Annotated in this window: 107 protein-coding genes, 1 tRNA gene, 1 pseudogene and 1 riboswitch (1 of these 110 running past the window's edge); of the genes and pseudogenes, 40 read left to right on the plus strand and 69 right to left on the minus strand. The window is 51.3% G+C overall.

From position 1 onward, the window contains the following. Positions 1–17: 17 nt before the first annotated feature. From JNC80_RS00005 to JNC80_RS00130, 26 genes are all read right to left on the minus strand, one after another. Positions 18–683 carry a hypothetical protein gene (locus JNC80_RS00005; RefSeq protein WP_376709080.1) on the minus strand — a complete coding sequence of 222 codons (666 nt, stop codon included), beginning with the start codon at positions 681–683 and terminating at the stop codon, positions 18–20. A gap of 2 nt (positions 684–685) precedes the next feature. Continuing rightward, complete coding sequence (locus JNC80_RS00010) at positions 686–1,291, minus strand: hypothetical protein (protein WP_376709081.1); 606 nt, start codon at positions 1,289–1,291, stop codon at positions 686–688. A gap of 4 nt (positions 1,292–1,295) precedes the next feature. Then, positions 1,296–4,376: a tape measure protein gene (locus JNC80_RS00015; protein WP_376709082.1), complete on the minus strand. Its 3,081-nt coding sequence runs from the start codon at positions 4,374–4,376 to the stop codon at positions 1,296–1,298. 483 nt (positions 4,377–4,859) lie between these two features. Beyond that, positions 4,860–5,279: a gene transfer agent family protein gene (locus JNC80_RS00020; RefSeq protein ID WP_376709084.1), complete on the minus strand. Its 420-nt coding sequence runs from the start codon at positions 5,277–5,279 to the stop codon at positions 4,860–4,862. Next, a complete protein-coding gene (locus JNC80_RS00025; RefSeq protein ID WP_376709085.1) occupies positions 5,276–5,719 on the minus strand; it encodes a phage tail tube protein in 444 nt (147 codons plus the stop codon). The genes JNC80_RS00020 and JNC80_RS00025 overlap by 4 nt, the downstream gene beginning before the upstream one ends. Positions 5,720–5,736: 17 nt before the next feature. Then, positions 5,737–6,138, minus strand: a complete 402-nt coding sequence (locus JNC80_RS00030) for a DUF3168 domain-containing protein (RefSeq protein ID WP_376709086.1) — start codon at positions 6,136–6,138, stop codon at positions 5,737–5,739. Further along, positions 6,135–6,500, minus strand: coding sequence for an HK97-gp10 family putative phage morphogenesis protein (locus JNC80_RS00035; RefSeq protein WP_376709614.1), 366 nt, complete (start codon positions 6,498–6,500; stop codon positions 6,135–6,137). Before JNC80_RS00035 ends, JNC80_RS00030 begins: the two co-directional genes overlap by 4 nt. Further along, entirely contained in the window at positions 6,469–6,708 is a 240-nt protein-coding gene (locus JNC80_RS00040) for a hypothetical protein (RefSeq protein WP_376709087.1), read from the minus strand. The genes JNC80_RS00035 and JNC80_RS00040 overlap by 32 nt, the downstream gene beginning before the upstream one ends. A 4-nt stretch (positions 6,709–6,712) precedes the next feature. After that, positions 6,713–7,063 (minus strand): head-tail adaptor protein, encoded by a 351-nt coding sequence (locus JNC80_RS00045; RefSeq protein WP_376709088.1) that lies wholly within the window; start codon positions 7,061–7,063, stop codon positions 6,713–6,715. 2 nt (positions 7,064–7,065) lie between these two features. Further along, complete coding sequence (locus JNC80_RS00050) at positions 7,066–7,629, minus strand: head-tail connector protein (RefSeq protein ID WP_376709089.1); 564 nt, start codon at positions 7,627–7,629, stop codon at positions 7,066–7,068. 1 nt (position 7,630) lies between these two features. Then, complete coding sequence (locus tag JNC80_RS00055) at positions 7,631–8,011, minus strand: hypothetical protein (RefSeq protein WP_376709090.1); 381 nt, start codon at positions 8,009–8,011, stop codon at positions 7,631–7,633. A gap of 62 nt (positions 8,012–8,073) precedes the next feature. Continuing rightward, positions 8,074–9,297, minus strand: coding sequence for a phage major capsid protein (locus tag JNC80_RS00060; RefSeq protein ID WP_376709615.1), 1,224 nt, complete (start codon positions 9,295–9,297; stop codon positions 8,074–8,076). A gap of 152 nt (positions 9,298–9,449) precedes the next feature. Beyond that, a complete protein-coding gene (locus tag JNC80_RS00065) occupies positions 9,450–10,115 on the minus strand; it encodes an HK97 family phage prohead protease (RefSeq protein ID WP_376709091.1) in 666 nt (221 codons plus the stop codon). Positions 10,116–10,120: 5 nt separating this feature from the next. After that, on the minus strand, positions 10,121–11,362 hold the full coding sequence (locus JNC80_RS00070) for a phage portal protein (RefSeq protein ID WP_376709092.1): 1,242 nt from the start codon (positions 11,360–11,362) through the stop codon (positions 10,121–10,123). Then, positions 11,359–13,077 (minus strand): terminase large subunit, encoded by a 1,719-nt coding sequence (locus JNC80_RS00075; protein ID WP_376709093.1) that lies wholly within the window; start codon positions 13,075–13,077, stop codon positions 11,359–11,361. The genes JNC80_RS00070 and JNC80_RS00075 overlap by 4 nt, the downstream gene beginning before the upstream one ends. After that, the gene (locus JNC80_RS00080) at positions 13,077–13,559 is read right to left on the minus strand and encodes a helix-turn-helix domain-containing protein (RefSeq protein WP_376709094.1); all 483 of its coding nucleotides are present in this window, start codon (positions 13,557–13,559) and stop codon (positions 13,077–13,079) included. Before JNC80_RS00080 ends, JNC80_RS00075 begins: the two co-directional genes overlap by 1 nt. A 236-nt stretch (positions 13,560–13,795) precedes the next feature. Next, positions 13,796–14,326, minus strand: coding sequence for a hypothetical protein (locus tag JNC80_RS00085; protein ID WP_376709095.1), 531 nt, complete (start codon positions 14,324–14,326; stop codon positions 13,796–13,798). 38 nt (positions 14,327–14,364) lie between these two features. Then, entirely contained in the window at positions 14,365–14,583 is a 219-nt protein-coding gene (locus JNC80_RS00090; RefSeq protein WP_376709096.1) for an HNH endonuclease, read from the minus strand. A 310-nt stretch (positions 14,584–14,893) separates the two neighbouring features. Then, positions 14,894–15,541 carry a transcription termination/antitermination protein NusG gene (gene nusG, locus JNC80_RS00095; RefSeq protein ID WP_376709097.1) on the minus strand — a complete coding sequence of 216 codons (648 nt, stop codon included), beginning with the start codon at positions 15,539–15,541 and terminating at the stop codon, positions 14,894–14,896. Next, the gene (locus JNC80_RS00100) at positions 15,538–16,740 is read right to left on the minus strand and encodes a helix-turn-helix domain-containing protein (RefSeq protein WP_376709098.1); all 1,203 of its coding nucleotides are present in this window, start codon (positions 16,738–16,740) and stop codon (positions 15,538–15,540) included. Before JNC80_RS00100 ends, nusG begins: the two co-directional genes overlap by 4 nt. Before the next feature lie 25 nt (positions 16,741–16,765). Beyond that, entirely contained in the window at positions 16,766–17,290 is a 525-nt protein-coding gene (locus JNC80_RS00105) for a hypothetical protein (RefSeq protein ID WP_376709100.1), read from the minus strand. Positions 17,291–17,393: 103 nt separating this feature from the next. Next, a complete protein-coding gene (locus JNC80_RS00110; RefSeq protein ID WP_376709101.1) occupies positions 17,394–17,888 on the minus strand; it encodes a helix-turn-helix domain-containing protein in 495 nt (164 codons plus the stop codon). Further along, a complete protein-coding gene (locus JNC80_RS00115) occupies positions 17,882–19,192 on the minus strand; it encodes an MT-A70 family methyltransferase (protein ID WP_376709102.1) in 1,311 nt (436 codons plus the stop codon). The genes JNC80_RS00110 and JNC80_RS00115 overlap by 7 nt, the downstream gene beginning before the upstream one ends. 10 nt (positions 19,193–19,202) lie before the next feature. Then, positions 19,203–19,466, minus strand: coding sequence for a DUF2312 domain-containing protein (locus JNC80_RS00120; protein WP_376709103.1), 264 nt, complete (start codon positions 19,464–19,466; stop codon positions 19,203–19,205). A 189-nt stretch (positions 19,467–19,655) separates the two neighbouring features. Further along, a complete protein-coding gene (locus tag JNC80_RS00125; RefSeq protein WP_376709104.1) occupies positions 19,656–20,138 on the minus strand; it encodes a phage regulatory CII family protein in 483 nt (160 codons plus the stop codon). A 163-nt stretch (positions 20,139–20,301) separates the two neighbouring features. Continuing rightward, positions 20,302–20,514 carry a helix-turn-helix transcriptional regulator gene (locus tag JNC80_RS00130; RefSeq protein WP_376709105.1) on the minus strand — a complete coding sequence of 71 codons (213 nt, stop codon included), beginning with the start codon at positions 20,512–20,514 and terminating at the stop codon, positions 20,302–20,304. Here JNC80_RS00130 and JNC80_RS00135 point away from each other — a divergent pair. After that, the gene (locus JNC80_RS00135) at positions 20,493–20,930 is read left to right on the plus strand and encodes a helix-turn-helix domain-containing protein (RefSeq protein ID WP_376709106.1); all 438 of its coding nucleotides are present in this window, start codon (positions 20,493–20,495) and stop codon (positions 20,928–20,930) included. The genes JNC80_RS00130 and JNC80_RS00135 overlap by 22 nt on opposite strands. 16 nt (positions 20,931–20,946) lie before the next feature. Here JNC80_RS00135 and JNC80_RS00140 read toward each other — a convergent pair whose 3' ends face one another. After that, positions 20,947–21,165 (minus strand): hypothetical protein, encoded by a 219-nt coding sequence (locus tag JNC80_RS00140; RefSeq protein WP_376709107.1) that lies wholly within the window; start codon positions 21,163–21,165, stop codon positions 20,947–20,949. A gap of 391 nt (positions 21,166–21,556) precedes the next feature. Here JNC80_RS00140 and JNC80_RS00145 point away from each other — a divergent pair, with 391 nt between their 5' ends. The 7 genes from JNC80_RS00145 (at position 21,557) to JNC80_RS00175 (ending at position 27,424) form a co-directional block, all read left to right on the plus strand. Next, complete coding sequence (locus JNC80_RS00145) at positions 21,557–21,739, plus strand: hypothetical protein (protein WP_376709108.1); 183 nt, start codon at positions 21,557–21,559, stop codon at positions 21,737–21,739. 122 nt (positions 21,740–21,861) lie between these two features. Further along, complete coding sequence (gene dnaN / locus JNC80_RS00150) at positions 21,862–22,998, plus strand: DNA polymerase III subunit beta (RefSeq protein ID WP_376709109.1); 1,137 nt, start codon at positions 21,862–21,864, stop codon at positions 22,996–22,998. A 13-nt stretch (positions 22,999–23,011) separates the two neighbouring features. Beyond that, positions 23,012–23,203: a hypothetical protein gene (locus tag JNC80_RS00155; protein WP_376709110.1), complete on the plus strand. Its 192-nt coding sequence runs from the start codon at positions 23,012–23,014 to the stop codon at positions 23,201–23,203. A 97-nt stretch (positions 23,204–23,300) separates the two neighbouring features. Continuing rightward, a complete protein-coding gene (locus JNC80_RS00160; RefSeq protein ID WP_376709111.1) occupies positions 23,301–23,567 on the plus strand; it encodes a hypothetical protein in 267 nt (88 codons plus the stop codon). After that, the gene (locus JNC80_RS00165; protein ID WP_376709113.1) at positions 23,564–23,806 is read left to right on the plus strand and encodes a hypothetical protein; all 243 of its coding nucleotides are present in this window, start codon (positions 23,564–23,566) and stop codon (positions 23,804–23,806) included. Before JNC80_RS00160 ends, JNC80_RS00165 begins: the two co-directional genes overlap by 4 nt. Positions 23,807–24,089: 283 nt before the next feature. Continuing rightward, the gene (locus JNC80_RS00170) at positions 24,090–25,052 is read left to right on the plus strand and encodes an AAA family ATPase (RefSeq protein ID WP_376709114.1); all 963 of its coding nucleotides are present in this window, start codon (positions 24,090–24,092) and stop codon (positions 25,050–25,052) included. 26 nt (positions 25,053–25,078) lie between these two features. Next, the gene (locus tag JNC80_RS00175; RefSeq protein ID WP_376709115.1) at positions 25,079–27,424 is read left to right on the plus strand and encodes a S8 family peptidase; all 2,346 of its coding nucleotides are present in this window, start codon (positions 25,079–25,081) and stop codon (positions 27,422–27,424) included. Between the two features lie 93 nt (positions 27,425–27,517). Here the strand turns inward: JNC80_RS00175 and JNC80_RS00180 are convergent, their stop codons facing one another. Next, positions 27,518–28,876, minus strand: coding sequence for a tyrosine-type recombinase/integrase (locus JNC80_RS00180; protein ID WP_376709116.1), 1,359 nt, complete (start codon positions 28,874–28,876; stop codon positions 27,518–27,520). A gap of 159 nt (positions 28,877–29,035) precedes the next feature. After that, positions 29,036–29,112, minus strand: a tRNA-His gene (locus tag JNC80_RS00185). 461 nt (positions 29,113–29,573) lie between these two features. Between JNC80_RS00185 and JNC80_RS00190 the strand changes: the two genes are divergently transcribed. Together JNC80_RS00190 and JNC80_RS00195 are read left to right on the plus strand one after the other, a co-directional pair. Beyond that, positions 29,574–32,828: a histidine kinase dimerization/phospho-acceptor domain-containing protein gene (locus JNC80_RS00190; RefSeq protein ID WP_376709117.1), complete on the plus strand. Its 3,255-nt coding sequence runs from the start codon at positions 29,574–29,576 to the stop codon at positions 32,826–32,828. Between the two features lie 148 nt (positions 32,829–32,976). Beyond that, positions 32,977–34,959 (plus strand): AsmA family protein, encoded by a 1,983-nt coding sequence (locus JNC80_RS00195; protein ID WP_376709118.1) that lies wholly within the window; start codon positions 32,977–32,979, stop codon positions 34,957–34,959. A 59-nt stretch (positions 34,960–35,018) separates the two neighbouring features. Here the strand turns inward: JNC80_RS00195 and JNC80_RS00200 are convergent, their stop codons facing one another. The 5 genes from JNC80_RS00200 to JNC80_RS00220 form a co-directional block, all read right to left on the minus strand. Further along, positions 35,019–35,843, minus strand: a complete 825-nt coding sequence (locus JNC80_RS00200) for an ABC transporter permease (RefSeq protein WP_151158416.1) — start codon at positions 35,841–35,843, stop codon at positions 35,019–35,021. After that, the gene (locus JNC80_RS00205; RefSeq protein WP_376709119.1) at positions 35,843–36,754 is read right to left on the minus strand and encodes an ABC transporter permease subunit; all 912 of its coding nucleotides are present in this window, start codon (positions 36,752–36,754) and stop codon (positions 35,843–35,845) included. The genes JNC80_RS00200 and JNC80_RS00205 overlap by 1 nt, the downstream gene beginning before the upstream one ends. A 179-nt stretch (positions 36,755–36,933) precedes the next feature. After that, complete coding sequence (locus JNC80_RS00210; protein WP_116086931.1) at positions 36,934–38,079, minus strand: ABC transporter ATP-binding protein; 1,146 nt, start codon at positions 38,077–38,079, stop codon at positions 36,934–36,936. Positions 38,080–38,227: 148 nt separating this feature from the next. Further along, positions 38,228–39,340 carry a polyamine ABC transporter substrate-binding protein gene (locus JNC80_RS00215; protein ID WP_022710503.1) on the minus strand — a complete coding sequence of 371 codons (1,113 nt, stop codon included), beginning with the start codon at positions 39,338–39,340 and terminating at the stop codon, positions 38,228–38,230. A 332-nt stretch (positions 39,341–39,672) separates the two neighbouring features. Then, positions 39,673–41,100 carry a helix-turn-helix domain-containing protein gene (locus JNC80_RS00220; RefSeq protein WP_376709120.1) on the minus strand — a complete coding sequence of 476 codons (1,428 nt, stop codon included), beginning with the start codon at positions 41,098–41,100 and terminating at the stop codon, positions 39,673–39,675. Positions 41,101–41,355: 255 nt separating this feature from the next. Between JNC80_RS00220 and aceA the strand changes: the two genes are divergently transcribed. The 4 genes from aceA to JNC80_RS00240 all read left to right on the plus strand — a co-directional run bounded on the left by aceA (position 41,356) and on the right by JNC80_RS00240 (position 46,626). After that, positions 41,356–42,645 carry an isocitrate lyase gene (gene aceA, locus JNC80_RS00225; protein ID WP_075654394.1) on the plus strand — a complete coding sequence of 430 codons (1,290 nt, stop codon included), beginning with the start codon at positions 41,356–41,358 and terminating at the stop codon, positions 42,643–42,645. 165 nt (positions 42,646–42,810) lie between these two features. Then, entirely contained in the window at positions 42,811–43,044 is a 234-nt protein-coding gene (locus tag JNC80_RS00230) for an SMc00767 family acetate metabolism repressor (protein WP_022710500.1), read from the plus strand. A 740-nt stretch (positions 43,045–43,784) separates the two neighbouring features. Continuing rightward, positions 43,785–45,218 carry a glutamine synthetase family protein gene (locus tag JNC80_RS00235; RefSeq protein WP_376709121.1) on the plus strand — a complete coding sequence of 478 codons (1,434 nt, stop codon included), beginning with the start codon at positions 43,785–43,787 and terminating at the stop codon, positions 45,216–45,218. A gap of 109 nt (positions 45,219–45,327) precedes the next feature. After that, positions 45,328–46,626 carry an NAD(P)/FAD-dependent oxidoreductase gene (locus tag JNC80_RS00240; protein ID WP_376709122.1) on the plus strand — a complete coding sequence of 433 codons (1,299 nt, stop codon included), beginning with the start codon at positions 45,328–45,330 and terminating at the stop codon, positions 46,624–46,626. Positions 46,627–46,684: 58 nt separating this feature from the next. On the opposite strand, the gene JNC80_RS00245 is transcribed toward JNC80_RS00240, so the two are convergent. Further along, a complete protein-coding gene (locus JNC80_RS00245) occupies positions 46,685–47,434 on the minus strand; it encodes a glucose 1-dehydrogenase (RefSeq protein WP_376709123.1) in 750 nt (249 codons plus the stop codon). A 323-nt stretch (positions 47,435–47,757) separates the two neighbouring features. Here JNC80_RS00245 and zwf point away from each other — a divergent pair, with 323 nt between their 5' ends. From zwf to edd, 3 genes are all read left to right on the plus strand, one after another. Beyond that, positions 47,758–49,233 carry a glucose-6-phosphate dehydrogenase gene (gene zwf / locus JNC80_RS00250; RefSeq protein WP_376709124.1) on the plus strand — a complete coding sequence of 492 codons (1,476 nt, stop codon included), beginning with the start codon at positions 47,758–47,760 and terminating at the stop codon, positions 49,231–49,233. Between the two features lie 260 nt (positions 49,234–49,493). After that, on the plus strand, positions 49,494–50,219 hold the full coding sequence (gene pgl / locus JNC80_RS00255) for a 6-phosphogluconolactonase (protein WP_376709125.1): 726 nt from the start codon (positions 49,494–49,496) through the stop codon (positions 50,217–50,219). 225 nt (positions 50,220–50,444) lie between these two features. Continuing rightward, complete coding sequence (gene edd / locus JNC80_RS00260) at positions 50,445–52,259, plus strand: phosphogluconate dehydratase (protein ID WP_376709126.1); 1,815 nt, start codon at positions 50,445–50,447, stop codon at positions 52,257–52,259. An 85-nt stretch (positions 52,260–52,344) separates the two neighbouring features. Here edd and folD read toward each other — a convergent pair whose 3' ends face one another. Next, positions 52,345–53,262, minus strand: a complete 918-nt coding sequence (gene folD / locus JNC80_RS00265) for a bifunctional methylenetetrahydrofolate dehydrogenase/methenyltetrahydrofolate cyclohydrolase FolD (RefSeq protein WP_225686925.1) — start codon at positions 53,260–53,262, stop codon at positions 52,345–52,347. A 141-nt stretch (positions 53,263–53,403) separates the two neighbouring features. Then, positions 53,404–54,021 carry a hypothetical protein gene (locus JNC80_RS00270; RefSeq protein ID WP_376709127.1) on the minus strand — a complete coding sequence of 206 codons (618 nt, stop codon included), beginning with the start codon at positions 54,019–54,021 and terminating at the stop codon, positions 53,404–53,406. Between the two features lie 596 nt (positions 54,022–54,617). Between JNC80_RS00270 and proC the strand changes: the two genes are divergently transcribed. From proC to JNC80_RS00295, 5 genes and pseudogenes are all read left to right on the plus strand, one after another. Continuing rightward, complete coding sequence (proC, locus tag JNC80_RS00275) at positions 54,618–55,430, plus strand: pyrroline-5-carboxylate reductase (protein WP_376709129.1); 813 nt, start codon at positions 54,618–54,620, stop codon at positions 55,428–55,430. 411 nt (positions 55,431–55,841) lie between these two features. Then, positions 55,842–56,189: a BRA0787 family protein gene (locus tag JNC80_RS00280; RefSeq protein ID WP_022711162.1), complete on the plus strand. Its 348-nt coding sequence runs from the start codon at positions 55,842–55,844 to the stop codon at positions 56,187–56,189. A 183-nt stretch (positions 56,190–56,372) separates the two neighbouring features. Then, positions 56,373–57,113, plus strand: coding sequence for a glycosyltransferase family 25 protein (locus JNC80_RS00285; RefSeq protein ID WP_376709130.1), 741 nt, complete (start codon positions 56,373–56,375; stop codon positions 57,111–57,113). After that, positions 57,113–57,824, plus strand: a pseudogene (locus JNC80_RS00290) (polysaccharide deacetylase family protein). Before JNC80_RS00285 ends, JNC80_RS00290 begins: the two are co-directional and overlap by 1 nt. A 157-nt stretch (positions 57,825–57,981) precedes the next feature. After that, positions 57,982–59,517 carry an FAD/NAD(P)-binding protein gene (locus JNC80_RS00295; protein ID WP_376709131.1) on the plus strand — a complete coding sequence of 512 codons (1,536 nt, stop codon included), beginning with the start codon at positions 57,982–57,984 and terminating at the stop codon, positions 59,515–59,517. Here the strand turns inward: JNC80_RS00295 and JNC80_RS00300 are convergent. Continuing rightward, on the minus strand, positions 59,480–60,196 hold the full coding sequence (locus JNC80_RS00300; protein WP_151158436.1) for a TetR/AcrR family transcriptional regulator C-terminal domain-containing protein: 717 nt from the start codon (positions 60,194–60,196) through the stop codon (positions 59,480–59,482). The two genes, JNC80_RS00295 and JNC80_RS00300, sit on opposite strands and share 38 nt — an antisense overlap. Positions 60,197–60,473: 277 nt before the next feature. Here JNC80_RS00300 and hemA point away from each other — a divergent pair, with 277 nt between their 5' ends. Next, the gene (gene hemA / locus JNC80_RS00305) at positions 60,474–61,718 is read left to right on the plus strand and encodes a 5-aminolevulinate synthase (RefSeq protein ID WP_022711157.1); all 1,245 of its coding nucleotides are present in this window, start codon (positions 60,474–60,476) and stop codon (positions 61,716–61,718) included. Positions 61,719–61,753: 35 nt separating this feature from the next. Here the strand turns inward: hemA and JNC80_RS00310 are convergent, their stop codons facing one another. Both JNC80_RS00310 and mscL read right to left on the minus strand, forming a co-directional pair. Further along, a complete protein-coding gene (locus JNC80_RS00310) occupies positions 61,754–62,830 on the minus strand; it encodes an AbrB family protein (RefSeq protein ID WP_376709132.1) in 1,077 nt (358 codons plus the stop codon). Between the two features lie 151 nt (positions 62,831–62,981). Then, entirely contained in the window at positions 62,982–63,398 is a 417-nt protein-coding gene (gene mscL / locus JNC80_RS00315; RefSeq protein WP_022711155.1) for a large conductance mechanosensitive channel protein MscL, read from the minus strand. Between the two features lie 232 nt (positions 63,399–63,630). Here mscL and JNC80_RS00320 point away from each other — a divergent pair, with 232 nt between their 5' ends. Then, positions 63,631–67,128 (plus strand): PAS domain-containing hybrid sensor histidine kinase/response regulator, encoded by a 3,498-nt coding sequence (locus JNC80_RS00320; RefSeq protein WP_376709133.1) that lies wholly within the window; start codon positions 63,631–63,633, stop codon positions 67,126–67,128. Positions 67,129–67,149: 21 nt separating this feature from the next. Here JNC80_RS00320 and JNC80_RS00325 read toward each other — a convergent pair whose 3' ends face one another. After that, positions 67,150–67,800: a response regulator transcription factor gene (locus JNC80_RS00325; protein WP_022711153.1), complete on the minus strand. Its 651-nt coding sequence runs from the start codon at positions 67,798–67,800 to the stop codon at positions 67,150–67,152. A gap of 534 nt (positions 67,801–68,334) precedes the next feature. Between JNC80_RS00325 and pip the strand changes: the two genes are divergently transcribed. Then, a complete protein-coding gene (gene pip / locus JNC80_RS00330; protein WP_075654379.1) occupies positions 68,335–69,291 on the plus strand; it encodes a prolyl aminopeptidase in 957 nt (318 codons plus the stop codon). Positions 69,292–69,347: 56 nt separating this feature from the next. On the opposite strand, the gene JNC80_RS00335 is transcribed toward pip, so the two are convergent. Then, positions 69,348–69,824, minus strand: a complete 477-nt coding sequence (locus tag JNC80_RS00335) for a hypothetical protein (RefSeq protein ID WP_139316322.1) — start codon at positions 69,822–69,824, stop codon at positions 69,348–69,350. A 248-nt stretch (positions 69,825–70,072) separates the two neighbouring features. Here JNC80_RS00335 and JNC80_RS00340 point away from each other — a divergent pair, with 248 nt between their 5' ends. Further along, complete coding sequence (locus JNC80_RS00340; protein WP_376709134.1) at positions 70,073–70,438, plus strand: DUF952 domain-containing protein; 366 nt, start codon at positions 70,073–70,075, stop codon at positions 70,436–70,438. Then, positions 70,435–71,535 (plus strand): quinone-dependent dihydroorotate dehydrogenase, encoded by a 1,101-nt coding sequence (locus JNC80_RS00345; protein WP_376709135.1) that lies wholly within the window; start codon positions 70,435–70,437, stop codon positions 71,533–71,535. The genes JNC80_RS00340 and JNC80_RS00345 overlap by 4 nt, the downstream gene beginning before the upstream one ends. Before the next feature lie 153 nt (positions 71,536–71,688). Here the strand turns inward: JNC80_RS00345 and glyS are convergent, their stop codons facing one another. The 4 genes from glyS to JNC80_RS00365 form a co-directional block, all read right to left on the minus strand. Then, positions 71,689–74,013, minus strand: coding sequence for a glycine--tRNA ligase subunit beta (gene glyS, locus JNC80_RS00350; RefSeq protein WP_376709136.1), 2,325 nt, complete (start codon positions 74,011–74,013; stop codon positions 71,689–71,691). 112 nt (positions 74,014–74,125) lie between these two features. After that, complete coding sequence (locus JNC80_RS00355; RefSeq protein WP_210207257.1) at positions 74,126–75,061, minus strand: glycine--tRNA ligase subunit alpha; 936 nt, start codon at positions 75,059–75,061, stop codon at positions 74,126–74,128. 217 nt (positions 75,062–75,278) lie between these two features. Then, on the minus strand, positions 75,279–77,129 hold the full coding sequence (locus tag JNC80_RS00360; protein ID WP_376709137.1) for a tetratricopeptide repeat protein: 1,851 nt from the start codon (positions 77,127–77,129) through the stop codon (positions 75,279–75,281). 238 nt (positions 77,130–77,367) lie between these two features. Further along, complete coding sequence (locus tag JNC80_RS00365; RefSeq protein WP_028233681.1) at positions 77,368–78,384, minus strand: polyprenyl synthetase family protein; 1,017 nt, start codon at positions 78,382–78,384, stop codon at positions 77,368–77,370. 279 nt (positions 78,385–78,663) lie between these two features. On the opposite strand from JNC80_RS00365, the gene JNC80_RS00370 reads away from it, so the two are divergent. From JNC80_RS00370 to rnhB, 8 genes are all read left to right on the plus strand, one after another. Beyond that, on the plus strand, positions 78,664–79,446 hold the full coding sequence (locus JNC80_RS00370; RefSeq protein ID WP_376709138.1) for a tRNA1(Val) (adenine(37)-N6)-methyltransferase: 783 nt from the start codon (positions 78,664–78,666) through the stop codon (positions 79,444–79,446). Between the two features lie 152 nt (positions 79,447–79,598). Continuing rightward, the gene (gene nhaA / locus JNC80_RS00375) at positions 79,599–80,780 is read left to right on the plus strand and encodes a Na+/H+ antiporter NhaA (protein WP_376709139.1); all 1,182 of its coding nucleotides are present in this window, start codon (positions 79,599–79,601) and stop codon (positions 80,778–80,780) included. Positions 80,781–80,862: 82 nt separating this feature from the next. Next, positions 80,863–81,717, plus strand: coding sequence for a S49 family peptidase (locus tag JNC80_RS00380; protein WP_376709140.1), 855 nt, complete (start codon positions 80,863–80,865; stop codon positions 81,715–81,717). A gap of 113 nt (positions 81,718–81,830) precedes the next feature. Next, the gene (locus JNC80_RS00385; RefSeq protein ID WP_022711138.1) at positions 81,831–82,019 is read left to right on the plus strand and encodes a membrane protein; all 189 of its coding nucleotides are present in this window, start codon (positions 81,831–81,833) and stop codon (positions 82,017–82,019) included. Between the two features lie 9 nt (positions 82,020–82,028). After that, positions 82,029–82,952, plus strand: coding sequence for a 4-(cytidine 5'-diphospho)-2-C-methyl-D-erythritol kinase (locus JNC80_RS00390; protein WP_376709142.1), 924 nt, complete (start codon positions 82,029–82,031; stop codon positions 82,950–82,952). 12 nt (positions 82,953–82,964) lie between these two features. Then, entirely contained in the window at positions 82,965–83,513 is a 549-nt protein-coding gene (gene moaB, locus JNC80_RS00395; RefSeq protein WP_151158448.1) for a molybdenum cofactor biosynthesis protein B, read from the plus strand. Between the two features lie 270 nt (positions 83,514–83,783). Continuing rightward, positions 83,784–84,968 carry a PA0069 family radical SAM protein gene (locus JNC80_RS00400; protein ID WP_075654373.1) on the plus strand — a complete coding sequence of 395 codons (1,185 nt, stop codon included), beginning with the start codon at positions 83,784–83,786 and terminating at the stop codon, positions 84,966–84,968. Positions 84,969–85,165: 197 nt separating this feature from the next. Further along, positions 85,166–85,876 carry a ribonuclease HII gene (gene rnhB / locus JNC80_RS00405; RefSeq protein ID WP_376709143.1) on the plus strand — a complete coding sequence of 237 codons (711 nt, stop codon included), beginning with the start codon at positions 85,166–85,168 and terminating at the stop codon, positions 85,874–85,876. Between the two features lie 148 nt (positions 85,877–86,024). Here rnhB and JNC80_RS00410 read toward each other — a convergent pair whose 3' ends face one another. The 12 genes from JNC80_RS00410 to JNC80_RS00465 form a co-directional block, all read right to left on the minus strand. Then, positions 86,025–86,504, minus strand: a complete 480-nt coding sequence (locus JNC80_RS00410) for a F0F1 ATP synthase subunit B (RefSeq protein WP_151158451.1) — start codon at positions 86,502–86,504, stop codon at positions 86,025–86,027. Between the two features lie 11 nt (positions 86,505–86,515). Further along, positions 86,516–87,127, minus strand: coding sequence for a F0F1 ATP synthase subunit B (locus tag JNC80_RS00415; RefSeq protein ID WP_376709145.1), 612 nt, complete (start codon positions 87,125–87,127; stop codon positions 86,516–86,518). Between the two features lie 111 nt (positions 87,128–87,238). Continuing rightward, a complete protein-coding gene (locus JNC80_RS00420; protein ID WP_022711131.1) occupies positions 87,239–87,466 on the minus strand; it encodes a F0F1 ATP synthase subunit C in 228 nt (75 codons plus the stop codon). 181 nt (positions 87,467–87,647) lie between these two features. Then, positions 87,648–88,400 carry a F0F1 ATP synthase subunit A gene (locus JNC80_RS00425; RefSeq protein WP_022711130.1) on the minus strand — a complete coding sequence of 251 codons (753 nt, stop codon included), beginning with the start codon at positions 88,398–88,400 and terminating at the stop codon, positions 87,648–87,650. A 179-nt stretch (positions 88,401–88,579) separates the two neighbouring features. After that, positions 88,580–89,005 (minus strand): AtpZ/AtpI family protein, encoded by a 426-nt coding sequence (locus tag JNC80_RS00430; RefSeq protein WP_376709146.1) that lies wholly within the window; start codon positions 89,003–89,005, stop codon positions 88,580–88,582. 211 nt (positions 89,006–89,216) lie between these two features. Then, positions 89,217–90,515, minus strand: coding sequence for a cell wall hydrolase (locus JNC80_RS00435; RefSeq protein WP_213596767.1), 1,299 nt, complete (start codon positions 90,513–90,515; stop codon positions 89,217–89,219). 336 nt (positions 90,516–90,851) lie between these two features. Next, complete coding sequence (locus JNC80_RS00440; protein ID WP_376709147.1) at positions 90,852–92,210, minus strand: MATE family efflux transporter; 1,359 nt, start codon at positions 92,208–92,210, stop codon at positions 90,852–90,854. 297 nt (positions 92,211–92,507) lie between these two features. Further along, positions 92,508–93,002 carry a CAP domain-containing protein gene (locus tag JNC80_RS00445; RefSeq protein ID WP_213596765.1) on the minus strand — a complete coding sequence of 165 codons (495 nt, stop codon included), beginning with the start codon at positions 93,000–93,002 and terminating at the stop codon, positions 92,508–92,510. Positions 93,003–93,073: 71 nt separating this feature from the next. Further along, positions 93,074–93,340: a DUF6460 domain-containing protein gene (locus JNC80_RS00450; protein WP_022711125.1), complete on the minus strand. Its 267-nt coding sequence runs from the start codon at positions 93,338–93,340 to the stop codon at positions 93,074–93,076. 101 nt (positions 93,341–93,441) lie between these two features. Then, on the minus strand, positions 93,442–94,437 hold the full coding sequence (locus tag JNC80_RS00455; protein ID WP_075654369.1) for a GlxA family transcriptional regulator: 996 nt from the start codon (positions 94,435–94,437) through the stop codon (positions 93,442–93,444). 140 nt (positions 94,438–94,577) lie between these two features. Further along, the gene (locus JNC80_RS00460; RefSeq protein ID WP_376709148.1) at positions 94,578–95,423 is read right to left on the minus strand and encodes a glycosyltransferase family 25 protein; all 846 of its coding nucleotides are present in this window, start codon (positions 95,421–95,423) and stop codon (positions 94,578–94,580) included. A 112-nt stretch (positions 95,424–95,535) separates the two neighbouring features. Beyond that, entirely contained in the window at positions 95,536–96,627 is a 1,092-nt protein-coding gene (locus tag JNC80_RS00465; RefSeq protein WP_376709149.1) for a 2'-deoxycytidine 5'-triphosphate deaminase, read from the minus strand. 152 nt (positions 96,628–96,779) lie between these two features. Then, positions 96,780–96,859, plus strand: a riboswitch (SAM riboswitch). Between the two features lie 89 nt (positions 96,860–96,948). Here JNC80_RS00465 and JNC80_RS00470 point away from each other — a divergent pair. Both JNC80_RS00470 and apaG read left to right on the plus strand, forming a co-directional pair. Beyond that, on the plus strand, positions 96,949–98,145 hold the full coding sequence (locus JNC80_RS00470) for an O-succinylhomoserine sulfhydrylase (RefSeq protein WP_376709150.1): 1,197 nt from the start codon (positions 96,949–96,951) through the stop codon (positions 98,143–98,145). A gap of 77 nt (positions 98,146–98,222) precedes the next feature. Beyond that, positions 98,223–98,633, plus strand: coding sequence for a Co2+/Mg2+ efflux facilitator ApaG/CorD (gene apaG / locus JNC80_RS00475; RefSeq protein WP_376709616.1), 411 nt, complete (start codon positions 98,223–98,225; stop codon positions 98,631–98,633). On the opposite strand, the gene JNC80_RS00480 is transcribed toward apaG, so the two are convergent. The 4 genes from JNC80_RS00480 to JNC80_RS00495 form a co-directional block, all read right to left on the minus strand. Beyond that, positions 98,634–99,173 carry a GNAT family N-acetyltransferase gene (locus tag JNC80_RS00480; RefSeq protein WP_376709151.1) on the minus strand — a complete coding sequence of 180 codons (540 nt, stop codon included), beginning with the start codon at positions 99,171–99,173 and terminating at the stop codon, positions 98,634–98,636. Then, the gene (locus JNC80_RS00485) at positions 99,170–100,168 is read right to left on the minus strand and encodes an Hsp33 family molecular chaperone (protein ID WP_051139033.1); all 999 of its coding nucleotides are present in this window, start codon (positions 100,166–100,168) and stop codon (positions 99,170–99,172) included. Before JNC80_RS00485 ends, JNC80_RS00480 begins: the two co-directional genes overlap by 4 nt. Positions 100,169–100,364: 196 nt before the next feature. Continuing rightward, on the minus strand, positions 100,365–101,291 hold the full coding sequence (argF, locus tag JNC80_RS00490) for an ornithine carbamoyltransferase (protein ID WP_116086858.1): 927 nt from the start codon (positions 101,289–101,291) through the stop codon (positions 100,365–100,367). A 12-nt stretch (positions 101,292–101,303) separates the two neighbouring features. After that, positions 101,304–102,497, minus strand: coding sequence for an aspartate aminotransferase family protein (locus tag JNC80_RS00495; protein WP_376709152.1), 1,194 nt, complete (start codon positions 102,495–102,497; stop codon positions 101,304–101,306). A gap of 607 nt (positions 102,498–103,104) precedes the next feature. On the opposite strand from JNC80_RS00495, the gene JNC80_RS00500 reads away from it, so the two are divergent. Continuing rightward, a complete protein-coding gene (locus tag JNC80_RS00500) occupies positions 103,105–103,665 on the plus strand; it encodes a GcrA family cell cycle regulator (protein ID WP_022711114.1) in 561 nt (186 codons plus the stop codon). Positions 103,666–103,821: 156 nt separating this feature from the next. Here JNC80_RS00500 and JNC80_RS00505 read toward each other — a convergent pair whose 3' ends face one another. From JNC80_RS00505 to JNC80_RS00525, 5 genes are all read right to left on the minus strand, one after another. After that, positions 103,822–104,949 carry a glycosyltransferase family 4 protein gene (locus tag JNC80_RS00505; protein ID WP_376709153.1) on the minus strand — a complete coding sequence of 376 codons (1,128 nt, stop codon included), beginning with the start codon at positions 104,947–104,949 and terminating at the stop codon, positions 103,822–103,824. Further along, entirely contained in the window at positions 104,946–106,190 is a 1,245-nt protein-coding gene (locus JNC80_RS00510; RefSeq protein ID WP_376709154.1) for a glycosyltransferase family 4 protein, read from the minus strand. The genes JNC80_RS00505 and JNC80_RS00510 overlap by 4 nt, the downstream gene beginning before the upstream one ends. Positions 106,191–106,337: 147 nt before the next feature. Continuing rightward, the gene (locus tag JNC80_RS00515; RefSeq protein WP_376709617.1) at positions 106,338–107,069 is read right to left on the minus strand and encodes a polysaccharide deacetylase family protein; all 732 of its coding nucleotides are present in this window, start codon (positions 107,067–107,069) and stop codon (positions 106,338–106,340) included. A 44-nt stretch (positions 107,070–107,113) separates the two neighbouring features. Next, positions 107,114–108,433 carry an O-antigen ligase family protein gene (locus tag JNC80_RS00520; RefSeq protein WP_151158461.1) on the minus strand — a complete coding sequence of 440 codons (1,320 nt, stop codon included), beginning with the start codon at positions 108,431–108,433 and terminating at the stop codon, positions 107,114–107,116. A 15-nt stretch (positions 108,434–108,448) separates the two neighbouring features. Further along, a complete protein-coding gene (locus tag JNC80_RS00525) occupies positions 108,449–110,005 on the minus strand; it encodes a GumC family protein (RefSeq protein ID WP_376709155.1) in 1,557 nt (518 codons plus the stop codon). A 275-nt stretch (positions 110,006–110,280) separates the two neighbouring features. On the opposite strand from JNC80_RS00525, the gene JNC80_RS00530 reads away from it, so the two are divergent. Continuing rightward, the gene (locus tag JNC80_RS00530; RefSeq protein WP_022711108.1) at positions 110,281–111,576 is read left to right on the plus strand and encodes a lipopolysaccharide biosynthesis protein; all 1,296 of its coding nucleotides are present in this window, start codon (positions 110,281–110,283) and stop codon (positions 111,574–111,576) included. A gap of 142 nt (positions 111,577–111,718) precedes the next feature. On the opposite strand, the gene JNC80_RS00535 is transcribed toward JNC80_RS00530, so the two are convergent. Then, on the minus strand, positions 111,719–112,717 hold the full coding sequence (locus JNC80_RS00535) for a glycosyltransferase family 2 protein (RefSeq protein ID WP_151158463.1): 999 nt from the start codon (positions 112,715–112,717) through the stop codon (positions 111,719–111,721). A 331-nt stretch (positions 112,718–113,048) separates the two neighbouring features. Here JNC80_RS00535 and JNC80_RS00540 point away from each other — a divergent pair, with 331 nt between their 5' ends. Then, positions 113,049–114,317 (plus strand): GNAT family N-acetyltransferase, encoded by a 1,269-nt coding sequence (locus JNC80_RS00540; RefSeq protein WP_376709156.1) that lies wholly within the window; start codon positions 113,049–113,051, stop codon positions 114,315–114,317. A 28-nt stretch (positions 114,318–114,345) separates the two neighbouring features. Here JNC80_RS00540 and JNC80_RS00545 read toward each other — a convergent pair whose 3' ends face one another. Further along, a protein-coding gene (locus JNC80_RS00545) for an ATP-binding protein (RefSeq protein ID WP_376709157.1) crosses the window boundary here: on the minus strand, positions 114,346–115,343 show its 3' portion. 310 nt of this gene lie beyond the right edge of the window; the window shows 998 of its 1,308 coding nt (coding positions 311–1,308); its start codon lies off the right edge, out of view — the gene reads right to left on this strand; its stop codon occupies positions 114,346–114,348.

The raw sequence follows: 115,343 nt of genomic DNA on the forward strand, positions 1-115,343 counted from the left end.
GATGGCATGTCGGATCATCAGAAAATCCCCAAAAACTTTTTGCGCTTCTTCTGTGTTGGCACCTTGCCCTTTTCGGAACCCCAGAACACTTCCCATTCTTCAACCGTGGCCGCATCCTTGTAAAAGGTGTCGTTCGGATCGCGCAGCATCTGTGAGGCATGGCTTCGCGTCTCAGTATTGGAGCGGGTAAATTCCTGTGTGTGACTGGCACAGGTCATAGTGACTGCACCATCCTCATTCTCAGACGGTGTTTTCAGTTCAATCTTATCGACAAAGCCAACAAACCGGCACTCAGCCGGAGCGACCATCAAACGTGTTTCCGGATTGAACAGGCCACGATAGACTTCTACCCGCGCCTGACGGCAATCATAATCACGGACAATCCGTTCAACTTCCTCATGCACCTGCGACATGCGGATTGTGACGTTCTGCACGGAGAGATTGGCAACGAGCGGAATATCGTCAATAGCAACCAGAGTACCGGCACCATACCAAATCCGCGTCTCTGCTAGCCCATTGTCAGGATTGACCACATCTGCCGTGATATTCCCCACGTCAGACCACAGACCTTCCGTCACCGGAGCACCGGTCTGCCGGTCACGCGCAACAAGCCAGAGAAAGTCACGCGCTACCAACATCCGCTGTTCAAGCGCATGTTGATTTGCTGCTGATACATAACGCATATTTATCTGCTCTCAATCGCCTGAAACGAGATTGTGCCGCGCCCTGTGTTCAGCTCAGCCGATGTGGTCAGCGACCCCGGTATAATGATCATTGGCACAGATGGCTTTACCACTACGACCACATTGCCGACCGCTGTGCCGGGCGCCAGATGCGGGCGGACTTCAATATCCTGCCCGTCAACATCAACAACCTGATAGAGCTTGTTGCCGATCTGCTGATAATCGCCCACACTGGTTTTATAGCCAGCAGGCAAACCGGACAGCCGATATGCCTTATTGTTTTCGTTGATGCTGGCAATCTTAACATTGCTAACATCACCCATACCGGTACCGTTTGGATAAGCTATAGGATAACACCGGCTAAATGGCCGCCCCATAAATTGCTGTAAGCTCCCTTCGAGAGCTTTCAGTTTAGCCCGCCAAGCATCTAATTCATTTGGCTTGAGAGAGTGGGTCGAGACGCTGGCCTTCCACAAGGGTGCACCAAAATCCTTGCCAATAGTGGTGCCACCCGCTGTCCGGCTATATTCCTGCCGGTAAAACAGATCGAATTCCGTTGACCATCCGGGGAAGCTATCCAGTAGATTAAAAGGATAAGAGACTGCCATCACGTCAACTCAACTTCACAAATTTGCTTGGCGACTCTCTGACTGTCTGAATGACAATTGCAGGTAGTTCCTGCCTCATCTTTGCCAACTGTCCTTCAACCCGTGCCAAACCTTCTTTATCCGCATTCGGTGCATTGATTACCGGTGCGAAATTGAAAACTGTCGAGCCGTTATTCCCTGCCTGTGCCTTTAGTATTGGTATACGGGGCGCAGTTAGGGCAGGCATTGCACCTACCCCGCCCCCATCCTTCAAGGCTGGCATACGTCCTTTATTCATTGCCTCAAGGATGGGACGGAATTGCTTTGTGGCTTTGGCATTCATCATGAATTCGCCATTAGAACCCCACATAAGAACTTTGTCATCGCGTGGGCCGCCGGGGCCGCGTACGGCTCCACCATTCGCGAGTGCTGGTATCGGCCCGCCATCCTTGCGTCCGAGCAGTCCACCCAATAAGCCACCAAGCAACCCGCCACCGCCAGACTTACTGTCAAACAGCCCATCAAAGGCCAAATCCAGTAGCCTGTTGCCAATGTTAGACAGCGCATCTGCAAAAATATCAGCAGCCTTCTTGCCCTGAATGAAGCCATCAACAATGCCGCGTGTCAGGTCTTTCTGGAAGTTGACCATATCTTCGGCATTCTGGCGGATTTTATCCTGTGCCTCTGCAAGCTTACCAGCCTCTTGCGTGGCTATCGCAAACTGCTCAGCAGTGGCAGCAATCTGCGCCCGTAGCTCTGGTGTGATTGCTACACCAGCCTTTTGCGCAGCATTAAGCAAATCCTGCTCAGCACGGGCTTTTTCAATGGCGTAACCGTAGTCATCAATAAGCGGATTAATCTGTCGCTGCGCTTCAGTCTCAGCAATCAGGGCAGCAGTACGATCCGTGATGGATTGCAAATCTTCCGAGAAGTCCTGCTCCGGTGTTTTACGCTCTTTACGAGGCTTTTTACCTTCCGCAGAACGCCTTGCATCTGCGGCAAGATTAGCCTGTGCCAGCGCAGAAATCTCACTTTCAGATAGATGCCCGCCTGTTTTTGCGAGTTCATTTCCGACATCTAAAATGGCCTTCTCAAGAGAAAGCTGATCTTTCGTTAAAGCATTACGGCGCTTTGCCTCCTCCGAAAATACCTGTCCCGCACGCAATGCAGCGTCATCCGCCTTGCGCCTGTTTTGGAATTGCAAATAGGCATTTTTTGAGTTTTCCGATATCCCGCCATCACTCATACCAGCCAGCAACCGCTGTGCAGCGGAGGCCTGCATATACAGGGTGGACACCTTACCTACCAGTGCATCAAGACCGTTCAGCGTAGTGCTGAAGCCAAGACTTCCCAATGAAGACAATATTGCACGTACATCATCAGCCCCCTCACCTGTATCACGCAGTTTTTTTAAAGCATCTTCAAGGCTTTTACGCTGCGTAGCAGTGATAAGCTCCATACGTTCAAGCTGGGCTAAACGTCCAAGTACATCGTCTATCTCTGCTTTCGCATCATCCAGCCCTGGCATAACCCCAAGAGACAGTGACTGCGCCTGCAAGGCAGTGATTTTCTTCGCACTTCTATCCAGTTCATCAGCAAAGCCTTTGACAGCATCACTAATTGGCATTGTTCTGATCACATCCAGCTGAGCCTTCACCTGCGCTGAGGATAGCTGCATTTGTTGCAAACCGTATGCTAACTCTGCAATCTTCTCCCGTGCTGTTCTATCTGCCTCATCATCAAACAGACGAAACAGTGCGCCACCCTTTGCAGAGTCTGCTATAGAACTCAGCTCGTCGCCGACGCTCCCGAACTTCCCACCTGACTGTAACCGCTCTAACTCATCGGCAATTGATCTGATTTTCTGAGCGGCTTTGGCATCCCCCATTTTAATGATGGACTCGGCCGCTTTATCAATCCCATCCGCCACCTTCGGGGCAAGCAGACCAAGATTTATTAATTCTTTTTCAAAACTCTGTGACTGTGCAGATGCAGCAGAGGCATTAGACGCATATAGTGCCAAAGCGCCAACAACTGTACCCCCGATAATCATGCCCAATGGGCCTGCCGCCGCACCGATCCCACCGAAAGCCGTAACCAAACCGGAGAGGCTTGATGCTGTACGCAATGCGGATATCAAAGACAAAGTTGCACTTGTCGCCAATCCAAGACCACGCACCATAGCGACAACGGAACGCCCAACCAATGCGCCGGCAATCACCGCTGCCAACTTCAAAACAATATCAGCGGTGCTATCAAAATTATCTGCAAGCGTATTCAAACCGGCAATTAAACGCTGAGACGCACCCAGCCCCTTGTCGGTTTCACCGACATACTGGGTCATCGCATTGTTGACCTTGGTCAAACCATCTGAAATTGTTGAGTTAGTTTTATTAAACGCAGCTTCAATCTGAGGTTGGGCGGCAAGGATGGCCTTAAAAACTTTATCCGAGGTCAGCTTACCCTCGGCACCAAGGTCTTTCAGCCCAGCGATACTGACTTTAAAATAATCCGCAATCGCCTGTGCGAGCATTGGCGCATTCTCACGCACCGACCGCAATTCATCCCCTTGCAGCATGCCGGAACCAAGCCCCTGCCCCAACTGCAAGATACCTGCCGCCTGCTCAGATGCTGCCGCGCCACCGGCCTTGAAGGCCTTGTTCACAATCTCAGTGGCTCTGGCTACTTCCATCTCAGATTGTGCGACGCCCTTTGTCGAACGCATAAGCTTGGCATAAAGATCAGCCGTTTCAGAGATACCGCTTCGGGTATTATTGGCAATTTTGTTGAGGTCTTCGAGTGATCTGGCCTGCATACCCGCTACTTGACCAGCAGCTGCAAGCTTATTACCGGCTACTATCCAAGCATCTGCATAACGAGCGACTTCCTGTACAGAGAGCGCAGCACCGATACCGGCCAAAGGAGCCATAAGACCGTTAACAGAGCGCGAAAAAATAGCATCAAGATTTTTGTTCATCTGACGTGCACGATTTTCAACCGCACGGAATTGACGGTTAGCGATACCGTTAATTTTTGCAACTTCTCGATCAAATTTTCTGATGTCAGCTGAAAGCTGAACCACGAGTTTTTCAAGGTCAGTTGCCATATGATGCTATGTCCTGATAAGAAAAACGCCAGCACAAGGCGGCGCAGGGGGATATTATGAAGAAATTAGTGATCGTTGCTGCGATACTGGTATCGGCGCCTAGTTATGTTCAAGCAGCCGTGGTGAGTGAGTCACGTTCGATAGACTTTGATTCATGCTTATCCGTAATAAGGCAAACAGCGTCTGAGCTAGGTATTGCCCCAATCAACATAGCCGAGACTAACATTTTAAGAATCGTTCGGTTCCCATTGTCGGATGGATCAATACTGATTACCTGCTCCAAACCTGATAGAAAAATGGTTGTCACAAAAAGCAATTAACCTTGCGAATATCCAAACTATTCGCCCAGCCAATCAAACAAATCGGCCTTTTCTTTTTCGGTCAGGCCTTTTTCATTTTCCGGAGTATTGGCAGCAATATACCCCTCCAATGAGGCCATAAACTGCCACATAGACATGCACCGCACTTGCTGCGGTGTATATCCTAATACAGCGCCGTTTCCATAGATGGCGGCAAATCTGATTTTTCCATTTGGGAGAGTGTCGAGCTGCTCCCCTCCTGATCTGCCGCCTGCCGCTCCCCCACAGGTTCATCCGGTGAACCGTGCAAACCAACCTGCAGAATACTCATCGCATGCAGCATATTTTCAGATGGAGGGCGTTTTTCAACATAGCGCTGAACAAGTTTGGTTGCCTCAGTCGGCACCATTCCGCCGCCAATCAACCCCTGCCGAATTACGTGAGAAATATCACCAATCATACAGGTTTTGTTTGCCAGACGCTCGAGAATGACCCACGGCCCTGCATCGCAAGCTTCCTGCAGGGCTTCGATCTCCCCCCATCCAAGGCGGAAGGTATAAGTACCATCCGCCCATGTTAATTCAACAGATGCGTCCCTGCTCATGCCGGTGTTACCACACGTTTCATTTCGCCATCGGACTGCATTGACACATTGAGCGTGGCACGTTGACCATTGGTAGCGCCAGCTTCAAGACTTTCGATATGCATAGCGCCTGTCCATGTGACAGTTTTGGCTGGGAACTCCCATTCAATTTTCACTGGCACTGAGTCCAGACTTTCAAATGCATCCAACCATGTCTCGACACTTTCAGCAGCCAGCACCCCTTCACCATTTACGCTCATGGAAAGGCTGGTTGCATCACGCCCCATCCAGTCCACCTTATCAGGGTCTTCACAATCAGGCACCTGAACTTCCTCAAGCCCTTTGTTCAACGTAATGGAGCGCTGAGTAAAACCGCAAGGCGCAGTATAGACGACCGGCGACGCGTCATTTCCGATGAGCACACGGAATTTGCCGCCCTTAATTGTGGTAGCTTGTGCCATAATATTCTCCTGAGAGTTTAATATTGTTCCGCAACCGCTTCGAAGATGACGGCGGCGTGTGATGTAAGACCATCCGGATCGCGGAAAATCCGTGTCTGTCTGTGCTCAAAAAATACCAATGCATTAATTGGTAAACTGAGGTCAGCCTTTAATGCCTGTCGGACTGCATCGGCTATTTTCCGAACTTCCTGATACCCAACAGCCCGAGACCAACAATCCAGCTGGAAGGTGATTTCAAACGCATTGATGCAATCCGCGTCGGCGCCGGTTTCATCTGATGGACCATAGGAAATATATGGAAACACAGCCGTTTCCGGTACGCGATCATAAATCCGATCACCAACCAATCCGGATAAAATAGCATCACTTTTCAATCGCGATGTAAGGGCGATTTGCAATTCAAATGTTGGAGAAGTCATTGAGCAGAAACCTTTTTTGCGGCCTGATTTATTGCCCGTGAAAGACGCTGCCTGCTCTGCCTTTTATTGGCGCGATATGATGGGAAAAAGTAAGGTTGCGCACCCATCTTTTGTGTGCCGAATTCAACCCAACGTGCATAATATGCATCACTGTTACCGGCATAAATTGTAATGGTTAAATCAGTAGCAATTTGGGACGCAGCAACTTTTCCCAAAGTGATTGCACCTTTTGGCGGCCTGCCCCATGTCCAGCCGATGCTATCTCGCAACTCACCTTTATCTACCGGCACAAGACTTTTAGCCATCGTGACAATATCATTTGCAGATTGTTCAAGCGCCTGCTTGATCGCGTCCTTTGCCACCAAGGGCAAGCGCCTCAGCTTTTTCTGAAGTTTCTGCAAGCCTATTATTTTTGCGTAAATTGCCACGGAGTAACACCGCTTTCCCAAGGGCTATTGCACGAGCTGAGCATACCCTTGTTACATTGACCTCATCGCCTGCACGGTAAGCAATTGTCACCTGCTGTTTCGGCTTAAAATCATAATCTTGTGTAAACTTCACCCAAACCATTGGATCATCCCGAAGCAACTCCACTTTCACACGTGAATGCGATAAAGCGTCGATTAACTTCCCATTCGACATCACGGATATTGAAAACGATATTTCTCCGCAGATCGCGAACCCGCCATGTAGCTGTAACAAGCACGGAATGCTCTGATACCGGCACCCGAATTACCTGCGTATGACGCCCCTGCAAACGCCCGGCCATAACCGCTTCAGATCCACGCAAATGAATGAATGCTGCACGACCACGAAATTGCTCAACAAAAGCACTTTCGTGATTACCTGCCCCATCATCCGAAATTATTTCGCGCTTTTCAAAAGCGACCTCGTAAAAAAGAAGCGGAGCAGCAGCATTTGCCATGGCTATACTCTTGGCTTTCTGAAAGAAAATATCAGCTTTTCGCAGGCTGGAATATTATCGATGGCCTGCAAATCAGGTTGCCCGCGATGGCCATACAGATAACCAACATAGATCAGGATCGCGGCACGTAACGAAGGATGACACATGCCATCGCTGTAGCCACATTGATACGTAATCGAGATTGCATCTCTACGGATCGCGGTAACTGGAAGATCAGCGGATAGAAATTCAAGAAATGAACCTAACGCGTCTACATACAATGCGTATTCACTCTTTGGCAGCGTCACCACTGAGCCGTTTTCATCCAGATAAGTTACTGCGGTAATCTCTTTGACCGGATTTGGGTATAGATAATGACTGCCTGAGAAACAGGAAATATCCTGCCTCCAGTGCTGCAATGAGAACGCCATATTCAGGGTACGTTCCAGATCAGAGGTCGCAGCAGCTATGAAGTGCTTAATTTCATCATCATCGGATGTGAAGCCAATTGCACCAACATGCTGCTTGGCCTCATCCAATGTTACCGGATAGATTTGCTCAGTATCAGTACGAACAGGAGCCAGCATATTACTTGCTCTTGTTATTTGTAGCGGCACCGAGTGACTTATTCAGATCAGCAGACTTATCTGCCTTTTCACTGTCGGTATCATTCGCAGAAACATCGCCGGGCTCACTGCCTTCGACCGGCAGATCCGAACCCGCTTTGTCAGCAATAGCACTATCCATCCGACCGGCATCCTGCTGGTTGGCTAGAATAACAGGATCCGCGCTGGAGATGCCCTGCAGTTCAAAATCCGCATCAGCATGATTTTGTGTCGTGCTATCCGCAACAGGGCGCAGAACGCCATTACGGACAAGATGCGCGACCGTCATCGGCTCAGCATCCCGCACATCGCCGGATTTGTAAAATTTATCACCTATATGTTCACGCAAAACATCATACTTCATGATTATCTCCTTCGGTTCAAGAAACGGGCGACATTGCCGCCCGTCGATTTGAGCCGGCCAGATTAACCGCCAGATGCAGCAGGCTTTACATCGCCATAGATAAACGCTTCAGGACGATAAAGAGCGAGAGCCAAACGCTCTTCACCAAGAATGGTCACTTTGTTGCGAACAAAATCATCATTCTGAAAACCAACTTCGATGCGGCTGCTCCACTGGTCAAAGATTTGCGCCCCAAGCTTAAATGCACCGGTCAGGAACTTCCCTACTGAAATTGCCTGAGTTTCAACCACTGGCAGGTTCCAAAGTGTAGGATTGAGAGAACCCTGAGGATTACCGATGATATAACGGCCTTCACCATCTTTAAGCAGCTCGATACCTGCCCAATCAATCGGATGAAGGATGTGGCCGGTCGCCGGATATTCTGCTAATGCGGCCTGTAGCATCGCAATGCGAAGCACATCGATCCCGGAAGCTGGATTTGGAACGGCAAGACCGACTGGTGGTGCATATGCGGTAGCTTGCGGGATAATCCCTTCAAGATTTTCGCCGGTGCCATCACCGTTCAAAATCTGATTTTCTTCAACAAGCTTCAAACCGTAAATCAGTCGTTCATCGATAAGTGAGCGGATTTGAGAGAAATCACCCAGCACCTGTTTCGAAGCCCGGAACCAGTGCGCAAGCACTTTGGTTGTGATGTTTTTATCGGTCAACTTAAGGTCGGATTGTGGTTTCAACCCACCTTCAGCAACAGGAGCTGCACTATTAGTGAAACCCGTTTCCTGAACATACAAAATGCTCGGACTGTCAGTTTGCCCAGGTGAAAGCAGATCACGCACTGTCAGTTTACGCTGCGGCAAGCCGAGAACACCCGGCAGACGGTTCGGTGCAATAGCTGCCCCAACGGCACCAGCCACATCGGCAGTAGAAGATGTGATATCAGCTTTCACCATCAGACTCGCTGATGCGCCGCTGCGTGGTGCAGACTTCATCGCGGTCAGTTCATCCAGCTCAATAAACTGCTGGCCAAGCGTTTTTTGACGATCATCGCCAGCACCGTGACGTGCCGCCTTCTGTTCCACTTCATCAAGACGAGCCTTGATTTCGTTCATACCACTGAGAGCTTCGTCAGCTTTTTCTTTCAGCCCCTTACTGATGTCGCCGTTCTTCTGGGCTTCCGAAAGCGCCTTTTCCGCGATTTCCTTCACAGCATCATGCTGAGTTTCGAATTTCTTCTTGAGATCACTGGCCAGCTGTTCAAGTTCACCGTGACCAGCAGCACCCGCCATGGCCAGCATGGCACTATTTGCCGAAGCATGATCAATGTTGAACAACACCATTGTTGCAGCAAGTGCAAAGCATGCGAAAATACCGAGCGCGAACGCCCGATTCAATGTCAGGAGTTTCATGGTTTTCTCCAATATGGAAATGAGAATTGGTCTTAATCGCGCAATAGTGCGCGAAGGAATTCGACCCGTTGATCTGCCTTCTCGCCCTCTGGCTCTCCCAGAACAGCCTTCGCATAACCGACAGAGGCAATCTGTGTGGCCATGCTTTTCGGGATACCTGCCTCACGCAGGATATCCTCAAATTCTTTAATCGGTAGCGGGTCCCCATCGCGCAACCGACGAACAAATTCTTCCATTCGTTCGGATTTCACCGCCTCAATGCGAGCACGACGATTGGCCGGAAACGAGACCGGTGAAATTTCGCGCAGCTCCAGTTCTTCAAGATTGCGGACATTCCCATCCGGCGTTGCCTTGATTTCACGATAACCAATGGACAATCCGCCAATGGCATTGTTTTTCATGAGCGCATAGACTTCACGCGCTTTTTGCACTTCAAGGATTAACCTTCCCGTACCCCGCAGCCCCTTTGCATCCTCAGCCAAATCCTCCCAGATACCAATCGGCTCATCAGGGTTATGTTGCCAGAGCATTAAAACATTGGTGCCTTCACGTTGATGCTTAGCCAAGCTAGCTGCAAAAGCACCGGGCATGACACGTTCACCATAACTATCAACATTACCGTTGACGGAGCCGTATCCCGTAAAAGTGCCATCCTCCGACAGGTTTTTAACCTGCAGGGCAAAGTCTTTGGTTTTCATCGGGATTAATCCTCTAAAGGTGGTCCGCCGTTGTGACCCAATAAATTACTATCTGAATCAGTAATCGGGACATTCTGCATCTGAATGCGTGGTACATCGCCGCCCTCAACAGGCGGCAGGTTTTCGAGCCTGCGAACTTCATTAATCGTCATCGCCCCGATGGCTGTCATGACCTGATAGAACGCTGACCTCCCCTTACTGTCACCACGCAACAGACCTTCCTGATTAAATTCAACCACAATACCTGCAGCACGATCTGAAGGTAATAACAGTTGTTTCTCAACGGCCTGTTCAATGCGCTTAAACCGGCGACGAAGGGTAAATTTCTGAAAACCTAATGTCTGACTTTCAATACCGGCACCAAAGCTGGTGGTCTTTGTTGTATGGCCAATCATGTGTGGCGGAACACCGAAAAACCGGCAAACTTCCTCAACAGAAAGACCACGCGTTTCCAGCATCTGAGCATCTTCGGGGGAGATTGTAAGCTGCTGCCAATCGGTTTCACCTTCAAGGATAAGCGGCTTACCACCATTACCAGAGCCGATCTTATCTGCCATTTCCTTCTTGGCGATTTCACGCTGCTCAGCTGTCAACCAAGGCTTGAACTTCAACACTCCTGTCGGACGCAACCCATTGACAAACATATCACTGGCAAAGCGTTCAGCGGATTGCGCTAAACCAAATGTATTGCGTGCAAAACGCAAAGTTGACATGCCACCCAATGGATCACCGCCGAAGCCACGGATATGAAGAATATCCCTGTCATTTGAGACAAATGATTTACCATTCGATGACCAGCTATATTGCAGCTCCCCAGAAAGAAGACGTCTAACCTGCATTCTTGACGGGTTGATTGGATCTAATGAAACAATGCGACCGCCAGAACGGACAATCTTAGCAAAACCATTACCGCGAAGCTCGATGGACGCAGCAATAAAATCCCAGAAATCCAGTGCAGTCTGGTCATAATTCGGACTGTCATGCAGTAATCGGTACAGCGGATGCTCTTTGGCAACAACACGACTGCCATCTGGATTGGTGCGATAAACCATGAGCGGGAGCGATGATATTGTACCAGAAATCAGATTGACGCACGCCCACACCGTGGAAAGAGCTAAAGCAGTGCTATCGGTAACAATCTCGCCTGATGTCGACAGAGCGGAGACACGTAAATCCTCTACAGATGTATTCCTGCGGACAGGTAATAGCCCTGACAGGCTATTGAACATTTTAGTCAATACGTTCACTTCGCACCTGCCAAACTCTTAAAATAGTCATCCAGACCCGTCCCGAATGCTTCCGGGTTTCTGCTCATGAGTATGGCAGCATTAAATCCGGCGACTAACGGGTCAATTTTTGCTCTACCGGCCGTCTGCTTGGTGATCAGAACAGCACCGCCACGCACTTCTACCTTGGCGTTACCGACACACCACGTCATCAGGCGGGAACCGCTATGTATAAAAGTGCCGTCCTTCAGCTTGCGCTCAAGCCCCCAAGTAGCAGGCGACAACGCTGCCCCCTGCCTGATGCCAGGCATCATTTCTGCGCTGACACCGTTGGTCGACAATTCATCAACAAGTGCCGCAATTCCGTAAGGGTCAAGACCGATCGCTTCTTTCGATGGCAAAAGCCCAGCATTCATGAGTGTCGTGACAATTCCTGTAACCTCCTGAATATCCTGTGTGGCTTCGCTGCATATCGTCAAATCGCCATCATTCTCAAAGTCCTGAAGATCAGAAACAATATCCTTGCGGCGCTCCAACACATCCGGATGCGCCCATGCATGGTTCCACATCAACCAGCGTCGGGTGATCTTTTCGCGCCCAATCACAGCAAAGCCAAACAGGTCATCAAGTCCGCCACCATCAATCCCGACAGTGCAAACCTCAGAACGCTCCATCAATGATTGCAGGGTCAATGTCTTATCGGTAGCCTCCAACCAATAATCTGCCCCCGCCCACCGGTCATTGCGCAGTGACAAGCCGACCTGCACATTGAAATGCTGTGAGGCAATCAGCATCAGCTGGCCAATGCCTTCCTGTTCAGCCTTCAGGATTTCGTCAGCAAGAAAGCCCTCATCAACCGAACGGTTGAGATTTGGATTGACCATTTTCCATGTGGCAGGATCTTTCCAGCCACCATCCTTAGACAGGCGCAGCGGCAGTTCATAAAGAACCGGCAAAATAGGCAAATCCAGTGTGCCGTCACGAACCTGCCGCGCAATATCCAGTTCCGATTTAAAAACACCGGCAGGAGGTTCTTTGGACTGGGTTGTGATCTGGAGTAAGAAACCATCCGGACGCGCTGCCAATGAGCCGCGAATTTCAACGAAAATCTCATGCGCTTTCGACTTCTTCGAAAATACATGAGTCTCATCTATCAAGATGAAGGTTGCTTTAGAGCCGGTGATTACATCTGCATCTGCTGCCTTGATCATAATCACGGCACCGGAAATGCGATGCGTTAAGGTGCGTTGATGCACCTGCGGGTGAAAGATCTTCGATAGCTCAGCATCAATCTTGATAATACCGTGCGCCTGTTTGAATGCGATGTCTGCGATTTTCTTGGTTGGCGCAATAAGCAGCAGTTCAGCTTCAGGCCGTCGATTTATGATTGCTGCTGTCACCATGATCGCTGCAGCTATGCTCGACTTACCGTTCTTTTTCGGTATGAGCATAAAGAACTCGCGGATCATCCGGCGATTAGTAGCAGGGTTATAACTGCCGAACAAAGCGCGGACAAAATCGAATACCCAGTCCCCGCAAATCTCTCCGTATGTTGGCTGACCGATCACATCCGGACAACGCAGGCGCTTAAAAATCCTTAGCGCCCGCTCTGCCTCATCCTCAAAAAGTGGTAGATCCGGTATGAGTGATCGGCAATTAACAATCCGATCTTCCCAGTCCTTAGTTGAGGTATTCCACGGATTGTCGATAATCAGATTGTGAGGATGTTGAGACATCAGTTCAATATTCCTGGTATCCGAAGATCATCCCCCCACTCGGTATTTTCACCGGCATCAAGTGCGGCTTGCTCAGCCAGCTCTTTCTTTCCAAGTGGCTGTTTGCTTTCGGTTTTCGGTTTTTCCGGAGTGGTATTGAAATTAGCGACCGCGTTCATCTGGTCGTTACGCTCAATCAATTTGCGGTATTCTTTCATGGCAGCGACATTACCGCCCTTCGCGCTCTCCCAGAGCATGTCTGCAAGATTGGCATCTAAGCGGTCACGCGCTTGCTCTCTGATTTTCAGCTCGCGAAAATAATTCTTGCGTAAAGTCGGAGGCGTAATGCCCAGAGCGTTTGCAATGCGCGAGTTACTCCAACCTAAAGCCAGTAACATCATGACTTTATTGCGATTTTTAACCGTAGCAATATGTGTAGGTCTGCCACGCTTACCGTGCCCTTCTGGTATAGGGTCACCAAGCAGGTCAAAATTCTCTGTCATGGAAAAAATAATCTCTGAATGTGGGGGACGCGGGTCTAGGCAAAACGGCCTTTTCGATCTTTCGACCGCCCCCCCCAACCTATTGCTCTAACTCGACCTATTGAAACGCTTCTGCTTTGATGATGCCATGTCATTGTCAAATGTATTAGAGGGAATCATGTCCGAAGAAAAACCACCAGCACCACCAACTCCACGGCAGGAGCCGCCACCACCACCGCCAACAGACCGTATGGTTATTAAGGATGGCTCAGTACTTCCCAAGCGGTAGTCACGAGACCGGACGCACCAAGAACTACAATAATAGAACCAAGAACAATCGAAGCGACACCCAGTCGCTTCGCCATCCTCAAATAACTGGATGACTGCTGGTTAACTGCAAAGTTATTATCTTGACCATTTAACGACTGCTCCAAGTAAGCAGCGATAACAGCTTCTTCCGTTACATCATCACGTGATGCCCATTGCCAAAACTCTGCCCCTTTTCCGGGTAAGGCTACTGTCGCAGTCTTGATCGCTTGGATACAATACCAACATGCTAGCGTAAGACATCCGGCCATTGTTCCTGCTGCAATCACTACCCAAACACCAAGATACGGAGCTGCTCCGATCATCCCTGCCAGCGCCGCAGATGCCAATGCCACTGTCAACGTCACATACACGCGAAACAAAGCCATAGCTTGCCTGTCTGTGGCTAACAGCATTGTTAACAAAGCTGCGTCCCGACTGCGGACATCATCTAAAATTATTTTCATATCTAATTTTGACATATGCACCTCTACTCTTAATGGCACTCTACATCATACCATCAATCCCAAACGCCGCGCATATGCAGTGAGCCTTGCTCATCCCTCTGCTTATGCTTGTCATGACATGACTTGCACACGCACTGCAGATTACTCATATCCCAGAACAATGTTTCATCACCGCGATGCGGCTTGATGTGATCACACACCAGTAAGTTCGTTCTGTACTCGCTACGAGTACACATTTGACAGGTAAACAGATCACGCGTCAGCACTTCCATACGCAACTGCTGCCAACGTGCAGTCTTGTACCACTTTCGATAATGCAAGCTCTCATCCCGGTATCGAGACTTAGTGAGCGCCTCAGTTGATGACTGAGTTACAAAACGAGAAGCCAAGGCCGGAAGCCTTGGCTTTAGTGTCGTAAGTTTTACCACTTTGATTTTCGCTCATAGCTTCGCACTGGGGAAGAAGCGGTTACTGATCATTCAGGCGCTTCTTCGGGATCCGTGCCGAGCTCCGCCATATAGGCTGCTACAGGGTATCGGAAGCAATTGCTTCGCTGTCCACAGGTCGTCCCTTCTATTAGGGCTATGACGATTTTTTTAAATTTGCAAGAGAAACTTCAACAACGCGCTGCTGCCCAAATATGAAGGAAAGAACACGCGCAGCGCGTGTACCAGCATAACCCTCAACAATACCCTTGAAGACATTACCGGCCAGATCAAACGATACGTAATCACCACCCTTAAAGCGTGGTAATGACTTTGTCTCATCAAATGAACCGGCATTCGTTAAGCGCATGAGATCATTCATGTAATTCTCATTCACTACAAGCGCACCCTGCTGTCCAAATATCAGCGACACCGCTCCATCAATGCGCGATAAACCAACCCAACTCTCCGCACATGGAACAGCTTTGACAAACAGATAACCATTGAAAACAGGCATCATAATCTCTTTGCTTGGACGCGTATGACGGCGTGGCTGAATCGTTTTTTTCATCGGTAGCCATGCTTCAATACCAGCGTTGGTTATGGACTTATGCACATCATTTTCTTTGCGATGAGCGGTTCGCAGAACAAACCATCGCTTTTCAGACGAATCATTACCGGCAGCAATTGCCAAAAATTTATCCTGCATACGGGACTTGATGCGATCAGGATCCCGATCTGCCAGACGCTTTGCAGTTTCAAGGATGCGCGATTCTTCAAAAGCTTTGTTGTCAGGCATCATCATTTGTCCAATCCATGTAAAGCTGCTTCAAACTCATGGAGGTTTTCGGCACCTCCTGCAGGGAACCAAACCCAATCCGGCAGATCGTTCTCATCAAACCACAGCCAGCCCTTTTGCTCATGCAGTTCACGCCACTTGTGCCAGCGCTCACTATTCACCGAGACTTGCTCCATACGGTCAATGACTGCGAGGAACCGATCATCAACGATGTAACCACGCCGTGCTTTCGCAGCATTATGCATATCAACAACGACCGGATAACCAGCTTCCTTTAACCAATCACGTCGATACTTATCACCGATCTCACCACCTTGTCGGATCATGCTTTCAATCCAGCGTGATGGTCGATTGACCGGCTTAGCACCACCCAGCAGCTCAGCCATACGAGCTGCACCCCACATCTTGCCGTATGGAGCTGAAGCTTTACGGATACCGGCAGATCTTGCCTCCTCAGCCTTAAAGGCTTGGATCACGGATACGGGCAGGTCTGTCCATTTGCGATCACGGAAGTAGACACCGAGTGGCACAACTTTCTTGCCACAGTGTTGCGCATAGGCCATCGCCTTCGCCTCAGCCTCTGAGCGTTCTGCATCTGTGAGTTTCGCAAACTGCTTAATCGCCCACTCAGTCGGAGACTTCTCCCAATTGTGCCACTGAGTGTCGTGAGCAATCTTTTTGACACGTCTCTCGAATTTCGCAGGATCATCGGTTGAAATCTCATCCGCTGAGTTTTCTTCCTGCTCGCATTCACGCGCCTCTCTCTCGATTGATGGTTTATCTAATGGTTCTATTACGGTTTGGGTGACATGGTGACACCCTAAACTGTCGTCAATGTCACCCTTATCTGTCGTGGATGTCACCCTATTGTCCTCTAAGGGTGACACGGTGTCACCCTTAATCGGGCTGTTATTATTGGCTGCAAGGCGCTCCAGAGCAGCCAAATCGAAGTCATAGCGTGTAGAATTTCCACGTCCGCTACCACCTTCCTTGACCACAATGAGCAAACCTTCCGTCACAAAATCCTGCAATAAACGCTGCACTGTGCGTTCTGACAGCTCAGTTTCCGTTGCCAAACGCGCCACAGACGGCCAGATGCCGCGCCCCTCATCATCAGCAAAATCCCCCAGCCGGATTGCCAGCATCTTACGGCTTGCAGATCCCAACTTCGCCTTGAAGAGACGGGTCATAATCGCAATACTCATATAGCCCTCCCCACTTTAAACGCCGTCATAGCCCCGCCTTTCGCCATGCCTGATAGTCAGTACACAGCGAACGCCACCGCTCAGCCGCCGCACTGTCATTATTCAATTCTTTTCTGGATGCGATGCGCAGTAATGAGCGCAGTTTCTGCGCTGCCCTTTCATCCGTAAGCGGGCGTTCCAGCCCGTGACGTTCTTCTAAAAACACAAGAAAGGCAGGCTCACCGCACTTCATCGCCGCTTGTGCAGCGTAATTGACCGGTTTGCCCGCTGGCTGCGCCTGCTGAGACGCATTCGCACCATCCCGCCGCGTTGCCGCTATGGCGCGATCAACAAGGCGCAATAACAGGTCGACCATGCGCGGTGCATTGACGAAAAAATCTATCTCATCTGTCGTGGCTTTATCGCTGAAATGAGCAACAACTACACGTTCCGCACCTGATCGCGCCTCGACAAATGTCGCTGTACCGTCTGCCGTCAGGAGCCATTCTACTTTGCCAAGTGCTGCAAAGCGCTCTCTGGCCTTTCGCAATTCCATTGCTTCTGCACTCATTACCGGCCTCCCAATGTGAGCCAGATAAGCGCGAACGAAACGCCATAAGCAGCAATAGTAACCAAGATTACAGTCAGGATTTCCAAATAAACGGGACGGATATTCATACGCCATCCTTCCGCAGCTTACGGAGATTCCGCCCCATCCGTGCCCGTTTGCGCTGATAAGCCGAAACGCTGAACAATATCGTGGTATGATCACGTCCACCCATCCGCCGACCGATTTCCGGCGTCGACAAGGCTGTTAAACGCCTTGCCCAATAGCAAATGGCCTGCCGCGCATAGACGGCGGAACGATTGCGTCGCTCTGAATAAAGCTCATGGAAAGAAACATTGAAGACAGCGCAGATCCGCCGCGCAATCACGTCAAACCGAGCACGGTAGCGCTTTTGTTGTATAGCGCCCCACCGCGCTGAATATTCAGTTTGCAAGGCAGCCATGTACTTTTCAAATTTCACATCAAACACAGACATGAGCGAATTATCAGGCGCGATCAGCGGCTTACGCATTGGCTGCGGAAAGGAAACGACATTAGAGAGCGGTCTTGATTGCGCAGCTTTAATGCCCCGTTCTGTATGGCGATAAGATGCGATCAACATGAAGCGCCTCCCGCCTCATACCCCCACGCATCCCAGCCGGGGCGCGGTTGGCGGCAAAACAATTCAAGTTTAGGAATCTCTGGATAAAGCTTTTCAATCTGTTCAGCGTAAAATTCAGGCTTTTGTGAATGTAACCGTTTACGCTCACGGAAAACCGTGTCCGGTTGTGTACCAGGCAAAGGAGCTGCAACATCTCCCCGTTTGCCGATCAGCAGCAGCTCATGCCGGTCGCGCCCCCAATAACCGGTACCGGCGATTTCCTTGTCCCAGATCCAATGATGCACATAAGTGAACCCGCATGCTTCAAGCACCTGTAAAGCGTCCAGCAACATCGGGTTCGTAGCCCACATAAAAAACACTGCTGGATGCTCGTCGCCAAGAAGCCGTTTGAGCAGCTCAATAATGTCAGCCGTTGGCATTGTCGGATAATGGTTTTCCGCCGATTTGTTATGACCCGTAACTTCCGACCATGCGCCAAATCTCCATGGCGGATCCGCGTAATAAACGGAATACAGCTGCTTCAGCTCATCAGGGGCTGTTTCTTTCCCCCGATCGGCAATTTGTTTCATGGTCGTGAGCCGCACAGCATGGCGAACCTTAGCTTGTTCAGCCCGAATTTCTTTTGCTGCCGCAACGATCTGCTTTTTTTCCTGCCGCAACACTTTACACTGTTCCGCATGCTGTAACTCAGACAGTGCCTCACCGGCATGGATCGAAACTTTGCCTGCGCGAATAGCGTCAATCAGTTCCGGCGCACCGTGGTCACGCACACGCCGTGCAGCTGTCACCGCCCGCTCTGAAATTGACAGTTTTGCCGCTGCGGTACGGGTCGGCAAATTTGCTGCACCACCCGTGGTCTGGTTGACACCACGCTCCCAATCAACAATGGACGCAGCCACCATTGCCCGCTGGCTTTCGGTCAGGTGCCGCCGGTGCAGGTTTTTGGAAAGTACAAAATTCAGCGGATCAGAGCCGGAAAACTCAGCATAAACCGGCTTCACTCCGGCATGTCGGCAAGCCCACTGCCGGTTGCGGCCATCAAGAACCATGCCTTCCAGCAGCAAAATAGGCTCATGCTGACCATGAACGGCAATATCATCGGCAAGCAGAATGCGTTCCGGCTCATCAATCATCGGAAACATATTTGCCAGCGGATGTGCAGGATAAAAATCCGGCTCCGGCGCTGATTTCTTCGCCGAAGCGACTGGCCGTTTTGCAGCAGGCTTTTTCTTGTCTGCCACATTTACAGAAGACGTTTTCGCTTTTACCGGCTTCGCGGCGTAAGGATCATAAACGTGCGTCATCGCTCCACCCTCAGGACATGCCGAGCGCGTCCATATAGAGCTGGATCATTGCCTGCTCTTCTTGGCGCACATGGTCAGTTTGTTTGCGTAAACGGATGATTGTTCTGACAGCTTTACTGTCGAAGCCCGAGCCTTTCAGCTCCCCGAAAACCTCTTTGATATCATCGCCGATAGCTTTTCTCTCTTCTTCAAGCCGTTCAATTCGCTCAATAAAAGCGCGAAGCTGACCGACCGCGATTGTCTGTGCGCTGTCGCCGGAAATATCGTCAGTCATGATCCTGCCTCCGTTTCATATTCGGACGGACAGGCGCGAGGCAAAGCCGCTGAGCACGACCTTTGATAGTCAGCCGTGCCAACCTGTCAGCATGATTTGGGAATTTTTTAAGAACGGCTTTGGATCTGGCCGCGCCGTATCTGGAGTGTGAAACAAACGGTTCAGCACCGTGAAATTTGAAACGGCGAGTCATTCTTCACCACCGGTCGTAGCTGCATCAACCATGCGCTGGAAGGAACGGAGTTTTTGAACCGCCTTTTCAATTTCATTGAAAACACGCCTGCGCTCTGCCGGTGTAACGCGCCCGTCTTTACTGGCTTGTGCATATTCCTGCACCACAGCATTGAGCGATGAAATCACCTGCGCCACATCATCAATCGAAGGTAAATCACCATCAAAATGCTGCGCATCCAAAGCCACCAGCTTATAGCCCAGCTCTGCCGCAATAAATGACAAGATCCCGTTTGAACCTGTGTCCATCATCAGATCAACAGCCACATCTAGCGGCATATGCATTTCATCATCGGGGGAACCGTACTTTGACAACGCAGGCGATTTAACGCGGGTGACCTGTTCAAAGCTGGTTACGCCTCCGGACATTTCCAGCAGCCGTCTGACTACGGCCTTTAAGCCCCTGCGAAATTTACCGGTTGTAGGTCGCAAATCACTCATGCCATCACCTCAAAGAAAAGACCTGCTTTCGCGCACAATGGAAAAAGCGCGAAAGCAGGCCGCATCTGCCGTGGGAGGAACCGGCAGAGATGCAGGAAAGATTGAAGGATTTGTTTTCCGTGACAGCCTTTGAAAAGCAGTATTTGGTGAAGTTGATTAGGCATCACTGTCCCCAATCGTAATAGAAATTCCAAAGATCTAGAGAGGTTACACACCCACCAGTCACAGCAACGATTTTTTCAATTTGGGCTTTACGCGGCATCGCCACTCCTGCCTCCCATTTTGAAATAGTTGCCTTAGTCACACCGATAGTGGCGGCAAACGCCTCCATAGTTTGATCAGAAAGTGCGCGGTATGTTGAAAGTGGATGCTTCATGCACAATGTTTCTAACAGAGAAACATACAAGTCAAGCCCCTCTAAAAAATGTTTCTGATTTCGATAACGTCATTAGTGATATGAATTGCGATAATCGAAACATGAAAAATCGACTAAAACCAGATGAGAACCGTCGCCCATCAAAGCTCTACCTACATGCTTGGTTGAGTAAAAAAGAAATTACTGCTGAATCGTTAGCCGAAAAATTAAACACGAGTAAAAGCGTAATATCAAAACTCGCAAATGGCAGGCAACAGTATACTCAAGAGTGGCTTGAGAGGATGGCATTTGTTTTTGAGTGTGAACCAACAGCCCTTCTACGCGATCCTGAAATAGAATCCGCCGATGAAATTGTCTCAAAGCTGAGTCCTGAAGCCCAAAGAAGGGCTATCAAGGTTTTGAAAGCCCTGTATTAATCAGATCTATTCACGGCTATTCAATGGGCGAAACTAATACAAACGCAGCAGAGTGGTCTACTACATATCTCCACTCACCACCATGCTGGGCAGACATTTCTATAGTTAAGAGCTTTACCAGATCTTCAATTCTATTCAAACGGCCTGTTGATTGTGGGGCAGAAATATCATTAGTCGCGATTACTGCACTTCCTGCAGCAAAACCAATTAATACACCTCGACGTGTAGCCATCATAGTCAAACTCCCTACAACGCAGTCGCTTCAGCAACTTCGCTATTGCAATCACGACTCAAATAGAAATTAGGCGAAGCAGGTAAACAAAAATTACAATAAGTTAATTTATGTTACATATCAGTATTTATGCTACATTACCCTACATTTAAGCGCTTAATTTCACACCACACCACGTAGGTATAGCCTTACATCACCCCTTCTTTCCATAACATTAGCTTGAACTACTGAATACATGTAGCTTGTTTGGGTTTCTACATAGGAAACTTAACGCTTGACAAATTAGTTTCTAACAGGGAAACATAAGGGCAAGGAGTAAGAGCCAATGTTTCTAATTCAGACAATCAAAAACAATAATTTGGTGATAATGAAGGACTATAGATGCATTAATAGATTGGCACTCACCATGCAGATCATGGCTACCAATGGTGAAGCCGTAACACCAGAGAATTTGCGCGGACGCGGCTACACTATGGCTGATATTACCCGCTACGGCCTGAAAGCCGCCAATCTCGCACGTAAGCGCTCTGTCAAAACTGCGATGTCAGCGACTGAGCCGCGAAAACATTCAGATTAATCTGAATTCCAGAGCCTAACTAAGTCACCCCGACAATCTGACACCGCCATAATTGCCGCACCTTCCGGCAAAAGGAGAGCTTGCATGCGAATTAGTGCGAATGATCTTTTCGAGTTAGCGCAATGACCAAAGCTGAGCTTATAGACTTCACAATAGAACGACGCGCATTGCTTCCTGCCCTTGCGGCTGCAAACCGCGTCGTGGAAAAGCGCGTTACGGTTCCAATTCTTGGAAACGTTTTAGTTCAGTGCGAGGGTGGTCTTGTAACCGTCACCGGAACCAACCTCGACAGCGAGGTCAAAGTAACAGCACGGCAGTCTGGGATATCCGACTTCCCAATGTTTACAGTCCCGTCAGCCCTATTGCATAGCGCGATTAATAAGGCACCTGACGGCTGCGAAATTAACTTTGAAGGTAATGACACCGTTCTGAATATTAAAGCCGGAAGATCCCGCTTGCAGCTTCCCCTGCTGCCTGCAATGGATTTTCCTGCGATGGAAGCAGGCGGCTTTTCACATGAGTTTGAAGTACCCGCCAGCTCATTATCACGCGTTTTATCATCCGTTGGTTTCGCCGTTTCATCCGAAGAAACCCGTTATTATCTCACAGGCATTTTCATGCACCGCATTGATAAGCATCTGGCCTTTGCCGCTACGGATGGGCACCAGTTTGCGCATATGAAAATCAGTGCGCCGGACGGATCCGAGAATATGCCAGATGCAATCATTCCGCGTGGTGTTCTCAATTTGCTGGCACACTGCGCCAAGGCCGAAGGCATGATTAAAATCAGCCTGTCAGATCGCAAGATCCGCCTGTCGTTTCAGGATGGTGTGACCGTCACATCGAAACTGGTTGACGGTAAATTCCCTGATTATCAACGCATCATCCCAACCACCAATGACAAAATTTACATTGTGGATCGCGAAGCCCTGCTCACTGCAGTTGGCCGCGTCAGTCTGGTCGTGGGCGAAAAATCAGAGTGTGTGAAATTTACCTTCGGTTCAGATGATGTCCGACTGGAGATAGATAACCCCGCAACCGGACGCATGGAAGATGCAGTCGCGCTTTCCGAAAGCCCTGCAGAAGAGACCGTAATCGGCCTCAACTACAAATACTGCATCAATGTTCTTGGCGCGACGGATGCAGAAGAAATCCGTTTTGCACTGAATACACCAAACGACGCCTGCCTTGCATCACCCGTCATGGATCCTGAGAGCGGCGAACCACCAGTTTTCATCATCATGCCCATGCGGGCGTAGGAGTGCATGAACAATGTCAGAGAAAGCCAAACCAACCGAAGCTGAGATCACATACGCAATAAACTATGCCCTGCGTAGCGAAGGCATAGCAGCCAGCTTGCCTGACGGTGATGGCGGATGGGTATCAGGTGAGGTGCTGGATCTCAACGCTGAGGATCTGCAGCCGTTTACAATGCGCTTGCTGCAAGCGCTCAACGTAATCTGAGGTGGAAACCCGCAATGCTCCAACTTGCAACCGATTACCTCGCCACCGCCGCCATTCTTATCGCAATTATTGTTTTCGCTGCATGGAAGGCCAGACAATGAAGCTGACAGTAGAACAGGAGCGAGTATTTGCCGCTTATAAGGGGCTGGATGATGGCACCGGTTTCCATTTCAAAGACCTTCAGAAACGCACAGGCCTGCTGCGTGAGGAGATCCGTCTCGCAGTTCATCATCTCGCACAGTTAGGGTACTTAGCGTACTTCCGTGCTGGTACCACTGATGAAGGTGAGTTTTACGGAGCAGGGTATACCCTCACCCGAGAGGGGTACGGCGCATTGATACAATACGCGGAGTTTTGTGAATGACGGACAGCCGCCGTACCAAATCGCAACCAATAACCACTGCGCGGATTGAACGCGCTATGGACATCCTTGCGCACTGGATGGTGAAGCTTGGTGACGACGGCGTGAAATGCCTACCAATATATGAACGCTTGGAAGTGGAGCTTGATCAACTTTCTTCAACCGAAAATAAAATGGCTGAGGTTTTTGCTAGGGCCAAACGGCTGCAAGATCAAAGCCCAGAACCACTACGCCAGATCTAAATGCCACCATCACACTGTAACACACACAAATACTCCAATCGTCATGGATCGCATTGTGTATGTTATGGTCATTCTAACACCTTTGCGGTCAGAAAGAGCATTCATAAAAAGAGGCTGTCATATTTCAAAAGCCCCAAATGGAACAAGTTGTTGCTTATGATTGGCTGCTGAACGATAATTCACCAATAAAATTGAGTTCTGCGTGTTCGATTCGAAAGTGACAACCCATTTCAAAATGGATCCGCTGCGCCTGACGACATGAGAGGTCCAAATGGTTAGAGCCATGAAAATTGATAATTTAACATTTGCCAGCAAATCTTCAGGTAATAGCGCAGTTCAATCGGCCTCCACTCCTTCAAAGGAGGCTCCTCATAGTTTATTACGTCGCGTGTCTAAAAAATCAGGCTTAGCTCTTGATACAACAAAAGATAATCGGATTTCAAAAGCAACTTCTATTTCTCTAAATAACGAGTTAATTGAATTCATTGAACCTAAAAGAAGCGCGCGAGATCTTGTCCTAAGCAACGAGAATACTTTTTTATTAACAAATCTGGTTGATGAATTTCAACGTTCTCAAGAGCTGCGTCGACACGGCCTGAACCCGAGATCCAAAATTTTATTTTGTGGTCCTCCTGGATGCGGCAAAACTTTATGTGCAGAAGTGATTGCAGCAGAGCTAAAGCTACCATTACTTGTGGCTCGACTAGACGGCATCATCACTACATATCTTGGTGAAACAGCTAGCAACCTTCGCAAAGTTTTCGATACGGCATCTCAAATTCCGTGCGTCCTTTTTCTTGATGAATTTGACGCATTAGCCCGCACACGTACTGAAACGAGCGAACACAATGAAATTCGTCGTGTAGTTAATAGCTTATTGACGATGATCGAAAAATTTAACAGCAAGAGCCTGATAATTGCTGCTACCAATCTCGAAGCGTCGATCGATAGAGCAGCTTGGCGGCGCTTCGACGAAGCTATACTGTTTGATCGTCCTGATTTACCGCAAATCAGACGAACACTACGAATGAAAACGCGAAACTTCCCCAAAGAATTCGATCCTGCTCGTCACGCTTCAAAAATGGAAGGAATGTCATTTTCGGAGATTGAACGCATATGCTACAGCGCGATTAAACAATCTATTTTAAAACGCTCAAAAAGTCTTATAGAGTCCGAATTTGATAAGGCAATCATTGATGAGCAACGACGCCTAAGTATACGTGAGAATATCCGAAATATTAGCTAGACTTAAACTGCGGGGGAGTAAGTTAGTTGGCACTTTACGATCACTTGGCGTTAAAACGTCTTGATGGAACATATGAGCGTCGCGTTAAAGGATTTGGAGTAACACCTGATCGAAATCATAAAACGCATGGCAATCACATACAAACAGACATCCAAACAACGCTATCAAAGTTTGAAGAACTATCCTCCATCGGCGATCTAGACCCATCTCTTATCTTTAAAATAGCCATTGAGGGAGTCATACCTGAAGACGAATGGAGAAAACTAGACTTAATTGTTCTGACAGAAGACACGGACAACTCTGTAGTATTGTTTGCCAATGATAAGTCATTGAATGAATTTAAGCGCAAAGTTGAAGAGTATTCAGGCGATTTAAAACCGGGGCAGAAAAACCCCAGTTATAATGGATTAATATCATCCATTAATTCAGTTTCTTTAATCGAAAAAAAAGATCGTATTGGTCCCAAATTACAGGCGGATGGCTACACATCAGCTCAATCTTTTTCTCCAAATACAGACTACATACTTGACGTTGAGTTACACAAACCTACCGATGATTTCGATGTAGTACTATTTTTGAATAGGCTGAGATTAGCAATTGAAGCTCACTCAGGACAGATATTAAGTACATATTCTGGCTCATCAATTCTACTTGCTAGAGTAAAATGTAACACAGATGCTATTGCTGCATTGTTGGATCTGCCAGAAGTATTAGAAGTTGAAGCGCCGCCACAGCCTGATTTGGCATTCGAAGATCTTTCTTCTATAGATCTTGGTGAATTAGAAGTAGGTCAAAGCCCACCTCTTGATGCAGTAACTATTGGCATCATTGATAGCGGAGTTAATTTTGGACACCCATTACTGGCACCCATTGAAGCCTGCGCTATTACTTACGACCCGACAGGAAGCCCATCAGACAGCCATGGTCATGGCACTTCCGTAGCTTCAGTCGCTGCGTTCGGCGATATAGCCACTCGTGTTAAGTTAAACAATTTTAATACAAGCTTTCGCATTGCTAGTGCACGAGTATTAGATGACGAGGGCCACTTCCCTGACGATATTTCACTACCGGCATTGATGGAAAACTCCATTACTCAATTGCATAAGAATTATGGTACACGAATATTTAATATATCTCTTGGCGATCCTAAAAGTATTTACACAGGCGGTAAAAACGCTCCCTGGACAGCAGCGTTAGACAACCTCGCAAGAGAGCTTGATATCCTCATCATAGTATCGTCCGGCAATAGGAAGGATCTTGGAACCACGCTGGGTGAAACGATAGTCAAGGAGTATCCTCATTATTTGGCTGAACCACCCTCTAGGTTATTTCAACCAGCTACGGGAGCAAATGTACTCACTGTTGGATCAATAGCTCACTCTAACGGATTAGAGCCTGATGATTTTGATTTCGTAGATATTATGCCAATTTGCGAGAAAGATGAACCTTCCCCATTCACACGAACTGGACCAGGCATCAGGGAGATGATTAAACCTGACCTTGTGGACATAGGTGGCAACGTAATTTGGAGCGGTCTGAATAATAAGCTATTAGGTGGCAGCGCTAAACCTTCGACTGGCATTTGGACATTTAACCACACACCTATTGGAAATGATCTTTTCACAAGTCAAATTGGTACATCCTTTGCTGCCCCACAGTTGGCTTATAAGGCAGCAATTTTACTCGAACAATTCCCGAACGCTTCCGCAAACTTGCTGCGGTCACTATTGGCGCTAACCGCTGCCAAACCAGAGGCGCTTCAAACAAGAATTGCCAATTTTGACGATGACAAGCTACGAATGGTGTGCGGTCACGGTGTTTCGAACATAGCACAGGCTCTACACACAGAAGATGACCGAGTTATATTCTGGACTGAAGATGACTTATCTCATGGCCACTTTGCTATTTATGAAATTCCAATCCCTGCCGACTTTCAGATCACAAAAGGTAGAAAGGAAATTCGCGTCAGCCTAGCCTTCGACCCACCGGTTCGTCATACCAGAGCTTCATATTTGGGAGTGACTATGGGATGGCATTTATTACGAGGTTCGACACATAGTGAAGTATTGGATCGCTTCCGGAAATGGAAAAAAGAAGAAGGTAAGCTGCCAGAATTTGAGCAGAAATATATATGCCCTACCGATATCAATTCTACTCTACGGGAGTATGGGACGCTACAGGTAGGAACCTATACAGGGCACCGTAAAATTGACCAATACGGCGACAAATACTATGTAGCTGTGTGGAACTCAGCACGATGGAATAATTTAAAAGAAACATCTCAAAAATACGCTTTATGCGTACAAATGAGACACCAAAATTTGAATACTCTTTATCAAATCTTGACTACCCCTATCAAGGTGAAGGTATAATCGAATAAAATGCACCCTTCTGATTAGATTAACATCAGAAAGGTGCATGTCAGGGCTAAGTAAATGAAATAATAGAAACCTACCGTTCAATATTTAAATGATTAAATTATCATACGACAGCTCAATCTTGCTCAACTCAGCGTGCCGCCACTTGAGTGAACCACCTTCACCATATTTAGGCCGGTCAATTGTATGTCCCATCAATGAGCGTCGCAGCTCTGCATCAAGACCGGCCTCTTTCATCCGATCCTCAAATGCATGCCTGAATGAATAAATTTTGTGCTTATCAGTCGGAAACAACCCATTGTTTTTGAAATATTTATTCAATGTGTTCGACATATGCGTTTCTTTGTGCCGGTAACGTGGGAAACCGTTCGGATGCTTTTTGAACACGTCAATCGCCACACCAATAAGCGGTATCAAGCGCCTTGAAGACTCAGTTTTGATTTCACGTTTGCCCTCACCCTCATCAACCGCCGTTATCTCAATATACGGTATCTCAGCGTTGGCATGGATATGTTCCGGCAGCAGATTGCAGATCTCACTCGGACGCGCACCAGTTTCAATCAATGCCAAAACAACCCCGCGAGCTTCATCATTCATACCTGCCAAAGCGCCCTTCACAAGAATTTTGTTTCTGATCCAAGCTGCTGTAAATGGCGGGCGAGACTTTTTCTTTTCAACATAGCCGAGATCCGCAAACGGGTTTTCACGCTCTTTTTTACCAATATGCGTATAGTATCGACCATAGATAATGCGCAGATCCGCGATGATACGATTGCCCGCTGTCGCTGTATGTGTCGCCTCACCTTTTTCAGGCGCAATGCGCCCCAGCCAGAAATTATACAGCTTCAATGCATCCGCACGCGTAATGTCATCAATGAGCTTATCCTCATTAATTTCAATAAAGTAATTAATCGCGGATTGTTTCTGCTGTTGCCATTTACGCCGCTGCGCCTCGCTTTTATCGCGTAACTGATCAGCCGCAATTTGGGAGCGGTATATCTGAAAAGCCTTTGAGAAAGTCACTTTAGGCTCATCAACCGAGCCAAGAACAGCAGATGCAACCGTGCCCTGCTGGTTGGATGGCACCAACAGTGTCTCAATGCGCTTCAAAATAGCATCAAGCGGCTCAGAGGCGATTTCCTTGGCCGTATGGAATGTGAAGCCCAGCGCCTCAACCCGCTTAACGGCAGCGTCATATTTTGTTCTGGCTGCATCAACATCACCGCCGACAACAAGCGAAGCCCAAAGCTCCCCATCCGCCTTTTCCAGCAAATCACGCTTAGCACGTGCAACAACAAGGTCAGTTGTTAACAAGGACTGCTTCACGATAGGGGCACGCGGATCACGCGCTGCAACACTGCCCGGCACGCGCCGTCTGTAATAATAAATCCCTCGGATCAGCGTCAAATGGCGATCAGGGCTACTATCATCAATTCTGCGACCCATATCAAAAACCACATAGTTTGAGCATTTGTGCACCTGTATGTGCACACTTTTGTGCCCTTATATGTAGCCACAAACTGAACGAACAGCAATCCACATAGCACAATCAATTTAAATTGCGCAGCAAATTCAATATGTTATGGGTGTTTTCGACAATTGGAATGGTACGGTCGAGTGGAGTTGAACCACTGACCTCAGGAGCCACAATCCTGCGCTCTAACCAACTGAGCTACGACCGCGTACCAATCCGGCAGTGAATCAATCAGGCTGCCGATAGGGGTCAGATACGTAAAATCATCGCATATTGCAAGCATATATCAAAAAAACTTTGTGAAAATATGATGCCTTACCGGATTATTGCTCAGGATTTCATTCTGCCTGCCTGAAAAACCGGAAAACCAATGCGATGCTTTTATGTTTTCATCATGATTATGCCATGTAAACCCTGTATTTACCACTGATTAACCATAATGCGCCCTGACAGATGGAACCGCAGCAGGAGATTTTTATCCGCAAGTTTCATCAGACAGCGCTTTGCCCCTTGGGGACATTAACTAATAGTTAAGAAAGTGTTTGTCAGAACCGCCCGCTTTGTGGTGATAATGCCTGTAAATTCTCTGTCGGAACCAAAATTTTCCGATAACAGACAACAGCTTAAGACAGATCAAATCAGTTATTGGTCGGGTACGGAACTAAATATATGCAACAGCATCTGGATTTCATGGAGCTGATCCCTCTTTCCGGCATCCGTGCGGCTCTCGCAAGGGGAGACGCCATGCTGGTGCTGTCGCACGACCTGCGAACTGTTCTCTGGGCAAATGACAGCGGCGCCCGTCTTCTTGGCGAGGATGCGGCAGCCGCACTTATCGGACAGAATGCAGATTTCAGCCCGCAGACACGGCGTCAGATTTCGGCTCTCGATCTTGGCACAGAGGGTGCGAAAACAATTATGCTGCGTCTGGGCGGCGGTTTGCACTCAGCCTTGCAGCAATGCACTGTAACACCGCTGGCTGCTGTACATACTAATGAGCCGGTCATTCTCATGACTACAGCTGCAACAAATACAGCAAACAACATTATTCCGTCTCTGCCGCATCATCACCTGATGCAAGTGCAGGCAGACGGAGCCATTCTGAACAGCGATGCGCAATTTGATGCCCTGAACATCAACAACAACACTTTGGCTGATCTGATCGTTGAAGCGCAGGATGAAGCTGATGGTATTGTGCGCCGTCGTGTACGCGCCGGCCAAAGCACCCTGCCCGCAATGATGATCCGCCTTGACGATCAGAATGAACAGGCACCTTATCTCTTTATGGTTGAGAAAGTGCAGGATAGTGCAGTTTCAACTGCACCTGCACAGGATGCTACTGAGGCTGTCGCAGTCGCTGACATAACCGAAATCACGCAAGACGATCCGGAGATTACTGCTTCTGCGGCTGAAGAAAGTGCTCCTGCACGGTTTATCTGGAAAGTAGATGCTGACAGCCGCTTTACGGAAATCTCGCCGGAATTTGCAGCAATTGTTGGCGACAATGCCGCTGATATTATCGGCCGTAAATTCTCCGATGTGGCTAAAGTTTTCGGCTTTGATAATGACGGTGTTATTGCTGCCCTGTTGAAGCAGCAGGAAACATGGTCTGGTAAAAGAATTTTCTGGCCTGTGCAGGGTACAGATCAGCGCGTTCCTGTTGATCTCGCTGCATTGCCTGCTTTTGCACGCGACAAGGCTTTTTCCGGTTTCAGCGGTTTTGGCGTTCTCTATCCGTCTTTAACGGAACAGGATCCCGAAGCTATTGGTATGGCGCTGATATCAGGGTCTGTCGTACCGGATGCACCTGCGCCCCAGACCGAAGATGCGAAAAGCGCATCTCTTTCCAGTGAAAAAATCATTCTGATGGAAGCACTGCGCGCCTCACAGAAGCGTCAGCAGGATACTGAGCCAGCCAGCGAGAATCTTCCCGCAGATAAGGCCAATATTATTGCGGAAATCCGCCCTGCCCGTCCGGAAAACGGCCTATCGCCAACCGAGCGCAGTGCATTTCGCGAGATAGCCGACCGTCTGCGCCGTGAGGTTCTCCAGAAAACACCAAAATCACCAACAACAGAGCAGCCTACTGCGGCAGATACCCCCGTACTTCCGCAGGCGGAGCCGGTTATTACGGCTCCGCAGCTGCCTGTTGAAGCATCAGATATCCCTTATCCGCATGACACACAGCCTGCGAACCACAACCAGCATCACGAACAAGCCGGATCAAAACCTGCACAGGCCGATATGGCATCGCAGGAAGATGAAGACCTGCATGTGCTGAGCGGATTGCCGGTTCCGGTATTGATCCACAGTGCAGACCGGCTGCATTTTGCCAATCAGGCATTTTTTGACATGACCGGCTATAATTCGCTGGATGATCTGCGTCATGCCGGTGGCATTGACGCGCTGTTTGCCCAGTCAGACGACAGCAATCTCAGCGGCATGATCCTGTGTCTCGCCGATGGCGGACATAAGATTGTTGAAGCCCATCTCCAGTCGGTTCCATGGCAGGGTGCACGCGCTTTGATGTTGAGCCTGCTGCCGGAGCTGGTGCTGAAAGCTGATAATGACGACGATATCAGCAAGCAGCCAAGCCGGTTAAAACTGGTCGATAGCATTGCAGCAGAGACTGCGCCGCAGGACAATGCCGTTCATCAGCTGCAATCAGAACTGGCATTTCAGTCTGCCGAGCCAGCAGAACCAAAAACTGAAGATGCCGGAACGGTTAGCTCAACCGCGGACAATCGTGCGCAACCTGATTTTCATGCATTGCAAACCCAGATTGATGAACTGACATCCATTCTGGACACGGCGACAGACGGTGTTGTTATCATCGGGCATGACGGCAAAATCCGTTCACTCAACCAGTCTGCTGCGGCGCTATTCGGCTATGATATCAATGAATTATCAGGCAAATCCTTCGCCGTTCTTTTTGCCATTGAAAGCCAGCGTGCAGCAATTGACTATATTCACGGTCTGTCCGGCGACGGCGTTGCCAGCCTGCTCAATGACGGGCGGGAAGTGATCGGCCGTGAAGCGCAGGGCCGTTTTATCCCGCTGTTTATGACCATAGGCAAACTGCCGGCTTCCAAAGGCTATTGCGCGGTAATGCGCGATATTACGCAGTGGAAACGTGCGGAAGAGGAACTGACCTCAGCGCGTCAGGAAGCTGAACGTGCATCAACCCATAAAACCGAGTTTCTGGCGCGGATCAGCCATGAAATCCGCACACCGCTGAATGCGATTATCGGTTTCTCCGAACTGATGGCGGAAGAGAAGTTCGGCCCGATCGGCAATGACCGCTATCGTGAATATCTGCGTGATATTCACCGTTCAGGCAATCATGTACTGGCGCTCGTCAATGATCTTCTGGATATTTCCAAAATTGAAGCCGGTGCGCTTGATCTGGAATTTGAAGCCGTGGCGCTTAATGATGCGCTTGCGGAAGCTGTGGCGCTGATGCAACCTCAGGCTAATCGGGAGCGCGTAATTATCCGCTCCAGCTTCTCAGCCTTTTTGCCGGACATTGTGGCAGATGCCCGTTCGATCCGTCAGGTAGCGCTCAATCTTCTGTCCAATGCAATCCGCTTTACCGGTCAGGGTGGTCAGGTGATTGTTTCAACCAGCTATGAGCCGGAAGGCCATGTGGTGATGCGCGTGCGCGATACCGGTATCGGCATGAACCAGAGCGAGCTGGAACAAGCGCTGAAATCTTTCCGGCAGGTCAGCAATCATAATAGCCAGACGCAAACCCTCAAAAATCCCGACACCAAAGACTGGCGTCAGCAAGGTACCGGACTTGGCCTGCCTCTGACGAAAGCTATGGTGGAGGCAAATCGCGCGCAATTCTCCATTGAATCTGCACCGGAACAGGGTACGACCGTGGAAATTACTTTCCCGCCGACCCGCGTTCTCGCGGAATGAGATCCAGAGCGGTTCCGGCTCATATTGAATCGGAACCGCTCTATCTCTTTGTGTTACGCATTATCCAACGCAAAACCGCTTCACACTTTTGCTGGAAATGCTGTAAATCATTTCAGCCTGATGTAATTTATTACGTGATCGGAACACAATGAAGCTGATACGCCCCGTTCTGGCTGTTATCGTTATTTTAGCAGTGCTGTTTGTAGGGGCACTGGCTGCACTGCCTTATATTGTCTCAACCGATTCCATCCGGCTGCATCTGGCTCAGAATATCAGTGCATGGACGGGCTACAGCGTCGAAATCCGTCAGCCACCGCGCATGAGTTTCTTTCCGGTCTTTCGCGCTTCGCTCAGCGATGTCACTGTCAGCAAAATGGGCGACGCCAATACCCCATTTATGGCTGCGGAACGCATTGAAGTGGAAATGTCGCCGCTTGATGCCCTGTTCGGGCGTGTTGCCTTTACGGAAACCCGTCTCATCAATGCGCATTTCGCTCTGAGTGGGCCGGTGGAAGACCTGCCGCAATTTGTGAATACGCTGGCCTCATCCTCCGGTCGCCTTGGTCTTGCCATCCGGCAGGCGCGCAATGTGACAGCCCGTAAAACGGACAGCGATCAGCAAAGCGACAAGCAGTTGCAAACCATGCCTTTCGGCAGGCTGGTTCTGGAAAACAGCAGTATCGGCTTCACAACCCGTAACACCGAACGTCAGGAACAAATCAGCAAGATCAATGCCAGCATCGACTGGCCGCAGACAACCAGCGCGGCAACAGTCAAAGGCAAGGCCGTTTGGCATGATGAAACCGTGGACTATAATCTGAATGTTGCGCAACCGCTTTTGTTGCTGGCGCGTGGCATGAGCCAGATGAGCGCACAGATAACCAGCAAACCGCTGACCATCAGCTTTGACGGACGCAGCAATATTTCTGAAAACATCTTCACGGAAGGTGCGTTCAGCCTGTCCAGCCCGTCGCTCAGCGAAAGCCTGCATTGGATGGGTCTGTCATCCGATGCCAGCTATTCTCTGCGTGCTACGGCAGATGATGCTTTCAGCATCGAGACCAATGTCAGCGCCACGCCGCTGCGTATTAAATTATCCGATATTGTGCTCAACCTCAACAATATGCCGGCCAAAGGTGCTGCGGAAATCGGCTTCGGCAAACAGCGGCCAGTGGTGACCGGAACTCTGGCTTTCCAGACTCTAAATGCCGTTTCTTTCTTTCACACCGTGACCACACTTGTCACAAAAGTCAGTGAGGATGAAGAGGCAAAGAATTACGGTGGCTATCGTTATGCTCCGCCACGCATGATTGACACACGGCTGCTGAACAGCGCCGATCTGGATATTCGCCTCTCTGCACAGAATGCCAGTATCGGCGCTGCGCAGATGACCGGCCTTGCTGCTGCTTTGCAAATTCGCGATGGTCAGGCAATCTTCGATATTGGCGATGCCAAAGCCTTTAAAGGCTCCATCCAGACCAGTATCAAACTGTCCCAGACCGAAGACGGGCAGGACAATATCGGTGTTCGCCTCAACGCGGCCAATATTGACAGTGCTGCATTTCTGACGGCTCTCGGTTTGAGCGATCCGATTTTGAGCGGTCAGGGCAATCTCTCTGTGACAGCCGAAACCTCACCGCAAAGCCTGCAAAGCATGTTGCGCAATGCACGCGGGCAAATCAGTTTCACGCTAAATAATGGTCGGATGCTGGGCTTTGACCTCAATGATTTCATTGCCAAAATGAAAAGTGAGGGCTTCTTTGCCCTGCAACGCCGTGACAAAGTCAGCCTTGATTTCAAGCGCCTCGATGTCAAAGCCTCGCTTGGCGATGGGGTAGCCACACTGGAAACCACCAAAGCCGAGACCATGCAGGGCGCTTTATCGCTGACCGGCATCATCCCGCTGACCGACCGCAGTCTGGCACTGTCCGGCACACTGACGCTGCCGCAACCGGCAAAAGAAGCCGCGGATACACCGGCAGATAGTGGTGAAGCAACGCCGCCTGCTCCTGTTGCTACACCGGAAACCACAGAACTGACGGTAACAGAGCCGCTCGTCCCACCGGCAGAAAATCTGCATTTCTTTGTCGGCGGCTCATGGGACAGACCGTTTATCTCACCATCGAAATAAACAAAAAGCCGGTGCATCCCATGATGCACCGGCTTTTAAATTCGCATTATAGGAAAAGATCAGCCGAGGCGGAAGGCTGCCTGTTCATCACGCTGGCGCTGTACCACGCGGCGCTTATTGACGACCGAAGCGATAATCACGCCGGTAGCCACCAGACCGATCAGCAATGTACAAACCGCATTGATCTCCGGTGTTACGCCGAGACGCACCTGACTGTAGATTTTCATCGGCAGTGTTGTAGCACCCGGCCCCGAAGTGAAGCTCGCAATTACCAAATCATCCAGCGACAAAGTAAAGGCCAGCATCCAGCCGGAAACTACCGCAGGCAGAATAATCGGCAGGGTGATTTTCATAAAAGTTGTCACCGGCGGCGCACCGAGATCCATCGCCGCTTCTTCCAGCGAGCGATCGAAACTTACCAGACGCGACTGCACAACCACCGCCACAAAACACATGGCAAAGGTGATATGCGCCAGTGTCACTGTCCAGAAGCCGCGGTCAAAACCGACAGCCACAAACAGCAACAGCAAGGACAGGCCGGTAATCACCTCCGGCATTACCAGCGGCGCATAAATCATGCCGGAGAACAGAGTACGGCCGCGAAAGCGCGTATAGCGGGTCAAAGCCAGAGCACCCAGAGTGCCAAGCACCGTGGCAATCGTGGCCGACAAGACACCGACTCGCAGGGTTACCCATGCAGCATCTTTAAGCCCCTGATTGTTGAAAAGCTCGACATACCATTTGACCGAGAAACCCGACCAGACAGTTACCAGACGCGATTCATTGAAGGAATAAATCACCAGCAGCACAATCGGCAGATAGAGAAAGGCAAAGCCCAGCACCACCGAGACAATGTTAAAACGTGACCAGGATGTTGTGTTCATTATTTGCCACTCCCCTCGGCACGGGTCTGCATTTTCTGGAACAGCACAATCGGAATAACCAGAATAATCAGCAATACCACTGCCACGGCAGCCGATACCGGCCAGTCACGGTTGGAGAAGAACTCGCTCCACAGGGTCTTACCAATCATCAATGTGCTGGAACCACCAAGCAAATCAGGGATCACGAACTCACCGATTGCCGGAATGAAAACCAGCATCGATCCGGCAATCACACCCGGCAAAGCCAGCGGGAATGTAATTTTCCAGAAGGCTTTCAGCGGTGTGCAGCCAAGATCCTGTGCCGCTTCAATCAGCGAATAGTCCATCTTTTCCAATGCGGAATAGATCGGCAGCACCATAAAAGGCAGATAGGAATAGACGATACCGATATAAATCGCGGTATCCGTATTCAGGATCGTCAGCGGCGTATCGATAATATTCAGCGACATCAGAAACTGGTTGAGCAGGCCTTCCGGTTTCAGGATCGCAATCCACGCATAAACGCGAATGAGGAATGATGTCCAGAATGGCAGGATCACCAGCATCAGCAAGGTCGGGCGTAGTGTCAGCGGCGCGCGAGCCATGCCATAGGCCAGCGGAAAACCGATCAGCAGCGCCAGAAAAGTCGAAACGGCAGCAATCTTCACGCTCGACAAATAGGCCTTGTAATAGAGCGAATCCTGCGTCAGCCAGATATAATTTTCAAAAGAAAATTGCTGGATTTTCTGCCAGATGACACTGAGCCCGTCACTCCAGAAAAAGCGCGGATCATAGGCCGGTATCGCCATCGCCACCTGCGACAGAGAAATTTTGAAAACAATGAAGAACGGGATCAGGAAAAACAGACCGAGCCAGATATAAGGCACGGCGATCACCGCTCTGGAAGCAATAGCTGCAATTAATTTTTGCATGGACTACCCCTCAATTCTTTAGAGCATAATTCCTTAAACTTGAAACAGTTTTAGATGAAATTATGCTCTAGTTTTAAAGTGTTAGAGCGACCTTTGTGCGCCTATCGGGCGCACGGCGCTCTAATGACGCGCATTTTGTCCGAAAACCGCTCACATTTTTCGGAATGCGCTTTAGGTGATCAGGCAACCAGAACCATACCGGCATCATCTTCAAACGACACCCAGACCTGTTCATCATAACCCAGCGGATCTTCAGTGCGGCGCACGGAGTTCATGCTGGAGGCCTTGATGGTGCGGCCATTCGGCAGACGCACATGGAACACGTTCATATCGCCGAAATAGGCGATATCCCAGAGTTCACCCTGCAAGGCATTGATCGACGCATCCTCCGGCTTCTCGCGGCTGATGGTTATTTTCTCAGGGCGGATCGCATACCAGACCTTCTGACCGGCATGCAGATCTTTACCGGTTTTGGTACGGATGGCGACATTGTTTGCCGGACTGTCAATATCCGCTTCGCCATTGGCAAAACGGCTGACCTCGCCCTCGATAATGTTAATATTGCCGATAAAGTCGGCCACAAACTTGCTGCTCGGCGCCTCATAGACCTCAGCCGGTGTCGCCACCTGCATGATCTGGCCTTTATCCAGCACAGCGATACGGTCAGCCATGGTCATCGCCTCTTCCTGATCATGGGTAACAATCAGGAAGGTCAGGCCGAGATTCATCTGCAAATCCATCAGCTCGAACTGGGTTTCTTCGCGCAGTTTCTTATCCAGCGCGCCCAGCGGCTCATCCAGCAACAGTACTTTCGGGCGTTTAGCCACAGCGCGCGCCAGAGCCACACGCTGGCGCTGACCGCCGGAAAGCTGATGCGGCTTGCGCTTGGCATATTTCTCCAGCTTCACCAGTTTCAGCATATCGTTCACACGATCTGCCATTTCCGATTTGGCCATGCCGTCCTGTTTCAGACCAAAAGCAATATTCTGCTCAACAGTCATATGCGGGAACAAAGCATAGGACTGGAACATCATATTCACAGGACGTTTATAGGGAGGAATGCCGCGCATATCCTGCCCGTCCAGCATGATACGACCGGAAGTCGGCTCTTCAAAACCCGCCAGCATACGCATCAAAGTGGATTTACCGCTGCCCGATGCGCCCAACAGCGCAAAAAACTCGCGGTTGAAAATATTCAGCGACAGATCATCAATCACCGTCACATCGTCGAATTTTTTGACGATGTTTTCGAATGAAATATAGGGCTTGGCTGCCGGATCGTTCCAGGGTGAGAACTTGCGGCGGAAACTACCAAAAGATTTCATGCTGTTCCCCTCATATTGCGGGTCTTGTAAGCCTTAAACATATTTGAAATGTCGCGGATAAAATTCCGGAAACCTGTGCATCCGGCTTGTGTGCTTGTTACAGCCGTAAAACAAACGGGGCATTTGCCCCGTTTGTTCCCTGATCTGCTTAGTGCCCTGTCACAATCTTGGTCCAGGTGCGGGTTGCCATCTGGTTGATTTTCGGCGGGTAAGGCATCGGAACGAAGAGCTGTTTCATCACTTCTTCACTCGGATAAACCGCCGGATCATTCAGCAGTTCCTTGTCGATGAATTCCTGCGAAGCCTTGTTGCCATTGGCGTAGAACACATAGTCCGAAGCCTTGGCGATCACTTCAGGACGCATGATATAATTGATAAATTCATGCGCTTCTTCAACATGTTTGGCATCTGCCGGAATGGCCATCTGGTCAAACCACATCAGAGCGCCCTCTTTCGGAATGGAATAGCCGATTTCCACGCCGTTTTTGGCTTCTTCCGCACGGTCACGTGCCTGAAAAATATCACCCGAATAGCCGACAGCCATGCAGATATCGCCATTGGCCAGCGCATTAATATATTCAGACGAATGGAATTTACGGATATTCGGACGGATGCTTAAGTAAAGTTCTTCGGCCTTGGCGAAGCTTTCAGCGGTTGGGTTATTGGTATCAAAGCCCAGATAATGCAGCGCCGGACGCAGCATTTCACTGCCTGAATCCAGCAGGTAAATACCGCAATCTTTCAGCTTTGCCGAATTTTCAGGCTTGAACAGCACATCCCAGCTATCGATTTCGTCAACACCAAGCGCTTCCTTGATCTTGGCTTTGTTGTAACCGATCCCTGTGGTGCCCCACATATAGTTGACCGAATATTCATTGCCCGGATCATAAGCGACGGTGCGTTTGGTGATCTCGTCCCACATATTTTTCAGGTTCGGCAGTTTGTCTTTATCCAGTTTCTGGAAAACGCCTGCCGGAATCTGACGGCCCATAAATTCAGCGGAAGGCACAACAATGTCATAACCGCTGCCACCGGCCAGCAATTTTGTCTCAAGGATTTCGTTGGAATCATACACGTCGTAAACGACTTTAATGCCGGTTTCCTTGGTGAAATCTTTCAGGATGGAATCATCAATATAATCAGACCAGTTATAGATGTTCAGCACGCGCTCCTGCGCAGCAGCCGGCAGAACAGGCAGCAGCGCGGCAAGTGCCACACAGCTGGCAGAAACATATGAAAGCAAATGGGCTTTGATCTTCATCAGTCACTCCGTCCAGAAAGCTTTATGGGGCAAAAGCCTTGCAAGCCAAATCATCCTCACACATTGCCCTTCAATGTGCATTCTCCGTTACCTTTTGAGATTAATTTGCTTTCGTCAACGGAAAGATGACGCTTAAACCGCATAGCGCCGATTATTTGAATTTAATGAACACAATTTTAAACTTTGTGTGTCCTTCAGGGCGCACAAAGGGGTATTTTACCCGGTCAGAACGGGTGCCGAAGAACGGGGATATAAGCCTTATCTTTCAAAGATATGCCACACAGAAACCATGACAGACAAAATGCCCGAATCTCCCCCGCTCTTAAGTCCTCTTACTGGAAGTCATAGGCAGAGAAACCCGACACCATTTCATCCAGCGCCAGCGGGCGGGTGAGCGGCGGTTCGGCACGGGCAAGGCAAGCCTGCCTCTCACATAAACGACAGGCCGTACCAACCGGACTGACAGCCGAGCCGGAAGACATGCCCGCCAGATAAGCAGCATAGACCGTATCCTGCGCCGCAGATGCATCACAACCCAGCATCAGCGCTGTCCGGCGCGGCTGTTCGCCAAAGCCTGTTTGCGGCCCTTCAACCGTGCGGCTGATGGTCAGATATTGCGTTTTATCCGGCAGTTCCACCTGCTCCGCCAGATATTGCTGCGGATGGGAAAAAGCATTGTAAACTTGCAACTTCGGACAGGCACCGCCAAAACGCGCCTGCGGAAAACCCTGCGCCCCGAAATGTCGCAAGCGGTTTCCGGCCTGATCGATCTCCTGCAAGAAGAAAGCGATACCGGAAGCGCCTTGCTTTTGCAGACTGGTCAGACGGCAAGCCACCTGCTCAAAAGACACGTTGAAACGCGCGCGCAAGACATCAATGTCATATTTTGCACGCTGTGCCGCTTCACGAAACGGCGTATAGGGCATCATCAACGCATGCGCCGCATAACGCAGCAGTTCAAACCGCGCGATGCGCTTTGCCTCCGCAGAGCTCAGCTTCAAATCTTCCAGCTCTGCACCGATCACCACCTGCATACGGATAGAAGCAGCTTCCATGGCAATCTCGCGTGTCTGGTCAAAGATCGACAAACGCTCGGAGATAAACAACCGCAATGAGTGGCGGTCATAACGCCGACGCCAGTTCGGCATAGTCGCGGCGGGCAATGTACGCACGGTAATCGACTGCTCACGTTTCAGCCATTGTTTCAGTGCAACAGCCAGCCCGTCTTCCGATTTCAGCAGGCGGTTAAAACTGTCGGCCTCCGCCTCAATCCGCTCGAAATAATGCGGCTTGCGCGCCAGCACTTCACGCACTTCATCTAATGGCAGGCGTGTCGGCGCAAGGCTCAGTGCTTTGCCCTCCCGCACCATCATATCGGACAGGTCTGTGAGACGCTTTTGCTGCTCACGATAGGCGCGGAATAATTTCAGTACGCCCGCAGCTGCGTTTGGCGCGGCCTCGCAAATATCAATCAGCTCCTGATCGCCCGGCAGTTCACCGGCCAGAAGCGGCTCGGAAAACACTTCTTTTAATCCGGCCAGCACCGAGCCGGTTTCTTCCTGTAACTGATCCAGATCAACTTTATAGACCGAGGCCAGTTTCAGCAGCAGCTGTACCGTTAACGGTCGCTGATTGCGCTCAATCAGATTGAGATAGGATGGCGAGATACCCAAATCCTCGGCCATCGCAACCTGTGTCAGCGCCCGCTCATTGCGGATACGCCGAATACGCGCACCGGCAAATATTTTACGTTCTGCCACAGGTCTGCCCCCTCCAAGAAACAACCGGATTTATCCGATCTGTAAAGAATGTGACTAATTCTTACGATTTGTCAATTTTACAAAACTTACAAATTTACAAGCCCACATTGTCAAAACACACACAGCATAACCCGAATAAAATGCTGTTATTGCGCATTTTTCTCGCCAATATATGCAGCATCTGTAAATCTGGTCACAGACAAAACAAGCATTCAACTCAAAATCTGATGACACAGTTTTACAGGATATCTGATCATGACTGATTTTTACAATCTGGTTCCATCCGCACCAAAAGGCCGCTTTGACGGCTTGCAGCGCTCGCATACTGCTGAAGATGTAAAGCGCCTGCGCGGTTCGGTTGAAATCCGCTACAGTCTGGCCGAAATGGGCGCCAACCGCCTGTGGAAACTCATTCATGAGGAAAACTTCGTCAATGCACTGGGCGCCCTCTCCGGCAATCAGGCGATGCAGATGGTTCGCGCAGGCTTGCAGGCCATTTATCTCTCCGGCTGGCAGGTTGCAGCCGACGCGAACACCGCCTCCGCAATGTATCCGGATCAGTCACTCTATCCGGCCAATGCGGCACCGGAACTGGCAAAGCGCATCAACCGCACTTTGCAGCGCGCTGACCAGATTGAAACCGCAGAAGGTAAAGGCCTGTCCGTAGACACATGGTTTGCGCCGATTGTTGCCGATGCTGAAGCAGGTTTCGGCGGCCCGCTGAATGCTTTTGAAATCATGAAGGCTTTCATTGAGGCTGGTGCTGCCGGTGTTCACTTTGAAGATCAGCTGGCTTCGGAAAAGAAATGCGGCCATCTCGGCGGCAAGGTTCTGATCCCGACCGCGGCTCATATCCGCAATCTGAATGCCGCGCGTCTTGCCGCTGACATTATGGGTACGCCGACACTGGTTATCGCCCGTACCGATGCGGAAGCCGCCAAGCTGCTGACCTCGGATATTGATGAACGTGATCAGCCATTTGTTGATTATGACAAGGGTCGTACCGTTGAAGGTTTCTACCATGTGAAGAACGGTCTTGAGCCATGTATTGCCCGCGCTGTGGCCTATGCACCGCATTGCGATCTGATCTGGTGCGAAACTTCGAAACCGGATCTGGAACAGGCGCGTAAATTTGCCGAGGGCGTGCATAAAGCCCATCCGGGCAAGCTGCTGGCCTATAACTGCTCGCCGTCGTTCAACTGGAAGAAGAATCTCGACGATGCCACGATTGCCAAATTCCAGCGTGAGCTGGGTGCAATGGGCTACAAGTTCCAGTTCATCACGCTGGCCGGTTTCCACCAGCTCAATTTCGGCATGTTCGAACTGGCGCGCGGCTACAAAGATCGTCAGATGGCGGCCTATTCGGAATTGCAGGAAGCAGAATTTGCAGCAGAAGCCAATGGCTACACTGCAACCAAGCACCAACGCGAAGTCGGCACCGGTTATTTCGATGCCGTTTCCATGGCGATCACCGGCGGCCAGTCTTCGACAACGGCCATGAGTGAATCGACCGAACATGACCAGTTCCGCCCTGCTGCCGAATAAGCAGAAGACGGATCAGCAGAGCCGGACTCCAGTCAACTCTGCATAACAGCCATCCGTAGCCGGTTTCTCTCCTTCACCCAGCCTTATGGCAACCTTCCGGCTACGGATATTCACCTCAAACGCAACTTCAGCTCACGACCTGACTATAACCCAAGGATAAAGACCATGATGACCAAACCACAGGTTAAAGAACGGGCCGAAGAACAAGCTTCGGCTATGACAGAAGACCAGAAGGCTGCAATCCGCATGCTGGCCAATGATCTTCACCGCCTCAACCACGCTGTTATGAAAGCCGTTGATGCAGGCGTATCCGTTGAGCTGGTGCGCTCCGCCCGCCATCATGGTGGCGAAGGCCAGTGGGGTGATCTGCTGACACCAGTTGTTGTAACCCGCAGTTAAACTCTGCAGCCTTCGCCACCATGCTCTTTTTTAATTGCATGCCTGCGGCAATGCGGGATGGCGAAGGCCAGTGGGGTGATCTGCTGACACCGGTTGTTGTAACCCGCAGTTAAACTCTGCAGCCTTCGCCACCATGCTCTTTTAAATTGCATGCCTGCGGCAATGCGGGACGGCGAAGGCCAGTGAAGTGATCTGCTGACACCGGTTGTTGTGACCCGAAGTTAAACTTTACAGTTTTCCTAAGCATCCTCCTATTGCCCTGCCGTTTTAAGGCGGCAGGGCAGCACCCAGATTTCTCAGGTTCGGCTCCACCCCCCCAACCACCCTTCCCGCATTTCCTCAGGGTGGTATTTTTAAGTGTCTAAATCAAAAAGCGGCTGGCATGAGCGAAAATGGTGGTTTGCGAGCATCGGAACGGAGCGTACAAAGAGTACGTGAGTACCGAAGCACAGAAAATTGCCATTTGCAGCCATGTCAGGTGATTTTAGATCAGACATGAATGGGGCCGCACAATCGCAGGCTGCTCTGATATCATGACTGATTACCTTGCATTATCCTCAAATTCTCCAAGGTATTTCCGGGCAGCCTGCGTATTTCAAAAACCATCACTTTCAACAACTCCCGCCAAAAAATATTTTTGACAACAGGACTTACGCTTACGCACACAAATGCTACTCTGTTTGTTAAAGGTCACATGAGAAGCTATAGTGACCTTAACGTAAACAGCTATCCGGTGATTAATGCCTGTCACACCTACTGAGAAGAAAAAACCGCGCAAAACTGTACGTCGCGGCACACCAGCCTATGTCAAGTCGCTGCGCGGCGTCAAAAACTGGAAAGAAGCTTCTGAATGGCTGGCATGGCGTGACATTGAAGATATTGAGTGTATCACGCCCGATCAGGCGGGTGTTGCCCGCGGCAAGATGATGCCGTCCAAGAAGTTCATCTCCAATTCCACACTGGCTCTGCCATCTGCTGTCTTCATGGTCACGATTTCCGGCGACTATCCGGATGATGGTCACGGCTTCGTTTATCCGGAGGATGACGGCGATTTGCGCCTTGTCGCCGATCTCTCAACCCTCACCGTTGTACCGTGGGAATCTGATCCGACCGCGCAGGTTCTGTGCGACCTCGTTTATCAGGACGGCCGCGTAGCAGAGTTTACCCCGCGCAATGTGCTGAAGCGTGTGGTCGATGAATATGCCAAACTCGGCCTCAAGCCTGTTGTAGCGCCGGAAATCGAATTCTATCTGGTACGCAAAAATCCCGATCCTGATTACCCGCTCACTCCGCCGGTTGGTCGCTCAGGTCGCGCTATTGGCGGCGGTCAGGGCTATTCCATTGCCGGTGTCAACGAATTCGACGAACTGATCGATGATATTTATCATTTCTCCGAAGCGCAGGGGCTGGAGATTGATACGCTGATCCACGAAGAAGGTGCCGGTCAGCTGGAAATCAACCTGCGCCACGGTGATCCGATTGAACTGGCCGATCAGGCTTTCATGTTCAAGCGCACCATCCGTGAAGCCGCGCTCAAACATGATATGTATGCGACTTTCATGGCCAAACCTATTCAGGGTCAGCCGGGTTCTGCCATGCATATTCACCAGTCTATTGTCGATAAAAAGACCGGCAAAAATATCTTCAGCAATGAAGACGGCACCGAGAGCGAAGCATTTTATCACTTCATCGGCGGCATGCAGAAACATGTGCCGAATGCTTTGGTGATGTTTGCGCCTTATGTGAATTCCTATCGTCGCCTGACACCGGACGCTTCTGCGCCGGTCAATGTCAAATGGGGCTATGATAATCGCACCACCGCCCTGCGCGTGCCGCGTTCAGACCCGCAAGCACGACGTGTGGAAAACCGCATTCCGTCTTCCGATGCCAATCCTTATCTGGCGCTGGCAGCTTCGCTTGCCTGTGGCCTGATCGGACTGAAAAACAAGATCATGCCGGATGCACCTGTTGCTACATCTGTCAACCGTAATGAGGTGGAACTGCCGCGCGGTCTGATCGAGGCAGTCAACTTGTTTGATGAAGATGCGGAACTGAAAGCTCTGCTCGGTGAAAGTTTTGCTACCACCTATGCCGCGATCAAACGCGCAGAGTTTGAGACTTTCATGGAAGTGATCAGCCCGTGGGAGCGGGAATATCTGCTGCTCAACGTATAATATTCCTTCCGGCACGTTGCTTTTAATCAATGTGCCGGAACAATTTCTGCCGAAATATACGTCATAAATTTTCTGCTCTCCGACATACAGCACCAGCTCAAGGCACCCAATGCAGCAGTCACAGCATTATCAGAGCCCGATTTCTCCAGGACTGTCATGGTATGAGGCAAGTATCAGTGAACGACCACGCTATCCCGAATTTGACGGATCAGTCCAGACGGATGTCGTGATTATCGGCGGCGGCTATACCGGCCTGTCTGCCGCCTATCATCTGGCGGTTCAGGGTATTAAAGTCGTGTTGCTTGATGAAGCGCGCTTCGGTGACGGTGCATCAGGCCGCAATGGCGGACAGCTGAATACCGGCCAGCGTTGTGGGGCGGAAGATCTGGAAAAGCAATATGGTTTCGACCATGCCAAAGCGCTTTTTGATCTGGCAGAAGAAGCCAAACATCACCTTTTAAGCTTTGCCGTACAGCATAATATCGACATGGAATATGTGCAGGGGCACATGTCTGTGACGCATAAACAGCGCTATGACAAACAATATAAAGCCCATAGCGAAATTATGGCCTCGCGCTTCAACTATCCGCATCTGCGCTATATGGAGCGCGATGAGGTTGCCGAAAAACTCGGTTCAAAACGCTATTTCGGCGGCACCTATGACAGCGGCACCGGCCATATCCATCCGCTCAAATTATTGATCGGTCTGGCGAAAACCGCCTCTCAGGCAGGCGCAAAACTCTATGAGAACAGCAAAGCCACCGGTATTACTTCATCCAATGGCCGTGTGATCGTCAAAACCGCACGCGGCATCATCAATGCGGAAAAGGCCCTGATCGCAGTCAACGCCTATGGCGGCAATCTGGAACCGGTCAGCGCAGCCCATGTGATGCCGATCCGCTCGTTTATCGGCGCGACTGTGCCACTGGATGATACATGCCGCGTTTTACCGGGTGGTGAATCCGTCGACGACTCCCGTTTTGTGGTGCGTTATTTCCGTCGTTCCAAAGACGGGCGGCTGCTATTTGGCGGACGCGAAGCCTATACGGCCGATAATCCGCGCGATATTACCACCCATATCCGCCGCCAGATCACGGAAATCTATCCGCAGCTCCAAGATATTGAGATCACGCATAGCTGGGGTGGCTCGGTTGGCATTACGATGCCGCGTCAGCCTTTTGTGCGCGAGGTTATGCCCAATGTCATCAGCGCAGGCGGTTATTCCGGCCATGGCGTGATGCTCGCCAATTTTATGGGTAAACTCTATGCCGAGACGGTGACCGGCAATCGCGAACGCCTGCGCCAGTTTGAAATGCTGAAAGTACCGGCATTTCCGGGCGGCCGCACATTCCGTGCACCGCTGCTTTTCCTTGCGCTCTCATGGTTTGCCATGATGGATCGCATATAAACAACTAATCAATCACCACAGCCCGCCGGTTACACATAACCGGCGGGCTGTTTTTATTTTACAGGCTGTAGCCGCCATCCACATCAACAGATGTACCGGTGACAAATGCAGCTTCATCACTCGCCAGCCACAGAGCGGCATTGGCAATATCATCCGGCTTAGAGAAACGGCCAAGCGGAATGGAAGCTTTGAGCGCTTCGCGGGCTTCCGGCGTATCCTGACCGAGGATCAGTTTCAGCGTTTCGGTTTCACTCTCCACTGGGCAAATTGCATTGACGCGGATTTTATCATCGGCCAGTTCCAGCGCCATGGATTTCGTCGCGCTCATCACCCAGCCTTTGGATGCATTATACCAGGTCAGACCTTTACGCGGATGCTGTGCACCGATGGATGCCGTATTGATAATCGCGCCGCCGCCCAGCTTACGCATCACCGGCACAACTGCCAGCGTGGACAGATACAGCGCTTTCATATTCACAGCTGTAATCAGATCAAAACTATCTTCCGGCACATCAGTCAGCAGCATGTTTTTATAAGCAAAACCGGCATTATTGACCATAATATCAAGACGGCCGAATTGTTGCAGCGTCACCCCGACCAGCCGTTCAACATCATCTTTCCGCGATACATCCACAGCAAGCGGCACAGCATTTTTTCCGATTGAACTTGCAACATCATTGGCGCGTTTCGGATTAATATCGGCAACGGTTACTTTCGCGCCCTCCAGCGCAAAACGACGGGCAATTGCCTCACCAAAGCCAGAACCGGCGCCGGTCACAATAGCCACTTTATCTTTCAATCGTGCCATACTCTTCTCCAGAAACTTTCATTACAATGCAAATCAGTCACCCCAATGCATAAAGCATTTCAGACCTTAAGGGAATCTTGCAGGAGAAAGCGCCGGTTTTCTGTTTGCTCAGGCATAATTATCCGTAAAATTAACATTTTTAAATTGATTTATTAAATCGATTTAAAAAGCCACTATTGTCAACGCTGTTATTTCGCTAGATTATAATGCAAATCACTGCTTCGACCATCGTTCCGTTCCCGGACCAAATCCCACCACTTTCTCTCCATATCCTGATATATTCTTTGAACTCATCAGGAAAAAGCGAATAAAGAGACAGGTTCATGACCAGCCAGACAATTCCGGTAGAGCCCTTTGACTGCATCGTTTTCGGCGGTTCAGGCGATCTTGCCGAACGTAAACTGATCCCCGCTTTATACCAGCGCCAGCGTGCCGGACAGTTCAGCGAACCGACCCGTATTATCGGTGCCTCCCGCAGTGAAATGGGCGATGCCGAATATCGTGAATTTGCCCGCAATGCCATTCATGAACATGTCAAAAAAGACGAGATTGATGAAGCGCAGATCGAACAGTTTCTGCAGCGCATCTCCTATGTGGCAGTTGATGCCAAGTCCGATCAGGGCTGGTCTGCACTGAAAAAGCTCATCAAGACCAAACCGGCGGATATCCGCGCTTTTTATCTTGCTGTCAGCCCGAGCCTGTTCGGTGACATTGCCCAGCGCTTGCAGAGCAATGATCTCATCAGCGATCATACGCGCATCGTTGTTGAAAAGCCGATTGGCCGCGATCTGGCATCCGCGCAAGTCCTCAATGACACGATCGGCAGTGTTTTCCGCGAAGACCAGATTTTCCGTATCGACCATTATCTCGGCAAAGAAACAGTGCAAAATCTGATGGCGCTGCGTTTTGCCAATGCGCTTTATGAGCCGCTTTGGAACTCCGCCCATATTGATCATGTGCAGATTACCGTTGCGGAAGCTGTCGGTCTTGAAGGGCGTGCAGGCTATTACGACACAGCCGGTGCGCTGCGCGATATGGTGCAGAACCATATTCTGCAATTATTGTGCCTTGTCGCTATGGAGCCACCGGCTTCACTGGAAGCCGATGCTGTGCATGATGAAAAAGTTAAAGTGCTGCGCTCGCTCACACCTATTACTGCCGACAATGCGCAGGAAAATACTGTACGCGGCCAGTACCGCGCCGGCGCTTCTGCAGGCGGGCCGGTTAAATCCTATCTCGATGATCTGGAAAGCACTACCAGCAATACCGAAACCTTTGTCGCGCTGAAAGCCGAGATCGGCAACTGGCGTTGGGCAAATGTGCCGTTTTATCTGCGCACCGGCAAAAGACTGGCCGAACGCGTTTCAGAAATCGTGGTCACGTTCAAACCTATTCCCCATTCGATTTTTGAAAGCAGTGCAGGACAGATTATTGCTAATCAGCTGGTCATCCGCCTGCAGCCGGATGAAGGTGTGAAACAGTGGATCATGATTAAAGATCCGGGTCCGGGTGGTATGCGTCTGCGTCATATTCCGCTGGATATGAGCTTTGCGGATTCTTTTGACGAGCGCAATCCGGATGCCTATGAGCGGCTGATTATGGATGTCGTGCGCGGCAACCAGACCCTGTTCATGCGCCGCGATGAGGTTGAAGCCGCGTGGCGCTGGATTGACCCTATTCTGGAAGCCTGGGAAAGCAATGAACAGAAAGTTCAAGGCTATACATCCGGCACATGGGGGCCTTCCGGTTCTATCGCCCTGATCGAGCGTGACGGCCGCACTTGGCATGATAGTCTCTGACGAGACTCTTCCCATATTTGTCTCTTACGAGACTGGGGGGCACGACAATCTCGTAAGAGATGCTGCTTATGACTGTCTCTTACGAGACGGGGGCATGACAGTCTCTGAGGAGAATGGGATACAATAACCGTAATAAAAATTGAGGCCGGAGCACCGCTAAAAAGGCAGGAAATGAATACCGTCTGAGGCGGTATTCTGTATAAAGATACAAAATGACTGCGCCACACCCCACATAGGGGTGTAAAGGCGCAGAAACACTGATGGAGACTGACATAACCAATATTGAAAGGCATGATTTTGCAGAGCCATCCGCTTTGGCACTGCAATTAGCCGGAACAATCGCGGATCAACTGAATAAAGCAGTCGCGGCCAAAGGACAGGCCGTACTCGCTGTATCCGGCGGTACAACGCCGGTACAATTGTTTGAGGCGCTCTCCATGCAGGATGTGGCATGGAAACAGGTTACGATTACTCTTATCGATGAACGTTTTGTAGCGCCGGACAATGACCGTTCGAATGAGAAACTGGCGCGCGAACATCTTTTGCAAAACAAGGCGGCGCAGGCCGTTTTTGTCAGTCTTTATATTCCTGCCCAGACAGCCAGTGTTGCTGCTGTCACTGCGGCAAACCGCATTGACGCACTGCCGAAACCCTTTGACGTCGTGGTGCTCGGCATGGGCAATGACGGCCATACCGCCTCTTTCTTCCGTGGCGGCAGCAGGCTGGATCAGGCCATTGATCCGACAACCCGTGCCGTTGTGCTGCCAATGCAGGCTGAAGGTGCAGGCGAACCGCGTCTGACCCTTACCCTGCCGGTGATTGCAAATGCCGATCTGCTGATCCTGCATATTGAAGGGCAGAAGAAACTGGCTGTTCTGGAAGAAGCATTAGCCAGTGATTTCAGCGAAGCAGATATTAATCTGATGCCCGTGCGCGCTGTTTTTGCCCATGCGAAACAAGCCGTACAGCTTTACTGGGCACCATAATTCCAAAACGATTACTGCAATATCCGCTCATTCTCCGATGATATACGGCCGGAGAATGAGCCGGATTGTGCTTCCTTTCTCCCCCGTCCATTCCCGTGCGCTTTATAGACGCATCAGCCTTTTTCCACTCTTTCGCTATACTTATTTTCCGTATATTAAACTGCTATTAAATCGGTTTAAATATTAATGCGCATGACCGGTTGCTGACCGGTACGGGAGACTGAAATGACCGTGAATCACACCCTGCAGGCGATCACCAACCGGATTATCGAGCGCTCCCGCCCGACCCGTGAAGCCTATCTGGGGCGGATCAGTGAAGCTGCATCACGCAAGCCCGTGCGCACTGCACTTGGTTGCGCCAATCTGGCTCATGGTTTTGCGGCCTGCGGCCCTTCCGACAAAGCAGGACTGGCTGGTGATCAGCTGCTCAATATCGGCATTATCACCGCTTATAATGATATGCTCTCCGCGCATCAGCCATTTGAGACATTTCCGCAGCTTATCAAACAGGCAGCGCGTGAAGCAGGTGGCATTGCGCAGGTTGCCGGTGGCGTGCCTGCCATGTGTGACGGTGTTACGCAAGGTTTTGCAGGTATGGAACTGTCGCTGTTCTCACGCGATGTGATTGCCATGGCCACTGCCGTCGGCCTGTCCCATGATATGTTTGACGCTGCCGTCTATCTCGGCGTGTGCGACAAGATCGTACCGGGGCTGGTGATCGGTGCCCTCACCTTCGGTCATTTGCCTGCGATTTTCATTCCGGCAGGACCTATGACATCCGGCCTGCCAAATGATGAAAAAGCCCGTATCCGCCAGCTTTATGCGGAAGGCAAAGTCGGCCGTGCAGAATTGCTGGAATCCGAGTCCAAATCCTATCACGGCCCCGGCACCTGCACATTCTATGGCACAGCCAATTCCAATCAGATGCTGATGGAAATCATGGGGCTGCATATTCCGGGCTCATCCTTTATCAATCCGAATACCCCGTTACGCGATGCGATGACCAAGGAAGCTGCCAAACGCGCTTTGCAGATCACCGCCTGCGGCAATGATTATACGCCGGTCGGCGCGATGCTGGATGAGCGTTCTTTCGTTAATGGTGTTGTCGGCCTCAATGCCACCGGCGGCTCCACCAACCACACCATCCATCTGATTGCCATGGCCGCCGCCGCAGGCATCAAACTGACATGGCAGGATATATCCGACATTTCGGCAACAGTACCGCTGCTTGCCCGCGTCTATCCGAACGGTCTGGCTGACGTAAACCATTTCCATGCCGCCGGCGGCATGGGCTATCTGATCCGTGAGTTGCTGGATGCCGGACTGCTGCACGAAGATGTGCGTACCGTCTGGGGTGAGACTCTACGCGACTATACGATTGAACCGGCGCTCAATGCGGATGGTACGATTGCACGCAACCCTGCCCCTGAAGTGAGTGCTGATGCCAAAGTTCTGGCTAAAGCCAATGCACCTTTCCAGCCGGATGGCGGTATCAAAGTACTGAGCGGCAATATTGGCAGCGCGATCATTAAAGTTTCCGCCGTCAAACCGGATCGTCATGTGATTGAAGCGCCTGCGAAAATTTTCCACGATCAGTCGGAAATGCAGGATGCTTTCAAGGCAGGCAAGCTCGAAGGTGATTTCATCGCCGTTGTCCGCTATCAGGGCCCGAAGGCCAATGGTATGCCGGAACTGCACAAGCTGATGACTGTGCTTGGCATTTTGCAGGATCGCGGACAGCGCGTGGCACTTGTAACAGATGGCCGTCTCTCCGGTGCATCCGGCAAAGTGCCTTCCGCCATTCATGTGACACCGGAAGCCCTTGATAATGGTATGATTGCGAAAATTCAGGAAGGCGACATTATCCGCCTTGATGCCGTGCAAGGCACCCTGTCTGTCCTGCTGAGCGGGGATGAATTGCAGTCGCGCAATATTGAAACACCTGATCTCACCCGTAATCATTTCGGTATGGGACGGGAATTGTTCTCCGCATTCCGGCACATTGCAGGCCATGCGGATCAAGGCGCATCAGTATTTTAAAAGGTAACAAAAAACGGCGCGATCAAAATGACCGCGCCGTTCTTTTAACTACTTAAAATCAGAATTTCGGCGGCTTAACACAGTTTCAAAATTTTGGTGCTTTCGCACCGGCAGCGCGGCAAGCGGCGACCAGCGTATTGGCCATCAGCATGGCAATGGTCATAGGTCCTACACCACCCGGAACCGGGGTAATCGCTCCGGCCACTTTTGCAGCCTCTGCATAATCCACATCGCCGACGAGACGGGTCTTGCCTTCACCCTTTTCCGGTGCATCAATGCGGTTGATACCCACATCAATCACAGTTGCACCCGGTTTGATCCAGTCACCTTTGACCATTTGAGGACGGCCGACAGCTGCCACCAGAATATCAGCGGTGCGTGCCAAGGCCGGCAGGTCTTTGGTACGGCTATGGGCAACAGTGACAGTCGCATTGGCTGCAAGCAGCAAATTCGCCATCGGCTTGCCAACAATATTGGAGCGGCCGATGACAACAGCATTCAAACCAGACAGATCACGACCAAGCTGGCGCTCAATCATAATCATGCTGCCAGCCGGTGTGCATGGCACAAAGGCACTGTCCACAGCGCCGGTACCGAGCTTGCCGACATTGATATAATGAAAGCCGTCGACATCTTTGTCCGGCGCGATAGTCTGAATAACGCGACCTTCATCAATATGTTTCGGCAGCGGCAACTGCACCAGAATACCGTGAATGGCAGGGTCATTATTGAGACTGTCGATCAGATCCAGCAGATCCGCCTCAGATGTGTCTTCAGTCAATGTGTGCTGTACAGAGTGGAAACCGCATTCGCGTGCTTTGCGGCCTTTGGAGGCGACATAAACCTGACTGGCCGGATCTTCCCCGACGATCACCACAGCAATCCCAGGCTTTGTGCCGGTTGTATTTAACAAGTCGGATGTTGCAGCTTTAACCGCTGCCACCACATCTTCCGCCAGCAATTTACCGTCGATTACTTTTGCGCCGCTCGTCTCAGTCGCCATCTCACAACTCCGTCAGACAAAAAAACAATGCAAGGCCGAAATTGCGGGATCACAAAGCCACGCGCTCACATCCTGCCCCCGCATAATCTGCCAGCGCGATGATGACAATCAAAAAACGGTCATGCTATCGGAATAACGGCATCAACGTGACGAATTTTCATTCTGTCTGGCACCGGCCAGCTTCTCATGCTCACGCAATGCCTGCCGGATTTCGGCCAGTGCATGGGAAAGGTCTGCAGCTTCCGGAATAGTCTGATCTGCCGCAGCAGTGCCGAGCGCATTTTTGCGCATGGCAGCATAGGTTTTGGAAACCGGCTGGCGCACTTCCGCAATAGCCTCTTCCGCCGGTTGCTGTTTCAGCTCCTGCGGTTCCGCATCGCCCTGTTTCACAGGCATTTGCTTTGCCACAGGCGCGACAGGCATTTGCCTTGTAACCACCGGCTGCGCAGGCTGTTCCGCAGCGGTTTCAGCTTGTTTGCCGCGCTTTAAAAGGCCGGACAGGTTCAGCCACAGTTTCTTGAACAAAGAAGATGACGAAACCGGTGCAGGTTCGGCAAGTACAGCTCTGTCAGCTTTTGCCGATGTCTGTGCGGGTGCCTGCGCCGGAGCCTGTGCATGACTGCGCAGCGGCTGCACACCGGTGCGCCCCATTGCGGCCCGCGCACGGTAAGCGCGGGAACGCTGGATGTTCAGGCCAAAATCCTGAGGTGCATAGGCCAAAAGCGGTAATGTGCCGGAAAATTTATTATCACGTTCCATAATGCCGCCCCGTCTTAAAATTTATTTACACAGTCATTCATAAAATGCGTCAGAGACGCAGGCATAATATGCGTCAGAGACGCAGGCATAATATGCGCCAGAGACGCAGGTTAATATGCGCCGGACACGCAAACGGCATCCGGTATCAGAGTGTTTTGCCCCTCCTCTGCACATTCCAAAAATCCGGCCAAAACCGAGGTTTTTTGGAAATTCCATGCCTGAAACGCCTGTTCTGTCCGAAAAAACGGACTCATAAGAACCTGACCGACCGGAATAAAATTCACAGCAGATCATGAAAGCTTTTCAAAACTGTTCGCAGATAAGCGACACGCCAGAAGCAACGCATTTCACAATGTAAATCACGTTTACCCGTTACGCCTTTGCAGCGCGGCGAAGCCGGTGCAAATCACTCTGTCTTATGGTTAACAAAACCTTAATGACTCTGGCAACCACTATAAGAAATAAATTTCACATTTATCTGATTAATGTGACACCGCGCCTGTCACTAAGCCGGAATTTCACTCTGGGCAGCGAACGATATTTCCATCTGCCGGTCGAATGTTCTATGGTCGGGCAAATCACAGGAGAGGCATTTGATGGCAAATAACACTGTTGTTCTGGTTGGTTGCGGCAATATGGGGTTTGCCATGCTGCAGGGATGGCTCTCCTCGGGCAAGTTACAGCCTTCTGACGTGACAGTGGTTGAACCAGCAAACACTTTACGCGAACGTGCGACAAAACTCGGCGTTAAAGCACTGCCGGACAGCACAGGCATTACCGGCTCTCCGCAGCTGATTATCATTGCGGTCAAACCACAGGTCATTCAGGACATTCTGCCTGCCTATAAAAACCATGCATCGGCCTCGGCTTTTCTCAGCGTGGCTGCCGGTACACCGGTTGCCTTATTCGAGAAAATTCTGGGCGCGCAGGCCGCGATTATCCGCTGTATGCCGAACACACCGGCAGCGATTGGCAAAGGCATGATGGTGACATTTGCCAATAGCAATGTGCAGGCAGATGTCATGCGCTTTACCGAAGAATTACTGGAAACCAGTGGTCAGGTCGCACAGGTCAAAGATGAAAGCCTGATGGATGCTGTAACCGCAATATCCGGCTCCGGCCCCGCTTATGTATTTCATTTCATTGAATGTCTTACACAAGCTGGTGTAACCGCCGGTCTGCCGCAGGATATTGCTGCCATGCTGGCCATGCAGACAGTTTACGGTGCAGGCGCTCTCGCTGCGACAAGCACGGATACACCATCGCAATTACGCATTAATGTCACCAGCCCTAATGGGACAACAGCAGCTGCTCTCGAAGTGCTGATGGGCGACAATCGCCTGCAAAATCTTGTCAGCGAAGCGGTTGAAGCTGCCCGTAACCGCTCTGTTGAACTCGGAAAAAGCTGAAACACAATACTGCATTTTCACAGGGAGAGAGGACGGGGCGTCTTCTCTCTTTTTGTATTTTAAAAAGATTTTTCTTTTTTACAGCATTATCCGAAAGTACGATAATATCGGGATTTACCGGAGCGATATTTTCGTTACTCTGACAGGCACGATCTTTGTTTCATGATCGTCTTTGCGGGTTAAAAGCCCGAACAGAAAACACGGCTGAAACAGCCGTCCATTATAGAACTGTCATATAATCAGGCGATAATCAGCCGACACTTTCCGGTTCAGGCTTTGATGCCGGAAACAGATTTATATTTTCAACGGCCTGTCTGTGCGCCGCAAAACACAGAAACAGGCATTTTTCAAATTACTGCGAACTCCATGCAAGGAAAGTTTGCAGTAAGCAGCCCGACAGAGGAGACAGGAATGTCAAGTTTACTGCCGCCGCTCCATAACGGACATGCATCAATTTATCTGCTGAACGGCTTCCACGAAGCTGTTCATGCCTATGAAGACTGGGATATGGCCGGTCAGGAACCACAGGTTGCCGTGTACGGAAAATCCGTCCGCATCAGCGTGATTTTCCGCCGTCTGACCCAATGTTCAGACCGGTTGCCGCAACATGTTCTGCAATCACTCAAAGCGGCGATACCGCATATTATGAAATATCAGCCTGCAGATTTCCCTGCCACTTATGCAGATGCAAGCGGCTTGCTGCGTCAGGCTCTGCGGAATTATACCCGCAATCCGGTGATCGCTACGCGTTTCAATTAAACGGGGCTAAGCTTTACAAAAACACAACATACGGGCAGATTTTCTATCTGCCCGTTTTCCATTTTACATAGGTAATATTTCTCACTTTCCGACAAGACCTTTAAGCTGCTATAGGCAATTCTTATATGCGGTCGCAGAGCTGCGATCAGCGAAAAATATAAGCCGTTCCGGCAAAGGTCAGTCATGCAGAAACCGCAGATTAAAGCATTCATCATTCATCTGGAGCGCGCAACAGAACGCCGCACGCAGGTGAATGAACTGATCTCCCAATTACCGGTACCGGCAGAAATCATTACAGCTGTTGATGCAAAACAGCTGAGCGATGCAGATGCGGCACAGGCCTATCAGACGCGCCTGCACAAACCTTATTATCCGTTCCGCCTGAGCCGTAACGAAATTGCCTGTTTTCTGTCGCACCGCAAAACATGGCAGACAATCATCGATCAAAATCTCGATGCAGCACTTGTGCTGGAAGATGATGTGGCGCTGACAGCGGACTTTCCTGCTGCTTTTAAAGCGGCCGCGGCGATTGCCGAGCAAGGCGGGCTGGTACGTCTGCCGTTCCGCTCCGACCGTGAGACCGGCGCTGTTGTGCTCGAACAGGGAACAATGAAAGTCATTCGTCCGGTGCCAGTCGGGCTGGGCATGGTCGCGCAACTGATTACCCGTGATGCCGCGCAAGCGCTGTTGAAAGCAACCGAGAAATTTGACCGCCCTGTTGATACTTTTGCCCAGATGAACTGGGTAACCGGATTGCAGCCGCTTTCCGTTGTTCCGGGTGGCGTGCAGGAAATATCTGCCAATCTGGGCGGCAGCACCTTGAAACAGAACCGCTCTCTGGCGCATAAACTGCACAGAGAACTGATGCGGCCTTTCTACCGGCACAGCGTCAAAACCTATTCCCGCAAATCCGGAAAAGCCTGATGAAATCTTCTGCTATTCCCATTCTTCTCTATCATTCGATTGATGTACCGCCTACACGCGACAAGCCGTTTCGCAGCCTGCATGTGCATCCGGACCGGTTCCGCTCGCAGATGCGCTGGCTGAAAAGACTGGGCTATCAGGGATTGTCCATGCGCGATGCCCGCCCTTATCTTGAGGGCAAAAAAACAAGGCAAGGTTGCGGTTATCACGTTTGATGACGGTTTTCTCAATGTCTATCAGCACGCCATGCCGGTGCTGAATGAGCTGGGTTTTACTGCCACCAATTATTTCGTCGCCAATCAGATCGGCGGACGTAATGAATGGGACATTCCGAAAGGCGCAGTTGAAATTCCCTGCATGAGTGCCGAACAATTGCGCGACTGGGCTGCACATGGCCATGAGGTTGGCGCACATACGCTTGACCATATCTATCTGCCGGATGCGGATTTGCAGGAAGCAGAACGGCAGATAGCCGGTTCAAAGAAAATTCTTGAAGAGATACTTGGCGCTGAAGTCACCAATTTCTGTTACCCTTATGGCGGCGAAACACAGGCTGTGCGCGATGTGACCCGACAAGCGGGCTATGTTCACGCCACCACCACCAAACGCGGTCATGCCCGCGCAACAGATGATCCGTTTGGCTTGCCGCGCCGTTATATCCGCCGCACCGATGGCGGATTATTGTTCCTGAAAAAGCTCTTCGGCCTCTGACCGCCGGAGAGAAAACTTTTATTCCGGCATCATTTCAAAGAAAATTACTTTACCGCAGAATTGCAAAACCGGATTTCATTACTATAAACTGGCAGCGACCTGTAATAATTTTTTTCTTACAGATTACAGCATCGTCACCTGAAGCCGGATATATGTTTTGACTGTATTGCCTTCTGCCTGCACTGACCGCCCGCATCATGAAAACCGGCACAAATCCATCATCATTATCGGGGGCGGCTTCTCCGGCGCTTCTCTGGCCTATCATCTGGCAGCGATAACCGATCCGGCAAAACTTCAAATTACAATCATAGAACCGCGCTCCTCTCTTGGCGCCGGTCTGGCTTATTCCACCAATGAGGATGCCTTCCGCCTCAATGTTCTCTCCGACCGGATGAGCATATTTTATGAAGACAAGCCGCATTTTGCCCGCTGGATGGAAGAGCAGCACAGTCTGAACAATGATCCGGAAGCCATGACGGAGAACGGCCAGATTTACGCAAGGCGCAGCACTTTCGGCACCTATATGGCGGAACAGCTTGCACCGCTGCTTGCAAGCGGACAAGTACAGCACATTTGTGCCTGCGCTACCGGCGCCAAACGCTGCGCCTCCGGCCGCTATCAGGTTACCACAGATAAAGGCGAAACGCGGGAAGCGGATTTTCTGGTGATCGCTGCGTCACATCCGCTGCCTGCCCTCCCCGCACCATTGCGAGAACTCCAGCAATCCGGCCAGAACCATGTAAAAGGGCTGATCGCCAATCCTTATCAGGCAGGTGCTCTCCGGCAATTGCTTCAGGAGACAGGTCCGGACAGTTCGGTTCTGATCGTCGGCGCAGGTCTCACCTCTGCCGATATGGTGGCAGGGCTGTCACAACACGGACATCGCGGCAATATCACCGTTTTGTCCCGTCACGGTCTGCGCTCCCGTTCCAATCTGCGGCTCAAAGCCGATGAGCCAAGACCGCCGCGTTTCTTCGGTGATTTTATCAATCCGCCGGAAACATCCGCCGTGCGCCTGCTGCACAAAGTCCGCCGGACAATCCGCGAAGCGGCACAACAATCCGTGCCATGGCAATCGGTGATTGATACTTTGCGCGATCAGGGCGGCGAGATATGGCTTGCCCTGCCGCTCAGTGAGCGCAAGCGCATTGTCCGCCATCTGCGCACGTTCTGGGATGCGCATAGGTTTCGCTTAGCAACTCAGACAGATGATGTTCTTGATGAACGCTGCCGCTCCGGAACACTGAAATTTCTCGGCGCGCACCTCACGGATGCTGCACGCGCTGATGACGGTCACGGCTTTATTGTGACCTATCGCCTGCGCGGACAATCCGGAACAATCAGACAGCATTTTGACGCTATAATCGTTACCACCGGCCCTGCGCATGGCGATATTATCGGCCAGTGCCCGCCATTGGCAATGCTCTGCGAAGACGGTCTGATTGAAATGGACCCTACAGGTCTTGGTCTGCATACAAGCCGCACCGAGCGAACGGATACAACCATGCGTGCCATCGGCAAAAACGGCAGCATTGCTGATAATCTGTTTATCGCAGGGCCTTTAGCCCGCGGCACTTTCGGGGAATTAATGGGTGCGCCGGAAGTGGCGCGCTATACAGAAACATTGGCGGACGTGATCAGACAGGCTACTGCGCTTATTCAGCAGCCTCATAAATCTGCTGACGTCTGTTGAAAACGGCCTGCGCACCATCAAGGATCAGAAGCAGTTTTTTGTCCCACCAATCCTTCGGGTGATCCGTCATCATACGGCTCATAATCAGGATCGGTCGCGCCGTATCCGGATTGCGTGCGGCTTCTGCCTGCCACGACTGCACAACCTTCTCAATTCCGCGTTCGCCAATGCGACCCGGTTTTTTATAGGCTCTGCGCCAGCCGGTGAAGTAATCGACCGTCATATCCATCATACTGTCGATCAGCACAACGGCTTCCTCAGCCGAGAAACCATATTCCACAAACTGGTTAGCCATTTCACCAAAAGCGCGGATACCGGATGGCGGGGATACTTCCAGTTCCCGCATGGCATCGGCCAGCCCCGGATGTCTGTTGAATAATTCCCAGGCCGAATTGGCGACATTTTGCGCAAACTCATACCAGTCGGCAGGATTACCGCGCCAGTCCAGTTCGGTAATGGCCAGATCGGCAGCAGCCAGCAGCAATTCATTGCGGCCTTTGACATAGCGGTAGAGGGATGAGTGATCGACCCCGAGCGCCTGACCGACAGCAATCATCGTCACATCATCGAGACCGATTTTCAGCGTCACACGCGCGATTTCCTCAAGAGAAATCCGCGCCGGACGACCGATACGCGGGCTTGGCGCCACACATGACTTTGCCGAAATTTGCTTTTTCATAGCCGCCCCGTCCGAAAATTATGCATGCACGCAAGGATTAAACACTCTGTTGCAAACTCAATTAGCGTTGAATGCGCCCTTTTACAACAGAGTGTGACTAAAATTGCGGACAGCTCCGGCCTTTTCAACCGGAATATATCGAAAACCCGTGACTGAGGCGGCCTGATTGACTGAAATCAATGCCGCAAAACCGGCCTAGGTCTATTTACCGCACATGTCCTTATAGACGTCGCGCCTCTAAAGGATTAGGTAACGGTGAAGAAAAGGAAGATGCCTCATGGACTATAGCCGGTTTTTTGAAGCGGCCATTGACCGCCTTCACACTGAAAATCGTTACCGTGTATTTGCTGATCTGGAGCGTATTGTCGGCCGCTTTCCGCAAGCAATCTGGCGCCATAACGGTCAGGCGCGTGAAATCACCGTATGGTGCTCCAATGATTATCTCGGTATGGGGCAAAATCCTGATGTTCTGAAAGCCATGACCGATGCAGCCGTCTCGCAAGGGTCCGGCGCCGGTGGCACACGCAATATCTCCGGCAATAATCATCCGCTTGTTGAGCTTGAACATGAGCTCGCGGATTTGCACGGCAAAGAAGCCGGTCTGGTTTTCACCTCCGGCTTTGTCTCCAATGATGCCTCTATCTCGACCATTGCCAAGCTGCTGCCGGATTGCCTGATCCTGTCGGATGAACTCAATCATGCATCGATGATCGCCGGTATCCGTCATTCCGGTGCCGACAAGCAGATTTTCCGTCACAATGATGTGCAGCATCTTGAAGAGCTTTTGAAGGCTGCGGGCAAAGACCGCGCCAAGCTGATCGTTTTTGAATCCGTCTATTCCATGGACGGCGATGTGGCACCGCTGAAAGCAATTGTGGAACTGGCAGAAAAATACAATGCCATGACCTATCTTGATGAAGTCCATGCCGTTGGTATGTATGGCGCACGCGGCGGCGGTATTTCAGAACGCGAAGGCCTGAGCCATCGCATTGATATTATTGAAGGTACACTGGCCAAATCCTTCGGCACACTGGGCGGATATATTACCGGTTCCAAGGCTGTGGTTGATGCTGTGCGCTCCTATGCGCCGGGCTTCATCTTTACCTCAGCCCTGCCACCAGCAATTGCCAATGCGACTGTTGCAGCCATTCGCCATCTCAAAGCCTCGGGCACCGAACGCGAATTGCAGCAGAAGAATGCACAACTGACCAAGGACACGCTGAAACGTGCCGGTCTGCCGGTTATGCCGACAGAAACACATATTGTGCCGCTCTTTGTCGGCAATGCGGATTTGTGCAAAAAAGCTTCGGATCGCCTGCTGGAAGTTCATGGCATTTATATTCAGCCGATCAACTTCCCGACCGTACCACGCGGCACTGAACGCCTGCGCATCACACCGACTCCTGTTCACGGGGAAGAGCTGATTGCCGGTCTGAAAGAGGCACTGCTGGAAGTATGGCAGGCTTTGAACATTCCTTATGCAACGGATTTTACCGGCAGCCCGCTGAAACAATCTGCTTAATAAAGAGCAATATCAGCTTCAATCCTGACAGCCGCTCAGAGCTCCGCCTGTGCGGCTGTTTGCTTTTCATCCATACGGCGCAGCAATCGGGCAAGAAACGGCACAAAGATCGCAATCATCATAAAGCGCACAACATGGTGCGAAGCCACATAGGCCGGATCAACACCCAGCGAGAAAGCAATCACAGTCAGCGCTTCCAATGCACCCGGCGCGAAAGCCAGCGCAATTTGTGCCGGATGCAGCCCTGTTGCCAGCCATGCCAGCGCACAGATTGCGGCGGCTGTTCCCGTACCAACGATGAAAGCCATCAGCGCCACCGGCAAATAATTCAGGATAGCGCCGCGATGCCTTGCATCAACGCGCGAACCGATCAGAGCTCCGAGAACAACCATACCAAAGTCCGCCATTTCAGGCGGCACGCGCACGGTTACAAAACCGGTCACATAGACCAGCGCACTGGCGAGCAATGCGCCCAGCATCATCCCGCCCGGCAAACGGCTGTAATGGCCGATCAGCGCGCCAAGGCCACCCGCAGCGAACAACCATAGCCACTCTTTTTGCTGGCTACCTGAACCGGCAACAAAATCGATATGCGGTGCGGATTGCCCAAGCACATTAAGCACCGGCGCCAATAACCCGATGAGCAACAACAGGCGGACAGTCTGAATAATGGTGATTTTAACCAGATCGGCACGGGTTTCGCTGGCTGCAGCCATCACGAAAGACAAGGCACCTGGCAAAGAGGAGAAAAAAGCTGTTTGTGCATCCCAGCGAAACACATAGCGCAGCAGCATAAATGTAAAACCGGTCACCGCCACAAGCATTACAAACAGCAGCATAAAGCTCAAAGGCCATTCGCCAATCTGGCTCAGCGTTTCAGGACGCACACCGGAACCGGCTTGCAGGCCGAGCATGATAAAAACTACATTACGCAACCAGACAGGCAGATAAATGCGGATACCGCTCAGAGATGCAATGGTCACGCTGCACATTGAGCCGAGCAGAAAAGGAATGGGCAGTCCGGTCAGATAAGCAATTGCGGCACCGCTGCCGGCAATCAGAAATGTCAGGAAAAGCGCATAGATATTTTTCAGAGAGAACTGACGGGACATGGGATATTCTTAACCAGAGCATTTCCGGATGGCAGGCATAATCGTCGCGCCGGAGTCTTGTTGAATTGGCCGCATTTTATGCAACCAAAATATCAGACAAATTAAAAATAAACCCGGCTTCATTTCTGAGGCCGGGTTTAAGATTTTATAATCAGGCTTTTTTCGCCAGAAGATCACGGATTTCTGTCAGCAGAACCTGATCTGCCGGAATTGCGGCTTCAGCTTCAGGCTTGGCCTCTTCCTTTTTCTTCATGCGGTTCATGCCCTTAACAACAAGGAAAAGAACCCATGCGATAATCAGGAAGTTAATCAGCAGCGTAATGAAATTACCGTAAGCAATGGTTGCACCGGCTTCACGCGCTGCCGCCAATGTACCCTTAGGCTCACCGGCCAGCTGGATAAACATGTTGGAGAAATCAATACCGCCGGTGATGAGACCGATAATCGGCATGATAATGTCATTCACGATGGAATTGACCAGACCACCAAATGCACCGCCAATGATGACACCGATGGCCAGATCGACCATATTGCCCTTGAGGGCAAATTCACGAAATTCCTTTAGCATGAGCTATCCTTTACAAGTACGGGGGCTTACTCTTTTTATATCCGGCAATAAAAACAAAGTAGCGGAGATTATTATTGTCTCAAGATCAGAAAGCAGCTTACTGCTTGATTATCCTGAAGTGTTGCATACAAACATAGGTACAGAATAATCAGCGGACAGAGACTGCCATTATTGCAGCCATATACAGGATCTTTCTGTCCCGCAATCATTAACCGGTCAGCAAGGGGGCTGAATGCACGGCTGGATCATTATCGGCATCGCATTTCTCTATCTGATCCTGCTCTTTGCGGTTGCCAGTATTGGCGACAGTAAAGCATCGCGCTGGGGCTCCAAGCCAAGACCCTATATTTATGCATTCAGCCTTGCTGTTTACTGTACATCATGGACCTTCTTCGGCTCGGTCGGGCTTGCAGCTGACCGCGGGCTTGAATTCTTAGGTATTTATATCGGCCCTATTCTGGTTTTCACCTTCGGCAATAAATTTCTGCGTCATGTGGTGCGGCTGGCAAAAGCCGAGCGCATTACCTCTATCGCCGACTTTCTCGCCGCCCGTTACGGCAAAAGTACCAGCGTCGCCACGATCGGCACCTGTATCGCCGTGGTCGGCTCCATGCCCTATATTGCTCTGCAGCTGAAAGCCGTATCCGGCAGTGTCGATATGGTTCTGGCTGAATATCAGGCTTCCTATGACCCGATTGTCTATGTCTTCGGCGATATATCGCTGTTTGTTACTGCGCTGCTGGCTATATTCGCCATTCTGTTTGGCACCAGACATACGGATGCGACTGAGCATCAGGACGGGCTGATTCTTGCGGTTGCGTTAGAATCCGTCATCAAGATCACCGCCTTTCTGATTGTCGGCATTGCCACAACCTTCTTCCTCTTCGGCTCGCCTTTTGATCTGCCGCAGCAATTGCAGGAGCGGGATATTGATTTCTGGGGCATGTTAACCCGTACCAGCCCCAGCACCTGGATTGTTCACACCGTTCTGAGTGCCGCGGCTATTCTGATGCTGCCGCGCCAGTTTCACGTCACCGTAGTTGAAAACCGCAGCGAAAAGGAATTGCGCACCGCCCGCTGGCTGTTTCCGGTCTATCTGATCCTGATTAACCTGTTTGTCCTGCCGATTGCCCTGCAAGGTATTATCAATCTCGGCCCCACAACCAATGCAGATCTCTATGTTCTGGCTCTGCCGCTGGCAGCAGGCTCACATCTTTTAACTCTGCTGGCTTTTGTCGGCGGGCTTTCTGCTGCTACGGCGATGGTGATCGTGGCCTGCGTGGCGCTGTCGATCATGATCTCCAACCATCTGCTGCTGCCATTGCTGATCCGCTACGTCTATCGTCGCCAAAAACATCAGCAACGCGATCTGACCCGTCTTATCCTCTATACCCGCCGCGCAACCATCGTGATTATTCTGGCGGTGACTTTCAGCTATTACCGCGCCAGTTCCAGCACTTTCGGGCTGGCTTCTATCGGTCTGGTTTCTTTTGCAGCGATTGCACAATTTGCGCCCCCTCTGATCGGCGGACTGATCTGGCGCAATGCCAATGCACGCGGAGCCGTTTTGGGCATGGTCAGCGGCTTTGCTGTCTGGGCCTATACGTTGCTGCTGCCAACACTGGCAAATCCTGATGCGCCGATCCTGCGGGAAGGTTTATGGGGGCTTTCCTATCTGCGTCCGCAGGCACTCTTCGGCGTTGATGCCCTGCCCCTCACCCATGGCGCTCTGTGGAGCCTCGCCATTAATGCACTGTTCTTCGTAATCGGCTCACTCTCCCGCCAGTCCACCCCGCTGGAGCGCATTCAGGCCAGCACATTCATGCCGCGCAATCTGAAAACCGTGCCGGTTCTGCGTCGTTTCCGCACCAGTGTCACTGTCGGGGAAATCAAAAATACGATTGCCCGCTATCTGGGTGAAGACCGCGTTGCCCTTGCTTTCAGCCGCTATGAACATAACGGCGATCAGCCGCTGGATGATAAAGCTGTCGCCGATGTGCCGCTGATCCGGTTTGCCGAGCAAATATTGGGTAGTGCCATCGGCTCCTCTTCCGCGCGGCTGGTGCTGTCGCTACTGCTTCAGCGCAAGGACAATACTGCACCGGATACGCTGCGCCTGCTGGATGATGCTTCAGAAGCCTTGCAGCACAATCGCGATCTGCTGCAAACCGCGCTGGATCAGATGGAACAGGGCATTACCGTTCTCGACAAGGATTTCCGCCTGACCTGCTGGAACCGGCGTTTCCGCCATCTGCTGCAACTACCGGACGGGCTGACACAGGTTGGCACACCGATTTCCGATGTGCTCGACCGCTTGCTGCATAATGGCGAAATTCATGCGGGTGATGCCGCGATGATGATGCGCACATTGGAACGTACCCATGAGCCAAGCCGTATCCTCTTACACTCCACCGGCAAAATCATTGAAATTGCAGCCAATCCGATGCCGGATGGCGGCATTGTTGCCAGCTACACTGATATTACCGCTTCTGTTGAAGCCGATAATTCCATGAAGCGTCTCAATGAAACGCTGGAACAACGCGTCGCCGATCGCACCACCGAACTGCTTGAAGTGAACCAGCAGCTTGTCCGTGCGCAGAAACTGGCGGAAGAGGCCAATTTCGGCAAAACACGTTTTCTCGCTGCTGCCGGTCATGATATTTTGCAGCCACTCAATGCTGCCCGCCTTTACAGCACAGCCTTGAGCGAAAGGCTCGGCGCATCGGAAGCGCAACTGGCGCGCAATATTGACTCCTCCCTTGAAGCGGTTGAAGGCATTCTCAGTGCGCTGCTGGATATTTCACGGCTTGATACCGGCGCGCTCAAACCGGAGCTTTCGCTGTTCCGTCTGGATCGCCTGCTCCAGCAGGTTGTCACAGATTTCACACCGCTTGCTGCCACAAAGGGTCTGAAACTTCGTGTCGTGCCCTGCTCCCTCACAGTCTATAGCGATCGCAATCTTCTGCGCCGTCTGCTGCAAAATCTGATCTCAAATTCCATCAAATACAGCCGCAGCGGCAAAATTCTGCTCGGTGTGCGCCGTCGCGGCGGCGATCTGGAAATCAAGGTTGCCGATACAGGTATCGGCATCGCGCCGGAAAAACAGCAACTGGTTTTCCGCGAGTTCTACCGGCTGGATGAAGGGATCAGTCAGGCAGACGGGCTGGGACTTGGCCTATCCATTGTCGACCGTATTGCCCGTGTGCTGGATCTGACAATTCGTCTGCAATCCGAACATGGCAAAGGCACCTGTTTCAGCATCATTATGCCGGTATCTCAGGAGCCTGCGGTTGAAGTTTCACCTGAACCGTCACAGGCCAGACGCCGCAGCAATGCGCTCGAAAATATGCGGGTTTTGTGTATTGATAATGATCCGCTGATCCTCGACGGCATGCGCATTCTGCTGGAAGGCTGGGGTTGTGACATCACTCTGATCCGTGACGGCGCACAACTCAAGGACTGGTGCAATCATATCGCCCGTTCACAAGCGAGCGTCAGAATATTGCCGGATATTATTCTGGCGGACTATCATCTCAACCGTGAAAACGGGCTGGATATGATCGGCTATATCCGCGAAACGCTGGGTCATACCATACCGGCCGTTTTGCTGACGGCCGATCGTTCAAAAGAGGTCAAATTACAGGCCACAGAAGAAAATGTTCATGTGCTGAACAAGCCGCTTAAACCCGCAGCATTGCGGGCTTTGCTGGCGCATTATCATATGCGGTGAGAGGCTGTGAAATGCTCCGGCTCAATCCAGCAGCGCAAAACCCGGACCAAGCCGCGAGAGCAGAATCACCGCCTGTGTGCGGCTGTCCACACCCAGCTTCTGCAGAACGGCAGATACATGGGCTTTCACCGTGGCTTCTGAAATATTCAGCTCATAGGCCAGCTGCTTGTTCAGAAGTCCCTGTCCAAGCATTGAGAGCACGCGGGTCTGCTGCGGGGTGAGCGCACGGATACGGGCAATCAGATCGGCAATCTCCGCATCATTTTCCGCGCCGAGTTCCATATCACCGGATACCCATTCCCCGCCGTCCAGCACGGTGCGCACGGCCTCGCCGATTTCCTCAAGACTCGCGGATTTAGAAACAAAACCGGAGGCTCCGAGCTCCATGGCGCGGCGGATTGTGGTGACATCATCGGTGGCGGAAACAATCATAACCGGCAGCTGCGGATGCTGCGCCTTGAGATTGATAAGGCCGGATAAACCACTGACACCGGGCATGGTCAGATCGAGAAACAACAGGTCAACATCCTGTGCCTCTTCTGCAACCTGTTGCAATTGCTGATAATTGTCAGCCTCAGTCACACTCTCAGGCTGAAAACCGTCCTGTAATATCTGTCGCAATGCGCCACGGAATAAAGGATGATCGTCGGCAATAATAAAATTCAATTCCATAAATTTCCTACCCCTTGCCTGCCCCCTCAGCAGTCTCCCCGCAAATCATCTCCTGAAAGCACCTTATCTCTTTATACAACCAAAGATAAAGTTAGAAATGACCTGTTTTCATCTTGCATTTTCTTCAGGCATAGAGCCCTTCCCGCTCCGCCTGCATTCCTAAGAATGCTCTGTTCTTTGTTTTTACATGCAACAGAACTGATCCGTAATCAGGATCAGAAACCGGTCAGACAAACTGGTTTCCACACCTCAGCGCTTCACAATTTCGCAATGCGCTCCGGCCACCGGCATTTCATTTCAATGATAAATCCGGCTTGAGAAAACCGGTGAATGCAATTTCCAGCACAATAAAAGCCGCCTGTAGCAGACGGCATGCATATTCATTATGCAATATTACAGGCAAAGCGTACAATATACAGTCTGATTTCTGCTTTTGCCGCGATGGTGCCGTATTGTCAGTTAGGGTGATGCCTGCTCTATATGCAAGAGAAAATCTTATTGCTTCGCAGATAAAATAACGCAAAAGGACGACCTATGACACGCCACAGCCTCTATCCGGAAATTCAACCCTATCGGGAAGAGATGTTGCAGGTCTCATCGCTGCACCGGATTTATTTTGAGGAATGCGGAAACCCGAACGGTAAGCCGGTCATTATGATCCATGGCGGTCCGGGCGGCGGCATCTCGCCGACTATGCGCCGTCTGCATGATCCTTCAGCCTATCGCATTATCCTGTTTGACCAGCGCGGCTGCGGCCGCTCCACGCCCCATGCGGAATTACGCGAAAATACCACATGGGATCTGGTTGCGGATATGGAGCGTCTGCGCACTCATCTCGGCGTTGAAAAATGGCAGGTTTTCGGCGGTTCATGGGGCTCGACACTCGGCCTCGCTTATGCACAGACCCATCCGGAGCGCGTCAGCGAACTGGTACTGCGTGGCATCTTTCTGGCACGCCGCTTTGAAGTGGACTGGCTCTATAGCAACGGCGCCAGCATCATCTATCCGGATCGCTTTGAAGCCTATCAGCTGCATATTCCGGAAGCCGAGCGCGGCGATATGGTGGCGGCCTATTACCGCCGTCTGACTGATCCGAACCCGCAGGTGCAGATTGAAGCGGCACGCCGCTGGTCACGCTGGGAAGGCTCGGCAATTTCCCTGTTGCCGGATCCGGAACGCGAAAATGCGTTTGCGCAGGATCACTTCGCCATCGCTTTTGCGCGTATCGAATGCCACTATTTCCAGAACCGCGCTTTCTTTGATACCGACGATCAACTGCTGCGTCTGGCTGACCGTATCCGCCATATTCCGGGTGTTATCATCCATGGCCGCTACGATATGTGCACGCCGTTCATCAATGCATGGCATCTGAAGAAAGTCTGGCCGGAAGCCGATCTGCGCATCGTCGAAGACGGTGGTCATGCAGTGACTGAGCCGGGTATCACGCACGAGCTGATCGAAGCGACACGCCGCTTTGCCAATATCGGCTAAAACCAATTTAAGAGAATAAAAAAGCGCCGGAAACGGCGCTTTTTCTTTGAAAGGAATTATGTGCGGTTCGGCACCGGTGCCGGTTCATCAAGGCTCTTGGCTACGCCCATGAAAGACCGCATGAAACGCTCCATATAACCGAGCCCTTTTTCGAACTCTTCTTCACTTGGCAAGGTGCTGTTTGCGACACCACTTTTTTCAAGCTTGGCGATACGCGCGGTCAGATCAGCAACCTGTTTTTCCAGAAGCACTGTGCGTTCATCACTGCTGAGCTGTGCCGGTTTGGTTTCAGCACATTCAATTTTACCGGCCTGTTCCTTACACAAAGCAAATTCACCGGTCTGGCGGTCAAGACGGATAATACCGGCTTCGGTTTTCTCCATAGAGTAGCGCTGCATATCCTGTGCCGGAGACGGGCTCATACCCCAAACCAGAGCCAGACCCGTGAGAGCCGAAAGAACGGCACTGCGTATGATAAGCTTGGATTTGTTTTCTTTTGCCACCGCAATCGCGATACCGGACCGGTTCTTCATCTGCCCACTCCTTTAATCTGTCTGCCTGGTATATGGGTTTTATCCAAGCATTTTCCAGTGCATCCTGTCAAAAACACAGAGCTGTCAGAACGCACTTTTGCTCATTTGCAAAAATGGCGTTAACCCTTTATTAAAATTTAGAGGTGGCTTGTGACTTAATTTTGTCTTAAAAGCTGCCGGATGCGCCAAACCGGCCAGATATATAAAATGTCTGAACAGCTTTTCCGTTCACAACAATAGCGTTTTTCATGTCAAACAGTGATCCGTCACATCATACCATCTACAAGATCGCCACGCGCGCCCAATGGGCAGACGCTGAAAAGGCGGGGCATTTTTCAGGTGCCCCTGTTGATTTACAGGATGGATATATCCACTTTTCCACCCATGACACGGTTGCCGAGACTGCTGCCAAGCATTTTTCAGGTCAGGATGACCTGCTGTTGGTGGCCGTTGATGCAAACCAGTTGGGCGATGAACTTCGCTATGAAATTTCCCGCGGCGGCAAAGCCTTCCCGCATCTCTACGCACATCTTCAGCTCACTGCGGTGCGCTGGGTGAAAGACCTGCCGCTCGACAGCGACGGCAAGCATCAGTTTCCGGAGCTTGGACAATGAGCGGTTTTTTTGAAAATATTGCCCGTCGCGCACTTTTTGCGATGGATGGTGAGCAGGCGCATGGCCTGTCGATTGCAGCGCTGAAAACCGGCGTTCTCTCCAGCCCTGCCCCGCTTGACCCTGCTTTGCAGCAGACCATTGCCGGTCTCAAATTTACCAATCCGCTGGGTATGGCCGCAGGTTTTGACAAAAACGCCGAAGTGCCGGATGCACTGCTGAAACTCGGTTTTGGTTTTGCAGAAGTCGGCACTATCACGCCGCGCCCGCAGGCTGGCAATCCGAAGCCGCGCATCTTCCGCCTGGTTGAAGACCGTGCGGTGATCAACCGTCTGGGCTTTAATAATGAAGGCCATGAAGCGGCCTATAAACGCCTCAGCCAGCGCAACAGCTGCAGCAGCTGCGGTATTGTCGGCGTGAATATCGGCGCCAATAAAGACAGCGAAGATCGCGTGGCCGATTATGTGGCCGGTATTCATCGCTTCTATAGCGTTGCCAAATATTTCACTGCCAATATTTCTTCCCCGAATACACCGGGTCTGCGTGATCTGCAAGCCAAAGACAGCCTGCATATTCTCTTGGAGAAGGTTCTGGAAGCCCGCGATCAGGAAGCTGAAAAATGCACCCTGAAACGCCCTGTATTCCTTAAAATTGCACCGGATCTGACCGAAGAAGGTCTGGATGATATTGCCGAAGTGGCGCTTGCGCATCCGCTTGATGGTCTGATTATCTCCAACACCACTTTGTCGCGTACCAATCTGCTCAATCAGGTAGAAGCCAAAGAGACCGGCGGCCTTTCGGGCGCACCGATTTTTGAACGCTCGACCATTGTGCTTGCCAAAATGCGTCAACGCATCGGCAAAGCCATGCCGATCATCGGTGTCGGCGGTGTGGACAGCGGCGCAACCGCCCTCACCAAGATTAAAGCCGGTGCCGATCTGGTTCAGCTTTATACCGGCATGATCTATCGCGGGCCGACTGTGCCAAAAGAGATCGTCAAAGAACTCTCCGCATTGGTGAAGCAGGCTGGCGTCACCAATATTTCCGAGCTGCGCGATATGGAAACAGCGGCTTGGGCAGCCAAAGATATTCCGGCCTGACAGAGCCTGATCCAAAAGTCGCCATGCCGGTCTGCAAATGGCGACTTCTGCGCTTCCGGTACTCACGTACCTCAAAGTACGCTCCGCTCCGGTTCTCGAAATCACCATTTTCGCCACAGCCTGTCGCTTTTTGATTCAGGCTCTCAATTGTCGTTAGCCGCTGATCTTTGAGAAATCAGCAACCTGACCGGTCACCGAGCGGATTTTAGCCAGCAGTGCCAAACGATTGGCGCGAATAGCGTCATCCTCATCATTGACCATGACCTTGTCAAAGAAGGCATCAACCGGCGCACGTAACTCGGCCATAGCCGACATAGCAGCCGAGAAATCTTCCTTGACTATGGCCGCAGCAGCTTTGGTTTCTGCCGACTGCACCGCAGCAAACAATGCTTTTTCTTCTTCATTATTGAAGAGTGCGGCATCAACATTGGTGGCAATAACAGTGCCTTTTTTCTCTTCAGCACCGAGAATATTGGCTGCACGTTTGGTACCGGCGAGCAGATTCTTGCCGTCTTCTTCATTGATGAAAACGATCAGCGCCTCAAGACGACGGGCAACCAGCAGCAGATTATCAGCGTCGGCTGACAGGACTGCATCAATCGCATCGTGACGTGCACCTTCATCCTTCAGATAGACCTTGAAACGGTCATGGAAGAAGGACAGCAGATCAGCAACATTCTCTAAAATGACGCCCTCATGTAAGAATGATATGTCATCAAAATTATCAGATATAGCTTTCACTGAGGAGCTGACAAATGATGTCGCCAAGTCATCCACCAACGATTCTGAAATTTTCTCAGCCTTAAGTTCAGAAATTTTCTCAACCGTTTCAGTTGTTCCTTTATAATATAAAGCAACATGATGTTGATTAGATGCATGTTTCGCTACATTAATTAACGACAATCGAACATCATTTTCCAAAATCAGACGAATAACACCAAGGGCTGCACGGCGCAGCGCATAAGGATCTTTCGAGCCTGTAGGCTTTTCATCAATCGCCCAGAAACCGGTCAGGGTGTCGATCTTATCAGCCAATGCTACGGCAACCGATACCGGATCGCGCGGCACACGGTCGGACGGACCCTGCGGCTTGTAATGATCTTCAAGTGCTGTTGCGACAGCAGCATCTTCACCCTGCAACAGCGCATATTTATGCCCCATTGCGCCCTGCAATTCAGGGAACTCGCCAACGACTTCTGTCTGCAGATCGGCTTTAGCCAGCACAGCTGCACGGGCAGTCAGCGCAACATCTGCGCCGACCAGTGGTGCAATTGCCTCAGCAAGCGCCTTGATACGCGCCACGCGCGCACCCTGCGTGCCGAGCTTGGCATGGAAGGTTACATTGAGCGCATCGAGACGCGCCATGCGCTGATCGAGCGGCTTAGCCAGATCAAGCGCGAATTTAGAAGCCGAGGCTTTCAGCTTGTCCATATCCGGCATATCTGCCTGATCGGTATGCCAGAAATACAGTGCATCGGACAGGCGTGCACGCACAACCTTGCCGTTACCGAAAGCGATTTCCTTGCCGCCGTCACGGGCAGCAATATTGGAGATCAGAATGAACTTGTTGGAAAGTGCATCTGTCTCACCCTGATTGCGGGTGACAAAGCATTTCTGATTGGCACGGATGGTCAGGCGGATCACTTCCGGCGGAATGGAGAGGAACTCTTCCTCAAATTCCCCCATCAGCACAACCGGCCATTCAACCAGACCGGACACTTCTTCCAGCAGGCCTTCGTCTTCAACCAGTTCCAGACCGGAAGCGAAGCTCAGATTGCGGGCATCGGTGAGAATGATTTCCTTGCGGCGTTCAGCATCGAGCACCACATGCGCTTTTTCCAGCTTTTCGACATAATCGTCAAAGCGGCGCACGGTGATCGACTGACCATCACTCATGAAACGGTGACCGCGTGTAGTGTTGCCGGAGCGCACGCCGCCGACTTCAAAATCCACCACGACGGTTTCTTCGGTTTCAGGACCAAACAGGCAGATGATCGACTGCAGCGGACGCACCCAGCGCATTGCACCCGACTGTGCTGAGGCCTTGCCCCAGCGCATGGATTTCGGCCACGGGAAATTCTGCACCACATTCGGTACCAGTTCCGCGATGATTTCTTCCGCAGCACGTCCGGATTTGGTGATGTGGGCGACGTAGAAATCGCCCTTCTTCGGATCGGAATGCACATGCGCCTGCGCAATATCGCTCAAACCAGCTTTACGCAGGAAGCCCTGAATTGCGGCTTCAGGTGCAGAAACGGACGGGCCTTTGATATCTTCATGCACGTCTTTTGAGCGCACGGTCAGACCGCGAATATCCAGCGTGAGGCGACGCGGTGTCCAGTAAGGCGTTGCCGCCTCATAGGTCAGACCGGCTTCAACCAGACCATCGGTGATCATTTTCTTCAAATCACCGGCAGCTTTACGTTGCATGCGCGCCGGGATTTCCTCGGAGAACAATTCTAACAGTAAATCAGGCATCAGCGTGCGCCCTCCGCATGCTCATTTTTTGTTTTGTCCGTCCTCACTTCGTTGCGGGCGGACGGCTGTGCCGGAATTTCTTCCGAGAAAAGTTCAAGCAACAAATCAGGCATCAGCGTGTCTCATTCTTGTAGTTGACGCCACCGGCATCGGTCTGAAGGAAGGCTTCACCGCACTGGCGCGCAAGATTGCGCACGCGCAGGATATAGCTCTGGCGCTCGGTTACCGAGATAACGCCACGGGCATCCATCAGATTGAAAATATGCGAGGCTTTGATCGCTTGATCGTAAGCAGGGAAAACGCACTTATGTAAGTTCCCTGTTGCACCTTCTTGTGGCGCACCTGCAGCGAGAACCGCTTTACATTCCGCTTCCGCATCAATGAAATGCTGGTGCAGCATATCGGTATTGGCGATCTCGAAATTGTAGCGGGAATATTCCTGCTCGGTCTGGAGGAACACGTCACCGTAAGTGACCTTGTCCTCACCTTCGAGACCATTGAAGTTCAGGTCATAAACATTGTCCACGCCCTGCACATACATAGCGAGACGTTCCAGACCATAGGTCAGTTCACCGGCAACCGGCGAACATTCAATACCGCAAACCTGCTGGAAATAAGTGAACTGCGAGATTTCCATACCATCGCACCAGCATTCCCAGCCCAAGCCCCAAGAGCCGGTCGTCGGGTTTTCCCAGTCATCCTCAACAAAGCGGATATCATGCAGATCGGTATCAATGCCGATCGCTTTCAGCGAGCCGAGATACAGCTCCTGCAGGTTCGGCGGGCTTGGCTTCAGCAAAACCTGATACTGGTAATAATGCTGCATACGGTTCGGGTTTTCACCATAGCGGCCATCTTTCGGGCGACGTGACGGCTGCACATAGGCAACATTCCACGGCTTTGGCCCCAGAGCGCGCAAAGTAGTGGACGGATGCAGCGTACCCGCCCCGACTTCCATATCGTAAGGCTGCAAAATTGTGCAGCCATGCTGCGCCCAGTAATGCTGGAGCGCCATGATAAAGCCCTGAAAAGAGCGGGTCGGATGCAGGTGTTCAGGCAATGTGCTGGTCACGATACGAGTCACGGGAAGGCCTCATTGGAGCATTCTTGGCGAGATCGGCGATCAAAACTGATCTTCTTGCAAATCATGCGTGGTGAAAACGGTGAAAGCTGAGCCATAACAGCTCAGCTCCGCCGAAAAACAGATAGTTTGTCCTAATTATTCCGCGTTAAACGGTCAAGACTTAAAGCCGGATAGCAAGGCATTATGGCTTGGCAGCAGGATCGGCAGGCTTAGCATCCGGTGCTTTCTCCGGTGCCGTGTCAGGCTTTGCCGGCGCAATATCTTTCACATCAGCTTCCGCCGTCTGTGTCAGCCCCTGCTTCAGCTTCTTCTCGATCTTGGCCAGCTCTGCCGCTTCAGGCTTACCGGCGATGGCATGGTTCCACTGGAAAGTCGCTTCCAGCCCGCGCCCCGCCTGCCAATAGGCATCACCCAGATGATCATTGATTGTCGGATCTTCCGGACGCAGTTTGACTGCCTTTTCCAGTTCGACAACGGCCTCATTATAACGGCCAAGCTTGTAATAGGCCCAGCCAAGGGAATCGACGATATAACCGTCCTGCGGACGCATCTCGACAGCCTTGCGGATCATCTGCAAAGCTTCTTCCAGATTTTCACCGCGATCGACCCATGAATAGCCGAGATAATTCATCACCTGCGGCTGGTTTGGAAACAGTTCCAGCGCTTTGCGGAAATTAGGCTCAGCCTTATCCCATTGTTTCAGACGCTCATAAGCAATGCCGCGCTGATAGAAAACCGGCCAGTCCTGACGTACAGGTGATTTAAGTTCCGCAACGGCCTGATCGTAAGTCTTTGCCGCATTTGCCCAGTCTTCTTTCTGAGCATAAACACCGCCCAGCGCCAGATAGGAACGGTTGTCCTTATCATTGCTGCGCAAATTGTTTTTCAGATGCTCAATCGCCTCATCCGGCTTGTCTGTTTCAGCCAGATTAAGCGCCAGCTGCATTTCCGCATCGCGCTTATAAGGCGATTTATCCGCAACGCGGCCGTAATATTTAATCGCTTTTTCCGGCTGGCGCAGTTTGGCAGCAATATCGCCAAGCTGGAACAATGTAGCGTCATTATTCTCGCGCAGCTCACCGGACATTTGCAGATAAATAGTTGCAAAAGCCTCAGCACCGCCACGGTTAATCGCGGTGCCCAAAGAATACAGAACCTCAGCCGCGCCCTGCTGCGGACTGCGCATCTGCGGATCGAGCTTTTCACCGTCTTCAAGCTTCTGGCGTACTTCGCGTAGGATCACGCGGCCGCTGAGAATTTGCTCGGCATCTTCCACCAGTTTGATTGCACCGGCTTTATCGCCCTGACGCTGTTTGAAATCGGCATAGGCGTAAATGATGCGCTCATAAGTATCGGGTGCAGCGCTGCCGCCTTCTTTATCAGCCACGGCCTGCGCATAAAACTTATCCGCAGCCTTGGTCTGACCGGCGCTGTCTGCAATCAATGCCGATGTGTAGGTTTTGAAAAGATCGTACCAGACCGGCCCGTCAAGCTTATCAACTGCTGCCAGCGCGTCTTTCGGGCGACCTTCGCCGTAGAATGTCCATGCCGTCATCAGGCCGGTTGCTAAGCGATCCATCTCTGACTGCTGCGTGAGCTTCAGATTGGTGCGGGCAGTGCGGTAATGTTTGTCGTTGAAAGCCTTGATCGCCAGAATGATACGGGAGAAACGCTCGACTTCCGGCTCATTTTTGAGCGCACGGGCAAAGGGCAGCGCTTCATCAAGCTGACCGTCGGTCAGATAGGACAGCAACAGGTCACGCTTCATCGGCTGGTTTGACGGATCAAATGCCAGTGCCTGACGATAATAAGCGATGGCTACAGGAAGATTATTGTCGATCTCGGCAATGCGACCGGCCAGATAAGCACCAGGGAAAGAACCTGCACGCGAGACAATCACCGGCTCGTCTGTCGCCACCGCTGTCTTTGCCGCAGATGCAGCATAGGCCGCGCCGGAGACACCACTTGTGAAAGCCGCCCCTGCCATCAAAGCGAAAACCAGAGCACGCGCTTTAACTGTATTCCGCCGCATCGGCATTTCCCCTTGCATTTATAGAGCATTTCCAATTTTGAAACATAAGGAATGCTCTATCTCTTTATTTTACACATTTCCTGACGCAAAACCGGTTGCCACTTTTGCTGGAAATGCTCTGGTCTGGCTTATTTCCGAAACAAACACACTATCCGGCCATGTCGTGGTTTTTATATGGCCGGAGAAAAGGGTATTTCAAAGTCCGGTACCGGAAATATGCGCCGGTACCGGTCAATAATCAGTTTACACGGCTGATGCAGAAATCAATCACATCAATCAGAGCATCTTTTTGCGGGCTCTGCGGCAGCGGTGCCAGTGCATCACGAGCGATTTCGCCGAAATGACGGGCACGCTGTACGGTATCGGCAATCGAACCATGCTTGGTCATCAGGCCGATAGCCTTCTGCAAGGCTTCATCATCATTATTGCCCTGCTCAATGGATGATTTCCAGAAAGCACGTTCGTCTTCGGAACCACGGCGATAGCTCAGCAACAGCGGCATGGTGATTTTCCCTTCACGGAAATCATCACCCACATTCTTGCCGAGATCCGCAGCCGAACCGCCATAATCCAGCGCATCATCAATCAGCTGGAAAGCGAGGCCGAGGTTGAGACCATAGGAGCGCAGTGCCAGACGCTGTGCACGCGGTGCATCGGCGATGATCGGACCAACTTCGGCAGCAGCAGAGAACAGCGCCGCAGTCTTGGCTTTGATAACGGCCAGATATTCGTCTTCCGTGGTTTCCATGTTTTTAGCGGCGGCGAGCTGCATCACTTCACCTTCGGCAATCACCGAAGCCGAGGTTGCCAGCACATCCAGCGCGTCGAGCGAGCCGACATCCACCATCATTTTGAAAGCCTGACCAAGCAGGAAATCGCCGACCAGAACGCTGGCCTGATTGCCCCAGATCATCCGCGCGGTGCTTTTGCCGCGGCGCAGATCGCTCTCATCCACCACATCATCATGGAGAAGCGTTGCAGTGTGCATGAATTCAACGCTGGTTGCGAGCTGCACGTGACCTTCGCCCTCATAGCCGAACATGGCTGCAGCAGCGAGTGTCATCATCGGACGCAAACGCTTACCACCCGATGAAATCAGATGATTGGCCACTTCCGGTATCATCTCAACATCAGAACCGGCCTTGGACAGGATAAGCGCATTGACACGTCCCATATCCGCTTTCGTCAGATCAACCAGCTTCTGAATGGACGCCTGCTGATTTTTTTTCTCATCGAGATTGAGAACCACACCCAATGCCATATCTCCAGTTCACGCGGCCTGATAATGAGACCCGTTTTATAGCCACACATTATTCAAGGCGGCCTTTATGCTCAAGCGTCAAATGCACCAAAAGCCGTGCTAAAGGCAAGTGTTGCGAGCCGCAACACAACACAATAAAGCATATTCTGCTGATATAAGATGTCAAATTGCTGTCAGCAAACAGAATTGCGGCTTTCACCGCCTCTATACAGAATCGGTTAAAGCCGGTTTGATCGCTTTCAGTCTGCAACAAGTCAGGAAACTGCCGTCTTTATGTCTGCTCCGTTCAGCTCTCTGCCCTATGGCGAAACTCTCGATGCCTTTCACCGTGGTGCATTCTATCTGGTGCAGCCATCCGCAAAAGGTCACCGTTCGGGGATTGATGCCATGATTTTGGCAAGTGCGGTGCCAACGGATTTCAAAGGTAAAGTTGCGGATCTTGGCGCCGGTGCCGGTGCGGCAGGACTGGCCGTAGCTGCGCGCTGCGCAAACACAGATGTCACCCTGATTGAGCGCTCACCGGAAATGCTGCTCTATGCGGAAAAATCCTGCGCATTGTCCGAAAATGCCCATTTGCATGGCCGTCTGTCATGCCTGCAGGCTGATGTAACCATGACCGGCCCTGCCCGTCATGAAGCAGGGCTGGCTGATAATCAGTTTGACTATGTGATTATGAACCCGCCTTTCAACCAAAGCCATGACCGTGCCACGCCGGACGATTTAAAGGCACAGGCGCATGTGATGCATGAAGGCATGTTTGAAAGCTGGATACGCACGGCATCGGGCATTTTACGTCCGCGCGGACATATTGCGATTATCGCACGCCCCGCCAATCTGAATGAAATTCTGTCTGCGATGGAGCGCCGTTTTGGCGGCATCGCAATTCTTCCGCTCTATGCCAGACCGGATGAACCGGCCATCCGTGTCGTAATTACGGGCATAAAAGGCAGCCGCGCTCCGGTTTTCCTTGCGCCGCCGTTAATTTTGCATAAAAGTTCCGGCCATGAATTTACGCCACGTGCAGAAAGCCTCATTAATGGTTGCGACAACCTGTAACGGTTGTTGTTCAGGAGGACGGAGCACATTTTCCCGAAAACACGGACTGTCCGAACAGGTCTTTCGCTCTATTTAAAGCGCGGAACTCTGAGGACAGATCAAGGGTTGAGCGTTGTCAAAACGCTGCCCGCAAAGAAAAAGGCCGATACCGGATGACACAAAGCCAGACCAAGCGCCCCTTCTCAACGCTCCGCCATTGGCTCGACAGTGAATCCGCCAGCGGTATCGCTCTGATGATTGCCGCTGCTCTGGCTCTGATCGTTGCTAATTCGCCGCTTGCAGCCACATATTTTCAGGTTCTGGAGAGCAAGCTCGGCCCGATGAGCGTTCTGCACTGGATTAATGACGCGCTGATGGCCGTCTTCTTTCTTCTCGTTGGCCTCGAAATCAAACGTGAATTTCTCGACGGCCAGCTTGCCAGCTGGTCGAACCGTGCTTTACCGGGCATTGCCGCCGCTGGTGGCGTGATTGTTCCGGCACTGGTTTTTGCCGGTTTTAACTGGTCAAATCCGGAAACCATTCGCGGCTGGGCTATTCCCTCGGCGACTGATATTGCCTTTGCACTCGGTGTGCTGTCGCTGCTCGGACCGCGCGTTCCGACCAGTCTGAAAGTCTTTCTGGCGACACTCGCTATTCTCGACGACCTTGCCGCCGTTGCCATTATCGCCGTCTTCTACACTGCCGATATTGCCACGCTCTATCTCGCCGGTGCTGCCGGTATTTTTGCGCTGATGTTTATTCTGAACAAGATGGGCATTATGCGCCTCACCCCATATCTGATCCTTGGTGCCGTGCTTTGGTATTTTGTACTGCGCTCCGGTGTTCATGCAACGGTTGCCGGTGTGCTGACCGCGCTGACTATTCCGATCAAGCCTGCACTTGGCCGTCCTGATGATATGAGCTCCCCGCTGCACACGCTGGAACATGCGCTGGCAAAATGGGTCGGCTTTGTCATTGTACCGATCTTCGGCTTTGCCAATGCAGGCGTTTCCTTCGCCGGCATGAGTCCGTCGATCCTTGGTGACTCGCTCACACTCGGTATTGCGCTCGGCCTGTTTGTCGGCAAGCAGTTTGGTGTCTTCGGTGCCGCATGGATTGCTATCCGCGCAGGGATTGCCACCAAGCCGATGGGCGCAAGCTGGACACAGCTCTATGGCGTGGCACTGCTCTGCGGTATCGGCTTTACCATGAGCCTGTTCATCGGCCTGCTGTCCTTTGACAATGACCTGCTGCACAGCGAGACCAAGATTGGTGTTCTGCTTGGTTCTCTGCTCTCCGCCGTTTGTGGCTGGGCATTGCTGCGCATTTCCACACGCAACCGCGTTGTAAAATAACAGGTTCAGTTTTCACCCGCTGTGGCTATAACAGCGGGTGAAAACTATTTTATCGTCTGCTTTTTCACACCGGAGATTTTCAGTGCCGTCACTCATCAGCCGTGTTATCCCGCGTCGCTTCCGGGCTTCCAGTGTTGAAATTCCGGTTGTCCGGCTGAGCGGTGCGATCATGACCGGCAACAGCCCTTTACGGCAAAATCTGTCGCTCGAAGGCATCGCTGTTCAGCTGGAAAAAGCCTTTGCCAATAAGCACAGTCCCGCTGTGGCGCTGAGTATTAATTCCCCCGGTGGCTCACCGGTACAATCACGGCTGATCTATAAACGCATCCGTGATCTGGCCGCAGAAAAGAACAAGAAAGTCCATGTCTTTGTTGAGGATGTGGCGGCTTCCGGCGGCTATATGATCGCTATTGCCGGAGACGAAATTATTGCTGATCCGTCTTCCATTCTGGGTTCGATCGGCGTGGTTTCCGCTTCCTTTGGCTTTACCGAACTCATCAAGAAAATCGGCGTTGAACGCCGCGTGCACACAGCCGGTAAAAACAAAGCCACGATGGATCCGTTTCAGCCGGAAAAAGCATCGGATGTCGAACATATCAAAGCGCTGCAATTGGAAATTCACCAGACTTTTATTGATATGGTAAAAGAGCGCCGCGGCAATAAATTGCAGGACAATGACGATCTTTTCACCGGTCAGTTCTGGACAGGCATTACGGCTTTGCAGCTCGGGCTGATTGATGGTCTTGATGATATGCGCTCGCATCTGCGCAAGCTCTATGGCGAAAAAACCAAGCTTAATCTGATCCAGCCTTCGCGCGGACTGCTGGGACGTAAAAATACCGGCGGTATTTCTCATGCGCAAATGCTTGGCGCAGCAGGTGAAAGCCTGATGAATGTACTCGAAGAAAAAGCTCTTTGGTCACGCTATGGCCTGTAACAGGCTTATGTTATCATAATATCATCAGAATAAGATGCTATAAGAGCTTCTTGAAACGAGGTTACAGCCTGATTAAATCAACAGGCATGTTATTTTTCCGGAAAGGAGCCGGTATGCCACAGCTGATTTTTCTGATCCTTCTGGTTGCAGCTGCGATCTATGGCTATCGCTCCTTCAAGCGCGAAGCGGCGCGTGTTTCCCAGAAAGTCCGTCAGGCCGAACAGGAAGCCCGCACAGGTGCCAGCGGCACACTGGTACGCGACCCGAAAACCGGTGTTTACCGTCCGGCAGATAAAGACTGATCCTTAAGCATGCCAGATATTTTAGCTTCACAGGCAGCGAGCCAACAGACTGCCTCACATCTTCGCGCCACAGCCTATGCCAAGCTTAATCTGGCATTGCATGTGACCGGACGGCGCGAGGACGGCTATCATCTGCTGGATACGCTTGTTACCTTTGCCGATTATGGTGACGAACTCACAGTGTCTCTTGCGCAGGAAGACAGTTTTACGCTTTCCGGCCGCTTTGGTGCGGGGCTGCCAGCCAATGGCGACAATCTTGTTTTAAAAGCGCGTGATCTTCTGCGCGCGCATTTTCCGCAGCACAGCTCCGGCGTTGCCATTCATCTGGAGAAAAATCTCCCGGTTGCCTCCGGTATCGGCGGCGGGTCAAGCGATGCCGCAACAGTGCTGGCACTGCTCATGCGCCTGTGGAATATCGAAGCGGAACAGGCGTTGCTTGAGCAAATTTGCCTGCAGCTTGGCGCCGATGTGCCGATGTGTTTGCATGGTCAGCTCTGTGGCGGCGCATTGATTGCCAAGGGTATCGGTGAAGATGTGCAAAGGTTGTCCGGCCTGCCGGTGCTGTCGCTTGTACTGGTAAATGACGGAACAGCAATTTCCACGCCGCAAATTTTCAAACATATGCAGAAGCGTGATAATCCTGCACTACCGGAACTGACGCGCTTGAATAGTCAGGCGGAGCTTTGCAACTTCCTGCAATCAACCCGCAATGATCTGCTGCCACCCGCTGCAGAGCTTGCACCGCAATTACCGGAAATTCTGCAGGTTTTGCGGAACAGCGGCGCACAATATGCGCAAATGTCCGGCTCAGGCGCGACCTGCTTCGGCATTTATGATACAGCGGATCAGGCGCAACAGGCGGCAATGCATTTGCAACAGCAAAATCCGCATTGGTTTGTCTGCGCAACCACGACCCTGCCCGACAAGATTTAACCGGAGACAGCCATGTCCGATACAGCCAAAGCCGAACGTCCGTTCATTCCGGTGGGTATTGCGGTACTGACGGTTTCAGACAGCCGGACACTAGAAACCGATACGTCCGGTGCATTTCTTGCCTCCCGTATTGAAGAGGCAGGTCATCTGTTGCGTGACCGGCAGATCGTGACTGATGACGCTGCAAAAATCCGCGAGCTGGTTGTGCAATGGTCCAAAGATCCGGCGATTGATGTGGTGATTACCACCGGCGGCACCGGCTTCACCGGACGCGATGTAACACCTGACGCTTTGGAGCCGGTCTTCGACAAGCGTATGGACGGGTTTTCGGTTATCTTCCATCAGCAGTCCTATGCCAAGATCGGCACTTCCACGATCCAATCCCGCGCAACTGCCGGTCTCATCAACCAGACATTTGTTTTTGTCCTGCCGGGTTCCGGCGGTGCTTGCCGCGATGCATGGGACGGTATTCTCGCCCAGCAGCTCGACTATCGCCACCGTCCGTGCAATTTCGTTGAAATCATGCCGCGCCTTGATGAGCATTTGAAACGCAAAAGCTAGAGCATAATTCCTTAAGCTGGGATCGGTTTAAAGTGAAATTATGCTTCTAATTTTAAAAGTGTTAGAGCGAACTTTGTGTGCAGGTCTGGCACACAGCGCTCTAATTGCGGAAAAGACATAAATTAAGTTCTTGCTTTGTTCTTATTTTCAGATTAAATTTGAACCATAAACGGCGCATCAGAGTCGCATAATTCGCGCCGTATTCATTGCTTCATTTTGATTGTTTTGCTCCGGTCATGCTGTCACGGCATTTCCGGCAAGGAGAAAGCTATGGCAATTTTACAGGAGGTTTTCGGACCAGCCGATCAGGCTGTCTTCTCCCGTTCGGCCGTCTTCGGATCGGAGCGCACAGATCAGGCAAATGCTATTGTTGACGGCACCGGCTTGCGGATTGACCACAGCCGTCGTCGCGGACGCGGTGCCGGTATCAATCCTTCCGGTCGATTTGAAAGTCAGACACGCATCGATAGTGATGATGGCTGGAACTCTCTGGAAGAGCTGGAACCGTTCAAGACAGAAGTCCAGATCGAAAAGCCGCGCACCATCATCACCCGTAATGACTCGCCGGATATTAATTTTGACCGCTCAATCAATCCTTATCGCGGTTGTGAGCATGGCTGTATTTATTGCTTTGCCCGCCCTACCCACAGCTATATGGGACTGTCTGCCGGTCTTGATTTTGAAACCAAACTTTTTGCAAAGCCGGATGCGGCACGGTTGCTGGAAAAAGAACTTTCCAAAGCCGGTTATATTCCCAAGACGATCGCCATTGGCACCAATACAGACCCTTATCAGCCGGTAGAAAAAAAATGGCGGATTATGCGGGATATATTAAGTGTGCTGGATGCCGCCAATCATCCGGTCGGCATCGTCACCAAATCCGCACTGGTTACCCGCGACATTGATATTCTTGGTTCGATGGCTGAGCGTGGTCTGGCAAAGGTTGCCCTCTCTGTCACCACCATGGATGCCAAATTAGCACGGAATATGGAGCCGCGTGCCTCAACACCGGGATTGCGTTTACAGGCTATCCGGCAACTGAATGAAGCAGGTATTCCTGCATCAGTGATGCTTGGCCCGGTGATCCCCGGCATCAACGACCACGAGATTGAACGTATATTGGATGCCGCCTATGCGATGGGCGCACGCGAGGCGGGATATGTCTTGCTGCGCCTGCCTTATGAGGTCGCACCACTCTTCAAGGACTGGCTGCTGCAGCATTTTCCTGACCGTTACCGCCATGTCATGTCCCTGTTGCGCTCAATGCGCGGCGGCAAGGACTATGATGCGGAATGGGGCAAGCGGATGCGTGGTGATGGTCCTTATGCGTGGCAGATTGGCCGCCGCTTTGAGATTACCTGTAAAAAGCTCGGGCTGAATATTCATAAACGGCGCCTGCGTTGTGATCTGTTCACCCCGCCGCAAACAAGCGGCGTTCAGCTCTCGCTTTTCTGATCTGCCCTCAGAGCGGCTCCAATCAATATCGATACGGTGGAACCATTCTTTTTCTTTGTTTTCACGCATTTCCGTATGCATCGGAAATGCTCCGGCAGATATAGGCTGCCCGTCCTTTTGCCGGCAGCCTTCCACATCGTGCCCCCCCTTTTTGCGATGTGGCTTGCGGAGAATTAGATAGGATGCAATCTCAGCACATGAGTAAAGCACCATCTGATTCTCCGCTTTTTTCTGAAAAGCGACCGAAGTCGCCAGCCAAGACAAAGGCTGACAAATCTGAAATATTCACGCCCGATTACAGCCATGAGCAGCAGCTGCAAGCTCAGGGTTACAAACTGATTGCAGGGCTCGATGAAGTCGGCCGCGGCCCTCTTGCAGGGCCCGTAGTTGCGGCCTGCGTGATCCTCGACCCTGATAATCTGCCTGAAGGTCTGGATGACTCAAAGAGGCTCACCGCTGCCAAGCGCAACCGCCTATTTGAAACAATTATGGAAAAGGCTGTTGCCGTCACATTATGGAGCCTCAGTGCGCGTGCGATTGATGAAAGCAATATTCTGGCGGCATCCTTGCTGGCGATGAAGCGCTGCGTGGATAGTCTGACAATCAGTCCGGATTATGCTTTGATTGACGGCAATAAAACCCCAGGCGGACTGCCCTGCCCTGCCATGACATTAGTCAAAGGCGATCAACGATCCCTGACCATTGCGGCCGCTTCGATCATTGCCAAAGTCACCCGCGACAAGATGCTGGAACGCGCTGGTCTTATCCATCCTGCTTACGGCCTTGAGAAACATGCAGGATACGGCACTGCGGCGCACCGGCAGGCGATTGAAGAACAAGGGCCGGTTGCCGGTCTGCACCGCTACAGCTTCGCTCCGATTAAGGGACGCTGGACAGCGGATAAATAAGCGAGACACCGAATACGTGTCCCTGATGCAGTTTCGATATGCGCTAACTTGCGAAGACACAAAGCATCGCCGCAGAACAACAAGCCCGATTTCAGACATAAAAAAACGCCGCATAAAGCGGCGTTTTTTTGAACTTTATGAACTGCAATCAATTCAGGTTGGTTTTAACCTGATCCAATGATGCTTTGAACATTTCACCGGCAGTTTTTGCGTCCATTTTATTTGCAATCAGCGAACCGGCAGCAGCAACAGCGATTTCCACTGCAGATGCACGAACCTGATTAACAGCATCACTTTCAGCCTGAGCGATTTTCTGTTCAGCCAGCTTATTGCGGCGAACAATATAATCTTCCGACTTCGCTTTTGCTTCGCTCAGCAGAGCTGCAGCTTCACGCTGTGCAGCAGCAACGATTTCGCCAGCTTCTTTTTCAGCTTCTTTGCGCTTGCGGTGATATTCAGCAAGCAGAGCCTGAGCTTCTTCACGCAATGTGCGTGCTTCGTCCAGTTCCTTGGCGATATTGGCAGCACGTTCATCAAGCGAACGGCCAATCATGCCAGGCACTTTAAGATAGGCCAGCAGCGCCAGGAAAATAATCAGACCGACGAGGGCAATAAATGTTGCATCCATAATGGTCTCCCTTACGCGCTGACAGCTTTAACAGTAGCTGAGATTTCAGCTTTGTCGGACTTGCCGCCAAGCAGTTTCTCAACGATTTCTGCAGTTGTTTCTTCAGCAATCGAGCCGAGATCGCTCATCGCTTTTGCCTTAATGGCAGCGATGCGTTCTTCAGCTTCAGCCAATTTCTTTTCAAGCGATGCTTCAACGGTTTTGCGTTCGGCATCAATGTCATGCTTTGCCTTATCACGGGCTTCCTGACCGATAACAGCCGCGCTCTTGCGGGCTTCAGCCAGTTCCTGCTCGTAAGCAGCAATTGCATTGTCAGCATCGGTTTTCAGGCGTGCAGCCTGTTCCAGATCCTGTGCAATACGGTCACGACGCGTTTCGATGACACCGCCGATACGTGGCAGCACAACGCGCGACATGAACAGATAGAACAGCCCGAAGGTAATCGCGAGCCACAGAAGCTGCGATGCATAATGGGTGGAATCAAATGGTGGAAACACGCCTTTACCGGCATCGTGCGCCACACCTGTTTCAGTGTGCACAACAGAGTTGCCACTGTCAGCTCCCGACACTGGTGCCGGCTGAGAGTCAGTTGCGGTTTGGGCAAACGCCGTGGACACGAACATCCATTTTCCCCTTATCACTCAGGCTTAATAAACGATAACCAGCCGCATATGCCTTCAGGTCTCACAAGGAGATTTTTGCATATGCGGCCGATTTAATCCGGCAGCTTAAGATTAAACTGCGAACAGGAGCAGAAGCGCGATGAGCAGCGAGAAGATGCCCAGAGCTTCAGTTACGGCGAAGCCGAATACCAGACGGCCGAACTGGCTGTCAGCGGCAGACGGATTGCGCAGTGCACCCGAAAGAAAGCTACCGAAAATGTTGCCGAGGCCGAGAGCCGTACCGGCCATACCGAAACAGGCCAGACCTGCGCCGATGTACTTTGCTGCTTCCGCTTCCATGTTAAGCTCCTTCTGGATTGATATAAATGCGGATTTCAGTTCTGGCGGAAACCCGCCGGTGATATTTCAGAGCGACCTGTTATTTCAAAATCATGTGTTAGACACAGGTATTTTCAAAATGCAGAGCCTGATTGGTAGATAGGCAAGACTGCTGCCCGATAACGGACAGCAGTAATTTCAGTTAGTGACCGTCCGGATGAACTGCATCATTGATATACATGCAGGTCAGAACAGTGAACACATAGGCCTGCAGGAATGCGACCAGGAATTCCAGACCGGTAATAGCAACGGTCATGAACAGAGGCAGGATCGCACCACCAACACCGAGCGGACCGAGTGCAGCCATGGAAACCACGAAGCCTGCGAAAATCTTTACGGTGATGTGACCGGCCAGCATACTGGCGAAAAGACGCACAGAGAGGCTGATCGGACGGGACAGGAAGGAAATGATTTCAATCGCGGATACCAGCGGCACGATAGCCATAGGAACACCGCTTGGCACGAACAGCTTGAGGAAGCGGAAACCGTGCTTGAAGAAACCGTAAATAATCACTGTTCCGATCACCAGCAGCGCCAGCGCGAAAGTAACAATAATCTGACTGGTTACGGTATAGAAATACGGGAACAGACCGATAAAGTTTGCTACAAGGATGAATGTGAACAGAGAGAACACAAACGGAAAAAATTTCATCCCATGAGAACCGGCAGAATCCCGCAAGGAGGATGCCACAAACTCATAGGCCATCTCAGAAACTGACTGCAGGCGTGTCGGAACAATGCCGCGACCTGCTGATGTCAGAAACAGAAAAGCGGAAGCGGTTACGACAGTCAGCACCATAAAGGCGGACACATTCGTAAACGACAGATCGACACCGCCGACATCGATAGGAATCCATCTGGAAACCTGAAACTGATGGATCGGATCGTTTGCCACCTTAACCTCACCTGTCACCCGTGCCCGAAGGCGTTACATTCATGCCCGAGGGCGCTTCTCAACCGCAAACTTGCGTTCCGGTCTTTTCAGAACACTCAAAAGCAAATCTGCCTGAGCCGCCCTGTTGCCTTTACAGACTTATTCACTGCCGTGCATATGAAGGATAACCTTTATGCACATTATTTTTCTTTCTGTTGCTTCTCGCCCACATTATTGCCGCTTTCTGCAACATATCCTGCGGTGCGTAAAACATTCAGAGTACCGGCACCGAATCCTAAAAAGAGAAAGATAATCAATCCCCAAGGGTTCGTACCCAGAACACGGTCAAAAAACCAACCTAAAACCGCACCTACCACGATACCAGCGATAAATTCACTGGATAATTTCATGGCCTGCGCCATAGAGCTTGCGTTTTTCTCAGCCTGTTCATCTTTTTTGGATTCCACCCCCACGCCCTTAGCAGCCAAATGGCTTTCAAGCTTACGAAGACGGTCGTCCAGACTCCCCTGAGCGTCGGCCTGAGATCCGGCCTGCACCGGACCACCAGCTTCGCTTGCCGCATCATCGGATTGCTGAGGCTTTTCGGGTGTTTTCCCGACTGCCATTCATGCCTCCTTTGGCAAGAAAACCGAGGTTTCCACCCCACTCTGAAGTCGGCCGCAACATATTAACAGCCAACTCATTCGTCAAGGCACTGTCTGCACAGAAGTTGAAGGTTTTTTGTATTATTAAATCATATACTTAACAGGCAGCAGCATGAAGCAGGCCTTGAATCCCGCTTCACACCGTGATTTCAGACAGCGAATCCTTGACAGATCAGCTCCAGCCGCCGCCGTAAGTCCGGTAGAAAACATGCAGGCCGATCTTTTTGACTTTTTCCATCGTTGACGCCCAGCGAGGTCGTACATAAGTCGCATGATAATGGGTCGCCGAACCCACTTCCGGCAGCCAGATCTGACCCGCTGTGACAGCTTTCGCTACCTGCTGTGCCATACGCCAGTGACCCGGCTCTGTGACACGATGTTTTAAACCGTCACAGGCGAAGGAAAACTGACAGGCATTACGCCAGTCTTTATTCTGATAAACTACGCCGCAGATCGTGGAAGGATAAGCAGGGTTACGTACGCGGTTGAGAATAACCTGACCAACAGCCGCCTGCCCTTTGACCGGCTCGCCGCGTGCTTCAAAATAGATACCTTCAGCCAGACATTTCTGCTCTGCCGCGCTGAATGCTGCCGGTGGCAACGGGGTCGCTGCCCAATTGTGATCCCGCGCACTGATTGGCGGAATGAAGCGTCCATTGTCCTTTTCCGGCACCAGAATGCTCTCAAAAGGCGATGTTTTGGCATAATCCGGCTTGGACGGCGCATAACCGAGCGCCAGCACATCCGGTGTATCATTGGTAATCAGTGATGCGAGTGCTGTCGGCACTGGCACGACCGGCTTCACTTCCGGACGATGGAAAGCGAGTGTGATTTCCACTTCCTTACCGCGGATCGGACCTTTGACAAAAGCTGTTTTGACGTCTTTTTTACCGGCTACCGGCTGCATCAGCCTGGGACTCACCGATGAAACCTGCTCTGCCAGCGAACCGGCATTGAACATACGTGCCGGAGCTTTAGTCTGCACGGAAACCAGACGCCCCTGCTTGTCAGTGCGGCTGATACGTTTTTCATCGGGATTTGGATCGTCGACACCGCGTTTTCCGCCGGCAACGCGTCCGCTCATTACCACGCGACCCACGCCGCTAATATCTGCCGCAGCGCTCAGGCTGCCTGTGACTACGGACGAATCAACAAACGGCATTTCCGCCTGATGAATGGAACCGGCTGGCGCATCCACCATATAGGTTGCCCAGCGGCTGCCCGATTGCTCGGCAACACTCATCATACTGGCCATATCCTGATAGGCGATGACATTGCTTGAATAGAAAAACAGCCCTACTCCGGCGAGAAGCTTTGGCAGGGTCGCGGATTTGCGCTTCTGCTTAACTGTTACGGCCACCGGATAATAGCGGCCATCCTGCGGGCAGTAACCCTCGGAAGGATAATACCAGACCTGTGCTGGCTCATTGCCGGATCGGCCAAACAGGGCCCGCAAAGCTACACTACGCACCGGAATACTCCACTCACTCAACAAGATGACTATAGTCAGATAATGATCTATTAACCTTGATGCTTCGTTAACGCAGGTAGCGTTTAGTCATTGATTTTATTTATTAATTTTTAATTAACATGAAGATTGCCAGTCACCTTAAGCGGTTAGTTTTTATTGACCTTTCCCGTGGCAAAGCGGCAAAAATCCGGACTTTACCCGCAGGGATAGTTCATAAAAAATATTTCTAATTTAGAAAAATCATTAGTCCAAAAATAAACCTGCCGGATCATCAGGCATGATGATCCGGCAGGTTTAATATTACCCATTACAGGCTTTAATGCAGAGACGGTATCGTCAGGCGACCAGAAACTCCCCGCGATAGCGCCTTGGCAACATCGCAGACAGAGTAACGCCGCGAATAAACAGGAACATATTCAGCGCCAGCCACAGGCTGTGATTACCCAGCCAGTCACGGGTACCGTAGAGCACACCGAAAAACACAAACAGCGACAGGAACATCATATTGCGCATGTCTTTAGACCAGGATGCGCCGATAAAAATACTGTCCATCTGGAAAGCATAAAGACCGGTGAGTGCAGTGAGCGACACCCAAGGCAGATAATAAACCGCCATCATGCGGACATCCGGCTCCGTTGTCAGAATATTGACCAGACGATCTCCGAAAGCGAGGAAGATCAGCCCCATGACAAAAGCCATGACCATGCCCCAGAAGAAGGTCAGCTGAATCGAGCGCCGGAAGGCCGGACTGTAACGCGCACCGACTGCCCGCCCTGCCAGCTGTTCGGCAGCAATGGTTACACCTTCCAGAAAGAAGCCGACAACGAGATAGAAATTCATCAGCACCGCATTGGCCGCCAGAGTGATTGTGCCCATTTCATTGCCGACGCGGGCAAAGAATACATAGGTTGACATCAGCAACAATGAGCGGATCATAATATCGCGGCTGATAACGATCATCCGCCACATACCGGCTTTGTCGAACAGCCGGTTGACATCCAGCTTGCGCAAAGCGCCGCCGCGCCAGATCAGCACTGTCATACCTGTAATGGCTGCCACGGTTTCGCCGGTGACAGTCGCCCATGCAACGCCGGAAACCTCCCAGCCAAGCCCCAAACCCAGAACCAGCGCCAGAATAATATTGATACCATTCAGCAGGAATTGCAGCGCTAGGCCAAACAAGCCTTTACCGCGTCCCAGCAACAAGCCAAGAACTGAGAAATTGATCAGTGCCATTGGTGCCGAGAGCATACGGATCGACACATATTCGTTCAATGCTTTGGCTGTATCGGATGTAGGCTTGAGAATATCATTGGCCGCATAGAGTGTGAGCGGCAGAAGCGCGATCATCAGCAAACCGGCAACCAGCGCCACAATAATTGCGCGCCAGAACACCATAATTTCTTCCGAACAGTCACCGCGCCCCATGGCCTGTGCAACAAGCCCTGTCGTGCCGGAACGCAAAAAGCCGAAAATGGAAAACAGACAATCAAAGACCAGAGCGCCCATGGCCAGACCGCCGAGCATACCGGCATTGCCAAGCTGCCCGATCACACCTGTATCCACCAGCCCGAGCAAAGGCGTGGTCATACCGGCCAATGTCATAGGAATAGCGATCGTCAGCACCATCCGGTGCGTGACATTGAACGGGCGAACGAGAGACGTTTCGAGCGCGTCATTATCTGGCTTGAACATAGAGCGGTTCCACTTAAAGCGGCCTCAAGGAGCCGCTCTATTTGGGTATTAACGCATTGTCCGGCGTAAAACCGGCTTCCACTGTTACTGGAAATGCTTAGATACCACACGAATACTGTCAGCGAATAAAAAGACCCTGCTGTCAGCCGTGCGTGCTCCTCACCTGAAGATAGTAAGTGCAGATAGTTTTTCCGGTCAGCGCAGAAGATCCTGCACTGTCATATCCTGTTTTCCTGTCATGGTCAGCAGGTTTCTGCATCAGGACATCAATTTGTCGCGGCCGTTTATCATTGCAATTTACGGCAGATCAACACCGTAGAGCATCGCCCAATAAAGATAATGCGGCTTGTCTGCCCGCGCCGCATAGGCAAGGCCATAGCGGGTAAAGATCGGATCAAGCAGATTTTTACGATGACCGGCAGAATTCAGCCAGGCATTCAGTGCGTCCGGCACGTCTTTTTGGCCGGATGCAACATTCTCCGCAGCAGGGCCGCGGATACCGGCCTGTTTCAGCCTGCCGCCAAAACTGTTTCCCCAACCGATGCTGTGACCGATTTTGCCGTGCTTTGCCATTAACCGCGCCTGATGCAGTGCGGCCTGTTCAAGCTTCGCTTCCGGCATCATCGGCGGCGCACCATATTGGCGGCGCACTTTATTCACCATAGCCGCCACGTCCTCTTCTGCAAAAGCATCAGAGAGCGGCAGGATGGCAGGGCTCAGCAACAAAGCGCCACCGGCAACCAGTAACCGGCGGCGTGAAATCAGCGCAGAAGGCAGCAATGTATCAGTCATCGAAAACCATAAATAAAAGAAGGATTTTTCAGATGCATTCCCGAAGCCGCTACACGCCTTCAGAATGCATTTTATTTCCTGTAATTGATAATTCTGAGCAAAATAAAGGCAGGGATCACAACTGCCGCGCCCAGCAGCAGATAATCAGCAAAACGTGACAAGGCTGAGAAACCCATATTCCAGATTCTTACGAAGAAATCGCGGATATTCCAGAGAATATCATAAGGTGTCCAGTTAAAGGCATGCATCACAACGCCGACAATCAGTGACACCAGTATCAGTTTAACGATGACACGACCCGGTGTATCGCCCAGAAAGCGGGTAGCACGGTCAGACATAGAAGCACTCCTTTGTTGAGACCAACAAATAAGCGCGAATATCTGAAGAGACAAGCCTTCCCTGCGCCGGATATTGACCGGTTGCGTTCCACATTCAGGTTTCAGCGGCTATTTTTATAGGTACGCGGCAGGCTCTGGCTCTGGCGCAGGAAAGAACGGTTCATACTGCGCGTGTCTGTGAAGCCGCTGGCGACAGCCACTTCAAGCAGAGATGCACTTCCGCTCATCAGCAATTCCTTGGCGCGTTGCACCCGCAATTCCTCGCGCACCTGAAAGGCCGTTTTGCCCAATCCCAACCGGAACCCGCGCTCCATCTGGCGGGTGGAAATCCCAAGACGGCGCGCTACTTCAGCCATTGCCAGCGGATCTTCCAGCGTTTCTTCAAAAATACGGATTGCCTTGCGGATCATCGGTGAACGTACGCCGTTGAAACTCAGCGCAGGTTGCTCCGATGTCAGCAACTCATAAGGAAACATCAGGATGGAGGCGCTTTTACGTGCCAGCTCCTCAGAGATTTCCGCCTGAATGATGGAGAGCGCCAGTGAAGCAGCGCCCAAACCACCCGCGCAGGTAAAATGCCGGCCACTGCGATGGAACAGACTGGTTGTATCCGCCGTGAACCCGTCAAATAATTGCAGGAAATCGTCTTTATGAAACCAGTTCACGCAGCAATTGCGATCTTCCAGCAATCCGGCTTCAGCCACAATGAAGGCGGCGGTGCACAGGCCGATGACATTTTTCTTCTGACGGTCGGCGCGTTTCAGCACTTCAATCAGCGTATTTTGCCCCGGCCGGTAATGGGGAAGAACGCCGCCGACAACAACAATATAATCACAATCATCCAGCGCACCGATCGGGGCGGTTGGCTCCACCGCCATACCGGAGCTGGATTCCACCGGCAGGCCGGTGAGCGTACAGATTTTCCAGCCGCAACGGATCTGGCGGCTTTTGTCCTTATCATCTGCGGCAAGGCGAAACGGATCGAGAAACAGGCTGAGCGCAGACAGGGTAAAACCGGGCAAAACAACAATACCCAGCGTCAGACGCTGTGTTTCTGTTTCTGCGTTTAAAACTGTTCGGTTCTTTTCCATTGCCATGATCGTGCGCATCACTCCCCTTGAAACGCATAATCCTGTCTGTCATCCGGCATACAGGCCAATCTGAGCGATAAAGTCCGCCACAGCTTTTGTAAAGAGTACATAGAATTGTGAGTACAATACGCGCTCTTATCGGGTACTCACTCTGCAGGGCTGATTTTTAGGGGCAGGACAACCGGATCAGCCGTCGGCAAAGCAGAATTACCGCTCAGGCGCCGCTTCAGACGCGCTGTCCATAAATGCCGGTAGGAGCGCAATTTGTTGAGCACAAACCATCTTTGCCGGATCAGATTGTAGAAGAAATGTTTCTCAACGGACGCAGCCGTTCTTGATCCGGTTCCTAGCGCATCTATGTCACTTTGCACGCCGCGCGCTTTGACTAAAGGCGGCCAAACGGCCAGACCTGTATTGGTTCTTGTCAGCCAGAAACGCAGATAATTATCTACCGGCGCAAAGATTTCATGCTGGCTGTTGACGAAATTCTGCGCACCGGCACGCGACCATATCAAACCGCCTGTCGTCATCGGAAAATAATGCGCACTGGTCAGATTGCGCTGCTGATCCTGCCCCTGCAGCGTGCAAAGCGGGGTATGACGTTTTATTCCGTCTGTCCCAATATTAATGAGATCCCAGTAACGCCCGTCTTTTTCGAGCCATGACAGCAATTCTTCCGCCATTTTAGCAAGGTCTGCCGGAACGGACATATCATCTTCCAGCACCATTGCGTATTTCTCGCCGGAATCCAGAAACATCTGCGCCGCTTTAAGATGGCTCAGATAACATCCGAGCTCTCCGCCGCTGACCTGACAGCCCATAAACGCCAAAGCGCGTTTTTCGTGATAGGCCGGATGCGCTCTCGGATCACTTTTCCGGCCATCTACCGCCGGAACGCGGATAAATTCTATACCCGCGCGCTCCAATTGTCCGCGGGAAATGTCAAGCCGTTCCTGACTGCCGTCAAGATTTACAAGATAGGTTCTCACCATAGTCTCCGCCATAAAATGGCTTAAAGCCTCCTGCCAAAAACCGGCAGGCGCGCATCAGCGACGTATCACTAGATGTTCATTTGCGGAGATACAATCAAGAAATTATGAGTTTTTAACGGAAATGTTTTGACAGTTTCAAACCCTGCGCCTGATAGTGCGAGCCGAGATCACTGCCATAGAGCGCTTTCGGCCGTTTGAGCATGTGTTCATAAATCAGACGGCCGACAATCTGTCCGTGTTCAAGGATAAACGGCACTTCATGGCTGCGCACTTCCAGCACTGCGCGGCTGCCCTTGCCACCGGCAGAGACATTACCAAAACCCGGATCGAAGAAACCGGCATAATGCACGCGGAACTCACCGACCAGCGGATCAAAAGGGGTCATTTCCGCAGCATAAAGCGGCGGCACATGCACGGCTTCCTGTGAAACCAGAATGTAAAATTCATCGGGATCGAGAACCAGTTCGCGATGTCCGCGATCATAGATCGGCTCCCAGAAATCCAGCACATCATGCTGCGCGCGTTTATCGACATCAACAACAGACGTATGGTGTTTACCGCGATAGCCGATCAGGCCGTTTTCACCGCCGCTCAGATCAATCGACAGCGCAATCCCGCCATTGGAAATGTTCGGCACAGCGGAAGCCACCAGCGTTTCCGCCGCGTGCAATGCAGCAAGTTCGGCTTCATTGATATGCGCAGTGCCTTTGCGGAAGCGGATCTGCGACAGGCGTGAGCCGGTACGCGCCACAATCGGGAAAGTGCGCGGGCTGACTTCCAGATACAGCGGCCCCTTATAACCGGCAGGCACCTTGTCAAATTCCTGCGCATTATCGGTGATCACACGGGTGAAAATATCGAGACGACCGGTCGAGCTTTTCGGGTTTGCGGAAGCCGACAATTCCGATGGCAGCGCCAGACCTTCCAGCAGCGGCACAATATAGACGCAGCCGGTTTCCAGCACCGCACCTTCACGCAGATCAATCTCATGCAGCTTCAGGCGTTCCAGTTTTTTGGCAACCGGTGTGTCCGGCCCCGGCATGAAAGATGCACGGACGCGATAGGCTTTCTCACCAAGACGAAGATCAAGACTGGCAGGCTGTATCTGATCGTGATCCAAGTCCCGCGCTGAAGTCAGCGCACCGGTTTCAAACAGAGCTGCAATATCGCTGTCTGCCAAAATTCCGCTATCTCGGGTCATCATTTGTCCAGTCATAAAATACTATTTTGCCGCAATCTAGCCTTGAACGGTTAAAAGAGGGCTACTGTGATATGCGCATTTACAGATAGATTTCACTCCCCGCTGTCAAGTCCTGTGAAATCGAGTGCTTGACATTATAATCATAACAGTCCTACAAAATCAGTCGTGGTGATTTGGCCGGCCGGCTTGCAGCCACGTTAAAGAAGTCGCTAAATATGGCCGCGGTTCCGAACCGGTCTTTTTGCGTCTTCATGCAAAGGCCGGTTTTTTATTGGCCGGTGTGGCCCGAACCCTGCCGACCATCCTTTTATATAGGCTGGACCGATGACAAAGACACATATTCGTACCCTTCGCCCTGCAACTCAGCTTGTGCATAGCGGCACAACCCGCACGCCTTATGGCGAAACATCAGAAGCGCTGTTTCTGACGCAGGGTTTTGTTTATGACAGCGCCGAGGCTTGCGAAGCCCGTTTTACCGGTGAAGATCCGGGTTTCATCTATTCCCGTTATGCAAACCCGACGACGGATATGTTTGAAAAGCGCATGTGCGCGATTGAAGGCGCGGAAGAAGCCCGCGCCACTGCTTCCGGCATGGCTGCTGTTGCTGCGGCCATTCTCTGTCAGGTTCGCGCCGGTGACCATGTGCTGGCAGCCAAAGCGATGTTTGGTTCGTGTCGGTACATCATTGAAACCCTGCTGCCGAAATACGGCGTTGAATTCACTTTGATTGATGGCGTGAATATTGAGAACTGGGAAAACGCCATCCGCCCGAATACCAAAGTGCTGTTTCTGGAAAGCCCGACTAATCCGACACTGGAAGTGATGGATATCGCCAGAATTGCAGGCATTGCCAATAGTGTCGGTGCCAAGCTGATCGTCGACAACGTATTTGCCACCCCGCTGTTCCAGAAACCGCTGGAACTGGGCGCCCATATTGTCGTCTACTCCGCCACCAAACATATTGACGGTCAGGGACGTTGCCTCGGCGGTGTTGTTCTGTCAGATCGCGAATGGATTACAGACGTTCTGCAGGATTATTTCCGCCATACCGGTCCGGGTCTCAGCCCGTTCAATGCATGGACAATGCTCAAAGGTCTGGAAACACTGGCCGTGCGTGTTGAAGCACAGACCCGCTCTGCCGCTAAGATTGCCGATTTTCTGGCCGAACAGAATGCCATTGCCCGCGTAATTTATCCGGGTCGCAAAGATCACCCGCAGGCAGACATTATCGCCAAACAGATGAGCGGCGGCTCAACCATGATTGCGCTGGAGCTGAAAGGCGGCAAGAAAGCAGCTTTTGCCTTTGAAAATGCGCTGGAAGTCATCAGTATCTCCAACAATCTCGGTGACGCAAAAAGCCTGATTACCCATCCGGCCACCTCGACCCATAAAAATCTCAGCGACGATGCCAAGGCAGAACTCGGTATTACCGACGGCTTGCTGCGCCTTTCTATCGGCTTGGAAGATGCAGAGGATCTGATTGACGATATTGGCTTTGCACTGAAAGCGGCTCAAGGCTAAACTGATATCAGACGGCTGCTGATTTGCCGGCAGCCGTCATGTCCAGCCAGCTCCCATGGCCTTCCAGAGTAACCTCTATGTATCGCGCAATTACCGAGAATATCGAAGTCACTGTTGAGCCGTTTTATCTGGAAGAGCAATCTTCACCGGATGAATCCCGCTATGTCTGGGCTTATCGGGTAACGATTATCAATCATTCGGATATTCCGGTGCAGTTGCGCTCACGGACATGGAAGATCACCGATGCCCATGGCCGGACTGAAGAAGTGCGCGGCCCCGGTGTTGTGGGTGAAGAACCGTTTCTGAAACCGGGAGACAGCTATCAATATTCGTCCGGCTGTCCGCTGACGACCTCATCCGGCATGATGTCCGGCAGCTATATGATGCAAAATCATGAGGCTGGCAGCCCTGATGAAGGCAAACTATTCCCCATTACTATTCCGGCATTTTCGCTCGATATGCCTAGACACAGACCGGTTCTGAACTGACTATATAGTTCTGATCATCGCCACGCGGCGTTCAATCGGCAGGCCGATGGACTGTTCCAGCTCGGCAATGGAACGGAAACGCGCATTATATTGCGATACCGGCAACACCTGATAGCCACAGCTTTCATAGAAAGGCCGGTTCCATGGTATATCGCCGAATGTTGTCAGGCTGAGGCTTGCGCAGCCCTGCGCTTTCGCAAGGTCAGCCGCAGCATCCAGCAATTTACGGCCAAGCCCGCGGCGCTGGAAATCCTGATGCACAGATAGCTCCCAGACATGCAGGCGACCTTCATCCGGCATGGTTTCCGCCACCAGAAAGCCGCCAAGCACACTATTGCATTCTGCAACCAGCACATGGCCTTTCTGCATGAAATCAAGATGCTGCTCCGCAGACATGACAGGCATATCGAGAATAAAATGCAAAGACGGATCAGCTGCAAAAGTCTGCACTGCCGAGCGTTCAATCTCCGGCAGCAACGCAGCATCAGACGGCAGTGCCCGCCTTATCAGGCAGGCACTTTTGTCATGCTCGGCACTCATTGTGGCGCGTTAATTTCCGAAGGGTCAAAATCATAACGGCTGGAGCAGAACTCACAGGTCACCGAGATTTTGCCATTCTCAGTACTGTGTTCGATTTCTTCAGCTGAGAAGCCTTTGAGCACACCGAAAATCTTGTCCCGCGAACAGGCGCAATGATCGACAACTTTCGTGCCTTCATAAACGCGCACGCCGCGCTCATGGAACAGACGATAAAGCAGACGTTCAGACGGCACCTGCGGATCAGTCAGCTCGGAATCCTCAATGGTCGCAACCAGTGAACGGGCTTCCTGCCATTCATCCTCAACCGGAGCCTGTTCAGCCTCAGCACCATTCGGATTATCGCCGCCATGCAGATCGCGATGACGCGCACGCAATTCGGACTGCGGCAGAAACTGCACCATCAGACCACCGGCACGCCATTGTTCACTCGCTTTGCCATCGGCACCGCGCTCGAAAAGCTTGGCAACAGCCAGCTGAACTTCTGTTGCAATCTGCTCAGACTGCATGAAGTAATTGCGTGCAATATCTTCCAGCGACGAGCCGTCCAGCGCAACAATACCCTGATAGCGCTGGGTGAACTCACCCTGATCGACAGTCAGCGCCAGCGTACCCTTGCCCAGTAATTCTTCCGGCTTGGTTTTACCGGCAGCCACGAACTCTGCCACACGCTCTTCGTCAAAACGGGCATAAGCGCGGATTGCATCCGGCGTGCGGAAATCCACCACCAGCATATCCACCGGACCATCCGAGCGGGTCTGAAAGATGAATTTGCCTTCAAATTTCAAAGATGTGCCGAGCAACACGGTCAGAACCGCGGCTTCGCCCAACAGGCGAGACACGACTTCCGGATAATTATGGCGTTTCAGAATAGCATCCAGCGCCGCACCAAGCTGCACTGTGCGGCCGCGCACATCCAGACCCTCAACCTGAAAAGGCACAACAACATCATCACCGGACAGGGTAATATGGTCTGGCATCGGGCTATCAATCATCATCTGGTCTGTACTGGTCTGGTTATTCATCACTTATCTCTTTTTTATTGGCTGCCACGGGTGTCGCCACTGGGGCTGCATCACTGCACCATAAATAACACACGGCTCGCAGGCGTTATACGACCTGCAAGCCGTGGTTCAATCTTCAAATCAGGATCAGGGCAGCCGATCCATACGTTATCCTATAGATAAGAAGCGATCAGCGTCCTTCAAGACACCAGGTCAAAATCGCTTTCTGCGCATGCATACGGTTTTCTGCCTCATCAAAGACTACGGATTGCGGGCCGTCGATCACTTCATCCGTCACTTCCTCCCCACGATGGGCTGGCAGACAGTGCATGAACAAAGCATCTTTATTGGCTTTCGCCATCAGATCCGCATTCACCTGATATGGCATGAAAACATTATTGCCACGCGCATTATCTTCCTGCCCCATTGACACCCATGTATCGGTCACGATGCAGTCAGAACCGGCCACAGCCTTTTCCGCACTGGTGGTCGAGAAGATTTTTGCGCCTTTTGCATTTGCCCAGTCAACAAAACGCGACAGCGGTTCACTGCCCGAAGGTGTTGCAATATTCAGACGGAAATCAAATTGCGCCGCAGCTTCAATGAAGGAATGCAGCACATTATTGCCGTCACCGCTCCACGTCACCGTGCGGCCCTTGATTGGCCCCCGATGTTCTTCAAAAGTCAGAATATCGGCCATGATCTGACACGGATGAGTATCATCGGTCAGCGCATTGATAACCGGCACGGTCGCATGCTCGGCGAGTTCGAGCATGCGATCATGAGAGGTTGTACGGATCATAATGGCATCGACAAAGCGTGACAAAACTTTGGCTGTGTCCGCAATGGTTTCACTGCGGCCAAGCTGCATTTCCGAACCGGTCAGCATGATTGTTTCGCCGCCGAGCTGGCGCATACCCACATCAAAAGAGACGCGGGTTCGCGTGGACGGCTTTTCAAAAATCATAGCCAGAACTTTACCATCAAGCGGCTTATCGCGCTCACCGGCTTTTAATCGTTCTTTGCGGGCGCGCGCTTCATCCAGAATGAAGCGCAGATCCTGCGGGCTGACTGCAGAGAGGTCGGTAAAATGCCTTAAAGTCTTATCATTTGCCATTATTAGTCACCGTTATGCAGGAGCTTTGGAAAGCTTGGTTGCAACCTTTTCAATCCGGTTCAGAGCTTCACGCATATCATCTGCTGTTACTGTCAGCGGAGGCAACAAACGCACAACATTGTCACCGGCGCCAACGCTCAGCATATGCTCGGCGCGCAATCCGGTAATCACATCTGTATTTGGCACGGCGCATTTCAGACCGATCATCAGGCCTTTACCGCGCACTTCGGTGAACACATCCGGATAGCGGTCGATGATCGACGCCATACCCTGACGGAACTGCGATGCCATTTCATTAACATGGTCAAAGAAACCATCGGCCAGCATTACATCCAGCACAGCTTCACCCACGGCCATCGCCAGCGGGTTACCGCCATAGGTGGTGCCATGCACACCTGCGACCATGCCCTTGGCTGCTTCAGCGGTTGCCAGACAGGCGCCCATCGGGAAACCGCCGCCGATACCTTTGGCAGTTGCCAACAGATCAGGCTCAATACCTGCCCATTCATAGGCATAGAATTTGCCGGTACGGCCAACGCCGGTCTGCACTTCATCCAAAATCAGCAGCAGGCCGTTTTCGTCGCAGATCTGACGGATCAGACGCAGGAATTCATTGGAGAAGGAGCGAAGACCGCCCTCACCCTGTACCGGTTCAAGAAGGATAGCCGCGGTTTCCGGTGTAATAGCAGCGCGCAGGGCAGCTTCATCACCGAACGGCACCTGATCAAAACCATCAACCTTCGGGCCGAAACCCTCCAGATATTTGGCCTGTCCGCCGGCTGCGATGGTTGCCAGTGTACGGCCGTGGAAAGCACCTTCAAAGGTAACGATGCGATAACGCTCAGGCTGACCATTGGCGAAATGATAGCGGCGCGCGGTTTTAATCGCGCATTCCAGAGCTTCGGCACCGGAATTGGTGAAAAAGACTTTATCGGCAAATGTATTATCGACGAGGCGCTGACCAAGGCGTTCCTGACCCGGTACTTCATAGACATTGGACAGGTGCCACAATTTGGCGGCCTGATCCTGAAGTGTCTTTACCAGATGCGGGTGGCTGTGTCCGAGTGAATTCACAGCAATACCGGCTGCGAAATCGAGATAGCGTTCGCCGCCCTCGGTAATCAGCCAAACGCCCTCCCCTCGCTCAAAGCGCAACGCTGCACGATTATAGGTGTCGTAAAGCGGGTGCACAGTCGCAGTCGTCATGCCAATAAGGCCTCCAAAGCCTTTAAATTGAAGCGGGCATCAACATCAGTCTTCACCGGTCTCCGTGAGTTCTCTCAAACTCCCCCCGGAGAAGCGGTTGTTGCGCGCGGATGAAATCAAAAAGCCGCCCTCAGGGCGGCTCGACAATGCACTATTGTTCGCCAATATATAAATGTCAATCAAAGACCGCGGCTCTGCGGGGTGAAAACCGCCTCCTTAAAATGTGCAAAAATGTCGCTGTTGCGCAATTTTGTTACGCAGGCTTCAATAAGGGATCTGGCCTGAACAACAGGCCGGTACAACCATAATTGTCAATTTTCAGCCCCGTGTCCGTGAAATAAACTCCGAAGTGTTGCACGAAAACCTTGTATTTAAAAAAAACCGGTCTATTAAATGCCCGCTGATCTCCAAGGTTGGGGAAAACCATTCCAGCACCGGGCGCCGCGCTTGTCACGGAGTCCTTGCTTAAGGTAGTTTCATATTAAAGTAAGACTAGATTTAGTGCGACAGCGCCAGCTGTCCGGTACATATGGTGCCTGCTTGGACGGGCCCGCAAAAACGATAGCCGGACGCTATAAAGATTATAAAGAACGGAGCCTGAGCCACAATGAACTGGACAGATGAACGCGTCGAGCTTCTCAAGAAATTGTGGAGTGAAGGTCTGAGTGCAAGCCAGATCGCAGCCCAGCTGGGCGGCGTCAGCCGCAATGCGGTGATCGGGAAAGTGCACCGGCTTAAACTATCCGGACGCGGCAAAACAACAACTGCCGCGCCACGCAGCAAGAAACCGGCTCCCGCTCCGGTCGCTGCACCACGCCCGACAACAACATCAAGCAGCAGCATGTCATCCGGCAGTGCAAGCGCACCGCAGCCGACAATGCGTGCCACAGTGATGAAAACCTCCGGTGCCGCAGCACTGCAGGCAGAAGTTCTGGCTGATGCCGTTGCGGAACCGATTATCCGTCACAATGAAAATGTTGTTGTGCCGATTTCCCGTCACCTGACCCTGCTGCAGTTGACAGAACGCACATGCAAATGGCCGGTCGGTGATCCGCTGCACGAAGATTTCCACTTCTGCGGGCATGAATCCGGTGAATCCAGCCCTTATTGCAGCTATCATTCCAAGCTGGCTTTCCAGCCGACTGCAGAGCGCCGCCGCGCCCGCTAAGCGGAAATACATTCAGACAAAAAAGGCGCTTTTCAGCGCCTTTTTTATTGTCCTGATATCCGGCGTATCATGCGCAAGCGGCATTAATTCATCCGTATATAGTGCAAAGGCAAAGCAGGAAATGCACTGCTTTTTGCACCACTCAGCGCGCAAAACTTAAAGCAGGCGCTGATAAACCGCCAAAGTCTGATCTGCGATTCCAGACCAGCTATAGTTTTTTGCAATTTCCGCACTCTGTTCAGCCGCCTGCGCTGCACTGAAAGGCTGATCCAGTTTTTCAGCCATCTGCTTTGCTAAGGCCTGCGTATCTCCGAGAGGGAAATAGTCAGCCTCCGGTAAGCCGACCTCAAGATTGGCGGTAATATCACTGGCCAGAACTGGCAATCCGTAGCCCATCGCCTCCATCATCGCGATCGGCATGCCTTCATGACTGGACGGTAAAACAAACAAAGCTGCATTGCTGTAAAGCGCCGTCAAATCATCGCCGCGTTGCATGCCGGTGAGCACGATATTCGGCGTTTTGGCAGCCAGAGCTTTCACCTGATCGACATAAGGTGACTGGTGATCGGCGGCACCGACAATCGCCAGTTTCTTATCCGTGTGATAACCCGCAGCCTGCATGGCAGCAAAAGCGGCAATCAGATCATGCTGGTTCTTTTCCGGCACGATACGGGCAACCATCACCACATATTTCTTCTGCTCCAGCGCGAATGTCTGCAACACAGCGCTTGCACCACCGGCTTCCCGTAAGGTCACACCATTCGGAATAAATTGTGCGGAAACCTGATAGCGCTCTGCCATGGCCTCAGCGATATGACGGGAAACGGCTATCCGCTGACTGGCAAAACGCATCCCCGCCCATTCGCCGGTTTTCAGCATTTTGCGGGCAAGTCCGCCCCATTTATCGCGATTATAATCAAAACCATGATGGGTAACGACGGTTTTAAGCCCAAGCAATCGTGCCAAAGGGGTCAGCAAAGCCGGTCCGATTGCATGAATATGCAGGATGTCAGGTCGACGAACTGCCGCCACCAGAACACCAAGAAATGTATGAGCAATCGCTTCAAATTTCGTGGAAAGCGGCGCCCAAAGCGGCGTGACCTGCACACCCTCCCACTGATAAGGCTTTTTCTGCGTCAGATAGGGTTTGCGCCCCAGCACTTCGACATCCCAGCCTTTTTCAACGAAAACGCGGGCAAGCTCCTCAACATGCTTTTCCACACCGCCCTGCACTTGCGGCACACCGCGCAGACCGAGCATCATCACTTTGGGACGCTTACTCATGCGCTTACTCCCAGATCAGCGTAAAGAGCGAGCATACGATTACGATAGGCTTCAGCGGAGAACTCGTTCAAAATCCACTCGCGCCCGGCCAGTCCCATCCGGTTACGCTCTGTAAGTGGCATAGCAGCCATGCGGCTCAGTTGCGCTGCCAGATCATCGGCATTACCGGCCTCGGCAGTCAGTCCGGTTTCGCCTTCACGGATCATCTCCGGAATACCGCCGATACGCGCACCGATCACCGGTGTGCCAAGCGCATAGGCTTCCAGAATACTAACCGGCGCATTTTCATACCATTCAGACGGCAGAACCAGCGCCCTTGCCTCTCCGATCAGACGATGCAGCTTTTCACCTGTCACATAACCGGCGAAAACTACCGGCGCATTGAGTTCCGCTGCCAGTGCTTTCAATTCGGCCTCATCTGGCCCCGTACCGGCAATGACCAATTTCACACCGGATTTTGCCGCTGCGGTAATAAGCGTCTTGAGGCCTTTTTCCGGTGCCAAACGACCGGCAAACAGCAGATAGTCCTGCGCCTCATAAACCGGCTTCAGATGATCCGTTTCCACGAAATTCGGAATATAGACCAGTTGCTCCGGCGGCCAGCCCCATTCAATCAGCTTTTCACGGTAGAAACGGCTCGGAACCACAAAGCGATCAACTTTATTGCGGTAAAGGCCGAGCATCCGGTGAACGGCAGTTTCGACAAAAACCAGCCCGCTGAGCGAAACCGACCCTTTAATGCAGCGATTGGCGACCACATTATAAATCCGACCACCTTTGCACTGCTCACAAACATGACCGTCAACCAGCATTTTATAAGCAGGACAGGCCAGTTTCAGATCATGCACTGTCATTACAACCGGAATATTATGCTGCTTCAGCGTCGCAAAAATTGACGGTGACAAATGGTGATAGACATTATGCGCATGAGCGATATCCGGCTTCGCGGCTTCCAGCAATTGGCTCAGATTTTGCTGCGCCTCGCGGGAATAAATGATCTTGGCAGCCTGCTTAACCTTGGTCAGCGCAGAGCTTTCACGGCCATATTCAATTTCAGATACAAAATAGCGCGACCAATCTGAAGGCAGATTATCCGGATGCTGCATGGCAAAAGGTACGGCATCCCAGCCGATATCCTCAAACAGGCTCATATGATCGAGAAAGATCGCTTCCGCCCCGCCACGCCGGTAAAAATAATTATTAATCGCCAGCAGACGCATCTGCTTCTCATCTAAGGTCATGCGTTCCCTCAAGCAGGCCCGAGAGCATAATTTCTTAAACTTGAAACAGAAATTATGCGCTCATTTTAAAGTGTCAGAGCGAGTTTTGTGCACCCAATGGGGCGTCTGGTGCTCTAAAGCTTTATAAATCCGGACAGGATTTACACATCACACAGCATGTGCAGATGCATAATCGTCCAGCGCTTCATCAACCGTTAAAATTTCACATCCGCTTTGCACCGCATATTGAACCAGTTTTTCAAAGGTCGCCGGTGTGCAGCCATAGGATGTCGGTGTTTCAGAAATGTCATGCGTAAAAAAGATCAGCCAGCCCGGCTGCGCTTTCACCGCATCAATCTCCCGCGTCAATTGCAGTGAATGTGCCTCTGGCTGGCGGATCTCCATACCATACAACATTTGCGGGCTTATTGCCCCGCGATTGATCCGGTTCTCTCCGGCGCGGCAAGTACGGTAATTACGCGCCAACCGCCGATGGGCAAAATAGGAAACCGCATTATAGGGATAGGCAAAATTAAACTTCGGACCATGTCCGCCTTTGTTATCTCCCAGAATCCGGCTCAGAAATGACCGGTTTCGGTCAATCTCACTTTGCAACTGCGCATCCTTGAGTGTCGCAACATTCGCATGTGAAAATGTATGGCACCCGATTTCATGCCCGCGCTCCGCCAGTTCACGAATTCCGCTTTCTGTAATCAGTTTACGGCTGGTTTCTGATGTACCGGCGAGCCCTCCGGCGACATAAAATGTTCCGCGCAATCCGTATTTTTCCAATATGGCCGCACCATAATACAAAGTGCTGTCAGGCACATCGTCGAAAGTGAACGTGATCACCGCATGATGCGTTGGCACATGAAGTGTTTTAGGAGCGAGGCGGGACATCAGCCGTGCCTGTAAACGAGCGACCCAATATTTAATTTTGTGCTTCACCGTGTCACTCCGATACTGCCTGATGCGAACGCAAGCGAGGGCGCATCGTCATAAGGAACCGGCACTGCCAATGCCTGCAAACGCAAGCCGAACAGAGCCATCATAACGCTGAACCATAATAAACTGCCGGTTTCAAAGAATACACTTTCAAGCGCGCCCCCAAACAAACCGTAAAGCCAGATACGTACATAAAGCCGCACAACAGGCGTATAGAGGTTTTGCTGTGAAATCCGCCTGATGTAAAGTAATGGCAGCACTAAAATCCAGATAAAGACAAGCAAAAAACCAATAACACCGAGATTAATTAACGCATCGACCCATGCATTATGACCGTTAAAAGCACGCGGAGACCAGTTTTCCACTGTATCATTATTAACCAGAGCGTCCGTCAGCCAATAACCATGAAGCCCGTGCCCGATCAATGGCCTATCAGCAATTGCCCCTACAGCCAGTCGCCAGATATCCGAACGATTGGTGAAACTGGCATCAATGCCGAGCGATGTAATAAACTCATAGACAGACGGTATCAATGCAGCGCCGACCGTTAAAAAATTGATCGTTAACACACCGCCGACAGCAATCGGCACACGCAGCCACTTAATTTTCTCGAAAACATAGGCGATCAGCAGGATCATCGGGAACATAGCCGTCGATGTCTTACCGCCGGTATGCATCAAAAAGAACACCGACAAAACAAGGATCAGCCAACCCGCAAGGTGATAGCCTTTATCTTTCAGGTAAAGCCCGAAGAAACCACTGACCAGCATGGCTGCAGAGGCAACATTCTTATGGGCAAAATGGCCGCGCCAGTTCCCTAACTGCTCGTCGCCCAATTCGGAGCTGAACTGATGTATAGCCACTAACGGCTTGAACATCACACCGAAATAGGCAAGCCCCAGCATGACAAACAGCCCTGCCATAATCATTTTGGCGAATTGCTCTTCAGAACGCGGCAATAGCAGGAATACCGAGGCATTGAGCATAATGATGCAGGAAAGAATAAGCTGTTTTAAGGATTCAACCCGCTCTGCAGAGAAAAGCGCCGCGAGTAAAATCCATATGACCAGCAACACGATTAAAGGCCTGGGTTGCAATACCAGCTTCTTTAACGGGCTGATGGCAACATAACAAATAGCACTTGCAAAGAGCAGCAAGGAAACGACCTGATTAAACAGGCTTGAGCCGCCTTCAGCCGCCGCCGAAGCCGTTTCCGCAGGAAAAGGCTCGATCGTCACCCAGAGGTAAAAGAACTGCGCCATGAATAAGGTCGCAGCAAGAAAACCCCTTATATCGCTCATGCCGGAGGTGCGGATCATCTGCAACCTGCTTCACTATTTTTTATAAGAAGCGCGGGACTGTGCACGTAAGAGACCGATAAATCCGAAAAGCAAGGCCAAACCCGTACCAAGACCACCGCCGACAACGGCACCGGCAACAGTAAGAAGAGCTGTACCCGGAGGCCATGAACGGCTTTTAGGTGGCAAGGCCGGTGAAGCAATACGGATATTGGTCGCATCGATCTGCTGGCGCTGGGCAATTTCCTGCGCACGGGTCAGATAGGTCTGGTACAGAGTTGTCTTTGTCAGGCGGTCTCGTTCAAGATCATTCAGCGTAACCTGTGCATCCGTATCGAGGGAAACCGCTGACCGGGCAGTCTCAATCTGACGGCGCAAAGTTTCGACCACAGAATTTGCCTGATCCAGATCCAGCTTTGCGGCACGTAAAATCCGTGACGTTTCCTGCGAAATTTGTGCCTGCAGGCCTGCAATCTGCGACTGCGTGCTGGCCAGTTCAGGATAACGCGGACCATAAGTCATGGTCATAGCATCAAGACGCTGTTTCAGGGTCGCATATTGTGTGCGCAATGCAGTCAGCGTCGGGGATTGCAATGTACCGGACGGATCCAGAGCCTGATTGCCGGCACTGGTCAGTTCTGCATAACGGGATTTTGCCTCGGCCTGACGGCTCAGTGCGCCGACAAGCTGCGAATTGATTTCTGTCAAAGCCTGTGCACTGACCAGCTCGCCGGTATTACCGGTCTGAAGCCCCTGCGCATTACGGAACTGCGCTACTTTCATTTCAGCTTCAGTTGCAGCTTTTTTCAGCTCACTCAGCGGCTCTGTCAAAGCACGGGCAGCGCGTGCGGCACCATCCCGCTCATTCTGTGCAACTTCATCCTGAAAGGCCTTGGCGACAGTATCTGCTAATATAACGGCCTTTTCAGGCTCCCGTGCCCAGACAGTGAGGTTAATCAGATAAGAGCGTTCCGGACGGCGGGCCTCAACACGCGATGACAATTCACGCAAGGCTGCAATATTCTTTGCCTGTTGCGGATCAACTGCATCATCCTTCTTCGGCTCCCCCAGAAGACCGGAGAATAATGTTTTCTCTGTTCCGTTAAATTCCGGATCATCCTGCAATTTCAGTTCGTCGACCACCCGTTGCATCACATTACCGGATGTCAGCAAGCGCAGCTTGCTTTCAATATCCATCAGCTGGCTTTCTGCCTGCATACTGGTGGCATAAACATCATTCGGCACAACCTGCAAATTTGATGGTGCAACAATGATATCCGAACCCGCAGTGAAACGCGGCTTGGCGGTTTTACCAAAACCTATGCCGACAGCTGCCCCCACCAGAGCCAGCAGCAGGATCAGCCACCAAAAGCGCAGCAACCAATTGATAATATCTGAAAAACCAACAACCGGAAAAACCCAGCTGCGCTGTGCAGAACGCGCCTCGTCACTGTCTGCATAATCCTGTTGCAAAGGAGAAGAAGCGGCTTGAGAGGCTCGTATATCTGTATCCGGCTGCAAAACAGCTTCTGCACCACGGCTGCCGGCAGACGCGGGTTTGGCTTTTTTAGCTAATTCTTGCAGCGTATACATCAGACATCTCTAATAGCTTGAGGCAAAACCCGTATAGAGGGCTCAATTGCTGTATCTACTTATGCAGTAACAGAGATATTAAAAAAAAAGGTTAACAAAGCCTCATCGGCATAGTTTAAGTATTAGATTCCATGAAAAGCATTATTTTAAATTTTACTTATAATAATTAATAACAGGCTTCCCCTGCCTTTTTGTTTTCCGGCCTAAATCGGTCTAAAATTGTTCCCTTTCACAGGAAAATGCTATAGAGAGGCTGCGACAAGGGAAATAAAACTATGAGTGAAACGGAGTTGCCGGACAACCGCATGTCTGCACGTATCCGACGATATTTACCGTCGCTCCTCTCCTATATGGCTTCCAGCGGCAGCCTCATCATGGCAAGTGTAGCACAGCTTGCGACATTTGCTATTCTCGCGCGTTTTCTCGGCGCGGCTGAATTTGGTATGTTCATCACTATCATGGCAATCACCAGCATTGTCGTGCATATTTGCGGCATTGGCAGCGCTGAAAGCCTGCTGCGGCGCGTGGCGCAGAATAAAAAAATATATCCGGTCATGCTCGGTCACAATCTGATACTGATCGGTATCAGCGGTGCTCTGCTCGTAGCTGCCGGAATGCTTATCCTGCCCTACTGGATCGAATTTTCACCTGATCCTGTTACCAACGCGATCAGTCTCTTTCTCTATCTTGTCACCAATATTGTCTTGCTGCGCATGATTTTGCTGGCTGAGGCCGTCTATATCGGACACAGCAATTTCAAAGCAGCCAATCTCTCTGTGGTCGGCTTCGCCCTTGCCCGTACACTTGCGGCGGTTCTGGCTTGTGTTGTGTTTGGCGTCAGCACCATTAACGGCTGGGCCTGGTGGCAATTTGCCTGCCACGTATTAGTTGCCGGAATATACTGGCTGTTTTTAATGCGGCTGGGCAAGCCCATCTTCCATATTATGCGTGAGGAAATCAAACTCGGTATCTTCTTTGCCACCCCGTTCATCTTCCGCGCAATTCGCCAGAATATCGACTTGCTGCTGCTTGGTCTTCTCCTCTCCCCCGCAGTCATCGGCAGCTACGGCGTTGCACGACGGATTGTCGACAGCAGCTATCTGAATATTGATGCCATGAGCCGTTTGCTCTATCCCCGCTTTGCCAAAATGAGTGCGAACGGCATCGACAAAGCCTGGCCTCTGGCACAAAAAGCCACGCTGATGGCATTGGGTATTTCCGTTTTCACAGCGACATTTGTTTATTTTCTGGCACCATATCTGCCACTGATTTTCGGTCAGGAATATCAGTCCATGGTATATTTTACGCAGGTGCTGTGCTGGGTCATTATTTTCTATGCATTATGGTCTGTCAGCGTCGAGGTGATGGGATCTGCCGGTGAGCACGGTTATCGCGCGGCTATTCTTAACACCGGTAATATAATCGGCGCGCCGATACTGGCATTTGCCACATGGCTGATGCCGCCGACAGGTACATTTATTTCAATCTATCTGATTGAAATCTCCATCGCCATCTGCGCATGGCTGGTGCTGTTGCGCTTGATGCGCAGGGCAAAACAGAGTTCAGTTTAGAGTGACCTTATTGCACCCGAAGAGGTGCCCGTCGCTCTAGAGCGGTTTACGTCCAGATTGGATCATAGCGCTCGCGTCTCAATTCTTTATTTGGTCGCATTATCACGGGCGTCAAGTTGATCCAACTTGACTGTGAAATGCTCTAATGCTTGTTTTCCTGAATGATTTTGCTCTCGATCATAGCAGCAGGATTTTTGCGCGGCGTGAAAAAGCCAAGCGGCAGTGCCGCCGCATGGAAAAACCATGCTGTAACTGAATAGAGTCCGATTGAAAAACTGCGATGCTTCACACTCATCAAAGCTACTGCAGCAGCAATCATCGCCAGATCAATCAATAGCGCAATACCGGTTGGCAAAACAGCCAATACCAGCAGCATCGCGATAATCCATCCATAGACTGCCATCCACAGACGCAATTCCGGCAATTCGGCAAACAACATCCTGAAATGTGGCTTGCCCGTTGCCGAGCGCAGCAATTCTCCGATGCCGCGAATATATTTTGACTGCCAGCGCTTAATTAGAAGCTTGTATGCATTGGCACTATGCCCCGTGTGATACACGAAGCGCCGGTCGAGACGAAACAATGTCCAGCCTTTGGCACGCAACCGCACACCCAGATCATATTCTTCATAGCTATGCAGATTACGGTCAGACAAATAGCCGATTTCTTCTATCGCCTCGCGCCGGTAAAGTCCTCCGCAATTAATACGGTCGATCGTTCCGACTGCTTTATACGCGGTTTTCCGCAAGCCGCGCCGGACATATTCAAGGCTCTCATTATTGCGCTCCATCACATGGCCGGTAACACCGGCAACGCGCGGATTTGCTTCCAGATATTTCAGCGCCTCGATAATAAAGTCCGGTGCCAGTTCTGTATCACCGTCCATCAGGCAGATAAAAGAGCCGCTGCTATACTGATAGCCCAATTGAGGTCCCAATCCGCAACTGGCTTTGGCAGGCGCTTCAATCTGAACAATTTTTACCGGATATTGCTTTGCAATCTCAATCGTACGGTCGCGGGAACCGCTGTCAGCCAGAATAACCTCACCCTGCCCGTCAGGCAAAGCCGCAAGAGCACTTTCAAGCGCGGCGGCAATCCGTCGTTCTTCATTCAATGCTTTGATAATGATTGAGACCGCCATCTTACATCCTGCTTGTCTGAGCATCGGGCTATCACGCGCATATAGGCATAAGACATATAAAATGCAATTAACGTCACATGAATATGGCGGCAGACTATATTATCAAAATGCCTTAATATTATTATTTCACTTAAATAAAACTCACTCAAATACTACAAAGCAACGACCTGTTTTTGCTTATCCGCAAAGCGATATAATAATTCTGTGTTTCAAATTTTTCCCTAGGACATTGTTTACACAATTCTGCCAGAGTCGCCTCAGCTTCAATCAAACGTAAAACGGCTTTCAGCATCACGCCTGACTATCATTGAACAAAACAGGGCAAAGCGGCATGGCATTAATCAGTTCGATACAGCTTTCCCGGGGAGAGCCGGATTTAAGCCTGATCGAACCTGCTCAGGTGCCTAAAAGCGAATATCTTGCCCTCAGTTCTGATCCGCACATCTCCCTATGCCCGACTTATCAGATCCGCTGTTTTAAGTCCGTTGACGATGTTTCCGGCGACTGGCCTGCCGCTGAAAAAAACGGACCCGGCAAACTGCATAGCCATGCAAGTCCGAATTATCATATTTTTCAGACCACAACATTTCTGAAAATCTGGGAAGAAACCTATGCTCCGGTATTGAAGGCTGAGCTGTGCCTTATCGAAGTTCGTACAGAAGACGGCAGACCGGTTATGTTTCTGCCTCTGGCTATTTTTGTGCGCAACGGAACGCGCATCCTGTCTTTTACAGATCAGGGCGTGGCCGATTATAATGCGCCCGTGCTCTTTGCCTGCGGAATGATCTGGACCCGTGCGCAGGCAGAAAATATGTGGCAGCAGATACAGAAAGCTCTGCCGGCTTTTGATTTTGCCGATTTTAATAATATGCCTGAAAAACTGGGCAATCTGACCAATCCGATATTTTTGCTGGCCAATCAGAGCAACTCAGCGGACAGCCATGCCAATATATTGTCTCATGACTGGGACAGAATACAGCAGAGCCTCGTGCGCCCGAAAATTATCCGGCGCAAACTCCGCCGCCTCCATGAATTAGGCGATTGCGAGTTCTTTACAGCGAAAAATGATGCTGAAAATCAGGCATTGCTGGACTTCATGTTACGGGAAAAACAACAGCGCTTTATTGAAACGCATGTACCGGGATTCGAGCAATATCCTGAGAAAATTCACTATTTCAATGAAGCAACACGGGTATTTCAATCAGCCGGTGTGCTGCATTTTTCTGCACTGAAACTGAATGGTGAAATTCTCGCCTGTATGTGGGGACTGGTCAGCGGGCCACATTATTACGGCATCATGATTGCCTCTAATCTGAAAAACTGGGCGAAATATTCCCCCGGCCATGTCTTGCATTATCTGCTTATCAAAGACCTGAAAGAGCAAGGCTATAATTGTCTTGATCTTGGCGTTGGTGACGAAGACTGGAAATTGCAGAATTGTGATCTGACCATTCCGCTCAAACGTCTCACCGTTTGCGCCACCTTGCGCGGCCGCCTCTATGAAGCACATAAAGAAGTCATGTCGCGTTTGCGTGCCACGTCATTCTGGCAGGCTCTGCGGCCGTTGAAATGGCAGCTGATCCGCGGCGTTAAACGCTGATTAGCCGCCCGCGGATCGCACCCTATGATTATGACCCAGCAAATACGACGGTGAATACAGCGCCTTTTCCAAGCTGCGAGCGTACGATCAACCTTCCGCGATGACGGGTCAGAATATGTTTAACAATGGCGAGCCCCAAACCCGTGCCTTTATGGGCTCGGCTGCTATCCACATCAACACGGTAAAAACGCTCGGTCAGACGGGGTAAATGCTCCGCCGGTATACCGGGGCCGAAATCCTCTACGCTGACGGAAAAACCACGCAATGCATCTGCAGTGGTAGGTGCTGCTTCGCCTCCCTGCTCATCAAGGCTGACAATAACACGCTTTCCCGCTTGTCCGTATTTACAGGCATTTTCAATCAGGTTCTGGAACACCTGAATAAGCTCGTCTTTGTCGCCGGGCAGCCAGACCGGATGATCTGGTTTCGTCCATTCAATGGTTACGCCAACACCCGAGGCCATAGGCGCCAGTGTCTCCACCACATGGCTCAGCACTTGCCCGATATCAATGCGTTCTTTTACCGGAATAGCGGCCTTCATTTCCAGACGGGAAAGAGACAATAAATCATCGATCAGACGCGACATGCGGTCTGCCTGTGTCTGCATAATGCCAAGAAAACGCTCCCGCGCAGCGGCATCGTCGCGCGCAGGGCCTTGCAGTGTTTCAATAAAACCACGCAATGAAGCCAGAGGCGTGCGCAGTTCATGACTGGCATTGGCAATAAAATCTGACCGCATACGGTCAATACGGCGTAACTCCGTCTGGTCGCGGAAGATCAGGATAAAACAATCTGCCTCACCTTTTGCCGTTTCAAAAGTCATGACCGAAGCACGATACCAGCGCTCAAACGGCAACCGCTCCAGATAATCCGATGACCGCGCCTGCCCGTCAGCAATAATCCCCTGTATCAGTGAATGCATTTCCGGCGAGCGGAAACATAAATACAGGGACGCATCCCGAGCCAGTGGCGGAAACGCTTCGCGAGCTGCATGATTGACATAAAGGATCGTACCGTCTGTATCAA

Origin of the sequence: Pseudochrobactrum lubricantis, from assembly GCF_041929865.1 — a bacterium.
Classification (GTDB): domain Bacteria; phylum Pseudomonadota; class Alphaproteobacteria; order Rhizobiales; family Rhizobiaceae; genus Pseudochrobactrum; species Pseudochrobactrum saccharolyticum.

What these genes read in the sequence shown, in the direction of transcription:
- JNC80_RS00005 (WP_376709080.1), bottom strand. Translation starts at nt 683, where the DNA reads ATGCGTTATGTATCAGCAGCAAATCAACATGCGCTTGAACAGCGGATG.
- JNC80_RS00010 (WP_376709081.1), bottom strand. Translation starts at nt 1,291, where the DNA reads ATGGCAGTCTCTTATCCTTTTAATCTACTGGATAGCTTCCCCGGATGG.
- JNC80_RS00015 (WP_376709082.1), bottom strand. Translation starts at nt 4,376, where the DNA reads ATGGCAACTGACCTTGAAAAACTCGTGGTTCAGCTTTCAGCTGACATC.
- JNC80_RS00020 (WP_376709084.1), bottom strand. Translation starts at nt 5,279, where the DNA reads ATGAGCAGGGACGCATCTGTTGAATTAACATGGGCGGATGGTACTTAT.
- JNC80_RS00025 (WP_376709085.1), bottom strand. Translation starts at nt 5,719, where the DNA reads ATGGCACAAGCTACCACAATTAAGGGCGGCAAATTCCGTGTGCTCATC.
- JNC80_RS00030 (WP_376709086.1), bottom strand. Translation starts at nt 6,138, where the DNA reads ATGACTTCTCCAACATTTGAATTGCAAATCGCCCTTACATCGCGATTG.
- JNC80_RS00040 (WP_376709087.1), bottom strand. Translation starts at nt 6,708, where the DNA reads ATGGTTTGGGTGAAGTTTACACAAGATTATGATTTTAAGCCGAAACAG.
- JNC80_RS00045 (WP_376709088.1), bottom strand. Translation starts at nt 7,063, where the DNA reads ATGGCAAATGCTGCTGCTCCGCTTCTTTTTTACGAGGTCGCTTTTGAA.
- JNC80_RS00050 (WP_376709089.1), bottom strand. Translation starts at nt 7,629, where the DNA reads ATGCTGGCTCCTGTTCGTACTGATACTGAGCAAATCTATCCGGTAACA.
- JNC80_RS00055 (WP_376709090.1), bottom strand. Translation starts at nt 8,011, where the DNA reads ATGAAGTATGATGTTTTGCGTGAACATATAGGTGATAAATTTTACAAA.
- JNC80_RS00060 (WP_376709615.1), bottom strand. Translation starts at nt 9,297, where the DNA reads ATGGCGGGTGCTGCTGGTCACGGTGAACTTGAACAGCTGGCCAGTGAT.
- JNC80_RS00065 (WP_376709091.1), bottom strand. Translation starts at nt 10,115, where the DNA reads ATGAAAACCAAAGACTTTGCCCTGCAGGTTAAAAACCTGTCGGAGGAT.
- JNC80_RS00075 (WP_376709093.1), bottom strand. Translation starts at nt 13,077, where the DNA reads ATGTCTCAACATCCTCACAATCTGATTATCGACAATCCGTGGAATACC.
- JNC80_RS00080 (WP_376709094.1), bottom strand. Translation starts at nt 13,559, where the DNA reads ATGACAGAGAATTTTGACCTGCTTGGTGACCCTATACCAGAAGGGCAC.
- JNC80_RS00085 (WP_376709095.1), bottom strand. Translation starts at nt 14,326, where the DNA reads ATGTCAAAATTAGATATGAAAATAATTTTAGATGATGTCCGCAGTCGG.
- JNC80_RS00090 (WP_376709096.1), bottom strand. Translation starts at nt 14,583, where the DNA reads ATGGAAGTGCTGACGCGTGATCTGTTTACCTGTCAAATGTGTACTCGT.
- nusG (WP_376709097.1), bottom strand. Translation starts at nt 15,541, where the DNA reads ATGATGATGCCTGACAACAAAGCTTTTGAAGAATCGCGCATCCTTGAA.
- JNC80_RS00100 (WP_376709098.1), bottom strand. Translation starts at nt 16,740, where the DNA reads ATGAGTATTGCGATTATGACCCGTCTCTTCAAGGCGAAGTTGGGATCT.
- JNC80_RS00105 (WP_376709100.1), bottom strand. Translation starts at nt 17,290, where the DNA reads ATGAGTGCAGAAGCAATGGAATTGCGAAAGGCCAGAGAGCGCTTTGCA.
- JNC80_RS00110 (WP_376709101.1), bottom strand. Translation starts at nt 17,888, where the DNA reads ATGTTGATCGCATCTTATCGCCATACAGAACGGGGCATTAAAGCTGCG.
- JNC80_RS00115 (WP_376709102.1), bottom strand. Translation starts at nt 19,192, where the DNA reads ATGACGCACGTTTATGATCCTTACGCCGCGAAGCCGGTAAAAGCGAAA.
- JNC80_RS00120 (WP_376709103.1), bottom strand. Translation starts at nt 19,466, where the DNA reads ATGACTGACGATATTTCCGGCGACAGCGCACAGACAATCGCGGTCGGT.
- JNC80_RS00125 (WP_376709104.1), bottom strand. Translation starts at nt 20,138, where the DNA reads ATGAGTGATTTGCGACCTACAACCGGTAAATTTCGCAGGGGCTTAAAG.
- JNC80_RS00135 (WP_376709106.1), top strand. Translation starts at nt 20,493, where the DNA reads ATGTTGAAAGTGGATGCTTCATGCACAATGTTTCTAACAGAGAAACAT.
- JNC80_RS00130 (WP_376709105.1), bottom strand. Translation starts at nt 20,514, where the DNA reads ATGAAGCATCCACTTTCAACATACCGCGCACTTTCTGATCAAACTATG.
- JNC80_RS00140 (WP_376709107.1), bottom strand. Translation starts at nt 21,165, where the DNA reads ATGATGGCTACACGTCGAGGTGTATTAATTGGTTTTGCTGCAGGAAGT.
- dnaN (WP_376709109.1), top strand. Translation starts at nt 21,862, where the DNA reads ATGACCAAAGCTGAGCTTATAGACTTCACAATAGAACGACGCGCATTG.
- JNC80_RS00155 (WP_376709110.1), top strand. Translation starts at nt 23,012, where the DNA reads ATGTCAGAGAAAGCCAAACCAACCGAAGCTGAGATCACATACGCAATA.
- JNC80_RS00160 (WP_376709111.1), top strand. Translation starts at nt 23,301, where the DNA reads ATGAAGCTGACAGTAGAACAGGAGCGAGTATTTGCCGCTTATAAGGGG.
- JNC80_RS00165 (WP_376709113.1), top strand. Translation starts at nt 23,564, where the DNA reads ATGACGGACAGCCGCCGTACCAAATCGCAACCAATAACCACTGCGCGG.
- JNC80_RS00170 (WP_376709114.1), top strand. Translation starts at nt 24,090, where the DNA reads ATGAAAATTGATAATTTAACATTTGCCAGCAAATCTTCAGGTAATAGC.
- JNC80_RS00180 (WP_376709116.1), bottom strand. Translation starts at nt 28,876, where the DNA reads ATGGGTCGCAGAATTGATGATAGTAGCCCTGATCGCCATTTGACGCTG.
- JNC80_RS00190 (WP_376709117.1), top strand. Translation starts at nt 29,574, where the DNA reads ATGCAACAGCATCTGGATTTCATGGAGCTGATCCCTCTTTCCGGCATC.
- JNC80_RS00195 (WP_376709118.1), top strand. Translation starts at nt 32,977, where the DNA reads ATGAAGCTGATACGCCCCGTTCTGGCTGTTATCGTTATTTTAGCAGTG.
- JNC80_RS00200 (WP_151158416.1), bottom strand. Translation starts at nt 35,843, where the DNA reads ATGAACACAACATCCTGGTCACGTTTTAACATTGTCTCGGTGGTGCTG.
- JNC80_RS00205 (WP_376709119.1), bottom strand. Translation starts at nt 36,754, where the DNA reads ATGCAAAAATTAATTGCAGCTATTGCTTCCAGAGCGGTGATCGCCGTG.
- JNC80_RS00210 (WP_116086931.1), bottom strand. Translation starts at nt 38,079, where the DNA reads ATGAAATCTTTTGGTAGTTTCCGCCGCAAGTTCTCACCCTGGAACGAT.
- JNC80_RS00215 (WP_022710503.1), bottom strand. Translation starts at nt 39,340, where the DNA reads ATGAAGATCAAAGCCCATTTGCTTTCATATGTTTCTGCCAGCTGTGTG.
- aceA (WP_075654394.1), top strand. Translation starts at nt 41,356, where the DNA reads ATGACTGATTTTTACAATCTGGTTCCATCCGCACCAAAAGGCCGCTTT.
- JNC80_RS00230 (WP_022710500.1), top strand. Translation starts at nt 42,811, where the DNA reads ATGATGACCAAACCACAGGTTAAAGAACGGGCCGAAGAACAAGCTTCG.
- JNC80_RS00235 (WP_376709121.1), top strand. Translation starts at nt 43,785, where the DNA reads ATGCCTGTCACACCTACTGAGAAGAAAAAACCGCGCAAAACTGTACGT.
- JNC80_RS00240 (WP_376709122.1), top strand. Translation starts at nt 45,328, where the DNA reads ATGCAGCAGTCACAGCATTATCAGAGCCCGATTTCTCCAGGACTGTCA.
- JNC80_RS00245 (WP_376709123.1), bottom strand. Translation starts at nt 47,434, where the DNA reads ATGGCACGATTGAAAGATAAAGTGGCTATTGTGACCGGCGCCGGTTCT.
- zwf (WP_376709124.1), top strand. Translation starts at nt 47,758, where the DNA reads ATGACCAGCCAGACAATTCCGGTAGAGCCCTTTGACTGCATCGTTTTC.
- pgl (WP_376709125.1), top strand. Translation starts at nt 49,494, where the DNA reads ATGGAGACTGACATAACCAATATTGAAAGGCATGATTTTGCAGAGCCA.
- edd (WP_376709126.1), top strand. Translation starts at nt 50,445, where the DNA reads ATGACCGTGAATCACACCCTGCAGGCGATCACCAACCGGATTATCGAG.
- folD (WP_225686925.1), bottom strand. Translation starts at nt 53,262, where the DNA reads ATGGCGACTGAGACGAGCGGCGCAAAAGTAATCGACGGTAAATTGCTG.
- JNC80_RS00270 (WP_376709127.1), bottom strand. Translation starts at nt 54,021, where the DNA reads ATGGAACGTGATAATAAATTTTCCGGCACATTACCGCTTTTGGCCTAT.
- proC (WP_376709129.1), top strand. Translation starts at nt 54,618, where the DNA reads ATGGCAAATAACACTGTTGTTCTGGTTGGTTGCGGCAATATGGGGTTT.
- JNC80_RS00280 (WP_022711162.1), top strand. Translation starts at nt 55,842, where the DNA reads ATGTCAAGTTTACTGCCGCCGCTCCATAACGGACATGCATCAATTTAT.
- JNC80_RS00285 (WP_376709130.1), top strand. Translation starts at nt 56,373, where the DNA reads ATGCAGAAACCGCAGATTAAAGCATTCATCATTCATCTGGAGCGCGCA.
- JNC80_RS00300 (WP_151158436.1), bottom strand. Translation starts at nt 60,196, where the DNA reads ATGAAAAAGCAAATTTCGGCAAAGTCATGTGTGGCGCCAAGCCCGCGT.
- hemA (WP_022711157.1), top strand. Translation starts at nt 60,474, where the DNA reads ATGGACTATAGCCGGTTTTTTGAAGCGGCCATTGACCGCCTTCACACT.
- JNC80_RS00310 (WP_376709132.1), bottom strand. Translation starts at nt 62,830, where the DNA reads ATGTCCCGTCAGTTCTCTCTGAAAAATATCTATGCGCTTTTCCTGACA.
- mscL (WP_022711155.1), bottom strand. Translation starts at nt 63,398, where the DNA reads ATGCTAAAGGAATTTCGTGAATTTGCCCTCAAGGGCAATATGGTCGAT.
- JNC80_RS00320 (WP_376709133.1), top strand. Translation starts at nt 63,631, where the DNA reads ATGCACGGCTGGATCATTATCGGCATCGCATTTCTCTATCTGATCCTG.
- JNC80_RS00325 (WP_022711153.1), bottom strand. Translation starts at nt 67,800, where the DNA reads ATGGAATTGAATTTTATTATTGCCGACGATCATCCTTTATTCCGTGGC.
- pip (WP_075654379.1), top strand. Translation starts at nt 68,335, where the DNA reads ATGACACGCCACAGCCTCTATCCGGAAATTCAACCCTATCGGGAAGAG.
- JNC80_RS00335 (WP_139316322.1), bottom strand. Translation starts at nt 69,824, where the DNA reads ATGAAGAACCGGTCCGGTATCGCGATTGCGGTGGCAAAAGAAAACAAA.
- JNC80_RS00340 (WP_376709134.1), top strand. Translation starts at nt 70,073, where the DNA reads ATGTCAAACAGTGATCCGTCACATCATACCATCTACAAGATCGCCACG.
- JNC80_RS00345 (WP_376709135.1), top strand. Translation starts at nt 70,435, where the DNA reads ATGAGCGGTTTTTTTGAAAATATTGCCCGTCGCGCACTTTTTGCGATG.
- glyS (WP_376709136.1), bottom strand. Translation starts at nt 74,013, where the DNA reads ATGCCTGATTTACTGTTAGAATTGTTCTCCGAGGAAATCCCGGCGCGC.
- JNC80_RS00360 (WP_376709137.1), bottom strand. Translation starts at nt 77,129, where the DNA reads ATGCGGCGGAATACAGTTAAAGCGCGTGCTCTGGTTTTCGCTTTGATG.
- JNC80_RS00370 (WP_376709138.1), top strand. Translation starts at nt 78,664, where the DNA reads ATGTCTGCTCCGTTCAGCTCTCTGCCCTATGGCGAAACTCTCGATGCC.
- nhaA (WP_376709139.1), top strand. Translation starts at nt 79,599, where the DNA reads ATGACACAAAGCCAGACCAAGCGCCCCTTCTCAACGCTCCGCCATTGG.
- JNC80_RS00385 (WP_022711138.1), top strand. Translation starts at nt 81,831, where the DNA reads ATGCCACAGCTGATTTTTCTGATCCTTCTGGTTGCAGCTGCGATCTAT.
- JNC80_RS00390 (WP_376709142.1), top strand. Translation starts at nt 82,029, where the DNA reads ATGCCAGATATTTTAGCTTCACAGGCAGCGAGCCAACAGACTGCCTCA.
- moaB (WP_151158448.1), top strand. Translation starts at nt 82,965, where the DNA reads ATGTCCGATACAGCCAAAGCCGAACGTCCGTTCATTCCGGTGGGTATT.
- JNC80_RS00400 (WP_075654373.1), top strand. Translation starts at nt 83,784, where the DNA reads ATGGCAATTTTACAGGAGGTTTTCGGACCAGCCGATCAGGCTGTCTTC.
- rnhB (WP_376709143.1), top strand. Translation starts at nt 85,166, where the DNA reads ATGAGTAAAGCACCATCTGATTCTCCGCTTTTTTCTGAAAAGCGACCG.
- JNC80_RS00410 (WP_151158451.1), bottom strand. Translation starts at nt 86,504, where the DNA reads ATGGATGCAACATTTATTGCCCTCGTCGGTCTGATTATTTTCCTGGCG.
- JNC80_RS00415 (WP_376709145.1), bottom strand. Translation starts at nt 87,127, where the DNA reads ATGTTCGTGTCCACGGCGTTTGCCCAAACCGCAACTGACTCTCAGCCG.
- JNC80_RS00420 (WP_022711131.1), bottom strand. Translation starts at nt 87,466, where the DNA reads ATGGAAGCGGAAGCAGCAAAGTACATCGGCGCAGGTCTGGCCTGTTTC.
- JNC80_RS00430 (WP_376709146.1), bottom strand. Translation starts at nt 89,005, where the DNA reads ATGGCAGTCGGGAAAACACCCGAAAAGCCTCAGCAATCCGATGATGCG.
- JNC80_RS00440 (WP_376709147.1), bottom strand. Translation starts at nt 92,210, where the DNA reads ATGTTCAAGCCAGATAATGACGCGCTCGAAACGTCTCTCGTTCGCCCG.
- JNC80_RS00445 (WP_213596765.1), bottom strand. Translation starts at nt 93,002, where the DNA reads ATGACTGATACATTGCTGCCTTCTGCGCTGATTTCACGCCGCCGGTTA.
- JNC80_RS00450 (WP_022711125.1), bottom strand. Translation starts at nt 93,340, where the DNA reads ATGTCTGACCGTGCTACCCGCTTTCTGGGCGATACACCGGGTCGTGTC.
- JNC80_RS00455 (WP_075654369.1), bottom strand. Translation starts at nt 94,437, where the DNA reads ATGGCAATGGAAAAGAACCGAACAGTTTTAAACGCAGAAACAGAAACA.
- JNC80_RS00460 (WP_376709148.1), bottom strand. Translation starts at nt 95,423, where the DNA reads ATGGTGAGAACCTATCTTGTAAATCTTGACGGCAGTCAGGAACGGCTT.
- JNC80_RS00465 (WP_376709149.1), bottom strand. Translation starts at nt 96,627, where the DNA reads ATGATGACCCGAGATAGCGGAATTTTGGCAGACAGCGATATTGCAGCT.
- JNC80_RS00470 (WP_376709150.1), top strand. Translation starts at nt 96,949, where the DNA reads ATGACAAAGACACATATTCGTACCCTTCGCCCTGCAACTCAGCTTGTG.
- apaG (WP_376709616.1), top strand. Translation starts at nt 98,223, where the DNA reads ATGTATCGCGCAATTACCGAGAATATCGAAGTCACTGTTGAGCCGTTT.
- JNC80_RS00480 (WP_376709151.1), bottom strand. Translation starts at nt 99,173, where the DNA reads ATGAGTGCCGAGCATGACAAAAGTGCCTGCCTGATAAGGCGGGCACTG.
- JNC80_RS00485 (WP_051139033.1), bottom strand. Translation starts at nt 100,168, where the DNA reads ATGATGATTGATAGCCCGATGCCAGACCATATTACCCTGTCCGGTGAT.
- argF (WP_116086858.1), bottom strand. Translation starts at nt 101,291, where the DNA reads ATGGCAAATGATAAGACTTTAAGGCATTTTACCGACCTCTCTGCAGTC.
- JNC80_RS00495 (WP_376709152.1), bottom strand. Translation starts at nt 102,497, where the DNA reads ATGACGACTGCGACTGTGCACCCGCTTTACGACACCTATAATCGTGCA.
- JNC80_RS00500 (WP_022711114.1), top strand. Translation starts at nt 103,105, where the DNA reads ATGAACTGGACAGATGAACGCGTCGAGCTTCTCAAGAAATTGTGGAGT.
- JNC80_RS00505 (WP_376709153.1), bottom strand. Translation starts at nt 104,949, where the DNA reads ATGAGTAAGCGTCCCAAAGTGATGATGCTCGGTCTGCGCGGTGTGCCG.
- JNC80_RS00510 (WP_376709154.1), bottom strand. Translation starts at nt 106,190, where the DNA reads ATGACCTTAGATGAGAAGCAGATGCGTCTGCTGGCGATTAATAATTAT.
- JNC80_RS00515 (WP_376709617.1), bottom strand. Translation starts at nt 107,069, where the DNA reads ATGTCCCGCCTCGCTCCTAAAACACTTCATGTGCCAACGCATCATGCG.
- JNC80_RS00520 (WP_151158461.1), bottom strand. Translation starts at nt 108,433, where the DNA reads ATGATCCGCACCTCCGGCATGAGCGATATAAGGGGTTTTCTTGCTGCG.
- JNC80_RS00525 (WP_376709155.1), bottom strand. Translation starts at nt 110,005, where the DNA reads ATGTATACGCTGCAAGAATTAGCTAAAAAAGCCAAACCCGCGTCTGCC.
- JNC80_RS00530 (WP_022711108.1), top strand. Translation starts at nt 110,281, where the DNA reads ATGAGTGAAACGGAGTTGCCGGACAACCGCATGTCTGCACGTATCCGA.
- JNC80_RS00535 (WP_151158463.1), bottom strand. Translation starts at nt 112,717, where the DNA reads ATGGCGGTCTCAATCATTATCAAAGCATTGAATGAAGAACGACGGATT.
- JNC80_RS00540 (WP_376709156.1), top strand. Translation starts at nt 113,049, where the DNA reads ATGGCATTAATCAGTTCGATACAGCTTTCCCGGGGAGAGCCGGATTTA.